The following is a 113,191-nucleotide window of genomic DNA, read 5'->3' as shown; positions in this document are numbered from 1 at the left end:
GGCAAAGACCAGGAACAGCGCGACGTTGAAAGCCATCAGTGGCCCGACGATGTGCTTGGCCTGCGCGTACTGGCCGCCGGCGGCGGCGACGGTGGACGTCACCTCGGAATCGATCATGGCGACCGACGTGTAGAGCAGGCCGACGATCCAGCAGACGATCAGCGCGGCGAGCGCGCCGCCCTTGTCGGCGGCAAAATTCCAGCCGGTGAACTCGCCGACCAGCACGATGCCGACGCCGAGCGCCCAGACATGGGCGGGGCCAAGCACGCGTAGCAGTGAGACCCGGTCGCCGTGGACCACCGTTTCTCTCGTTTCAACCGCGACTGTCATTGGTGAGGCTCCACTCAGATCCGGTGCTTTTCGGAGACGGCTTCAAGCTCGCCTTCGCGCGAGGAGGTCAGCGTCTCCTCGGAATAGGTCGTGTCGACCTTGAACCAGTCGTAGAGCATCCACAGCGCGAGCAGGATCGAGATGCCCCAACATGCGTAAGAGACTGTCATCCACATGATCGTGTTCCCGGGTTACTTGCCGTCGAACTTCTCGTTGATCACCTCGCGATATTCGCGATCGGAGGCGCGGAACATGAAGACGAAATAGGCGATCAGCACCACCGCCATGATGATCAGCGTCGGCCAGTCGATGATGTAATGGAAGCGGTTCTGGATGATGTCGTGGGCGGTCTCCGGCGTGTAGCCGAGCTTTTCCCAGATTGAGGCCATGGTCGCGTTCTGGCCGAGCGCTTCCCAGGTCTTGGCGTCGAGCACGTCGATCGATTTCGCAGCACCCGCGAGGCCGAGTTTCAGCGGCAACCAAAGCGCCACGAAAATGGCGACGACGACGACGGCGATGTCGAAGACCTGACCGGCCTTGCTCTGCTCCGGCGGAATGTAGCGGGACATGCTTTCTCCCTTCAGGACTGGCGGTTGCGGAACGCATCGGCGTTCTTGATGTCGAGGCCGTAGATGAAATCCTTGTCTTCCTTGTAGTGGTTGAGCATCGCCAGGATGGCGGCGGTGTTGAAGATCAGCACCGCGGCCGCGGCGATCACCACCACGAGCTTGATCCCGCTGTCGGGGATGTAGGCCCAGGTCATCAAGAGGACGAAGAGGATCGTCGCCCAAAGGCAGACGATCAGGAGCACGGATCCGCGCACGTCGGAACGGTACAGCGCTTCGATGCGCTGCTTAAGATCGGACATCGGTTTTTCCCCTTTTCTCGACGTCCGGCCCCGCAATCGACCGGGCGTCCACTCTTTCAACAGAGTGAAATTTTTTTCATAAGTTCTGCCCGAACCGCGAAGTTGTCAAGCCGGTTTTCCGTTCGGTAAACGGTTTGGGGGTCCGCCGCAGGATTGCCTGTGGATAAAACTATTTGCCTGCAGGAAAATTACCGCGGACGGCACAGCGCCGGCACGAGCTGGTGGAAATGCCACGGAAATGCTTCGCGAGGTCGGACCTTCGACGAATGCGTCACCGAGCGATGTCCGGGTTCGGATTGGTCAGGTCGTGCTGTTCTGCGGATAGCAGATGATGGAGAGATAGCGCATCGGCAGCTGTGTCAGTTCTTCCGGGCCATGCGGCGCATCGGCGTCGAAGAACAGGCTGTCGCCCGGCTTCATCGGATAGAGATTGCTGCCGTGCCGGTATACGACCTCGCCCTCGAGCATATAGAGGAACTCCATCCCCGCATGCTGGAAGGTCGGGAACACGTCGGAGTCCTCGGTCAGCGTGATCAGATAGGGCTCGACGACCACGCCGCTGGTGTTGGCGCCGATATGTCCAAGCAGATTGTACTGGTGGCCGGCGCGTGTGCCGCGCCGCTCGACGTCGACGCCTTCGCCGGCCTTGACGAAGACGGCGGCGCGCTCTTCCTCGAAGCGGCGGAAGAAGGCGGTGACCGGCACGCCGAGCGCCCGCGACAGCGCCTGCAGCGTGGTCAGCGAGGGCGAGGTGATGCCGTTCTCGATCTTCGACAGCATGCCCAGCGAAATGTCGGTGGCGGCCGCGAGATCGGCGACGGTGATGCCGAGCTTCTTGCGGAAGGCGCGCACCTCATGGCCGATCGCTACCTCCAGCACCTTCTCGCGCGTGTCGCGGACGGCGTGCGGATTCTGCGTCAGCGGCGCGCGGATGGTTCGCACGCTTCGCCCGTCCGCCGAGACGCTCTTCGGCAACGGCTTGGCTTGGTCGCTCGCGCCGGAAGGCTTGTTGTCGGTCGTCTTCTTCGCCATGGCGCCCCTCAAATTTCCGCCGATTTATTTCACTCGAGGTGAACATATTCGGTGGCGATACAGGAGCGCAATCACCGCGGCAAGCCGTCTTATGTCGCAGAACCTGCGATGAAATCGGCTGTCGCGACCCGGCTGCCTGGGTCGCAGCGAGGCTGGCGACGCAGTCACTCAACGCATCGCAGCCCTTCTCACGACATGATCAGGCCGCCGTCGACATTGATGGTCTGTCCGGTGATGTAGGCCGCGTCATCGCTGGCGAGAAAGCTGACGAGCCCCGAGACGTCTTCGCCGCTGCCGGCGCGGCCCATCGGGATGTTCTTCACCCATTCCGCCATCAGCTCGCCCGGCTTGTAGTCGCCGAGCAGCTTGCCCCATGCGGTGTCGTTATAGGCCCACATGTCGGTGTCGATGATGCCGGGGCAGATGGCATTGACGGTGATCTTTTCCTTGGCCACTTCCTTGGCCAGGCTCTGCGTGATGCCGACAACCCCGAATTTCGACGCCGCGTAATGCGGCGTGTAGATGAAACCCTGCCGCGCCTGGCCGGACGCGGTGTTGATCAGCCGGCCGCCTTGGCCGTGCTTGCGCATGCGCGCGATCGCTTCCTGGCAGCACAGGAACACGCCTTTCGTGTTCACCGCCATCACCTTGTCCCACTCGGATTCCGTCATCGCCTCGATTTTGGCGATGGTGATGACGCCGGCGTTCTGCACCGAAATGTCGACCCGACCGAATTCATTCTCCGCGAGATCGTAAAGCGCTTCGACCTCGTCCTTCTTCGTCACGTCCATGCGCATCGAGGCGACCTTCGCGCCCGCAGCCTTCAGGCCGGCGGCGACCTCGTCGACGCGCGGATCAATGGCGCTGATCACGACCGCCGCACCTTCCGCCGCGAAACGCCTCGCCATGGCCGCACCGATGCCGCCGCTGGCGCCTGTGACGATTGCCGTCTTTCCTTCGAAACGCTTCTGCACTTTTTCTTTCTCCTACCAGCAGACGAAGCCGCCATCGACGATGAGGTCGATGCCGGTGACGAAGCTCGCGGCCCGGCTCGCCAGGAACACGGTCGGCCCGACCATTTCCTCAGGCCTCGCCATGCGGCCCATCGGCGTGTCGCGCTCGAAGATCTTGACCTGCTCGGCGACCTCCGGCCGCTTGTTCATCGGCGTCAGCGTGTAGCCGGGGCTCACCACATTGACGCGCAGGCCGCGATCGGCCCACTCCATGGCGAGGCTCTTCGACATATGGATCACCGCCGCCTTGGACGAATTATAGTGCGCCTGCGTCAGGCCCCGGTTGACGATCGAGCCGGACATCGAGGCGATGTTGATGATAGAGCCTTTGCGGCGGGGCAGCATGACGCGCGCCTCGGCCTGGCAGGACAGGAACACGCCGCTGACATTGACGTCGTAGAGCTTCTGCCACTTCTCCATCGGCAGCGTCTCGGCGGGTTCGGCACCGGCGACGCCGGCATTGTTGACCGCGATCGTCAGCGCGCCGAGTTCCTTTTCGACGCGTTCGACCGCTGCCGCGAGATCGCTCTGCGATGTGACAGTTCCGGTCAGCACCAGCGCCTTGCGGCCGAGCGCCCTGATCTTGTCGGCCGTGTCTTCCAGCCCGCCCTTCGAGCTGTGGCCGAAACAGGCGACATCGGCGCCGGCTTCCGCCAGACCGATGGCGATCGCTTGACCGATGCCGCTGCCGGCGCCCGTCACCAGCGCCACGTCGCCATCAATATCGAACAGTTTCATCTTTCTCCCTCTCCCTGAAAGAAGGGGCGCCAGCCCTGCTGGCGCCCCGCGCGGTCCGGTGCTTGGGAGGCTATCACCTGCTGCGCTTTATTCCCATCTGCCGTGCCCTCAGCTCGTGGCGAGTTCCATCACGGCGACATTGCTTGCTTCGTCGCGATCGAGGATGCCGCGCTGGCGGCCGCGGCTCAGCACCAGAACCCGGTGCGAAAGCCCCAGCACCTCCTCGAGATCCGAGCTCACCACCACCACGGCCATGCCCGAGCGGGCAAGGTCGGCGATGACATCGTAGATCGCCGCGCGGGCGCCAACGTCGATGCCGCGCGTCGGCTCATCGAGGATGAACACCTTGGGCGGCCGCGACACCCATTTGGCGATGATCACCTTCTGCTGGTTGCCGCCGGAAAGTTTTGAGACCGCCTGGTTCGGCCGACCCTTGACGCCGAGCCTCGATATGCCGGCCTCGGCGAACCTCTGAACCGCTTTGGGAAACACCCAGCCCTTCGGTGCGACATGATCGAAATTGCCGATGGCGAGGTTCTCGCCGATCGTCTGCTCCAATACGACGCCCTGTTCCTTGCGGTCCTCCGGCACCAGCACGACGCCGGCCCTGATCGCCGCCGCGGGGCCGCTGAGATGAACAGGCTGGCCCGCGACCCGCACCGCGCCGGACGAGATTGGATCGGCGCCGGCGATCGCCCGGACCAGTTCGGTGCGGCCGGCGCCGATCAGCCCGGCGATGCCCAGGATTTCGCCCGATTTCACCGCGAACGAAACATTGTTGAAGCTACGCTCCGGCGAGGACAGGTTCTCGACTTCGAGCACTGTCTCGGTACCCGGCGACGACAGCTTCGGGAACATGCGTTCGACGCTGCGTCCGACCATCTGCTCGACGACCGTGCGCACCGGGATGTCGGCGCGCTCGTGCCGGGCGACGATGCGGCCGTCGCGCATTACCACCACACGGTCGGCGATCTGAGCGATCTCGTCCAGCCGGTGGCTGATATAGATGAAGGACATGCCTTCGGCCTTGAGCTTGCGGATTTGCTTGAACAGCAGCTCCGTCTCCTCGCCGCCGAGCGCGGCGGTCGGTTCGTCGAGGATCAGAAGCTCGGCATTCAGCGTCAGCGCCTTGGCGATCTCCACCTGCTGCTGTGCCGCGACGCGCAGCGTGCGCACCTTGCGCTCGGGCGAGACGTCGAGGCCGAGGCGCTTCAATTGCGCCGAGGCCTTCGCGTTCATGGTTGCCCGGTCGATGCGGCCGCCCCGCATCGGCAGCCGCCCGACATAGACATTCTCCGCCACCGATAGGTCCGGCAGCAGCTTCAATTCCTGATGGATCATGCCGACGCCGGCCTCGATGGCCGCGGCGGGATTGGCGGGGGAATAGGGCCTCCCCCGCCAGATGATGGTGCCGGCATCAGGCTTGGTCGAACCGGCGATGATGTTGGACACCGTCGACTTCCCGGCACCGTTCTCGCCGAGCAGCGCCACGACCTCGCCCGGCCGCACCTCGAAGCTCGCATCGGCCAGGACCTGCACCGGTCCGTAGCTCTTGCAGAGGCCGTTGACGAAGAGCCCGTTATGCGGGCCTTCGCTATGGCGAGGTTCAGTGGACATCGTGGCGCTCTCTCAACGGTTGCCGCCTTACGGATGCTTCTCGATGAATTGCGAGACATTGTCCTTGGTGGTCAGCGTCGCGTCCTGCAGTTGCTCGGCCGGCAGCTTCTCGCCCGCCACGATCTTGATCGCCGAGTCGACGGCGAGCCGGCCCATACCTTGCGTCTGCTGCGTCGCGGTGACGTCGAACACGCCCTCCTTCAGCGCCTTGAGCGCCGCAACGTCGCCGTCGAAGCCGGCGATCCACACCTTGTGGTCGGGGTTGGCGACCTTGACCGCCTGCGCGGCGCCCAGAGCCAGCGCGTCGGCCTGGCCGAAGATGATCGAGACGTTCGGATGGGCCTGCAGCAGGTCCTGCGCCAGCTTGAAGCCTTCGTCCTGGTGCCACTGATCGCTCCAGAGCTCGCCGACCACCTTGATGTCCGGATAGGCCTTGAGCGCCTCGCCGCAGCCCTTGGAGCGGTCGACTTCCGGCGTCGTGCCCTTCTGGCCATGAATGATCACCATCTCGCCCTTGCCGCCGGCCTGCTTGGCGATGTAGTCGCACACGCCCTTGGCCGAGTTGACGCTGTCGGTGGCGATGAAGGTGTCGCCGGGCGCGCCGTCGGCGTTGCGGTCGACATTGACCACCGGGATGCCGGCGGCCTTCGCGGTCTTGGTCGGCACCGTCGCGGCGGTGGCGCCGGCCGGGATATAGATCAGCGCGTCGATGTTCTGGGTGACGAGGTCCTGCACCTGGCTGACCTGCGTGGCCGAATCGCCCTTGGCGTCGACGGTGATGACCTCGATGCCCTTCTCCTTGGCATAGGCTTCGACCGACTGCTTGATCTGGTTGAAGAAGTCCGCCTGCAGATTGGCGACGGCGAGGCCGAGCTTCTTGGCGTCCTTGGCCGAGGCGGCATCGGACAGGCCGAGCAGCGGGACGATGGCCGCGGCCGCAAGCAGCAGTGAACGTTTGGTCAGCATGTTTTTCCTCCGTTGGTGTTCGATCTGTCCGCCTGCGCATCGCGGCGCCCTCGGCCGGACAGTCCCAGTCTCGGATCGACCGATCCGTTCCGCCCGGACATCCGGGCGAATTCCTATTGGCGGCGCCGCCGCCAGGTATCGGTGGCAACCGCCAGCGCGATCACCACGCCGATCACCACCTGCTGGATGAAGGGTGACACGCCGAGCAGGTTGAGGCCGTTGCGCAGCACGCCGATGATGAGAACGCCGATCGCCGTGCCGCCGATCGAGCCGATGCCGCCGGAAAGGCTGGCGCCGCCGATCACCACCGCGGCGATCGTGTCGAGCTCGTAGCCGACGCCCGAACTCGGCTGCACGGAATCGAGCCGGGCCGCGAGCACGATGCCGGCCAGTCCCGCCAGCAGTGCGCAGATTGCGTAGACCCAGTTGGTCAGCGACTTCACCGGAATGCCGGAGAGGCGGGCAACCTCGGCGCTGCCGCCGATCGCGTAGAGGCTGCGGCCGGTGGCGCGGTAATTGAGGAAGATCGCGAAGACGATCGCCAGCACGATCATCAGCCCGACGGTGACCGACAGGAAGCCGAAGTGGCGCACGATCGAGAGGTTGGTGAACCAGTCCGGAAAGCCGACGATCTGCGAGCCGTCGGTGATCATGTTGGCGAGGCCGCGCGCCACCGACATCATGGCAAGCGTCGCGATGAAGGGCGGCAGTTTCGTCACCGTCACCAGCAGGCCCGACACCAGGCCGCAGAGGGCGGCGACGACGAGCGCCGCGGCGATGCCCGCCGGGACGCCGAGATTGAGATAGTCGGGATAGGCGACATAGCCCATCACCATCGAGGCCAGCGCCAGCACCGAGCCGACGGAAAGGTCGATGCCGCCGATCAGGATGACCAGCGTCATGCCGATCGCCATGATGCCGAGGACGGTCACCTGGTCGAGCACGTTGAGGATATTGCGTACCGTCAGGAAGGTGTCGGTGGTCAGCGCCAGCGCCAGGCACAGCAGCACCAGCCCGATCAGCGGTCCCATCGTTCCGGCAAACAACGCCGAAAGCTTCGCACCGGAAGCGGCCTGCGCGGCGCCGGTGCCAGCCTTCAACTCGCTCGTCTCGTTGCTCACGGCCACTTGGTCTCCTCCGTCAGCGGTTAGGCGTGCCTTGCCTTCCGCTCTTGTTCACCAGGCATCCTCCCTTGTGAACAATTTATCTTTGATCTGCAATTTTGTTCAGCTAAAACGTTCATCAGAAAATTGTCAAGTGCCGCGCAGCCATTCGGCGGCAGTTTGCGTGAACCGACAGTTTGCCATAGGGAAGTCGAGCGCATACGGAGGCATAAAGCATGGCGGTGATCGAGAACGACAGGGTCTCGCGTTTTCCGGATGCCGAGCTCAAGGCCCGAGCCGCCTGGCACTATTATGTCGAAGGGCTGACGCAGGAGCGGATCTCGGAGATCCTCGGCGTCGGCCGTATCAAAGTGCACCGGATTCTGTCGGCCGCGCGCGAGGAGGGCGTGGTCCAGTTCCGCATTCGCGACAGCGTCGTCGAATGCGTGCAGCTGGAGGAAAGCCTGAAGCAGCGCTTCGGCCTCAGCCAGGCGGTGGTCGTGCCGTCGGCCGCCGACCGGAGCAACGCGCCACTGATGATCGGCCATGCCGCCGCCGCCTATCTCGCCGACAACGTCAATCCGGGCGACGTTATCGCACTGGGTTGGGGCAGGACGCTGAAATTCGCCATCAACGAATTGCCCAGGCGACCGATCGCCAGGACCACCGTGGTCTCGATGCTTGGCGGCCTCACCCATGCGCAGCCGCTCAATCCGACCGAGAGCGCCTGGGAATTCGCCGAGAAGATCGGCGCCGAATGCTATCTGCTGCCCGTGCCCGTCTATGCCGACAGGCCGGAGCAGCGCGATGCCTTCATGAGCCAGCGCAGCGTCCAGGATGTGGTCTTTAGGGCGCGGCGCGCCAACATCGCCGTGCTCAGCGTCGGCTCCTTTTCCAACGACAGCCCGATCGCCAATTACGGTTTCATCAAGCCCAGCGAATTGGAGGAATTGCAGGCGGCGGGCGCGGTCGGCGATATCCTCTGCCACTTCATCGATGCCGAGGGTCGCATCGTTGACCATGAGGTCAACCGCCGCGTCTGCGCCTACCCGCTGCAGGATCTGTCTGACATTCCGACCACCATCCTGGTGTCGGGCGGGCGGGAGAAGATCGCCGTCATGCGCGCCGCACTTGCGAATACGAAGGTCTCGGTGCTGATCACCGACGAAGACGCGGCCAAGGGGCTGCTTAGCCGGTAGTTCAGGTAATCGCGCCGAGCCGCGTGTGGATATCGCGTGTCGCGTGATAGAGATCACGATAGACTTCTTTGCGTGCGCGGTAGGTCGGAACAAGCGCCTCGACAGGATCGACCTGGCGTGCCGGCCGTGCCGCCATCGCCTTTGCCGCCTCTTCCGGTGACGCGAACCAGCCGATTGCCGAGGCCGCGAGCATGGCGGCTCCCAGCGCCGCTGCTTCGTTGACCGGCGAGACGAAGAGCGGGCGCTCGAGCACGCTCGCCATGATTTCCAACAGCAGTGGGCAATTGGTGCCGCCGCCGGCCGCGATCATCGCGTCGGCCTTGCCGGTCTGTTCCTCCATTGCCTCGGTGGCGATCGCCTGCTCCAGCGCTATGCCCTCCAGCACCGCGCGGAAGAGATGCCTTGGCTCGTGATCGAGCGACAGGCCGACGATGGCGCCGCGCGCCGAGCCGTCCCAGTAAGGGCTCATGACGCCGGCCCAATAGGGCATGACGAGCAATCCGTCGCTGCCTGGCGCGACATCCTTCGCAGCCTTCTCCAGCACCGCGGCCGAAGGCGCGCCGGTGGTGCGCACGATCCAGTCGACCAACTGCATGCCGGAACGCAGCACCGTCTCCAGCATGAAGCCGGAGCCGGTCGGCGAAACCAGCGTGCGGAATGCATCCGACGTTGTCACCGTACCGGAATAATTTCCGCTGACGACGCCTGAGCCCAACGACAGATAGCTTTTGCCGGGCCCGTAGACTCCCATGCCGAGGCCCATTGCCTGGCCGTCTCCGGCGCCCGCAATAACCGGCGTGCCGGCCTTCAGGCCGATCGCCGCCGCGACGCTTTCCGACAACGTGCCGCAGACCGCGCCAGGGGCTGCGAGCTCCGGCAGTTGCTCCGGCCGCAGTCCCGCCGCCTCGACCAGCCTCGGGTGCCAGACGCCATGCGCGATGTCCAGCAGGCCGAGCGGATCGGCGCTCGCCGTGCTGGTGACCAGTCGCCCGGTGAGCCGGTGGACGAAGAACGCGTGCACGTCGACCACAGCGGCCGCTTCCGCCAGGGCCTGCGGCCGGTGCTCCATCAGCCAGGCCAAAGCGTAGAGCGCCGGCGTCGGGTCCGGCGGCTTGCCGCTCCAGTCGCGGATCGCCTCGCGGCCGAGTTCTTCCGAAAGCCGCGCCACCTGGCGGCGGGCGCGTTCGTCGAGCCACAATATGGCGGGAATGAGCGGCTTGCCGGCGTTGTCGAGCAGCGTGAAGCTCTCGCGCTGGTGCGCGATTGCGATGGCTTTAACGCGTGAGGCATCGATCGCCTTGGCGACTTGTTGCAGCGCCGACAGCAGCGCCGCCCACCAATGCTCGGCGTCCTGCTCGAAATGGCCGGGCGCCGGATTGGAAAGCGGATAGGTCTCGCGTGCCTGGAAAAGCTCCGAGCCGTCGCGCGCGAAAGCAATCGCCTTCACGGCGGTTGTCGAGGCGTCGATCCCGATTACCACATCGTCCATCAGGCTGGGATCCGGAGGGTTAGAGCATGTCGCGCAAAAATGTGCAGCGGTTTTGCGAAAACGACATGCATAAAAAAGGACCTAAAGCGCGTCGCCTGGATCCGATTCCGCGCGACGCGCTTTAGGCCGCGTTGGTTACGAACCGTCCGTCCGACTGGTCGAGACGACGGCGGATCTGGGTTATCACCATCGAATCGTCGGGTACACAGTTTTCATAGGTTAGGAAGTCGCCGGCCTTGACCGGCTTCACCACCTTGGCACGTTCAGCAAGCCCGAGCGGCAGCGCGCCCTTGGCGCGCGCGTCTTCCCAGGTCATGGCGAAGCCGCGGTAGTCGTTCTCGCCGATCATGCCGAGCGACTGGCCGGTGCCGAGACTGGTCTTGGCCACCGCCACCGCCTCGGCCACGGGATGGTCCAGCGGTTCCATGTCGGCGCGCTTGTAGACCACGGCGCGCGCCGCCGACAGCGGCACTTCCAGGCTGGTGAGGTGATAGGGCCGGAAGATCGTGAAATAGGGGCCCCTGCCGACCTTGAGGTCGATCATTCTCTCCAGCACGCGCGGATGCTTGGTTTCGATGATGCAGAACACCCCGGGCGCGACGCCCTTGCCGATCGAATAGTCGACAACGCCCTTGCGATGAAGCACGCCGCCATCCTCGCGCGGGCAGAGCACGCTGGCGAGTTCTTCTAGCGTCGCGGTAGGGCCGTGCATGCCTGGCACGTCGGGCACCAGTCCCGTCGCGTTGGCGATCGCCACCATCTCGATTGCCGTCTTCGAGCCGTCGACGAACTCGACCAGCATGCGCGCATTCATGTTGCGCTCGGCCGCCTCCTTCTCGTAGTCGGCCGGCACGGCGTCGAACTTCAGCGGATTGTTCTTGCCCTTGCCGGCGGCAACGATGTTGAAGCCGAGGCTTCTGGCGAAGCCGATGATCTCCAGCGTGCAGGCAGGCTCGTCGCCCGCCGCACCTGTGTAGACGACGCCGGCCTTGCGCGCCTCTTCCTTCAGAAATCGGCCGATCGTGATGTCGGCCTCGACATTTAGCATGACGATATGCTTGCCGTTCTTCATCACCTCGAGCGCAAACAGCGTGCCGATATTGGGATTTCCGGTTGCGTCGATGATCACGTCGATGCGGCCGGCGGCGGCGAGCGCATGCAGGTCCTCGGTGACCGCGATCTTGCCGCCCTCGATGGCGCGATCAATGGCCGGGGCATTGGGCGCCTGCACAATATCGGAACGATCATGGCCGGCCAGCAGCGCCGCATCGATCGCCGCCTGCGGCCTGACCTCCGAAATGGCGCCGATGCGCATGCCCGGCATGAGTGCGACCTGAACGACGATATCTGTTCCCATCTGTCCGGCGCCGGCGAGACCGATGGTGATCGGTCCTTGTTTCTCAGCGCGCTGCAGGAGTTCCGCTGCGAATTGCGGATGGGACATGTCGCTTCCTCCGGTCCTTGGCGCCGCCCGCGCCGCGATCACTCTTTGAACATTCCTATGACCGTTTGAAAAATATTTCAACCGCCATTTCGGCGGTCGTCTTAGGAATGAGCTAAAACGAGACTCCGAGACGATGCGGGGCGGGGGGAGATCCGGCAGGATCGAGGCGCGAGGGAACCCCTATGCGGCGAAACGAGGTTTGCCGCCCGGCGGACGCCGTGGACGTCGCTGACGGAGGGGCGCGCCGGTGTCAGCGCGCTTGCCGCCCTGCGCCAGCCGTCGGCGCAGCGAATCCAGCAGGCGTTGTCGTTTTCTGGCGGCGACTATGCCGGCTCCACGGCCTTCGGCTTCTGCAGCCTTGCCAACTCCGCGAAAGGAATATGGCAGCGGATTGTGTGCCCGGGCTCGGCCTCGCTTAGTTCCGGCTCCTGCGTCTCGCAGATCGCGCCGATCTTGCGCGGGCATCTCGTGTGGAAAACGCAACCCGTGGGTGGGTTGGCCGCGCTCGGGATTTCGCCGTCGAGGCGGATGCGCGAGCTTTCCGTCCGGTCGAGTTTCGGAACGGCCGACAACAGAGCTTCCGTGTAAGGGTGATGCGGGCCGGAAAACACCGCTTCCGACGGTCCGAACTCCATGATGCGGCCGAGATAGAGCACCGCGATCTTGTCGGACAGATAGCGCACCACGCCGAGGTCGTGCGAGATGAAAATGTAGCTCACATCCTGCTTCGACTGCAGGTCGGCCAAGAGGTTGAGGATCGCCGCCTGCACCGACACGTCGAGCGCCGAGGTCGGCTCGTCGCAGACGACGATGCGCGGATCGCCGGCGAAGGCGCGGGCGATCGCCACGCGCTGCTTCAGACCGCCCGAAAGCTGCCGCGGCTTGACGGCGAGATGCCGGTCGGTGAGCCGCACCGAGCGGACGAGCTCTTCGAGGCGCGTTTCCAGCGACTTGCCGGTGAGCCCGCCCAACCGCTTCAAAGCGCGGCTGAGGATATGCCGGATCGAATGCGAACGGTTGAGCGCCGAATCCGGATTCTGGAAGACGATCTGCACCGCCTTGACCTGGTCCTCCGAGCGGCTGGCAAGCCGCGGCGCCAACTGCTTGCCCTCCAGTTCGATGCTGCCGCCCTCGTCCGGCGGCACGAGGCCGAGCAGCAGCCTGGCGAAAGTGGTCTTGCCGCTGCCCGACTCGCCGACCAGCCCGAGCGTCTCGCCGGGCCGCAGGCTGACTGAAACGTCCTTCACCGCTCTCAATGCACGGCCATGGCTGGCATAGGTCTTGTTCAGCCTCTCGACCTGCAGCACTGGCGGCGCCTGCTTCGGCGCGACGGCGGCAATTTCGGCGGGTGTCGCGCGCGGCAGCGACTGCGCCTTGTCGTGATAGTGGCAGCGCGACAGCCGGCCGCCTCCAAGCTCATAGAGCGGCGGCGGCTCGCTGCGGCAGCGCTCCGTCGCCAGCGCGCAGCGGTCGGCGAAGGCGCAGCCGACGATCGTAGCGCCGATGCCGGGCAGGAAGCCGGGGATCGTGTCGAGCCGGCCCTGGTCCTTGCGCTGGCCGCCGCGCGGCAGGCAGCGCAGCAAGGCGACCGTGTAGGGATGGCGCGGATCGTTGAAGACGTCCTTGGTCGAGCCTTCCTCGACCAGCATCCCGGCATAGAGCACGCCGACCCGGTCGCACATGTTGGAAACCACGGCGAGGTTGTGGCTGATGAACAGGATTGAGGCCGAAAGCTCGCGGCGCAGTTGCGCGATGAGGTCGAGCACTTCGGCTTCGACCGTGGCGTCGAGACCCGTCGTCGGCTCGTCGAGGATCAGCATCGAGGGGTCGTTGGCCAAGGCCATCGCAATCGCCACGCGCTGCTGCATGCCGCCGGAAAGCTGGTGCGGGTAGCGCTGCATGACACTGGCCGGATCCGAGATGCGCACAAGATTGAGCATCGCGATCGCCTTGTCGCTCGCCGCCTGTCCCGACATGCCGGCAAGCTCGAAGATCTCGGTGAGCTGGCGGCCGATGCGCAATGATGGATTCAGCGCCTTGCCGGGATCCTGATAGACCATGGAGACACTTTCCGCGCGGGCGCGTCTGAGCGCCTCGGCATCGAGCTTCATCACATCCTGGCCGTCGAGCGCGATCGAGCCGCCGGTGATCGAGCCGTTGCGCGGCAGGTAGCGGACCACGGACAGCGCCGCGGTCGACTTTCCGCAGCCGGATTCGCCGACCAGCCCATAGGCCTCGCCGCGGCCGATCTTGAAGCTGACATTGCGCAGCACCGCCCGGTTGCGGCGCCCGACGCGATAGGCGACCGAGAGATCGTTGAGCTCGAGCGCGTTCCTGTCAGTCATTGAACGCTCCATGGACGCCGTCGGCCACCAGGTTGACCCCGATCACTAGCGAGGCGATCGCCAGCGCGTCGAACAGCACCGTCCACCAGAAGCCGCCGCCGATCATGCCGTAATTGCTGGAGATCGAGAGTCCCCAGTCGGGCGAGGGCGGCTGGATGCCGAAGCCCATGAAGGAAAGCGTGGCGACGGCGAAGATCGCATAGCCCAGACGCACCGTCGTCTCGACCAGGATCGGCGGGATCACGTTGGGCAGGATCTCGACGAACATCGTGTGCAGCGCGCCTTCGTGGCGAAGTTTTGCCGCCGCGACATAATCGAGCTCGCGTTCGGCCAGCACCGCCGAGCGCACCGTGCGGGCGATGATCGGTGCGAAGCTCAAGCCGATGACGACGATCACGGTGATCTTGGAGGTGCCGAGCGCGACGATGGCGAGCAGTGCGATGATCACCACCGGGATCGCCATGAAGGCTTCGAGGATACGGCTGACGATATCGTCGACGATGCCGCGGAAATAGCCGATGACGAGCCCGAGCGCGGTGCCGGCAATGGTCGCCAGAATCGTGGCCAAAGGTGCCACCGTCAGGATATCGCGCGAGCCGACGATGACCCGCGAGAAGACATCGCGGCCGATCTGGTCGGTGCCGAACCAGTGCTCGGCCGACGGTGGCGCCAGCGCGTTGATGATGTCGTCGGCAAGCGGATCGTAGGGGACGAAATGCTCGCCGAACAGCGCGCAGACGATCCAGAGCAGGACGATGCCGAGCCCGGTGAGGAAGGTTCCCGATCGCAAGAGCGAATGCAGCACCTCGCCCCAGGGGCTGCGCTGTGGCGCGGCGTCCGGCGTTGGCAGGTTCGCGGGTGTGTCTGTCGCGCTCATTGCTCCGCTCCCAGCCGGATGCGCGGATTGAGCACCGAATAGAGGAAATCGGCGATCAATGTGGCCACCGCATAGACGATGCCGATGGTAAGAATGCCGGCCTCGAGCATCGGAAAATCCTTGCCGCGCGCGGCGGTGAAGATCAGCGAGCCGATGCCCTGGTAGCGGAACAGCGTCTCGATCACGACAAGGCCGCCGATGAGGTAGCCGGTCTGGGTTGCGATGACGGTGATGGTCGGCAATAGCGCGTTGCGCAGCACATGCCGCCAGATCACCGTGCGCCACGGCAGACCTTTAAGCACCGCGGTGCGCGTATAGTCGGAATCGAGCGCCTCGATCATCCCCGACCGCGCCATGCGAGCGATATAGCCGAACAGCACCAGAAACAGCGGCAGCGACGGCAGGATGAGATAATAGAGCTGGGTGAAGACGCCGGCACCCTTCGGCCAAGCCGCCGCGATCGGCAGCCAGCGCAGCCAGACGCCGAAGATCAGGATCAGGATGATGCCGGTGACGAACTCGGGCAGCACCGTCACCGACAGTCCGCCGAGGCTGATGATGCGGTCGAGCGGCCGGTTGAGGTTGAGCGCAGCGATGACACCGCCGAGGATGCCGATCGGCACCACCAGCACGAAGGCGACGAGCGCCAGCTTCATCGAATTGCCCAAAGCGTCGATGACGAAGGGCGCCACCGGCGCGCGGAAAATGTAGGACGTGCCCATGTCGCCATGAAGGAAGTTCCAGATCCAGCTTCCGTACTGGACGAGCAGCGGCCGGTCGACGCCGAGCGAGTGATTGAGCGCGTCGACGGCGCGCTGGTCGGCAAACGGCCCCAATATCGCGCGCCCGACATTGCCGGGCAGCACCTGGCCGCCCAGGAACACCATGACACTGAGCAGGAACAGCGTCACGAGCGACAGAGCCAGGCGCCGGATGAGGAAGCCGAGGATGGCGAATACTCCTATTGGAGCCGGCTCTCCATCGAGAGCCGGCTGTCAGGGATAAGCTTGCTCCCTCGCGTCAGGCTTTCGAAGCCTTTTCGAGGAACAGCTGCGACATGGCGGTGGGCTGCACGCCCGCCACGCCTTTCGCCGTCGCAGTCAGGTAGTCGTAGAAATAGCCGAAGATCACCGGCGTTTCCTCGAGCAGCAGCTTCTGGATCTTGCCGGCTGCAGCCTTCTGCGCCTCGAGGTCGAGGGCAGCGATATAGCTCGTCGCCAGCTGGTCATAGTCCTTGTTCTTGAAATGCGCGGCATTCCAGGTGCCTTCGCTCTTCAATGGCGCCGCGAGATAGACGTTCGGCACGCCGCGGTGGCCGTAGTCGGTGATGCCCATCACCGAATCCAGCCAGTTCGATTTGCCGAACACCGCATCGCCGTAATAGGCGCTCTGATCGAGGATGTTGAGCTCGAGCTCGATGCCGATCTCCTTGACCCAGTTCTGGATCAGCTGCGCGTACTCGGGGATTTCCAGATAGCGCTCGGTGGTCAGCGTTATTTTGAACCCCTTGCCGGCGCCGGCCGCCTCCATCAGCTGCTTGGCCTGCGCGATGTCCTGCTCGCGCTGCGGCACGCTGGTGTCCGTCGACGGATAGACCCCGGCGAACGGGCTGTCATTGCCCTCCTGGGCGCGCCCTTTCATCAGGCCGGCGACCAACTTCTTGCGATCGATGCTGAGCGCGATGGCGCGGCGTACCCGCGGGTCCTTCATCGGACCGTCGTCGCAGCGCAGATGCAGTTGCTGATGCGCCGACGATTTCAGGCTGATGACGTTGACGTTCGGATCGTTGAGGACGGCGACGCCCGCCAGCACCGGCATCTGATTGATGATGTCGATCTGGCCGCCCTGCAGCGCCAGGATCTGAGGCTGGATATCGGTGAAGAAGGTGAATTCGGTGCGCTCCGGCAGGGCCTTTTCGCCCCAGTAGTTCTCATTGCGAACGAAGGAGGCGCCGACTTTGGGCGTGTACTTCTCCAGCTTGAACGGCCCGGTGCCGTCGAAGCTCTTTTCGTAATCGCCCTTGTAGCTCGCCGGGATGATGACGGCGTTGTAGTTGTCGGACGACAGCATATAGGGGAAGTTGCCGTTCGGCGCGTCGAGATGGAATTCCACCGTGTATTCGTCGACCTTCTTGCTGGCGCCCTTCGAGAGGATGCCGCTGAACACCGACAGCGCGTTGGAGGAGTTGGCGGGATCGGCAAGCCGGTCGATGCTGGCCACCACGTCCTCGGCCTTCATCTCGCCGCCTGAGTGGAACTTGACGCCCTTGCGCAGCGTGAACGTCCACACCGAGCCATCGGCATTCGGCTTCCAGCTTTCGGCCAGTGCCGGCTTGAGCACCAGATCGGGGCCGTCGACGCAGAGGAATTCGGCGACCTGCTGCATGACGAGCAGGCCGCCGGCGTCGGCGATGGTGACCGGGTCGATCGCGGCGGCCGGCACGCTGCTGCCGACGCGGATGGTGGCGCCCGGCGCGCCCTGGGCGCGGGCAAGCGAGGGCGCGGCGCCGAAGCCGGCGGCCATGCCGATGCGGCCGAGAAGCAGCAGCGACAGGCCGAGCAGGCTGCCGTGGCGCACGAAATCGCGGCGGCTGACGCGGCCGTCGATGAGGCCGTCGATGAGGTGATTTTCAAGCGGCGTGCGGTTGCGCCGGATGAGATCGAGGACGCGGTAGTTCTTGCTCATGGGTCTAAACCCTTTCCCCAGTTCTTGTGGTTGGCGAGTGCATTCCGGTTGACGACGTTCCGTGGAGTTCTCCGGTCCCGGCCATCGTCAAGAATTCAGTCGAACGAACTGTAACATGCAGTTTGGTCTGGTCCATCCGCTCCTTGAAGCGGAAAGGTCAGATTTTCTTGATGCATGCCTAGCTCCGGCGTGCAGCCCCCGATCGAAATCGTGGCCGCCTCGATTCGGTTTGCCGGTCTCCTTTCCTTTTGGCGATCTCCCAGTTCAGGTCAGCGAAAAGCCTGCTAGCGCGATCGGCGTTGCCGCGCTGCTCCCGATCTTCATCTCAGCCGATCTCGAAGAAGGGCTTGCCGAGCAGGTCCGGCACCACGTCGATGCCGAGTCCGGGGCCGTCGGGAATGCCCATGCGGCTGCCCGCGACCGGCGGCTTGTTGGAGGCGGTGCGCACTGTCACCCATTCGTGGAAGGCGATCGCATGCAGACGGCGCTCTTCCGGCGTCGACAGCGACAGATGCGCCATCGCGGCGGTGTCGATCTCCGCGCCGCCGGTGTCTTCGACGGTGATCATGAAACCGAGATCGACGGCGACGTCGCGGATCAGCCGCGTCTGCGTCACGCCGCCGAGGCGCGAGATCTTCAGCGTCAGCCCATCGGCTGCGCCTAGGCGATGGATTTCCAGCATCTCACCCAGCGATGTGACGGATTCGTCGAGCACCATCGGCTTGTCGAGCATGCGGCGCACCGACATGTTCTCCTCGATCGTCGTGCAGGGCTGTTCGAATGTGTAGTCGATGCCGCGCGTGGCATCGGTGAACTGGCGCGCCTGGTAGGGCGTCCAGCCGGCATTGGCGTCGCAGAAGATCACCGTGCCCTTCGGCACGGCTGATGCGACGGCGCTCACGCGCTCGATGTCGTCACGGACATTGCCGCCGACCTTGACCTGCAGCCGATGGTAGCCTTCGGCAACGATGCGCTTGGCAAGTGCCGCCATCTGGTCGACCGTGCCGTGGGTCACGACCCGGTAAAGTTCCGCCGTCTCGCTCTCGCGGCCGCCGAGCATCGCTACCAACGGCACGTCGGCCGCACGGGCGGCGAGATCCCAGCAAGCCATGTCAAGCGCGGCTTTGACGTAGGGATGGCCCTTGAACACCGTGTCCATCAACCTGCCGATGCCGGCCAGCCCGCGCGGGTCATGGCCGATGAGATGCGGCGCGATCTCCGGCACGCCCGCGCGCGTTCCCGCCGGAAACGCGGCCGAGTAGAAATTGCCGAGTGGCGCCATCTCGCCCCAGCCGGTCACGCCTGTGTCGGAAGTGATGGCGACGATCACCGCATCGAAACAGTCGGCGACCCGGCCCTTGGACATGCGGTAGGGCCCGTCCACGAAGGGCTGCACGACATGGTAGGCTTTTATGCTCTTGATCTTCACGTTTGTATCCGTTTGTCCGCGGGTTTGTCAGGCGCCCTTCGATGCGCGCTTTTCGAGGCTGCGCGCATAGGCAAGAAGCGCTTCGAAATCGTTGTCGATATGCTCGCGGGCATGGCGCTGGGCGGCGCGCATGTCCGTGCCCTTGAGCAGCGCCACATAGGTTTCGTGCAGGTCCTCGGCCGGCACCGGCTCGTTCCGCGCACGCTGGTGCAGGGCGAAATACATTTGCAGCCGGCTGGTCAGCCGCTGCCAGGTTTCGAGCAGCACCGAATTGTCGGCCCACTCATAGACCAGCCCGTGCAGCTGCAGCGCCGTCTCGATCTGGCGCGTGGTGTCGAGCGCCCGGGTCGCCTGCTTCACCGCTTCATGGCGGCGGTCGAGCTCGTCGAAGAAACGCTGGTCGCGCTGCGGCCAGGCGAGCTCGATGGCGAAGTCGTCGAGCACCTTGTTGAGGGAATAGGCGTCGACGATGTCCTTGGCGCTGACGTCGACAACGAAGGTTCCGGCATAGGGAATGCTGGTCAGGATACCTTCCTGCACCAGCTCGCGCATCGCCTCGCGCAGCGGCGCGCGGCTTACCCGCATCTGCTCGGAAATGCGGAGTTCGTTGAGCTTCTGCCCAGGCTCCAGCTGGCCGGTCAGAATGGCGCGCCTGAGCAGCGCGACGATCTCGGCCCTGCGCGTCGTATCCGCGATCGGACTGAAATCCAGCTTTGACATGTGGGCCACTCCGGATGAACCGACTGCAAGACAAGCAGATTGTCGACAATCCAACAAGAGGGTGGCTATCGTTTTTTTCGCGGATGGCGGGCGCGCAAACAAAACGGCGCCCTCGATGTGGGTGTCGAGGGCGCCGTCGGACCGGGACTGATGGGGGATTATCAGCTGGCCGGTTTCGTTTCCGGCAAGGGAGAAACCGGCATTCCGGGTCCGATCTTCTGCAAATTGCCGGTGATCACCTGGTCGGTCTCGGAGATGCCTGAGGTGACGGAAATCAGATCGCCGTCGGTCGGGCCGAGCGACACCAGCTTCTGGTCTACAGTGTTGTCTTTGCCGAGGACGTACAGGTATTTGCCGAGCTGGCTGGAACCCAGCGCCACCTGCGGCACCATCAGCGTATTGGGCTGCTGCTTCACATGCAGCCGCACGCGCACATACTGCCCGGGCAGCAGCGCGAACTTGGCGTTGCCGATCGTTGCCCGCGCCGTGATCGTGCCGGTCGAATGATCGATCGTGTTGTCGATGAAGGTGAGCTGGCCCTTCTGGCTGGGCTCGGTCTCGCCGGGCAACAGCACGTCGACCGCAATCGGACCGTTGGCCTTCGCCTGCTCGATCTGGACGAGGTCGGTCTCGCTCGGATTGAAGGTGACGTAGATCGGGTCGAGCTGCACCAGCGTGTTGAGAACCGTGCCGGCGACGCTCACCAGGGTGCCGACCGAGGCTTGGTTGCGGCCGATCCGCCCGGAGAACGGTGCCTTGATCTCGGCATAGCCGAGATTGAGCTCGGCCGTCCGCACCGCCGCCTGGTCGACCGCAAGGGCGGCTTCGGCCGTGCGCAAGTTGCTGGTGCGCTGGTCGAAGCTGTCCTTGGCGAGGTACCCGGCCTTGGCAAGGTCGGTGCCACGGCCGAGGTTGGACCGCGCGTAATCGAGCGCTGCCGCGTCGCGCTGCACCTGCGCCTTCGCCTGGTCGAGCGCTGCCTGGTAGTCCTCGGGCGCGATCCGGTAAAGCAGGTCGCCCTGCTTGACGTCGCTGCCGTCCTGCGCCGTCTGCTCCTGCAGATAGCCCGGCACGCGCGCCTGCAGGGTGATGTTGCGGATCGGCTCGACGCGCGCGGCGTAGTCGAGATAGATCGGCAGCGTCTTCTTGACGACGTTGACCACCGGGACCGGCATGACGAACGCCTTGGGCGCAGGTGCCGCGCCCGCAGTGCTGGCGCTGAGGCTGAGATTGCCCATGTCGAGCAGGTGCACGCTTGCCACCGAGATTGCGCCCAGCGCGACCGCCGTTCCCAAAGCGATTTTCCATTTACGCATGTTGGTCTCCAATCCTATTCGGCCGCCTGGGCGAGCCGGACGGGCTCGGCGGTCGGTTCAATCTCTTGTTGGTGCGGGGCATGGTGAGGCCCCGCGGCAGGTTCGCTCTCGCCGCCGCGCTCGCGCAGCTTCTCGATCACCGCGTAGAAGACCGGCACGAAGACCAGCGACAGGATCGTCGCCGCCACCATGCCGCCGAAGACGGTGGTGCCGATCGACTGCCGGCTGGCGGCGCCCGCGCCGGTCGCGAACATCAGCGGCAGCACGCCGAGGATGAAGGCGAAGGCCGTCATCAGGATCGGCCGCAGCCTCAGCCGCGCGGCTTCCATCGCCGCCTCGACGATGGTCAGGCCTTCCTCGCGGCGCCGTCGGGCGAACTCGACGATCAGGATCGCGTTCTTCGCCGCCAGGCCGATCAGCATGACGAAACCGATCTGAGAGTAGACGTCGATCTGCATGCCGCGCAGCAAGAGCACGACGAAGGCGCCGAACAAAGCGAGCGGCACGGCGAGTAGCACCATGAAGGGCATAGCCCAGCTTTCATACTGCGCCGCCAGGATCAGGAAGACGAACACGATCGCCAGGCCGAACACGATCGAGGCGATCGATCCGGCCTGGAGCTCCTGATAGGTGATGCCGGTCCATTCATAGCCGAAGTCCCGCGGCAGCACGTTTGCCGCCGCCCGCTCCATGGCCGCCACCGCTTGGCCGGACGAGAAGCCGGGAGCCGCGCCGCCGTTGATGAGGGCGGATGCATTGTTGTTGTAATGCGGCACGGTCTCGGGACCGACGATCGGCACCAGCTTGCCCAGTGTGCTCAGCGGCACCATCCCGCCGGACGCATTGCGCACGTAGAGGCGCGAGATGTCGTTCGCGTTTCCGCGCGCGTCCTTGTCGGCCTGGATCGTCACCCGGAACGTGCGGCCGAAAAGGTTGAAGTCGTTGACGTAGAGGGAGCCGAGATAGATCTGCAGCGTGTTGAACACGTCGGGCAGGTTGAGGCCGAGCAGCTTCGCCTTGCTGCGGTCGAGGTCGTAGTTGAACTGCGGCGTCGAGGTCGAGAAGGACGAGAACAGCTGCTGCGGATTGAGCTCCGGCTGCTTGCGTGCTTCCGCGATCAGCGCCTGCGTGACCTCGTTGAGCGCGGCGCTGCCGCGGCCCGAAAGGTCTTCCACCTGGAATTCGAAGCCGCCGGTCGTGCCGAGGCCCGGGATCGAGGGTGGATCGAATGAGAGCGCAAACGCCTCCGGTATCTGCAGCAACTTGTTGCGCACCTCGGCGACCAGCTTCGATGCGTTCTGGTCGGGCCCGCGTTCGTCCCACGGCTTCAGGATGGCGAACTCCACCGCCGAGTTCGATTGCGCGGCGCTGGTGAGGAAGTTCAGGCCGCTGATCGAGCCGACGATGTCGACGCCGGGCGTGTTCTGCAGGATGTCGCGCGCCTTCTGCGCCACCGCGTCGGTGCGCTCCAGCGAAGCGCCGTCCGGCAACTGGATGACGACGAAGAAATAACCCTGGTCCTCCACCGGAAGGAAGGTCGAGGGCAGCTTCTGCCAGACGAAATAGGTGGCGACCAAGCCCGCCGCGAACAGGCCGAGCATGGCCCAGCGCAGCCGGATCAGAATGCGCACGCCATGCGCGTAGGCATGCGACAGCCAGTCGAAGCCGGCATTGAACCAGCGGAACAGCACGAACTGCGTTTCGCCGCGATGGCGCAGGAACGCGGCGCTCAGCGCCGGGCTCAGCGTCAGCGAGTTGAAGGCGGAGATGCCGACCGAGATCGCAACGGTAAGCGCGAACTGGTTGTAGAGCCGTCCCGAAACGCCGGGAATGAAGGCGACCGGGATGAACACCGCCATCAGCACCGCGGTGGTGGCGATGATTGGGCCAGTCACTTCGGCCATCGCCGCGCGCGTCGCGGCGAGCGGCTTGAGGCCGGCCTCCAGCTGTCGCTCGACGTTCTCGACCACGACGATGGCGTCGTCGACGACAAGGCCGATCGCCAGCACCATGCCGAGCAGCGAGAGCATATTGAGCGAGAAGCCCAGCATGTACATCACCGCCAGCGTCGCGATCAACGACACCGGGATGGCGATGGTCGGGATGATGGTGGTGCGCCAGCTCTGCAGGAAGATAAAGACGACAGCCACCACCAGCACCAGCGCTTCGCCGAGCGTGATCAGCACGTCATGCATCGAGGCCGAGACGAAGCGCGTCGTATCGTAGTGCATGGCGTAGTGGACGCCCTTCGGGAAGCGCGCCGACAATTCCTGCATCTTGTCCTTGACCCGCTGCTGCAGGTCAAGCGCGTTGGAGCCGGGCATCTGGTAGACGGCGAGCACCACGGTCGGGTCCTTGCCGAAGAAGGCCGATGACGAATATTGCAGCGCGCCGAGCTCGATGCGGGCGACGTCGCGCAGACGCACGAGCGAGCCGTTCTGCGAGTTGGCGCGCACGACGATGTCGCCGAATTCCTTCGGGTCGCTCAAACGGCCGACCGCATTGACCTGCATCTCGAAGGCGGTGCCGGCCGGCGCCGGCGTTTGGCCGATCTTGCCCGCCGCCACCTGCACGTTCTGCTCGGAAATGGCGTTCTGCACATCGACGGCGGTGATGCCGAGATTGGCCAGTTTGTCCGGATCGAGCCAGACGCGCATCGAATAGCGCCGTTCACCGAAGATCTGCACGTCGCCGACGCCAGGCAGCCGCTTCAGCGGATCGACGACCTGGAGATAGGCGAGGTTGCTCAGCGCCACCGGATCGACCGAGCCGTCGGGCGAGGTGAGGTCGACGATCAGAACGAAGTTCGGGTTCTGCTTCTTGATCGTGACGCCGCCCTGGTTGACGATGGCCGGCAGGGAGGATGCGGCCTGCGAGACGCGGTTCTGGACGTCGACGGCCGCGGTGCTCAGCGGATAGCCGACGTCGAATGTGATGGTGATGGTCGAGGAGCCGTCATTCGAGCTCGTCGACGACATATAGGTCATGCCTTGCACGCCGTTGATCTGCTGCTCCAGCGGCGTGGTGACCGTATCGGCCACCACCTGCGCGCTGGCGCCTGGATAATGGGCGCTGACCACGACCTGCGGGGGCGTGATGTCAGGGAACTGCGAGACCGGCAGCAGGAAATAGGCGATCGCACCGGCGAGCACCATGATGATGGCGATCGCCGATGCGAAGATCGGGCGGTGGATGAAGAAGTTCACCATGACGCGGATGCCTCGCCGAACGGTTTTGCAAAATGGCGCAGGCGCCGGGCCCGGACGGAGCCGGAATCCTCCAAAAAGGATGGCAGGACATCGTCCGGCGCCTGTTCCGCGGCGCGCGAGCGCAGCATCCGTTCGAAGGCGTTGGGATCGACCCCATCAGCCTTCATCACCAGCCGGATCATCGGATCCCGGATGGCTTCGTCGATCGTCAGGTCTTTGCGCTTTTGCATAGGAGCGGCTCCTTGCTGCGGCCCGCATCAGATAATCACGGACCGCTTTTTTCTCGTTTTCACCGGCCGAAGCCGCATGACAGGCAGGTTTTCTGTCCTATCTCACTCTGGCAGGGCTATCGGTGGGCCTTGTCGTTTGACGGGGAGTGATATAGGTGTTACCAGTAAGTAACATCTGAAAGTTACAGACCGGTAACACCCTAGTCAAGAGGTGACCTCGGTTTTTTTGGAAACGACGAAAGGAGAGCATGATGACTGACGGCGTTGCGGAACGTTCCCGCCCCCGGGATCGCATCCTGGAAACGGCGCAGGACATGTTCCACAAGCACGGGATCAAGGGCGTCGGCGTCGACGCCATCACGGAGGCTGCCGGCACCAACAAGATGACGCTCTATCGTCACTTCGAATCCAAGGACGATCTGATCATCGAATGCCTGCGCGCCACGGCGGCGAAGGCTTCAAGGATATGGGACGAGTTCGAGGCCGAGCATCCCGGCGACAAGCTCGCGCAGTTGCATGCCTGGGTCCGCAAGGCTTCAGAGCTGCTCAGCGCCGACAGTCGCGGCTGCGACATGGCCAATGCCGCCGTAGAGCTCACCGAGACCAATCACCCGGCACGGCGCGTCATCAAGGAACTGAAGGAAGCCCAGCGCGAGAAGCTGGTTGCGCTCTGCCGCGATGCCGGCATCGGCCAGGCCGAGTTGCTCGCCGATACGCTGTCGCTGTTGCTCGAAGGCGCGCGCGTCTCGATGCAGAGCGTTGGCGCCGAGGGCCCGAGCGCGCAGTTCGTGCGCATGGCCGAGAGCCTGATCGCCTCGTTCCGGGCACGCTGAAGGCGGCTTCCCCTGATGCGGCCGCTTCGCGGCCAGGCTAGCGCCGGCGCTGACCCGTCTCCTCTCTCCCCAGGAGAGTTCGGATTGCTCGAATTGCAAGGCAATTCGACTCGGCAATATCCGGGTGAGGGGCGCTCCGCCTAAGTGCAGGCAAAGAAAAAGCCCGCTGCCGGGAGGAGGAGGCAGCGGGCTTCGATTTCGAATACGGCGCGGGAGGAGGAGCACCGCATTCAGCGCCGGTGTCTGGGAGGAGGAAGACATCCGACGCGGCAATAATTACGATTTGCCCAACCATTCGGCAACTGCGAAACGTGCATAGCTGGTGTGCAGATTTGCCGGATCAATCGTCTGACAAATCAGTGAGGCGACGGCATGATGCCATTCGCGCCTACTGCACCGGCACGTTTTCCTTCATGATCAGCCGGGGCTCGATGAATTTCTTGGTCAGGTACGGCGCCGACGAGGCGATCGAGCCGAGCAGGCGGATCACTGCTTGCTCGGCAATCAGCCGGGCGTTCTGGTCGATGACCACGTCGGCGAGATCGTCGACGAGGTAGCGGCGCGTTTCCCTGGTCAGGTCATGGCAGATGAAGACGGGCTTTCTGCGCGGCTTGGCCTCGAGCAACGCCTTGGCCACGCCGGAGCGTCCGGCGCCGACGCAGTAGATGCCGAGCAGTTCCGGTTCGTTGTGCAAGGCCTTCATGGTCGCGCTGTAGCTGGCGTCGGGCTCGTCGTTGATCTCGACGGCGCTGGAGACGGTGAGATTGGGGAACTCTTCTGCGAGCACCGAGCGGAAACCCATCTCGCGCTCCTCGTGGCCGCGGTAGGAGCGCGAGCCAACGACCATCGCGAGGTGCCCGATCCGGCCGCCAAGGAAGCGGCCCATCAGCAGCGCCGCCGTGCGTCCGGCAACCCGGTTGTCGATGCCGACATACGCCGAGCGAGGGGCCGCGGGCACATCGGAAACCAGCGTGACCAGCCGAATGCCGGCCTCGACCAGCTCGCGCAAAATGTTGCGCGTGCGTGGATGGTCGACGGCGATGACGCCAACGCCGTTGGCCTTGAGCGAGAGGTTCTCGATCGCGCCCTGCAGCGCGCCCGGCGAGATCCCGGCGAGATTGTGGATGCGGCAGGAGGCGACCAGCGGCAGGCGCCCTGCAAAGTCCTCGATATGATGGGCAAGGTCGGCCATGAAGGCGTTGCTGCCGATCGGCAGGAAGAATTCGAGATGCGCCGGCTTCGACGGCAGCACGACTTGATCGAGCGTCGGCAGATAGCCGAGCTGCTTTGCCGCCTCCAAGACGCGCTGCCGGTTGGCCGCGCTTGCGCCCGGCCTGTTGTTGAGCACCCGGTCGACCGTCGCGGTCGACAGGCCGCAGCTTCTGGCGATGTCGGCTACGGTCGCTTTCATGGGTCCGGTCATGGGATAGGATCGAGCCCCAGTCAAAAATCAAGGTCAGGCCAAATCAGCCATGCGGCTGCGGGCCGTCGGAAATCGCATCGCGGATCTCCTTGTCCGACATGCCGGTGATGACGCGTTCGACGTCCGCCACGGTGGTCTTCTTCGGATCGATATCATCGGCCACCACCTTGCCGCGGCGCATCACCACGATGCGGTCGACGACCTGGAAGACATGGTGGATGTTGTGTGCGATGAAGATGCAGGAGTGGCCGGAATCGCGGGCGCCGCGCACGAAGCTCAACACCCCTTGCGTCTCGGCAACGCCGAGATTGTTGGTCGGCTCGTCGAGGATGATGAGGTCGCTGTCGAAATGCATGGCGCGCGCGATCGCCACTGCTTGCCGCTCGCCGCCCGACAGCGAGCCGATCGGCGTCGTCGGCGGGATGTTTTTGGAGATGCCGACCTGCTTGAGCAGGTCGCGTGCCACCGTGTTCATCGCCTCCTGGTCCATGCGATTGAGGAAACGCGGCGGTTTGATCGGCTCGCGCCCCAGGAACAGGTTGCGGGCGATCGACAGCTGCGTGACGAGCGCGGAGTCCTGATAGATCGTCTCGATGCCCTCAGCGATCGCGTCGCTGGTGCTGCGGAAATTCACCTTCTTGCCGCGCACGAAAATGTCGCCGCTGGTGAGCGGCACCGCGCCCGACAGCACCTTGATCAGCGTCGACTTGCCGGCGCCGTTGTCGCCGAGCAGGCCGACAATCTCCTTTTCGTTGACGTGGAAGTTGGCGTCCACCAGCGCCTGTACGCGCCCGTAGGACTTGCGGATGTTCGTCATGCGGATCAGAGGCTCGGCCATCGTCTTCAAGTCCCTGCCTGGTGCCGGCGTTCGAGCCATGAGTGCAGCGCCATCATCCCGAGGATGATCGCGCCAATGAAGATGTTGTAGGCAAGTCCCGGAACGCCGATCAGCACGATGCCGTTGCGCATGACGCGCAGGATCAGGATGCCGAGCACCGTGCCGATAATGGTGCCGCGGCCGCCGGTCAGCGCCGTGCCGCCGATGACCACCATGGCGATGACCTCGAGCTCGTAGCCGGTGCCGCTGTTCGGATTGGCAGCCGAAGTGCGCAGCGACGAGATCACACCGGCGAGCGAGGCCATCACCGCCGACAGGATGAACAGGCCGATCTTGACCCGGCTGACATTGACGCCGCGGGCGCGCGCCGCGTTGGGATTGCCGCCGGCCGCCTGGATCCAGTTGCCGGTGCGGCTTTGCGTCAGCACATAACCGAGCGCGATCGCGGCGCCGATGAACCAGAACAGCGAGGCATAGACGCGGAACGGGCCGATGTAGAAGTCGCCGACCAGGATGTCCGCAAGCCAGCTGCCTTCGGCGCTCCAGGTGCGCTGCGGAAAGCCATCGGTGACGAAAAGCGCGGTGCCGCGCACGACGAGCAGCATCCCGAGCGTGACCAGGAAGGACGGGATCTTGAGCTGCGTGACGAACCAGCCATTGACAAGCCCGATCAAGGCCGCGACCACCAGCGCGATGGCTAAGCCCATCTCCAGCGAGGTGACCCCGCCGTTGAACAGCGTCCACATCAGCACCGGCGAGAAGCCGAACAACGAGCCGACCGACAGGTCGAATTCGCCCGACGTCATCAGCAAGGTCATCGCCAGCGCGATCAGCCCAAGCTCGACGGTGAAGGCGAGGATGTTCGAGATGTTCTGCGGCGACAGGAAATCCGGATTGATGCCCCAGAAGATGACGAGTTCGACGATCAGCAGCACCAACGGCCCGAATTCCGGCCGCGCGATGAAACTTTGGATGAAGGAACGGTTTTCCATTGGGCCCGCGATGTGAATGATTGGCGAGCCCGCTGCGATCAGTCAGGACTCGACGGTCCAGGAAGCGATCGCGGCCCGAAAGCCGCGACCGTTAATGTCAGCAATTACTTGCCGGACAGGATCTTGTCATAAACGCCGGCAGTATCCTTTTCATAGAGCGCGCCGGTGATGACGTTGAAGCCCGGAGGAATGCCGGCAGACGCCATCGCCGCCATCGAAAGTGCGATGTAGCTGGTCGCCTGCGGGTCCTGCCACTGCGCGGCGTTGACATAGCCGTTCAGCACTTCCTGGGTGGTGTCGAGCGAGTTGCCCCAGCCGACAACGGGGATCTCGCCCGGCTTGACGCCGACTTGGTCGAAGACGCGCTTGACCGAGCCTGTGACGAGGTCGCCGAGGCCGATGATCGCCTTCACCTTGCCCTTGTGGGCGGTGAGATAGTCGACCATGCGGTTGATCACTTCGGCCTGGTCGAGCGTCGCCTCGGTCACCTCATAGGTGATGCCGAGCGGCTCGAACACGCTCTTGATGCCTTCCTCTTCCTGCACGCCATAGGTGGCGCCGGGCACCTCCACCGGCATCCATACGAAGTCGCCCTTCTTCACCAGGCCCTTGTCGACCAGATACTGCGCCCAGTGCTTGCCGAAGGTGACGTTGTCGCCGCCGACATAGGCGTTGAAGTTGGCCTTCGGGTCGGGCGTGTTGAAGTTGATGATCGGAATGTTGGCCGCACGGGCCTCCTTGACGATCTCGACGAGGCTGCCCGGATCGGGGCTGGTGGTGACGATGCCGTCGGCCTTGGCCGAGATGGCGGCGCGAACAGCCTCCTGCTGCGAGGCAACGTCGCCATTGTGGAACGAGGTGTTCACCTTGTTGCCGGTGTCGGTCGCCCATTGCTTGGCACCGGCCAGGAAGTAGGTCCAGACCGGATCGGCCGGCCCGCCATGCGAAATCCAGTAGAAGGTCTTGGCCTCGGCAATCGCCGGAATGGCGATTGCCGCGATCAAGCCAAGCACGAACAGTCTCAGCCTCGAAAGCATCGATTTCCTCCCATGTTGAAAACCACCTCCACATCAGGCGCGATGCGGTCCTCAAGGGTCGCATCTTCCTGCCCGCGCCGACCGGACGCCTCTAGAGCATTCCCTTTTTCGGCCGCTGGCAAGCCTCGATCGTCAATGGATGTTGGCACAGCTCCGCACGCCATCAGCAATCCCATCAGATTGCATCAGTTACCGTGATATTTTCCCGGCAAACGCCGCTGCGCTCATCAGCCTCCAGTGATGAGCAAGCGTATGCCGTTGTGATCCGCTGCTAGATCAGACCGGCTCTGGCGAGATCGCGCATCAGGTGGCTGGCGCCGTAGGTCCAGGGCGGGCAGTCGGGCGACAGGCGCACCCGGTTGGTCAGCGCGCCCAACTTTTCCGACGAGATGGTGACGATGTCGCCGACCTTGTGGGTGAAGCCCTTGCCCTTTTCGCCGCGATCCTTCGACGGCACGAACATGGTGCCGAGATAGAGCGCCAGCCCGTCCGGGTATTGGTGATGCGGTCCCATCGCGGCTCTGACCAGCTCTTCCGGCGAGCGGCTGATCTCGGCCATCGAGCTTGCGCCCTCCAGCGAAAAACCGTCCTCGCCCTCGACGCTTAGCCGCACCGTGGCGCGCTTCACGTCGGCGATGGAAAAGGTCTCGTCGAAGAGCCGGATGAAAGGTCCAAGCGAGGCGGAAGCATTGTTGTCCTTGGCCTTGCCGAGCAGCAGCGCCGAGCGTCCTTCGACATCGCGCAGATTGACATCGTTGCCGAGCGTGGCGCCGACGATGCGGCCCGAGCTGTCGGCGATCATCGCGATCTCCGGCTCCGGATTGTTCCAGGTGGAGACCGGATGCAGCCCGACATCGGCGCCGAAGCCGACGGAGGCCATCGGCTGGCATTTGGTGAAGATCTCGGCATCGGGGCCGATGCCCACTTCCAGATATTGCGACCAGGCGCCGCGCTGGATCAGCTTGGCCTTGATCTCCATCGCTTCCGGCGACCCTGGCTTGAGCTTGGAGAGATCATGGCCGATCAGCCAGGCGATGTCGGCGCGGATGGCGTCGGCCTTTTCCGCGGAGCCGCGCGCCTGCTCCTCGATGACGCGCTCGAGCAGGCTGACGACGAAGGTGACGCCGGAAGCCTTCACCGCCTGCAGGTCGACGGGGGAGAGCAGGATCGGCTTCTTGGCGTCGCGCTGAGACTCGAAGCTGTTGGCTGCGATGTCTTCCAGTGTGCCGATCGCCTTGGCCCGGGCCGAGCGCACGTAGGCGGCCGGGTCCTTCAGCTCGCAGAGGTCGCGCACGGTAGGCGCCGCGCTCGACGTGATGTCGATGACCTCGCCTGCGCGCACCGTGACCACCAGCGGATGGGAGGCTTCGCTGATCCTGGCGCGGCCGACGAAAAGGCCGTCGCCAGGGAGGCGGGTTAAATCGGTCATGGTCTTCTGTCCTCTCGATTGTCGCGCGTCACTTTCCCCGGATTTAAGGCAAACGTCTATCCCATCGATGGCGAGGTTATGAGCCAATGGCATGCTGTCACATAGCCAAGCGCCGACTGGCCCATCGGGTCCCCTTTCAAGCTCATGAAATCAGCAATAGGATTTTCACGAGCCTCCAGCGCCTCAGGTGACCAATTGCCCGCAGCCTTTTCCGATCCGATCTGGCAAAAGCCCCCAACAGCTCCGGCGTTGCAGTCCGAGCTGTCGAGCGACGGCACGCTCGACGCGGTGATCGTCGGCGGCGGCATCATGGGTCTGTCGACCGCCTTGCACGCGGCCCGCGCCGGTCTTTCCGTCCAGGTGCTGGATGCCGGCGCGATCGGGCAGGGCGCGTCGGGCTTGAACGGCGGCCAGGTCATTCCCGGCCTCAAATATGATCCCGAATGGCTGATCGAGCACTTTGGCAAGGAGCGCGGCGAGGCCCTGGTCGACTTCGCCGCCTCGACGGCCGACGCGGTGTTCGACGTGATCCGTGACGAGAAGCTTGCGGTGCCGTTCACGCGGAACGGTTGGATCCAGGCCGCGCACACCGAGACCGCATTGAAGGCGGCGGCGAACCGGGATCGGCAATGGCGGGCTCGCGGCGCCGACGTCAAGCTGCTCGACCGAGCCGAGATCGCCGCGATGACCGGCGCCAAGGGCTATCTTGGCGGCTGGCTCGACCGCCGCGCCGGCGTCATCGATCCGCTGTCCTACACGCTCGAGCTTGCCCGCGTCGCCTCGGACGTCGGCGTCGGGATCGCCGAACAGCAGCGGGTGGTGAGGCTCACCAAGGAAGCGGGCGTCTGGCGGGTCTCCACGCAAGGCGGCGCCGAACTGCGCGCGAAGGCGGTCGTGCTCGCCACCAACGCCTATACGGACGGCCTGCTCCCCGGGCTTGCCGGGACGATTGTGCCTCTGCATTCCTTCCAGATCGCCACGGCGCCGCTGCCGGCCGAGCTTGCGGCAAGCATCCTGCCCGGGGGGCAAGCCGTTTCCGATTCCCGCCGCATCTTGGTCTATTACCGCAAGGGCCCTGATGGCCGGATGGTGTTGGGTGGACGCGGCCGCATGGCCCTGCCTTCAAGCGCGGCCGACTGGGCGCATTGCGAACGCGCGCTGCTGCGCCTCTATCCGGCGCTTGCCGGCATCGCCGTCGAAAAGCGCTGGTTCGGCCGTGTGGCGATGACCCCGGATCATCTTCCGCACCTGCATGAGCCGGAGAAGGGCCTGCTCGCCGTGGTCGGTTGCCAGGGCAGGGGCGTCGGGCTGATGAGCGCGCTGGGCAAGCGCATGGCGGGTTACCTCGCGACCGGCGATGTCAGTCAATTGCCTTTCCCGCTGTCGCCGATCCGGCCGATCCCGCTCCACGCCTTCCGCCAGGTCGGCGTTGCCGCCACCATCGCCTGGTATCGGATGCTGGATGCCTTCGAGCGCTGAGTTGAACGCGTGCAGCGCATCACCGATTTAGCTTGACAGTTTCAGGAATATGAAAAATCATTGGCGGATTTCAAAATCCGATGGGCAGCTAGCAGATGTCCACCATCGTTGCAGCGCGGCCATCGCCGGAAACCCGCATCTCGCCGGTCTTCCGCTTTGCCATGCTGTTGCCCGGCGGGCTGGTCACCTTCTTCCTCATCCTCTTTGCCCTCGGCCTTGTGCTCTTCCTTGCCTTCAGGAGCAATGACGGCTCGCTGCTCGGCGCCGGCTTGACGGCGGCAAACTTCGTAACTGTGGCCACCGATCCGCTCTACTGGACGGTGACGCTGCGCTCGCTGGTCATCGCCGGCCTGGTGACGCTCGCCACCGTCGCTACTGCATATCCGGTCGCCTACTACCTCGCCTTCCATGCCGGCCGTCGGCGCAACCTGCTGCTCTTCCTGGTCACGCTGCCGTTCTGGACCAGCTACCTTTTGCGCGTCTTTGCCTGGAAGATCGTGCTTGCCTATAACGGCGTCCTGAACTCGGCTTTCATCGAAAGCGGCCTCTGGTCGGAGCCGACGCTCGCCTTCCTCAACACGCCGGCGGCGGTGGTGGTGACGCTTGCGCACGCCTACGCGCCTTTCGCCATCCTGCCCATCTACGTGGCGCTGGATACCATCCCGAAATCGCTGCTCGAAGCCGCCTCCGATCTCGGCGCGCGCCCGTTCACGTCGTTCCGCCGCGTCGTGCTGCCCAATTCGATGCCGGGCGTGCTGGCGGCGGCTCTCGTCGTCTTCGTGCCGACCGTCGGCGACTATGTCACGCCGGCTATGGTCGGCGGCCCGGCCAGCACCATGATCGGCACGCTGATCCAGTCGCAATTCGGCAAGGCCAATGACTGGCCGTTCGGCGCGGCCCTGTCGGTCTGCGTCATGCTGGTCATCCTGTGCGTGGTCCTGGTCGCGCGCGGCGCCGACCGCCGGTTTGGCAGCCGCACATGAGCGCGGCGCGCAAAGAGGCAAATGCGGGCGGTCGCTGGCTCGGCCTCTATGTGCTTGCCTATCTCGTCTTCCTCTATCTGCCTATCCTTTTGATCCCGCTGTTTTCCTTCAACGATTCCATCCAGGCGGCGTTTCCGCTGCAGGGCTTCACGCTCGGTTGGTACGAGACCCTCTACGGCAATCCGGTGCTGTCCGGCGCTTTGGCCAACAGTCTCGTCATCGGTGTCGTTGCTGCCTCGGGGGCAACGCTTTGCGGCATCACCGTTTCCTATATGGACCTTTACGGCCGCTCGCCGCTCGCGGCTACGATCAGTGCCATAGCCCGGCTGCCGATCCTGATCCCCGGCGTCATCGTCGGCATCTCGCTCTTGATCCTGGTCAATCTCATTGGCCTCGGCCCGTCGCGCGTTGCAATCGTGCTCGGCCATATCCTGGTGGCGCTGCCGACGACGGTGGTGGTGATGCGCAGTCGATTCGCCGCGATCCCAAAGACCATTCGCGAGGCGGCGCTCGACCTTGGGTCGTCGGACTGGACAACGTTCCGGCGCGTCATGCTTCCGCTCAGCCTGCCGGCGGTGCTGTCGGCCTTCATGCTCGCCTTCCTGACCTCCTTCGACGAGTTCATCGTCGTCTTCTTCCTCGCCGGCACCGAGCCGACGCTGCCGCTCTACATTTGGAGCCAACTGCGCTTCCCGCGTTCGCTGCCGACGGTGATGGCGCTCGGAACGGTGATCCTGGCCGTGTCCTTCGTCATCGCCACCCTCGCCGAGATCCTGCGCCATCGCGGCCTCGGCGCCGCGCGCCGCAATCCAGCCTGAACCACAACAAAGAAAGAGGAGAACGAAAATGACAGTCCACCTGAAATCGATCACGGGATACAAAGCCCGCGCAGGCCTAGCCGCACTCGCCCTGGCGCTGTCGTCGACCGTCGTTTTGGCTGCCGACAAGCTGCAATATTTCACCTGGTCGGGCTACGAGCTGCCCGACTTCAACAAGAGCTTCCTCACCGCGCATCCGGACGGCGTCGAGGCGACGATCTTCGGCGATGACGACGATGCCTTCACCAAGGTCAAGGCCGGCTTCCGGCCCGACATCGCCCATCCCTGCTACGACAAGGTGGCGCGCTGGAACAAGGAAGGCCTGCTGCAGCCGATCGACACCAAGCGCATCAAGAACTGGGATTCGATCTTTCCGGTGTTCAAGAACCTGCCCGACCTGCAGGCCGGCGACGGCAAGGTCTGGATGGTGCCGTGGGACTGGGGCAACACCTCGATCCTATACCGCACCGATCTGGTCAAGAACCCGGAGGCGAGCTGGAACCTTCTGTGGGACAAGCAATATGCCGGCCGCATGGCGACCATCGACGCCGTGCATGACACGCCGATCGTCGCCGCACTTCTGGCAGGCGTAAACCCCTTCGACATGACGCCGGAGCAGATGGAAAAGGTCGCCGCGAAACTGCGCGAGCAGCGGCCACTGCTGTCGAGCTACACCACCGACATGACCTCGGTCGAGCAGGCGCTGGCCAGCGGGCAGTTGGTCGCCGCCATGACCTGGAACGCGTCGGCCACATCGCTGAAGAAGCAGGGCGTGCCGGTCGAGTTCATGAAGCCGAAGGAAGGCATGCTCACCTGGGCCTGCGGCTTCGTCATGCTGAAGGACGCCAAGAATGTCGATCTCGCCTATGACTTCATCAACAGCCGGCTCGACGCCGACTCGGGCAAGTACCTCATCCAGTCCTACGGCTATGGCAGCTCGCTTTCGACCGCCTTCGCCGGCGTGTCGAAAGACGAGCTGGACAAGCTGCAGCTGCCGGCGGATCCCGACGTGATGCTGAAGAGCACGATCTTCACCGGACCGATGAAGCAGAACGACGACGTCGCCAAGATGTTCGAGAAGGTGAAAGCCGGCGGCTGAGCGCACTTGCCTTCTCCCCCTGTGGGAGAAGGTGGATCGGCGCGCAGCGCCGAGACGGATTAGGGTGCGTGACGGATCGCCGTCTTTGCCAAGCTGGAGCACCCCTCATCCGTCGCGTTCGGCGACACCTTCTCCCACAAGGGGAGAAGGGGGGGCCTGGCGGCGCTGCGCCGCACCGGTGGAAAGACAACAAGGACTATTTGATGGACATTGTTGACGAAGCAAAACCGAAGGACGATGCCGACGTGCGTGTCGGCCGGCGCGTGCGGGCGCTGAGGCTCGAGCGCAAGCTGTCGCTGGCCGAGCTCGCCGCCAAGGCCGGCATATCGATCGGCGCGCTCAGCCAGATCGAGCGCGGCATGTCCTCGCTGCGCGTCAAGGTGATCTGGCCGCTGGCCGCCGCCCTCGACATCGAGCCCTCGGCCCTGATCGCCGACGGCGATGAAGCGGTCAACGACCTCTATTGCGTGCGCGCCGACAAGCGGCGCGCAATCCCGGTCAAGTCCGAGGGCATCGCCAAGGCGCTGCTGTCGCCGCCCGCCGCCACACTCACCGGAATGCTGGTGACGGTCGAGGCCGGCGGCGGCACCGCCGAGGCTTATGCCCATGCCGGCCACGAATTCGGCTTCGTGATGACGGGCGAGGTCGAGCTGGTGGTTGACGCCACGGCCTATGTGCTGAAGGCCGGCGACAGCTTTGGCTTCAAGAGCACGCTGCTGCATGCCTTCCGCAATCCGGGCGCCGAGCGCTGCCAGATTCTGTGGGTCAACACGACAAAACCCTCCGAGGTGCGCGATGGCGCCTGACGCGCTCGTTCGTCTAGAGAACGTCTCGAAGGTCTTCCCGGGCGGCGTGGTCGGGCTCGATGCGGTCGATCTCGACATTGCGGCGGGCGAGTTCCTGACCCTGCTCGGCCCCTCAGGCTGCGGCAAGACGACGAGCCTGCGCGTCATCGCCGGCTTCGAGAGCCCGACCAGCGGCAACGTGCTGCTCGAAGGCGGTGACATCACCGGTCTGAGGCCCTTCGACCGTCCGGTCAACACCGTCTTTCAGGACTATGCGCTGTTCCCGCATATGGACGTCGCGGCGAATGTCGGCTTCGGCCTCTCGCTGCGCAAACTGTCCGGCACCGAGCAGGCCAAGCGCGTCGGTCAGGCGCTTGACATGGTCGGGCTCGCCGACAAGCTGCGCGCCCGCATCTCCGAACTGTCGGGCGGTCAGCGCCAGCGCGTTGCGCTCGCCCGCGCCATCGTGTGCGAGCCGCGTGTGCTCCTGCTCGACGAGCCGCTGTCGGCCCTCGACGCGCATCTGCGCGAGCAGATGCAGGTCGAGCTCAAGCGACTGCAGTCCCGGCTCGGCACCACCTTCGTCATGGTTACGCACGACCAGACCGAGGCGCTGTCGATTTCCGACCGCATCGCCCTCATGAACAGGGGTCGCATCGAGCAGATCGCGCCGCCCGCGACGCTTTACGACCGTCCGGCGACGCGGTTCGTCGCCTCGTTCATCGGCACCATGAATCTCCTGCAGTCACGCTTTGTCGGGCGCGACGGCGAGCGGCTGCGCTTTACCGCCGGCGAGCTGCCGCTGGTGGCCATACCGGAAACCGGCGAGATACCGGCTGTCGGCGACGCACGAACCATCGGCGTTCGTCCGGAGGATCTTGTGGCGGCCACCGAGGCCGCCGAAGGCACCGCGCCGGCGCGGGTGAGTGGCATCGTCTTCCACGGTCGCACGCTGCGCCTTCACGCCGAACTGGGGCAGGGGACTGCAATCGTCATCGATGCCCCACGCCGCGCCGACGGTTTTCGATTCAGCATCGGCGACGTAGCGCACGTCAGCCTGCGGCGTGGCGCCAACTGCCCTGTGCTCTCGAACTGATCGCCGGCCTCACGAAGCCTTGGCGAAAAAGCCCTGATAATCGGACTTGGCCTGCAGCAGGCGCAGGATGTTCTCGCGCGAGCCGCGCACATGCGCGCGAGCGCGCTCGCCGGCCAAAGCGACATCACCGGCGCAGATCGCGTCGACGATGCCCGTATGCTCCTCGCGGGTGAGCTTCCACTCGTCCAGCCACAGAAGCTCGGTCCACACATATTGCTGGCATTTGTCGAGGATGCCGCAAAGCATGCCGTGCAGCATCTCGTTGCCGCTGATCTCGGCGATCACCCGGTGCAGATCGATGCCGACCTGCAGCTCCTCAAATTTCTCTCGTGTGCTGCGGTCGGGGATTGCCGCCAGCCGTTCGCATTCGGCGAGCATGTCGCGCAGCCGCGCCTTGTCGGCGGCGGTCGCGTTCGCCGCTGCCAGCTCGGTCGCGCGCCCGTCGAGCAGCTCGCGAATGTCGAAGGCCTCGCGGAACATGGTCAGGTTGAACTCGGCAACAATATAGCCCTGGCGCGGACGTCCGATCACCAGGCCGTCGCGCTCGAGACGGTTGAAGGCTTCGCGCACCGGCGTGCGGCTCACCTTCAGGCGCTCGGCGATCTCGTTCTCGGTCACGCGGCCGCCTGGCGGGATCTGGCCGGTGATGATCAACGCCTTCAGCTTCTCGAACACCGAATCGCGCAGCGTGTTCTTTCTCTCCTTGCTCAAGCGTCCCGCCTCCAACGGTCAGTCACGGATTCGCAGTCTAGTGCCTTTTGGCTCCTGCTTGAAACAGGGCCGTATCAAACGCTCCCGACCAGAAGCCTCAACTCATCGCCCAAAAAACGCTCGGCACATGTTGACATCGGCTTCCGGAGAATTACACTCAAAATTGTATACAAATTCGCATACCAAATCAACGATAATGGGAACACCGGTTGGAGAAGCGAAAATGACGAAGAGACTTTGCATTCACGGTCTGGCCGTAGCCGGCCTGCTGGCCTCGGCCGCCGTTCCGGCCTCGGCCGCCGACACCATTACCGTCGCCTCATGGGGCGGCACCTATCAGGAGGCACAGACCAAGGCCTTCTTCGATCCGACGGCCAAGGAGCTCGGCATCACCATCAAGCAGGACACCACCAACGGCCTGGACGACGTGCGCCTGCAGGTCACCGGCAATGCGGTGAAATGGGACATCACCGAGCTTGGCGCCGACGAATGCGCGCGCGGTTCCAAGGAGGGCCTGTTCGAAAAGCTCGACTACAACGTCATCGACAAGAGCGGCATCAACCCGAGGCTCGTCCATGACGACTGGGTTGGCATCTCCTACACGTCCGTCGTGCTGATCTACCGGACCGATGTTTTCGGCGACAAGGGACCGAAGACCTGGGCCGATTTCTGGGACGTGGAAAAGTTCCCGGGCCGGCGGGCGCTCTCCGGCAGCCAGGCGACGGAGACACTGAGCGTCGCGGCGCTCGCCAAAGGCACTCCGATCGACAAGGTCTATCCGGTCGACATCGACGGCGCGCTGCAATCCGTCGACAAGGTCAAGGGTCACATCGACGCTTGGTGGACCTCGGGCGCGCAGGCCATGCAACTCGTCAAGGACGGTGAGGTCGATATGGCGAGCATCTGGAACGGCCGCGCCGGCACCCTGAGGAAGGAAGGCGCACCTGTCAGCTTCTCCTTCGACCAGGGTGTGCTTACCGCCGACTGCGTGGTCATCCCGAAGGGCTCGAAGAACAAGGACCTCGCGATGAAAGCGCTGGCCAAGTTCGTCAGCCCCGACCTCCAGGCCAATCTGCCGCTCTATGTCGACAACGGCCCGGCCAACGAGAGGGCCTTCGAGACCGGCAAGATCCCGCAGGAGCGCATCAAAGACATCAACTCCGCGCCCGATAACGTCAAGAAGCAGGTGCTTCAGGATCCCGAGTTCTGGCGCGACAACCTCGTCGAGGCGACCGAGAAGTTCAACAACCTGATCCAGCAATAACGACTGCGGGGCGGAGCGGCGCGCCGAGGCGCTGCTCCCCCGCTATCAATGATCCGGAGTTGAAGGAGATGCTCTTGTTTCTTGCGCCGTCAGCGCTCCCCATCGGCATACACGGTATCGAGAAGCGCTTCGGGGCGCTCTCTATCCTGAGCGATCTCAGCCTCGATGTCGCGGCCGGTGAATTCCTGACGCTGCTCGGTCCGTCGGGGTCGGGAAAGACCACGCTGCTGATGATCCTGGCCGGATTCGTGCGAGCCAATGCCGGCTCGATCAAGGTCGGCGGCGAGGAGATCATCACCATGCCGCCACACAAGCGCAACATCGGCATGGTGTTCCAGAACTATGCGCTATTTCCCCACATGAACGTCTTCCACAACATTGCCTTTCCGCTGAAGCAGCGGCGCGTATCGGCGGCGGAAACGGCCGAGCGTGTCGAGCGGGCGCTGGACCTGGTGCAACTGAAAGGTCTCGGCGAGCGCCGCGTCGACCAGCTTTCCGGCGGCCAGCGCCAGCGCGTGGCTTTGGCCCGCGCCATCGTCTTCGAGCCGCGCATCGTGCTGATGGACGAGCCGCTGTCGGCGCTCGACAAAGGCTTACGCGAGCACATGCAGATCGAACTGCGCAACCTGCATAGGCGGCTCGGCATGACGACGGTCTACGTCACGCATGACCAGCGCGAGGCGATCACCATGTCCGATCGCATCGCGGTCATGAATGCCGGACGCATCGAGCAGATCGACCAGCCCGAGGTGCTCTACGCCCGGCCTAAGACGAAGTTCGTCGCCGGCTTCATCGGCGAATCCAATTTCATCCCGGTCGAATGCCGCAACGGCAGCGTCTGGTATGAGGATCGGAAGCTGCGCATGAATGACCCGGCGCCCTCCGCCGGTCGGCACTTGATGGTGGTGCGGCCGGAGAAATTGCGGCTGCTCGCCGACGCGGATCAGGCACGTCCCGTCAACGCGCTGCCGGCAACGGTCGGCGATGTCATCTATCAGGGCGACAGCTTCATCTGCTACGCGACGCTTCGCGACGGCCGCCAGGTGACGCTGCGCGACTATTGTCGCAGCGACGTGCTGGCGAAGCTGCCGGCGCCGGGCGAGCCGATCGCGCTGGGCATTGATGCCCAGGACGTCGTGCTGGTGTCGGATCAATGAGCGTCGGGTCCGCCAGTCTTGGTCACGCCGTCGGGCAGGACGGGGAACTCAACGCCTGGGCATTGCGCTCGGATGCCAGGCGCCAGGCGCTGGGGCTTCTGGCGCTGCTGTCGCCCGGGCTGCTCCTGGTATTCGCCGTCATCATCGTACCGATCGGCTGGCTGTTCTGGTTGTCGTTGTTCGACGAGAGCGGCCAGCTCAGCCTCGCCAATTACGCGCGCTTCTTCGAGCAGGCGTCCTACATCAAGACCTTCGCGACCACCTTCAAGGTTGCCTTTGTTGTCACCGGCGCCTGCGTGCTGTTCGGCTACCCGCTGGCCTATATGCTGTCGCAACTGCCGCGCCGCACCGCCTCGATCTGCCTGATCTTCGTCATCCTGCCGTTCTGGACCTCGGTGCTGGTGCGCACCTATGCCTGGCTGGTCATCCTGCAGCGCAAGGGGCTGATCAACAATTGGCTGATCGATCTCGGCGTGATCGCCCAGCCGCTGCCGCTCGCCAACAACTTCGCCGGCGTCGTCATCGGCATGACCCACATCATGCTGCCTTTCCTGGTGCTGCCGCTATATGCTTCGATGAAGACGATCGATGTCGACTGCCTGCGCGCCGGCATGAATCTCGGCGCCAGCCCCGCCGCCACCTTCCGGCAGATCTTTTTCCCGCTGTCGCTGCCGGGCCTCGCCTCTGGCGTTGTCATCGTCTTCGTGCTTTGCCTCGGCTTTTTCGTCACGCCGGCGCTGATGGGCGGCGGCAAGGTCATCATGTGGGCGATGCGCATGGAGCAGGCGACCAGCCTCTACTCGAACTGGGGCGCGGGTGCTGCGCTCGGCGTCGTGCTGCTTGCCGTCACGCTGGCGCTGCTCGGCTTGTTCCAGTGGCTGCTCGGCGCGCGCGCCACCGGCGTTTGGAGCCAGCGATGAGCGCGGAAAGCAGCCTGCCTATAACGCATTGGCAACGCCTCTGGCTCTATCTGCTCGGCGGGCTCGTCATGCTGTTTTTGATCGCGCCCTCGGTGATTATCGTCATCATGTCCTTCTCCGGCTCGACGCTGCTGCAGTTCCCGCCCGAGCAATGGTCGATCCGCTGGTATGAGAGCTATTTCGGTTCCGTCGAATGGCGCGACGCCACCATCGTCTCGGTGAAGGTGGCGGTGATGACGGCGATCGTGGCGACGCCGCTCGGCACCGCCGCTGCCTATGCCATCAACGCCGGCACGCTCAGGCTGACCGGCGCCATCAATGCGCTGCTCACGGCGTCGCTGATCATTCCGGTCATCCTGATCGGCATCGGCACTTTCTTCCTCTATGCCCGCATCGGTCTCAACAACACGCTGATCGGCCTCGTCATCGCCCACACCGTCCAAGCGTTGCCGCTGGTCGTGCTCACCGTCCTGTCGGGGTTGCGCTCTTACGACATGAACCAGGAGATGGTGGCGCGCAGCCTTGGCGCCGGCCGCTTCGCGGCCTTTCTCCAGGTGACCATGCCGCAGTTGCGCCTCTCGATCGTCTCGGGCGCGCTCTTTGCCTTCATCACCTCCTTCGACGAGGTGGTGGTGTCGCTCTTCATCTCGGGCGGTGAGACCACGACGCTGACGCGCCGCATGTTCAATGCATTGCGCGACCAGATCGATCCGACGATTGCCGCCATTTCGACTTGCCTGATCGTGCTGTCGATCGTCTTGTTGTCCGCCGCCCAGCTTTTCGGCCGCGGACGTTGAGAATACAGGGATACCTCGAACAGAATGCGTGATTTCCAGTTTCCAGGCCGCTCGCCGGTCCGCGCCACCGAAGCCATGGCCGCGACCTCGCATCCGCTCGCCACACTTGCCGCCATCGACATGTTGCGGTCCGGCGGCAACGCCATGGATGCGGCTGTCTGCGCCGCGGCCGTGCAGGCGGTTGTCGAGCCGCAGTCCACCGGCATCGGCGGCGACTGCTTCGTGCTCTACTGCCCGAAGGGAGAAGGCAATGTGATCGCCTTCAACGGCTCCGGCCGCGCGCCCCAGGCCGCTACGGTCGACTGGTATCTGGAGAGAGGTTTCAGCGAGCTGCCGAAGCAGGGCGCGCACGCGGTCACCATTCCCGGCGCCGTCGACGCCTGGTGTCGGCTGTTGGAAGACCATGGCCGAAAGGGCATAGCCGAAGCGCTCGCTCCCGCCATCCATTACGCCGAACAAGGCTACGTCGTACACGACCGCGTCGCCTTCGACTGGGAGGATCCGGAAACCGACCTGTCGGCCGACGAAGTGGCGGCGCGCATTTTCCTCCCGGGCGGCAAGCCGCCAAAGCCCGGTGATGTGCATCGCCAGCCGGAACTGGCGGAAACGCTGCGCATCATCGCTAAGCGCGGCCGCGCCGGTTTCTACGAAGGCGCTGTTGCGGAAGACATCGTCGGTCGGCTTCGCCAACTCGGCGGCCTTCATACGCTGGACGATTTCGCCGCGACGAAGGGCGACTACAAGACGCCGGTCAGCACCTCCTATCGCGGTCATGACATCCACCAGATGCCGCCGAACAATCAGGGCCTGACCGCGCTATTGATGCTGAACGTGCTCTCAGGCTTCGATCTCGGCGCGCTTGAACCGAATGGCGCAGAGCGCCTGCATCTGGAGATCGAGGCCGGCCGGCTGGCCTATCGCGACCGCGACAACCTGCTCGCGGATCAGGATCACGTTGCGGTGCCGGTGAAGGAACTCCTCTCCATCGCCTATGCCGACCGGCTGCGCGCCGAGATCGACCGGGAACGCGCCATGACGCATTTGCCGCGCGTCGATTTGCCGGGCAGCGACACGGTCTACATCACCGTCGTCGACCGCGACCGGAACGCGGTGAGCTTCATCAACTCGACCTATTATTCCTTCGGCAGCGGCGTCGTCGGTCCGAAGACCGGCGTCGTGCTGCAGAACCGCGGCACTTCGTTCCGGCTCGATCCGAAGCATCCGAACGCAATAGCGCCGGGCAAGCGGCCGATGCACACGATCATGCCGGGCATGATGGTGAGGGACGGCCGTGCCGTGATGCCCTTCGGCGTCATGGGCGGCGGCTATCAGCCCTTCGGCCATGTCCATCTTTTGACCAACATGATCGACTTCGGCATGGATCCGCAGCAGGCCTTGGATGCGCCGCGCGTCTTTTACAATCACGACGTCGTGGAAGCCGAGCGAAGCGTGCGTCCCGATACGGTCGAAGGCCTGCGCCGCCGCGGCCATCGTGTTGTCGAGCCAGACCATCCGCTCGGCGGCGGGCAGGCGGTGCTCATCGATTGGGAAAAAGGCACGCTGACCGGCGCCTCCGATCCGCGCAAGGACGGCTTGGCGCTCGGATACTGAGCAGCCCTTTGCTGGACATCGGCCGATCGTTCGAAACATAGTCTGGAACCATGACAACAAGCGAAAAACCCTTTGATCTTGCTCATCGCCTCGCGCCCGGCGCCGAAGATGCGCCAGCCATCGCCGCGCCCGACCGGACAGTCCTCTCGCATGGGGGGCTGCGCCGTCTGATCCAAGAGACCGTGAGCCGGCTCAACACGCTCGGCATCGGCCGTGGCGACCGCGTTGCCATCGTGCTGCCGAACGGCCCGGAGATGGCAACGGCCTTCATCGCGGTCGCCGCAGCCGCGTCCACAGCGCCGCTCAATCCAGCCTACCGGGCCGACGAGCTCGATTTCTATCTGAGGGACATCGGCGTCAAGGCGATCCTTGTCGGCAAGGACGAGCAAGGACCCCCGGTCGAAGTTGCCGAACGCCTCGGCATTGCGGTGCTGCGGCTGGCGGTGCCTGAAGGCGCGCCGGCCGGCATCTTCACCATTGAGGGCGGCCCGGTCGGGCCGCCGGTTGCCTCCGGCTTGGCCGAAGACAGCGACACCGCTCTCCTTCTGCATACCTCCGGCACTACATCGCGGCCGAAGCTGGTGCCGCTCAGCCACGCCAACCTCGCCGCCTCGGCCGCGCATATCGGCGCCACGCTGGGCCTGGGCTCGGCCGACCGCTGCCTCAACATCATGCCGCTGTTTCACATCCACGGGCTGATCGCGGCGGTGCTGTCCTCGCTCGCCGCCGGCGCCAGCGTCTTCTGCACGCCGGGCTTCAACGCGCTGCGCTTTTTCCAATGGCTCTCCGAAGCGAAGCCAACCTGGTATACGGCGGTGCCGACGATGCATCAGGCGATCCTGCCGCGCGCCGCGCGCAATCCCGGGCAACTGGCCGAAGCGAAGCTGCGTTTCATCCGCTCGTCGTCGGCCTCACTCCCGGCGCAGGTCATGGCAGAGCTGGAGGCGACTTTCGGCTGTCCGGTGATCGAGGCCTACGGCATGACCGAGGCTGCGCACCAGATGGCGTCCAACCGGCTGCCACCCGGACTGCGCAAGCCGGGCAGCGTCGGCGCCTCGGCCGGACCGGAAGTGGCCGTCATGGCGCCGGATGGAAGGCTGCTCGAGCCCGGCGAGATCGGCGAGATCGTCATTCGCGGCCCGAACGTCACCGCCGGCTACGAGAAGAATCCGGACGCCAACGCCAGCGCCTTCGCGCATGGCTGGTTCCACACCGGCGACCAGGGCGTGCTGGACGAGGACAATTATCTGCGCGTTACCGGCCGGCTGAAGGAGATCATCAATCGCGGCGGCGAAAAGATCTCTCCGCTCGAGGTCGATGGCGTGCTGATGGATCATCCGGCGGTGGCGCAGGTCGTCACCTTCGCCATGCCGCATGACAAGCTCGGCGAGGAAGTGGCTGCCGCTGTCGTGCTGCGGGAAGGCCAGAGCGCCAGCGAGGCCGACATTCGCGGCTTTGCCGCGACTCGGCTCGCCGATTTCAAGGTGCCGCGCAAGGTGGTGATCCTGGACGAGATCCCGAAGGGCGCCACCGGCAAATTGCAGCGCATAGGCCTCGCGGCAAAATTCGGTTTGAGCTGATGCGCATTACAGTCTTCGGCGCCGGCGCCATCGGCGGCTATCTCGCCGCCAAGCTGGCGATTGCCGGCCGCGTCGATCTGTCGATCGTCGCGCGCGGCGCGCATCTCGAAGCGATCGAGGCCGATGGCCTACGCCTGATCGAGGACGGCAAGGAGACGATCGCCCGGGTGAGAGCAGCGGCCACGGCCGAAGAACTCGGTATTCAGGATTACGTGGTGCTGGCGCTGAAAGCGCATTCTCTGGCGCCGGCGCTGGGCGAGATTACACCGCTGCTGGGCGAGGGGACAGCCGTCGTCACCATGCAGAACGGCGTGCCCTGGTGGTACTTCTACAAGGCCGGCGGCGCGCTCGAAGGCACGCGGCTTGATGCGGTCGATTCCGGCGGAAGGATCTGGGAGACCATCGGGCCCGGCCGCGTCATCGGCTCGGTCGTCTATCCGGCCGTCGAGGTCGATGCGCCCGGGCGGATCCGCCATGTCGAGGGCACGCGCTTTTCGCTCGGCGAGCCTTCGGGCGAAAAGAGCGAGCGGGTGAGTGTGCTGGCGCGCGAGATGGTCAAGGCCGGGCTGCAGGCGCCGGTCCGCGAGGACATACGTTCGGAAATCTGGGTGAAGCTTTGGGGCAATCTTTCGTTCAACCCGATCTCGGCGCTGACCGGCAGCACGCTTGCGGCGATCGTCGCCGATGAAGGCACGCGGGCCGTCGCCCGCGCCATGATGCTGGAGGCGCAGGCGATTGGCGAGCGCCTCGGCGTGCGCTTCCTGATCCCCGTCGACCGGCGCATCAAGGGGGCCGGCGACGTCGGCGGGCACAAGACCTCGATGTTGCAGGACCTCGAACGCGGCCGCCCGATGGAGGTCGACGCGCTGGTAACGGCAGTGCAGGAGCTTGGCCGCCTGACCGGCCAGCCGACGCCCGCCATCGACACCGTGCTGGCGCTGGTGCGCCGGCTGGCGATCCAGCGCGGCTGCTGTTAGCAGACCGGCATTCGATCCTGACACGATTTGTCAGCTACCGACGCTTCGGCGATGGCAGGTCACGAGGGAGCTCCCTATCTCGGGTCTGTCCAAACCGGGAGGAAATCATGACCACTGCCGAAGTCGCCAAGCATTTCACCGAACTCCTCAAGCAGGGCGACAGCCGCGGCGCTGCCGCGAAATACAATGCCGATAACATCGTCAGCTACGAGGCGATGGAAGGGCCCATGGCCGTTTGCAGCGGCAGGGACGCCGTAAAGCAGAAGGGCGAATGGTGGGAAGCGAACCATGAGGTTCACGGCGGCTCGATCGAGGGCCCCTACGTCAATGGCGACCAGTTCGCCTTGCGCTTCACCTTTGACGTGACGCCCAAATCTACCGGCGAACGCGTCAAAATGGATGAGGTTGGCCTCTATACGGTCAAGAACGGCAAGATCAGCGAAGAGCGCTTCTACTATTGAAGCCGATCGGCGTCTGGCATTCCGAATCTTCGTTGCAGGATCTGAAATCAGACATGGCGGCCAAGATGATATTCCGGCCGCCATGGAGAGCGCCAAATCGTCTTCACGTAGTCACGCTGGCAAAGCGGGCAAGGCAAGCCTAGGATTCGGCCAGATTCGCAATCCATCCGCCCGAGGTCCGAATTGACGATCACCATGTACGGCATCACCACCTGCGACACGATCAAGAAGGCGCGCGTCTGGCTGGAGAGCCGCGACCTTCCCTACCGCTTCCATGACTATCGCGCCGAAGGGATCGAGGCGGAAAGGCTGAATGGCTGGGTCGATAAGGTCGGCTGGGAGAGACTGCTCAACAAGGGCAGCACGACTTTTCGCGAACTGCCGGAGAAGGATAAGGAAGCGCTCGACGAGAAGAAAGCGAAGAAGCTGATGCTCGCCAAGCCCACTATCATCAAGCGGCCCGTGCTGGAGGTGGGTGGCCGCATCTTGGTTGGTTTCAAGCCGGATGTTTATGAAGAGGCGGTGAAGTAGGATTCGGCAGGCGCGGCACACTATCCCTCGTCATCCTAGGGCGAGCAACGAGCGAAGCGACGCGCGCAGACCCTAGGATTCCATGCCGCGACGCTAAAGCGTTGTGGCGGTTTAAGAGTTCTGCTCCGTTGCGTCCTTCGGTGACAGTCACGGCATGGATCCTCGGGTCAAGCCCGAGGATGACGACGAGAGAGAGGTTACTCCCTCCGCAAATACCCCATCAACGCCACCGCATTGTTATGCGCCTCGTCATGCGCGCCGAAGAGCAGCGTCACCTTGCGTGGCGCAGCAGTTCTCGCAGCTGCGCCACAGCCTCCTCGTTGCCGTCCAGCTCGGCGCAGTACCGCTTCTGGAACTCCGGCCATCGTTCGAGATCATGCCCGAACCATTTGCGCAGTTCGGTGCTCGGCGCGATCTTCTTCAGCCAAAGGTCCAGCGCGGCGTCCTTCTTGGAGACGCCGCGCGGCCAGACGCGGTCGACAAGCACCCGCTGGCCATCGCTCCTCTCCGGCGCTTCGTAGACGCGCTTTACCGCCACGTCCAAGGCTGTCTCCGCGTCGGGTCTCTCAGGCCCACTCGCCCTTGCGCATCACCGGCACGCGGCTGCCGTCCTTGCCGACGCCGTCGATGTCGATCTTGTCCGAGCCGATCATCCAGTCGATGTGGATGAAACTCTTGTTGCCGCCGCGCTCGGCTATCTCGTCCTGGCTGAGCGAGGCGCCGTTGACGAAGCACTTCGAATAGCACTGTCCGAGCGCGATGTGGCAGGCGGCGTTCTCGTCGAACAGCGTGTTGAAGAACAGCAGGCCGCTCTTCGAGATCGGCGAGGAATGCGGCACCAGCGCCACTTCGCCGAGCCGGCGCGCGCCCTCGTCGGTGTCCAGCACCTTCTTCAGAACGTCCTCGCCCTTCGAGGCCTTGGCCTCGACGATCCGACCGCCCTCGAAGCGCACCGAGATCTCGTCGATCAGCGTGCCCTGGTAGGAGAGCGGCTTGGTCGAGGAGACATGGCCTTCGACGCGCCTCGCATGCGGCGTGGTGAAGACTTCCTCGGTCGGGATGTTCGGATTGCAGGTGATGCCGTTCTTCGCCGTCGAAGCGCCGCCCATCCATTCATGACCTTCCGCCAGGCCGACGGTGAGGTCGGTGCCCGGTCCGGTGAAATGCAGCGCGTGGAAATTGTGCTCGTTCAGCCATTTCGTGCGCTCGGCCAAGACCGCGTTGTGCGCCTTCCAGTTGCCGATCGGATCCTCGACATCGACGCGCGAGGCCGAGAAGATCGCGTCGGCGAGCCTCACCACCGCGACATCGTCGGGCTCGCCCGGGAACACTTGGCGAGCCCAGGCAACATCCGGATATGCCACGATGTTCCAGTTGATGTCGAAACCGGTGATCTTTTCGAGCGCCGGCTGGTACGCCATCGAATTCGCCTTGTTGGCCCGCGCCACCTTGGCCGGGTCCTGCGCCGACAGCAGAGACGGATCCTCGCCGCGCACCGCAAGCCGCGCCGCATTGTTGGCGAAGGCTTTCGCCATGCCTTCGTAAAGCCAGCCGGCGGCGCGGTCGAAGCCGGCGTCGGCGCCATAGCGGAAACGCGCCAGCGTGATCTCGTCGTCGTTGAAGATCGGCGTCACCAGCCCGGCGCCGGCCTTATAGGCATGCTCGACGATGCGCCGGGTCAGCGGGAGCGCCGCGATCGAGGACGTCAGCACCAGGTCCTGTCCCGGCTGCAGCTGCAGCCCGACCTTGACGGCGACTTCGGCCAGCCTGTCGAGCTTCACCGGGTCGATGGTTGCCGAGACGCCGCGCGAATGTGTGGTCATGATCCTGCCTGCCGTGATTGTGGGGTCTGATCCTTACATAGACCGCTGCGCCCGGCCTTTCCACCGCGATCGACTGGGCCTCCAGGCATGATCGCGAAAAGTGCATGGCGGCGTTCGGACAAGATCATGCTCAAACGAGCTCAGGCGGCGCTGTCGAGCGCCCGGAACTGCGCCTTGGTCGCTTCGATCTCCTCGCGGACCCAGGCCTTGAAGTCGCGCACCTTTCGGCTTTCGCTTTTGGTGGCCGAGGTCACCATCCAGTAGCCGAGCCCGCTTTCAGCTCGCACGCCGAAAGGGGCGACCAGCCAGCCATCGGCCAGCGCATCGGCGGTCAGCAATTGCCAGGCGAGCATCACGCCATGGCCGGCGATTGCAGATTCCAGGCAGAGCATCGGATCGGTGAAGCGCGCGCCTTTTTGGAAAGTGACCGGCTCGACGCCGGCCGCCTTGAACCAGCTATCCCAGCTGATCATTGCCCGCTCGTCGGTGATGGCGCAGGTCCGCGCCAGGTCCTCGATCGAGTTCAGCTTGGCCGCGATCGCTGGTACGCAGACCGGAAACACTTCCTGCGCCAAAAGCAGTTCCGCGTTTACTCCCGGCCAAGCGCCGTCGCCCATCCGAATCGCAATGTCGATATCGGAATGGTCGAGATCGGCGAGCCTGCCTGAAGCGTCTATGCGCAAGAGCACGTTGGGATGGCGGGCAAAATGCCGCGACAGCCTGGGCAACAGCCATTTCGAGGCGAAGGCGGGCGCCACCGACACCACCAGGGTGCATTCCGTTGCCTCGTCGGCCAACGCCACCGCTTGCGCAAGCTCGCGGAAGCCGGCGCTCAGCCGGGCCGTGAAAACGACGCCAAATTCCGTCGTCACGAGTCCGCCGGACGTCCGCTCGAACAGCGCCTGCCCCAGCTGTTTTTCCGTGCGCTTGATCTGCTGGCTGACGGCGCTGACCGAAACATTGAGTTCGGCAGCCGCCGCGGCAAGCGATCCAACGCGGGCAACGGTTTCGACGGCACGCAAGCCATTGAGGTGGACACGGTTCAGGATCGTCATCCAGTTTTTCTAAACTTGCTGGTCTCAAATCTCAATTGAAACGTGCCGAAGAAAAGCGGATTCTAGCGAGGCAAACCGGGCTTGGAGGCAGGTCGATGAAGATTTTCTCTTTGCTGAAGGGGCTTTCCGGCGCTGAGCCAAGACAGGCTTGGCAGGACGACGGCGAGATTGCCCGCTGGACGGTCGATCCTCTGTCGCATCCGGTGCTGGACTCCATGTCGGAGCGCGAGCTCGGCGATATGCCGTTCCGGCTCACGGCCGGCCGCACGGTGTACGAGACGGCTTGCCGCTGAAGGCGGGCCAAGCCGGCCTGGCCCAACGCAATCGCATTGTTTCGCACGTGCACACATTTATGCTGCGCTGCAATGAAAGCCGCTTCGCCATCTCCCTTGCGCCTTGCCCTCGCCGGCATGACGGCTCTCGCCGTCGCCATGGGCATCGGCCGCTTCGTCTACACGCCGATCCTGCCCGGCATGATGGAAGAGTTGCACCTGACGCCGGCAGACGCCGGCTGGATCGCTTCCGCTAACTATCTCGGCTATCTCATTGGCGCGCTCGCCGCGGCCGGCGGCTGGGCGCATGGCCGCGAGCGTCTGCTGATGTTCGCAAGCCTTGCCGCGAGCGCCGTGCTCGCGGCTCTGATGGGACTGAACGAGACGATGGCCGCTTTCCTCGCCATTCGTTTTCTCGCCGGCCTGGCCAGCGCCTTCGTCATGGTTTTCATGTCGTCGATCGTCTTCAGCCATCTTGCAAAGGCAGGCCGCGGCGATCTGCAAGCGCTGCATTTCGGCGGTGTCGGCCTGGGCATTGCGGCGTCCTCGGCGCTGCTGGCCATCCTCGTCACGGCCCATGCCGGCTGGCCCGCGGGCTGGCTATGGTCGGGAGCAATTTCCGCTGTCGGCCTGCTCCTCGTCGCGATCCTCGCGGGCTCCGCCACGCCCGCCAATGGCGTCGATGGGCCTGAACCGGCGTTGCCGAAGGATAGATCGCTGACGAAGATAATCCTTGCCTATGGGCTGTTCGGCTTGGGCTATGTGGTGACGGCCACTTTTCTGGTCGCCATCGTTCGCCAGGACGGCGGCGGACGTGTCTTCGAGGCCTCGGTCTGGATGATCGCCGGTCTTGCCGGCTTCCCCTCGACCTGGTTCTGGCAAAAGCTCGCCGGCAGGATCGGGCTTTATACGGCCTATGCCGTGAGCTGCCTGGTCGAAGTGATCGGCGTCATCGCCAGCGTCGTCGTCAAAGGTTTCAGCGGGCCGCTTCTGGCTGCCATATTGCTCGGCGGCACGTTCATTGCCATCACCGCGTTCGGCCTGCAGGCAGCAAGGCAGCTTGCGCCGCAGGCGCCGCGCCGCATCTTCGCGGTGATGACCGCCGCCTTCGGCCTCGGCCAGATCATCGGTCCGATTGCCGCCGGCTTGCTCGCCCAGGCCTCGGGCAATTATGTGCTCGCCTCGATCATGGCGGCTGCCGCTCTGCTGGTCTCCGGCGTCGTTGCCTGGTCGGCTGCACCAAAATCGCCATGATTTGTGGTCTTGTTCGGTGCCGGGCGCCGGGCCGGGCATTTTCTTTCCCAGTAATGTGTGACCTTATGCCCGCCGAACAGCAACGCCGCTGATTTGCGGTCAGACCGAGGAAACCCGCCACAGTGTTCGTATCCTTCTTCCCGCAGCCGAAGCTTTTCTTCACCTCGGCCGCCCTCTGGAGCGCGGTCATGGTCGCCTTTTGGTTTCTTGGCGGCGAGCAAATTGGCGCCCTAATCGGACTGCCTCCTGCCCTAGCGGACGCGCCACCCATTATCGGCGTATCGGTGTTCTGGTCACCTCCATTTCTTTGGTTTTATATTTATTTCACCCTTGGGGTGCTGCTTTTTTACGCCTTCTGGCACTGGTATTCTCCGCACCCCTGGGACCGGTGGTCCATCCTTGGAAGTTCACTGATCCTCTTCACGACCTACTTTCAAGTCCAGGTGAGCGTGGCCATCAACGCTTGGTACGGTCCGTTCTGGGATCTTATTCAAGGTATTGTCAGCAAAAGCGTGAAAGCTACGGAACACGACGTCTATGCTCAGATAATAACCTTCCTCGGCATCGCTCTTGTTGCGGTCACCGTTTACGTTCTGACTAACTTCTTTGTCAGTCACTGGGTCTTCCGGTGGCGCACGGCAATGAACGACTACTACATGTCTTATTGGCCCAGATTGCGCGATATCGAGGGAGCGTCTCAACGCGTCCAGGAAGACACAATGCGTTTCTCACGCATCATGGAGGATCTTGGGACGAGCTTCATCGATTCCATCATGACGTTGATAGCCTTCATGCCGATCTTGCTAGCGTATTCGAAGCACATCACTGTGTTGCCATTCGTAGGTCAGGTTCCGCAACCGCTTGTTTTCGCGGCGATATTTTGGGCGATATTTGGAACAGTATGCATTGCCGTTGCGGGCATTAAGTTGCCTGGCCTGCAGTTCCGAAATCAGCGTGTCGAAGCCGCCTATCGTAAGGAGCTCGTTTACGGTGAGGACGATCCGACGCGCGCGCAACCACCGACTGTTGCCGAATTGTTCGGGCATGTTCGGCACAACTACTTCCGACTCTATTTCCACTACGTGTACTTCAACGTCGTCCGCTATCTGTATCTCCAATTGAACAACATATTCGCTCTTTTCCTGATGGCCCCGTCGATGGTCGCTGGAGCCCTGACGCTTGGACTGATCAATCAGGTGAATTCCGCCTTCAGCCAGGTAACCACCTCCTTTCAGTATCTGGTCAATTCCTGGTCGACGATCGTTGAGCTCTTGTCAGTTCATAAGCGTCTTCGCGCTTTCGAAGCGACGATTAGGGGCGAGCCGCTGCCGGACATCGACCAGCGTTATCTCGCTCGGCAGAGCGCGGAGGATCCGGCCTGAACTCGGTGCAATTCCAGGAAAAGTGCGGAGCGCTTTTCCGTCCGGGATTGCGCCCAGGCAAGAGATTGGAAGTGGGCGGCTCAGCCGCCCACGGCAACCTGTGCTTCGCCAGAGCGCTGCCGCGCCACATAGTCGCCGAAGCTGATGCACTCGACCTGCTGCATGACGCAGACCTCATCCGCGAAGCGCTCCAGCGCGTTCCAGTAGGCGCCGGCATTCATCTGCGTGAAGTGGAAGCCGAGCTCCAGCGGAAGTCGTTTGCCGTTGTATTGCGCATCGAAGGCTGCGCGAAACGCCCGATAGGCGCGGTCGGCGAACACGCCCGCCATCGACGGCTTCTCGAAGCCGCCCGAATGGCGAACATAGAGGTTGTAGTCCATCGCCACCACCCGCTTCGACTTCGGCCCTTCCGGAATCTGCGGCAATGCAAAGCGAGTGGTGCCGTTCTTCATCGCCGGCAGGGCAGGGCCGTTCGAGACACCGCTTGCGTCATATTGGAAGCCGGCCTCGGGCAGCGCTTCGTAAAGCGCCTTGCCGGTCGAGAGGTACGGCGCGCGAAAACCGATCACGGCATGGCGGGCGAATTCACGCCAGCCAGAGGGCTCGGGCGAAATGCCGTTGATCGCATAGGCGTTTTCGAGGACGCGGCGGAACGCTGAGAACTCGGCCAGCCAGTCGGCCTTGCTCCAGCCCTTGCCGTCGAAATGTCCGCAGGCATGACTGCCGATGTCGTGACCTTCGGCGGCCGCGAGCCGGATCTGTTGCAGCCGGTCCGCGACATCCTGCTCCGAGGCGGCGAAGCCGATATTCGATTTGCCGGCACCCTTGCCGGGCGCGACGTACTCGGCGCGCGTTTTCGGCGAGAGCAGGAAGACGCAGGACAGAAAATAGGTGAAATGCGCGCCGGTGCGCTTTGCAAGCGCGCGGCTGCGCTTCCATTGCGAGATCTCGCGTGCGCTGTCGAAGGAGATAAGCACGATCTGCTTTGGTTTCGCCGCCATCGGTTTCGGCGGATCGGCAAGCCCCGTGCCAACGGAGCCAAGCCAGGCGAGGCTGAACGCAAGGACGCGGAACGAACGTGGCACTGGCAACCTTTTGGGCAACCTTTGGGGCTGTAGGAAAGCCGTCTATCGCCCAAATGTAGCATCGATGCGTTCCGGCAAGGCCTGTGGGGCACTGGGAGCCTCCGCCGATTTTCCGGCGATCCCCCTTCCATGCCGACGAAATTTCGCTAAAACGCGGGGCTCAAGAAGCGCTCCGTTCCGGGGCCGCAATGGTTTTTGATTGATGTCGGACGACAGTTTTATCCGCGAAGTCAACGAAGAGATTCGTCGCGAGCAGGCGCAGGCGCTGTGGGACCGCTTTGGTCCGGCCCTGCTCGGTGCCGCGATCCTGATCGTGGTGGCGACAGCCGCCTTCGTCGGCTACCGCTACTGGGACGAGACCCGCGCCAACCGGTCGGGCGATGCCTTCTCGCAGGCGCTCAAGCTCGCAAATGACGGCAAGAACGACGAGGCGATCGCCGCTCTCGATCAGCTGGAAAAGGATGGCTATGGCGCCTATCCGCTGCTCGCCCGCATGCGGGCCGCGACCGTCAAGGCCGACAAGGGAGACGTCGACGCCGCCGTCAAGGATTTCGATGCGGTCGCGGCCGACAGCGCCATTCCCGCAGGCATCCGCGACATGGCGCGATTGAGAGCGGCGCTGCTGCTGGTCGACCACGGCTCGTTTGCCGATGTCTCCAGCCGTGTCGAGGCGCTCACCGCCGACACCAATCCGCTGCGCAGCTCGGCGCGTGAGGCGCTCGGCCTTGCCGCCTGGAAGGAAGGCAAGTCGGCGGATGCGCTGAAACTGTTCGACCAGATCGCTTCGGATGACGGCGCCCCGCGCAATGCGCGCCAGCGGGCGCAGTTGATGTCCGAGCTGATCCGCGGGTCGGGCAACGCTTCGTGACCCCGGATGACGTTCAAAGTCGCCATCATCGGCCGGCCTAACGTCGGCAAATCGACTCTTTTCAATCGGCTGGTGGGAAAGAAGCTGGCGCTTGTCGATGACACGCCGGGCGTGACGCGCGATCGTCGCGTCCATGCCGCCAAGCTTTACGATCTTCACTTCGACGTCATCGACACCGCCGGCTTCGAGGATGCGGCGGCCTCGACGCTGCCCGGCCGCATGCGCCAGCAGACCGAGATCGCCATCCGCGAGGCCGACCTGATCTTCTTCACCGTCGATGCCAAGTCGGGCCTGATGCCCGACGACCGGACCTTCGCCGACGTGGTCCGCAAATCCGGCAAGCCGGTGGTGCTGGTGGCCAACAAGGCGGAAGCGCGAGGCGCGCAAGGCGGCATGCTGGAAGCCTGGGAACTCGGCCTCGGCGAGCCGATCCCCGTCTCGGCCGAGCATGGCCAAGGCATGCCCGATCTGCGCGATGCGGTGATCGCGGCACTCGGCGAGGAACGCGCCTTCGGCGAGCACGCGCAACAGCCGGGCGATGAGATCGCCGTGAGCGAGGTGCTTATCGGCGAGGATATCGCCGACCCCGACGCCGAGCCGGCCTATGACGAGACCAAGCCGCTGCGCATAGCCGTGGTCGGCCGCCCCAATGCCGGCAAGTCGACGCTGATCAATGCGCTGATCGGCGAGGAGCGGCTGCTGACCGGACCCGAGGCCGGCATCACCCGCGATTCCATCTCGGTCGACTGGGACTGGCGCGGCCGCCGGATAAAGCTGTTCGACACCGCCGGCATGCGGCGCAAGTCCAAAGTCCAGGAAAAGCTCGAGAAGCTTTCGGTGCAGGATGGCCTGCGCGCTATCCGCTTCGCCGAGATCGTCATCATCGTGCTCGACGCCACCATCCCCTTCGAGAAGCAGGACCTGCAAATCGCCGACCTGATCATTCGCGAGGGCCGCGCGCCGGTGATCGCCTTCAACAAATGGGACCTGATCGACAACCCGCAGGAGCTTCTGGCCGAGCTGCGCGAAAAGACCGAGCGGTTGCTTCCCCAAGTGCGCGGCATTCAGGCGGTGACGGTCTCTGCCGAGACCGGGCGCGGCCTCGATCGGCTGATGGACGCCGTCATCAAGACGCACAAGGTCTGGAACAGCCGCGTCTCGACCGGCAAGCTCAACCGCTGGCTGGAAGGCATTCTGGCGCATCATCCGCCGCCCGCCGTCGCCGGCCGCCGGCTGAAGATCAAATATGTCACGCAGGCAAAAACCCGGCCGCCGGGTTTCGTCGTCTCCTGCTCGCGCCCGGACGCGATGCCGCAATCCTATGTCCGCTACCTCTCGAACAGCCTGCGCGAGGCTTTCGACATGCCCGGCGTGCCGATCCGCATGGCGCTGCGCACCTCGGAGAATCCTTTCGCAGGTCGGGCGAAGAAGCGCTGAGCCCTTTGTGGGAAAGGGTCGGCAGCGCCCCTCCCGTCGTCATTCACGGGTCTGTGCCGTGTCGCTTCGCTCCTTGCTCCGCTCGAGGATGAAGAATAGCGTGGAATCCTACGCGACCGCTCGCAAGCCCTCGCCGAAACGCGCTCCCTCCGGCAGCGTATCCAGCGCCGCCTCCAGCAATATCTCTGCCAGCCGTGCCGCCACCGGATCGAGCTCGGCATCCTTCTGGTGCAGATGCAGCGCCATCATCGGCAGGAGTGGCAGCCCGAGCACGCCCGGCGCGATCGCCCTGACAGTGGCTGGCAGGCCGATATCGGTGCGGATCGTCAGCCCGAGACCCGCGGCGACCGCCGCCCAGATGCCGCCGAGGCTGGGACTCGAGAACGCCATGCGCCAGGCGAGGCCGGCGCGGTCGAGCGTCTCGGTCGCCACGGTGCGCAGCAGGCATGGCGCCTCGAACAACACCAGCGGCAGCGCTTCACCATCGTGGCCGGCTTGCATCGGTTTCGCCGGGCCGATCCAGCGCGCCTGCACCTCGGCGACATGCCGGCTGTAGGGCAGGATCGTGCCGTCGTGCCAGGCCAGCGCGATGTCGAGGCTGCCTGAGACGACGCGCTCGGCGAGCTCATGGCTGCGTCCGATCCGCGCTTCGATCCGGACCTTGGGATGCGCACGGGCAAACCGGCCGAGCACCTCCGGCAGCACGGCCTCGCCGAAGTCCTCCTGCAGGCCGAGCCGCACCCAGCCTTCCAGCTCGACGTCGCGGATAGCTGAGGCCGCCTCGTCATTGAGCTCGATGAGACGCCGCGCATAGCTGAGCATCGTCTCGCCGGCTTCGGTAAGCGCCAGGCCGCGCCCCGCCTTGCGGAAGACCGGGGTCGCCGCCTGTTCTTCCAGCTTCTTCAGCTGCGCGCTGACGGCAGAGGTCGAGCGGCCGAGCCGCTCGGCCGCCTTGGCGAAACTGCCAAGCTCCATGCCGGTGACGAAGGTCCTGAGCACGTCGAGGTCGAATGTGACGCGTCGCATGAGATCGTCCTTATTTTCAGGATTATCGATCAAAAACTTGCTGATTTTCTGGATGAAGCTATGGCGCTACATCCGACCGGTCAAGACCGATCGACCGGCGCAGAGGGAATACGAGATCATGTCCGCCATCGTAACTCGCAACGATTGCCGTCGGCCCGCGGCAGGCGCCGCCGCTTCGGCTGGCCGCGCCTTCGGGCCCACCCATCGATGGAAAGTGCTCGGCATCGGCGTCGCCGCCAATGCCGGCTTCTCCGCTACCTTCTCCGGCATCCCGGCGACGGCTGTGGTGATGCGCCAGGGTTACCATCTCGACAATGCCTCGCTCGGCGCTGCGCTCGGTCTGCTCGGCCTCGGCGTGGCGCTCAGCGAACTGCCCTGGGGCGTGCTTACCGACCGCTGGGGCGACCGCCGCGTGCTGCTGACCGGGCTCGGCGCGACCGCCATGTGGCTTTTTGCCATGGCAATCCTCGTCGTGCCGACGAAAACAGCCGCTCCCGGTGTCGTGCTGCTTTCGGCCAGCCTGCTCGTTGCAGGCCTGCTCGGCGGCAGCGTCAACGGCTCCAGCGGCCGCGCCATCATGGGCTGGTTCGGCGAAGACGAGCGCGGCTTCGCCATGAGCATCAGGCAGACGGCGGTGCCGCTTGGCGGCGGGCTCGGCGCGCTCGTCCTGCCGTGGCTAGCCTTGGGCTTCGGCTTCGCCGCCGTCTTCGGCCTGCTGGCGGCTCTCTCCGCGCTCTCGGCTTGCTTTGCCCGGCGCTGGTTGCACGAACCGCCGACGCAAGGCGACGCGCATGCCGCCGCCGTCACGACCGGCCCGGCGCCGCTGCGCAACATCGAGGTCTGGCGCATCTCGGCAGCCATCGGCCTGCTCTGCTTCCCGCAGGTGGCGGTGCTCACCTTTGCCTCCGTCTTCCTGCACGACTTTGCCGGCACGGGCACATGGGTGACCAGCGCCACCCTCGCCGCCGTGCAGACGGGCGCCATGGTGATGCGTGTCTGGAGCGGCCGCTACACCGACCGCCACCGCAACCGAAGGCCGTTCCTGAGGTTCTGCAGCGCGCTGAGCGCGCTGGCCTTCCTGGTGCTATGGGTTCTGGCCATCGCTGCGGCCAGGCAGCCGTCGCTGCTGTTGCTCCTGCCCCTTATGGTGATCGTAGCCGGCATCTGCGTATCGGCCTGGCATGGCGTTGCCTATACCGAGCTTGCGACACTTGCCGGTGCCGGCCATGTCGGCACCGCGCTCAGCCTCGCCAACACTCTGGTCTTTGTCGGCTTCTGCCTGGTGCCGATCGCCATTCCCTGGCTTCTGCTTCTCTTCGCATGGCCGGGCGTGTGGCTGGCGGCCGCGATCTGCGCGGCGATCGCATGGCCGATTTTTCTGCGCACGGCCTGACGTTTTCGCCGGCTTTCCACAGCTGGCGGAGGCCGGCTTATCTGCAACATGAAAAAAACACGATCGGTGCCGTTAACCCCCCATCAAGGTTAATGCTTCATTTTGGCTCTCCGGGGTCAGTAGCGTTTCTGGAGAGTTCCGTGCATCGACGCGTTCTTACGCGGCTCGTCGCCGCCGCCGTTGCGAATAAACGTTCCTTCCTTCCTCCTTTGGTTCTGGGGCTCGGCTTCTGGGTCGGCTTTCCGTCCGTCGTCGCTTACCAGGATATGGCAAGCCTCGTGTCCGGGCTGGAGTCGCCCAGCCATCGCTGGAATGCCTATGTCGAAAAATCCGTCGCCGGCTCGGTGCACGCCGCCGAGATGCCGTTCGTCGATTCGGCCGCCACGGGCTCGATCTCCGGCTCCGGCGTGGACCTGCCTGGCGTCGGCACGGTGGCGCTCCGCGGCAAGGGCAATGTCGCCGGCGCTACGCCCGATGAGGACCGCGTCGTGCGCGCCGACAAGAAGGGCCGCCTCGTCCAGGTGTCGCCGGTTGCGCCGCCGAAGAATTTCAGCGCCGGCTCCATCTTCGAGCGTACCTCCTCGCTGCTCCGTCCGGCGATGGACAGCGGCCTGAAGCTGACTTTCGCCAAGCCCGGCATCAAGGGCAAGGAAATCCAGATCGCCCAGGCCTTCCACATCCGCGAGGACAAGAAGCCCGATCCGGATCTGCCGGCGGCTCTCATCGCTCTCGTCAACAACGACAAGCCGGACATCCTCGCCACCGCCTATGCCCAGTCGGCGCCGGACTATGCCAAGGCCTCGCCCTTTGAGGCTCTGCTGCAGGACGATCCGAATGACGGCCGCTTCATTCCGCCAATGGGCAAGGGGGATCACGCCTGGATGCAGAATCCGCTGCCGGCGGCCGTCTTCTCCAAGCCGGAACAGGAATGCCTCGCCAAGGGCATCTATTTTGAGGCGCGCAGCGAACCGGTGCGCGGCCAGGCCGCGGTGGCGCAGGTGATCCTAAACCGCGTCCGCAACCCTGCCTATCCGAAGACGATCTGCGGTGTCGTCTACCAGAACGACAACTGGTTCAACCGCTGCCAGTTCTCCTTCGCCTGCGACGGCAGGAAGAAGCGCATCAACGACGCGGTTGCGTACAAGACCGCCCAGGATGTCGCCATGGCGGTGACCGCCGGCAAGATCTTCATCCCCGAGGTCGGATCCTCGACGCATTACTACGCCAATTACGTCCATCCGGGCTGGGCGCGCGCCATGCAGCGCATGACCAGGATCGGCCTGCATATCTTCTATCGCACCTATGGCGGCGGCTGGAGCTGAGCCGTTTAGGCGGCTCGAACTGAGCCGCTTGATCGGCACCCTGCGGCGACGCTCTTTCTCGCTTGCTGCGCGCATCGATCGGAGCGGCTTGCCTCCCGGATTCGCGCCGAGTCCTCGCACAGGCGTGACGGGCACGATGTCGCACCCGGATAAGCCATTGATTTGAAAGCGGAAAATACATCGCTTTGAAGTTCGGCCCGTGGCTTGACGGGCGCGGACCCGCTAACTATGTTGCCGGCGACTTTAGAAGCGGACGGACGGTGATCGTCTGCCCGGGCAGGGGGGTTGCGATGGCCGACAAAAACGGGCCAGACGGAACCGGAGAAACCGGCCGCGGCAGGCAGCCAGAAGCCACCATCCGCGACGACGAACTTGAGCGCCGCCGGCGCGAGCTTGAAGCATCGCTTGCATCAAGACGCACGGACCGGCTCGAGGGGAAAGACGAAGCGAAAGCTGCGACCGGTTACGGTCAGGCCCTGAAACTGTCCAGCGAGTTCATCGCCGGAGTGGTGGTTGGTGTCGGCCTGGGCTGGATCATCGACCGCTTGGCGGGAATCGCGCCCTGGGGTCTGATCGTCGGCCTGCTGCTGGGTTTTGGCGCCGGTATACTCAATGTCCTGCGTTCGGCGGGACTTGCACCGGAATTCGGCAAGGGCGGCAAGCCGCCCGAACCGAAGGACTGAGGTAAGGCGCCGCAAGGCGCGAAAGAAACTTAAGAAGCCGGTTGCGGCTTTGACGGGGATTTAAAGTGGCTGCTGCTGACCAGGTCGATCCGATCCACCAGTTCCAGATCCATCCGATCATCCCGCTTCATATCGGCGGCTACGACATTTCTTTCACCAACTCCGCTCTGTTCATGGTCGTGACGATCGCCGTCGCTTCCGCTTTCCTCTACATGAGCACCGCCAGCCGCGCCCTCATTCCTGGCCGCCTGCAGTCGGTCTCGGAAATGGCCTATGAGTTCGTCGGCAACATGCTGCGCGATGCGGCGGGCAAGCAGGGCATGCAGTTCTTCCCGCTGGTGTTCTCGCTGTTCATGTTCGTGCTGGTCGCCAACCTGATCGGCCTGTTCCCTTATTTCTTCACCGTCACCAGCCACATCATCGTCACCTTCACGCTGGCGATCCTGGTCATTGGCACCGTCATCGTCTACGGCTTCGCCAAGCACGGCCTCGGCTTCCTCAAGCTGTTCGTGCCGCATGGCGTGCCTGGCTATCTGATGCCGCTGGTGGTGGCGATCGAAGTCATTTCCTTTGTCTCGCGTCCGGTCAGCCTCTCCGTTCGTCTTTTCGCCAACATGCTGGCCGGCCACATCACGCTGAAAGTGTTTTCGGGCTTCGTGGTCAGCCTCAGCGCGCTGGGTGCGGTCGGCATCGCCGGCTCGGTCCTGCCGCTCGCCATGGCGGTTGCCCTGACGGCGCTGGAACTGCTGGTCGCCTTCCTGCAGGCCTACGTCTTCGCGGTGCTGACCTGCATGTATTTGAACGACGCTCTGCACCCGAGCCACTGATCGATTTTCACCGGCGCCCCGGCGCCAGCATACCCAACGTACCAACCGCAACGATTACGAAAACCACAGGAGTTTTGAAATGGACGCAACTGCAGCAGCTGCTATCGGCGCTGGTATCGCCTGCATCGGCATGGGCGGCGCCGGCATCGGCCTCGGCAACATCTTCGGCAGCTATCTCTCGGGTGCGCTCCGCAACCCGTCGGCCGCTGACGGCCAGTTCGGCCGCCTGATCTTCGGCTTCGCCGTGACCGAAGCGCTGGGCATCTTCTCGCTCCTCATCGCGCTGCTGCTGGTCTTCAGGTAAGAACCACGCGCTGACGAAAGGGGCCGCATGGTGCGGCCCCGCCGTATGGACAGGGGAATGAGATGTTCGTGACATCTGCCTTTGCGCAAGAATCCGCGCCGGCCACGGCCGAGGGCGATACGCATGCGGGCACCGCCGTGCCTGCCGAGGAGCATGGCACGTTCCCGCCGTTCAATGCCGAGACCTTCCCGTCGCAGATCCTGTGGCTCGTCATCACCTTCGGGCTCTTCTATCTGTTCCTGAAGCGGGTTGTGATGCCGCGCATCGGCGGTATCATCGATGTCCGCAACGATCGCATCACCCAGGATCTCGACCACGCCGCCAGGCTGAAGGGCGAGGCGGACGCTGCCGTTGCCGCCTATGAGCAGGAATTGGCGGAAGCCAAGGCCAACGCCAACAAGATCGGCCAGCAGGCGAGCGACGCCGCCAAGAGCGAAGCCGAAAGCACGCGCAAGAAGCTCGAGACGGAACTCGAGAAGAAGCTCGGCGAGGCCGAGGCGAGCATCGCCTCGATCAAGGCCAAGGCGATGAAGGAAGTCGGCACGATCGCCGAGGACACCACGTCGGCCATCGTCGAGGCGCTGGTCGGCGGCAAGACCGACAAGGCCGAGATTTCGGCCGCGGTCAAATCCGCGACCCGGTGAGGAGGCCATCATGGACGCCACATCACTTGCCACGCTCTGGGCCACCATTGCCCTGATCATCTTCCTCGGCGCCGTCATCTATCTGAAGGTGCCGGGCATGCTCGCAAAGTCGCTCGATTCCCGTGCGGCCAAGATCAGCAGCGAACTCGAGGAAGCGCGCCGCCTGCGCGAAGAGGCCCAGCAGCTGCTCGGCCAATACCAGCAGAAGCGCAAGGAAGCCGAGAAGGAGGCCGCCGACATCGTCGCCGCCGCCAAGCGCGAGGCCGAGCTCCTTGCTTCCGAGGCGCATAAGAAGACCGAGGACTACGTCGCCCGGCGCACGGCGCTTGCCGAGCAGAAGATCAGCCAGGCCGAGCGCGAAGCGATCGGCGAGGTGCGTGCCAGCGCCGTCGACATCGCCGTCGAGGCCGCCCGTGCGCTGCTTGCCGCCAAGGTCGACGCCAAGGCCGGCGCCGATTTGTTCAAGTCGGCGCTGCAGGACGTGAAGGCCAAGCTGAACTGAGCGGCTCTGCCGTTGCTGACATGAAGCCGCCTGGGCAACCCGGCGGCTTTTTTGTTTTGGGCGCGAATAATCTCCCCTCTTGAGGGGGAGATGTCGCCGAAGGCGACAGAGGGGGTCGTTGCGCGTAGAGCTCAACCCCTTGTGCGACTAAAGAGGGCGTCGGTGCTTCACGCGCGACGACTCTCAGCCTGCCTTCAAGAGGGAAGATTAATCTATTCCCTCGAAGCTCTCTTCCGCTTCCGCCACCTCGACGCCGCCAAACCGGAACGGTGCGAACGACGCCCTGTGCAGTCGCGCCACCGGGCCATGCGCCTCGATCGCGGTCCGGTGGCGGACCGTCGCGTAGCCCATATGCATTTCGAAGCCGTAATGCTCATGATGGCCGCCGCAGCCGCACATCATGCGGTCGCGCATCACCTTGGCGATGATCGAGGCGGCGGCGATAGATTGCGAGCGCTGGTCGCCCTTGATCAGCGCGCGTCCCTCGCAGGTGAGCCCTGGCGGCACGTCGCGGCCGTCCGCCAGCGCCAGTTTGGGCGGCAGCGACAGTCCGGCGGCGGCGCGGCGCATGGCTTCCAGGCTGGCTTTCAGAATGTTGCTGTTGTCGATGCCTTCGGCGCTGATCGAGGCCATCGAGACGCTGAGCGCCGAGCCCAGGATTTTGAGGAACAGCGCCTCGCGCTGCAGATGGGTGAGGCGCTTGGAATCGTCGAGCCCTTCGGGAATGTTGGCCGGGTTGAGCACCACGGCCGCCGCCACCACCGGACCGGCAAGCGGCCCGCGGCCCGCCTCGTCCATCCCCGCTACCGGCCACAGCCCCTCGGCCATCGCTTTCGTTTCAATCGAGAAGTCGGGCTTCTCGACCATTTCGAAGAGAAGCGGAGAATCGGAACGCGCGCGAGCCATGGTGCGGCGAGGTTCGCATCGGCTCCGATTCTCCGCAAGTCCCTCCGGGTCGGATGGGGCGTCGGACCGGGAGGGCACCGTCTCACGGCCGGGGGACTGGGCCGGACGGGATTCTTGAGCAATTCCAGGAAGAGTGCGTAGCGGGCCTTCCGTACGAAGTTACATCAAAACAGAGGGTTAGCGGATCGCAATCCGGGCGCAAAACTCTGCCTCCCGAGTTGCCTTAGCCGCCGGCCTTCGCGGCCGGCATCATCTTCACAGCAGCATCAACTGCTCGCCGACGCCGGAGCCTGCGACGAATTGGTCGGTCCGAAGCTGCCGCCGCTCGGCATTGAGGCCGAGCCGCTTGGCGGCGATCTCGAAGCGCCGGCCGATCTGCCAGGCATAGGGTCCGGCGCCCTTCATGCGCTTGCCCCATTCCGAATCGTAGTCCTTGCCGTCGCGCATCGAGCGGATCAGCGACATCACATGCCGGTAGCGATCCGGATAATGGCGCAACAGCCAGTCCTTGAAGATCGGCGCCACCTCGAGCGGCAGACGCAGCACGACATAGCCTGCCTCCCTGGCGCCGGCGGCGCGCGCCGAATCGAGGATGCGCTCCATCTCCGGATCGGTGAGGCCGGGAATGATCGGCGCCACCATCACCGAGGCGGGGACGCCGGCATCCGAAAGCTGCCTTATCGCTTCCAGCCGCTTTGTCGGCGTCGAGGCACGCGGCTCCATGGTTCTCGCCAGCATGCGGTCGAGCGTCGTCACCGACAGCGCCACCTTGGCGAGCCCGCGCTCGGCCATGCGCGACAGGATGTCGATATCGCGCGTCACCAGTGCCGACTTGGTTACGATGCCGACCGGATGGCCACGCGCCTCCAGCACCTCCAGGATCTCGCGCATGATGCGGTATTGCTTTTCGATCGGCTGATAGGGATCGGTGTTGGTGCCGATGGCGATGGTGCGCGGCTGGTAGCCGGGCTTCGACAATTCCCTGTCCAGCATTCGCGCCGCATCGGGCTTGGCAAAGAGCTTCGATTCGAAATCGAGCCCCGGCGACAGGCCCATGAAGGAATGCGTCGGCCTGGCAAAGCAGTAGACGCAGCCATGCTCGCAGCCGCGATAGGGATTGATCGAACGATCGAAGGAAATGTCCGGCGACTCGTTGCGCGTGATGATGGTGCGCGGCTTCTCGACCTGCACCTCCGTCTTGAACGGCGGCAGTTCCTCCAGCGAGTTCCAGCCATCGTCGAACACATGCCGGCTGACCGGCTCGAAGCGGCCGGACGGATTGATGCCCGCGGAGCGTCCGCGATTGCGGTCCGGCCGCACGCGCATGCCGCTCTGGTCTATCATTGCATTTGCCATCTCGGCTCTGCCTGCTCCGAAAGCGGCAATGTCGGCGCGCACGATCTGTTCCATTTTCGCCCTCTCCCAGGGACTCTCGGCAGGCTGTCGAATCGCTCTGTTCATGAAACTATTCCTATTTTGCCAACGAGAACAAAGCAAGAACTTTTTCGTTCAGAACGCGCATCTGGCGCAGCGCCGCGCTTTCCGCTATTCGGCTAAAATGCTCAGCGTCCTCATCGAAACCAGGAACGACGAAGAAGGCCTCGCCCGCACGCTGGCCTCGCTGATCGGCGGCGCGGTCGAGGGCGTGGTGCGCGACGTCATCGTCTGCGACACCGGCTCGAACGACCAGACGCATCGCGTCGCCGAGCATGCCGGCTGCCACCTTGTCGCCGGCGGCATCGCAACAGGCATCGGCCAGGCCAAGGGCGACTGGCTCCTGCTTCTGGAACCCGGCGCCCGGCTCGCCGAAGGCTGGATCGACGACGTCGTCGCTCACGCGGCGAGGCAGACGATGCCGGCGCGTTTTTCACGCGTCCGCGGCAATCGCACGCCGTTTCTGGTCCGGGTTTTTTCGGGCAACCGGGCTCTGGAGGAAGGGCTTGTCATCAGCAAGCGCCAGGCCACGGTGCTGGCGAAAAGCGCCCGCAGCGCCGAAGCCCTGGCGCGCGGCCTCGCCACCAGAAGGCTGATTGCCGAAATCTGGGTGGCGCCGCCGAAGTGAGCGCATGCCCTCCTTCTCTCCAGAAGGCGAAAAGAGAGAAAAAGGCCGCGAACTTTGCCGGCCCATTCTATTGTGCATTGCACAAAAACCTGCAGTGGATTAGCATCTGCTTGAAGCGGGACAATCGGGATTGGGTGACGATGAAGCGGCAGACGGCTGGCGCTTCGTCGGACGCCATGCATACGAGGAACCCGATGAACCTTGGTACTCCAGACAATTCAGGCGCGGCCAGCCTGGAGGCGATCGCTCGTAATGGCAGCCTGTTCAGGCGCATCGCCGTGCGCATCCCGACCTATCTGAAAGATCTACGCGAAAATCCGGCCTGGCTGCCGATGTTCGTGCTGGCGCGCACCATGCCGGGGCGCCGCATGCACTGGCTAGGCGCCAGACGCGTTCGCCCGCTCGACAATGCGGGAGAGACGATGTTTGCCGGCGTCGATCGCGAGGCGGTGGTCGCGGCGCTTCGCTCCGATGGACTGTTTTCGGGGTTCACGCTGCCGTCGGCGATCCATGAGGAGATCGCCGTTTTTGCGCAACGCACGCCCTGTTTCGGCAATTTCGACCGCCGTCTCGAATTCATGCCGGGCGACCATGCCGAGGCGGAGAAGCGTTTCGGCCGCTCGCTGCTCAGCGGGCATTATTTCGAACGCATTCTCGATTGCCCGGCGGCGCTTGCCATCCAGCGGGATCCGCTGCTCCTCGAGGTCGCGCAGCACTATCTCGGCGGCCAGGCGAAACTGATCACGACGCGCGTGTGGTGGAGCTTTCCGACCGGCAAGGCCTCGGATGCCGACAAGAATCTCGCCTCGCTCGGCAAATACCATTTCGATCTCGACGATTGGCGGATGCTGAAATTCTTCTTCTATCTGGTGCCGGTCGACGCCGGCACCGGCCCGCATGTCTATGTCCGCGGCAGCCACAGGCGCCGCGCGCTCAAGCACCAGCTCACGCTTCTGGTCGGCCACCCCGCGGAAGACGTGCTGGACGTCTACGGTCCGGAAAGCCCTGTGACGCTGACGGGCGAGGCGGGCCTCGGCTTCGTCGAGGATCCGTTCGGCTTCCATATGGGAACGGTGCCGGCGCATACGCCGCGGCTGATGATGGAAATCGGCTTCGGCGTCTCGCGGCCGTCGCGCCGCCGCTTCCACGGCGAGCCGGTCATCCGCTGAGCCGGACGGGGCCGCTACTCCGGCTTGCCGCGGCGCCTGAGGTGCTCGTCCAGCCGCGGCATGATCTCGACGAAGTTGCAGGGCATGTGCCGGTAGTCAAGCTGCGCCTTGATGATGCCGTCCCAAGCATCCTTGCACGCGCCGGGCGAGCCCGGCAGCACGAAGATAAAGGTGGCGTTGACGACGCCGCCGGTCGCCCGGCTCTGGACCGTCGATGTGCCGATCTTGTCATAGGAAATCCGGTGGAAGACTTCCGAAAAGCCGTCCATGCGCTTTTCGAAAATCGGCTCCAGCGCTTCCGGCGTTACGTCGCGGCCGGTGAAGCCGGTGCCACCCGTGGTGATAACGACGTCCACCGTTTCATCCCTCGACCAGGCGAGCACTTTTTCGCGGATCTTCTCGCGGTCGTCGGTGACGATGTCGCGAGCCATCAGTATATGGCCAGCCTCTGCGATGCGGTCGGCCAATATCTGCCCGGATTTGTCCTCGGCCAGGCTGCGCGTGTCGGAAACGGTCAGCACCGCGATGCGCACCGGGATGAAGGGGCGGCTTTCGTTGGCCATCAGTCGGTCTCCATGCTGCGCGTCGCGGCCACGAACCAACCGGGATGGCGGCGGCGGATGTCGATCGCCGCGCGCTTGGCGACATTGCCAGTCTCGAACAGGCCGAAGCAGGTAGCGCCGGAGCCCGACATGCGGGCAAAGGCGGCTCCCGCTTTTTTCAGCGCCTTGAGCGCATCGCCAATCGCCGGTTGGATAGCGCGAGCGGCAGGTTCGAGATCGTTCCGTGTCGTGTCCAGCCAATTGCGTATGCCGTGAAAATCGAGCCGGCCGGGCAGCGGCGGCAATGCCGCATTGTCAGGTCCGGAAAGCGCCTTGAATACTTCGGGTGTCGAAACGGCGACGCCCGGGTTGACGAGGACCAGCGCAAGCGCCGGAAACTCCGTCAGCGGCGACAGTTCATCGCCGATGCCGCGCGCAATGAGCGGCCTTGCCTTGAGGCACATCGGGAGATCGGCGCCGAGCGTCAGCCCGATCCGCGCCAGCCCCGCCTCCCCGATGTCGAGCTCCCAGAGGCGCGAAAGGCCGTTGAGCGCCGCCGCCGCGTCGCTCGAGCCGCCGCCGACGCCGGAAGCGACCGGCAGGTTCTTCTCCAGCCGGATGGCGACTGGTGGCGCCTGTTGCGCGCCGGCTTCCCGCCGCAACGCGTCGCGCGCTTTGAGTACCAGATTGTCGCCATCGATTGGCACACCGGCGGCGAAGGGACCAGACGCCGAGAAGGCATCGTCTTGCGCCAGCTCGATCTCGAGCCGGTCGCCGAAGCGCGTGAACACGGCAAGGCTGTCGAGTAGGTGATAACCGTCGGCGCGCCGTCCGGTGACGTGCAGCGCAAGGTTGATCTTGGCAGGCGCAAGCCATGTCCGGGACTTGGCCTCGGCCTCCAGAATGTCGGCTGCTGGCGAGATGGTGTTCAGTCCTTGGCCAGACGGTACTCGCCGGTCTTCGGATCCTTGACCAGCGTTCCCATCGTGCCGTTGGCCGCCTGCTTCTCGGTGCGCCGGATCTTGGCCGTCACGCGCTCGGCCTCGCGTACGAAAGCGCGATAACCGAAATAGGCGGCGGCGCCGACGACAACGAAGAAAATGATCTGCGGCATCTCACAACTCCTCCCGCGTTTCTCGCGGCAAGGCCGGCCGGATGGGTCGGTCAAGCGGCCATGCTAGACGCAATCATGGCTTTTTCAAAGCCCGAAGCGCGCCCACAGCGCGCGCTCTTCCGCCGCATCGATGACGCCGCTGGCCGCGGCCGCGGCGATGTCCGGCGCCGAAAAACGCGATCCGAACAAGCCGAAACGGCCGAAAAGCCCGCGCGGCGCGGTGATCAGCCTGAGCTGCGTCTTTTCGCCGAAACGGGTCTTGAGCACGCTGCGCATGTCGCCCAGCGCATCGACGAGGCCGAGCTCGAGACCCTTCTTGGCGGTCCAGAACAGTCCGGTGAACAGATCCGGGTCGTCCTTGAGCTTGGTGCCGCGCCGTTCCTTGACGAGATCGATGAAGGTCTCGTGCACTTCGAGCTGCAAGGCTTTCAGCCGCTCGACGTCTTCCCTCTTTTCCGGCTTGAAGGGGTCGAGCACGGCCTTGTTCTGGCCCGCGGTGTGGACGCGCCGCTCGATGCCGATCTTCTTCATCAGCTCGGGGAAGCCGAAGGAGGCGGAGACGACGCCGATCGAGCCAACGATCGAGGAAGGGTCGGCGAAGATCTCGTCGCCGGCGATTGCGATCATGTAGCCGCCGGAGGCCGCCACATCCTCGACGAAGACGAGCACTCGTCTATCCTTCTCTGCCGCCAGGTCGCGGATGCGCTTGAAGATCAGCCGCGACTGCACCGGCGAGCCGCCCGGCGAGTTGATCGAAATCGCAACCGCCGGCGCGTCGAAGCCGAACGCTTTCTCGATGAGCCCGGCCGTCGAGGCGAGCGACAGGCTTGGCCGTAACTGGCCGCCGCCGGGCATGATCGTGCCATGCAGCCTGATGACCGGAATGGTGACGACTGTCGAGCGCCAGGATTTCGGCAGCAGGCGGTTGAAGAAGCGTTTCACGAAAGCTTGTCTCCACAAGAGATGCTAGAGCAAGGTCAGACCTCATCCTTGCTCCCGGGCATGTAGGAATTCGCCGCGCAACGGCAATGCCGCATCGCCGGCCTCTGATCAATCGCCGAACAGCGACGCCAGCCCGTTGTTGATCATTTCGGTCCGCTCCGTCGGCTCGTTGCCGGATGCGCCGTGCAAGGTGAGCGGAGGCCGGATCGACAGTTTTCCGCGCGCGCCGAGCACCGCCCTGACGACGATGCGGATCGCCGCCGCGTCTGGGCGCGGGTGCACGCAGAGCATCTCGGCATCGCCGAAGCGGCCTTCCATCGCATCCAGGATGGCGACAAGCTGCTCCGGCCGCGCAATCGCCGCCAGTCCGCCGCGCGGCTTGACGACGGCGGCCGCACTTCTGATCCAGCGCTCGAACAGGCCGTCCTCCGCGACATGCGCTTCTCTGCGCAGCGCGTCCGGCGTGGCGCGGTCTTGTGCCGCGTTGAAGGGCGGGTTCATGACGACGAAGTCGAACGAATTGTCGGCAAGTCCGGCTCCGTGCCGTGCCCGTCCCGCAAGCGTGACGTCGGCCTTAAGCACCGAGGCGCGGTCGCCGAGATGCGCGTTGCCGGGGTGGGCAAGCGTGGCGGCGGCAAAGGCCGCCATCTCCGCGGAACGCTCGACCAGAACCGCGTGTGCCTCAGGGCAGCGCGACAGCACGGCGAGCGTCGCCGCACCGGCGCCCGCGCCGAAATCGGCGAGCCGGCCGGAAAAGCCGGACGGGACGGCAGCAGCCAGCATCATGGCGTCCATGCCGGCACGGTGGCCTTGTCGCGGCTGCACCAGCCAGAAGCGCCCGCGATGGAAGGCGTCGACCGTGTGGGCCGGCGTGTCCGGGACGAGGGCGGTTGATGCTGCCATTATTGCCGGCGGATCTCGTTCTCGATGCCGGCATCCTTCAGGATGCGCCGCGCGGCATCGGCTTTCTCGGCATCGACCATGACGCGCCTGGGCAGGATGCCGATCGATCCGTCGAGCACGCTCATGTTCTGGTCGGCGACGAAGCAGGCGATGCCGGCGTCGCGCATGAGCGATTCGACGAAGGAGATGAGGACGGCGTCGTTGGTGCGGACAAGCTCGATCATGGAATGAAAATCGCAGGTTGCGGCGCTCATGTAAACGCCAGGGCAGCCCAGCGCCAGCCAAACCGCGCCAATTCGCCTCTTGCCGTGCGCGGTTGTGCCGACCTAGAGTCCCACCGGGACCAGGGTGTTGTCGGGCGCGTCAATGAGACGGGAGTGATCGTGGTGGGTGTCGTTCTGAATATCGAAGGCAAGCGGGAACCTGCTTCCATCCAGGATCTCATCGACCTGACGGCAGCCGACATGGGACGGGTCAACGAGCTGATCCTGTCGAAGGCCGGCTCCGACGTCGAGATGATCCCGGAGGTCGCCAACCACCTGATCTCGTCCGGCGGCAAGCGGCTGCGGCCGATGCTGACGCTCGCCGCCGCCCAGATGTTCGGCTATGCGGGCGAGGGGCACGTCAAGCTCGCCACCGCAGTCGAATTCATGCACACCGCGACGCTGCTCCACGATGACGTCGTCGACGAGAGCGCGCTTCGCCGCGGCAAGAAGACGGCGCGCATGATCTGGGGCAACCAGGCGAGCGTGCTGGTCGGCGACTTCCTGCTCGGCCAGGCTTTTCGCATGATGGTCGAAGTCGGCTCGCTGGAGGCTCTCGACATCCTGTCGAGCGCCGCCTCCATCATCGCCGAGGGCGAGGTGATGCAGCTTGCGGCTGCCAAGAATCTGGAGACCACCGAGGACGAGCACTTCGCCGTCATCAAGGCCAAGACCGCCGCCCTGTTCTCGGCCGCCGCCGAGGTCGGTCCGGTGATCGCGCTCGCTTCCCGCACCGACCGGGCGGCGCTGCGCTCCTATGGCATGAATCTCGGCCTTGCCTTCCAGCTCATAGACGACGCGCTGGACTATGGCGGCTCCAGCAAGGATCTCGGCAAGAATGTCGGCGACGATTTCCGCGAGGGCAAGGTGACGCTGCCGGTGATCCTCGCCTATCGGCGGGGCACCAAGGCCGAGCGCACCTTCTGGAAGCGCGCCATCGAGGAAAATGTCGCCGACGATGCCGGGCTCGAAAAGGCGATCGGTCTGATGACCCGCCATGGCGCCATCGCCGACACGATTGGCCGCGCCCGTCACTTCGGCGAGATCGCCCGCGACGCGCTCGCGCCGCTGGAGGCGACGCCGCAGAAATCGGCGCTGATCGACGTCATCGATTTCTGCATCAGCCGCGTCAACTGAGCGCCTGTCGGTTCTCCTTGGCATCGCCTGGCGTCCGCCGGGCGGGCGCCTGTGATTCCGCTCTGGCCGTCTCGACAAACGGCAGCTCAGCAAATTATCTATAAAACATGGCCACCACAGAGGACACGATCGCCGTCCGCATCAGCAAGGAACTGGCGGACCGCATCATTTCGGGCGCTATCGAGCCCGGATCGCGGCTGCGCCAGGATCATGTCGCCGAGGAATTCGGCACCAGCCACGTGCCGGTGCGCGAGGCCTTCCGCCGCCTCGAGGCGCAGGGTTTGGCGATCAGCGAGCCGCGCCGCGGCGTGCGTGTGGCCGCTTTCGATCTCGGCGAGGTCAGGGAAGTGGCCGAGATGCGCGCCGCGCTCGAAGTGTTGGCGCTGCGCCACGCCGCGCCGCATCTGACGCCGGCGATCCTCGACCGCGCCGAGGAGGCGACCAAGGCGGGCGACAAATCCCGCGATGTCCGCTCCTGGGAGGAGGCCAATCGCACCTTCCACCGCTTGATCTTGACGCCCTGCAACATGCCGCGCCTGCTTTCCACCATCGACGACCTGCATGCCGCAAGCGCGCGTTTCCTGTTCGCCGCCTGGCGCTCCGAATGGGAGACCCGCACCGATCAGGATCACCGGGCGATCCTGAGCGCGCTGAGGCAAGGCAACACGGAATCGGCCGCCGCCACGCTCGGCCGGCATGTGCAATGGATCGGCCAAAAACCGGTCAAGACCGCTTCCGGCAGGACTCGCGACGCCTTCGCCATCGTCGGCTAGCGCGAGAACGCAGACACAGCTGCCTTTCTGCGCTCAATGGCAGTCAAATGTCGGTTTTGGGCGCCCCGATTGCCCATGAATGGCTCAGCCCATTGCCCTCCGCAAGGCAGCGCTTGCCATCTCCGCAAAAATATGGATTCGATAATAGATCGATTGCAGGAATTATCTATAATTTCAACTCAACCAGGGACCTCACCGTGACAAACATCGCCGTTTCGACCCGCCAGTCTTCCTTCAGCCCGCTCCAACTGCACAGCCGCTCCGTTGCCTGGCAGTTCGGCGCCGTCGTCCTCGGCTCGCTGTTCCTGGCGCTGTCGTCCTACATCGAGGTGCCGATGGTGCCGGTTCCGGTGACCATGCAGACCTTCGCGGTGACGCTGGTCGGTGCGCTCTATGGCTGGCGCTTCGGCGCGCTCACCATCGCGGCCTGGCTTGTCGAGGGTGCCGCCGGCTTCCCGGTTCTGGCCGGCGGTGCGGCCGGCGTGCAGCATTTTATGGGCCCGACCGGCGGCTATCTCTTCTCCTTCCCGATCGTCGGTGCGATCGTCGGCTGGCTGGCCGAGCGCGGCTGGAACGGCAATCGGGTGATGCTTGCCTTCGCCGCCATGCTCATCGGCAATCTTCTATGCCTGGTTCTCGGCACGGCCTGGCTTGCCGCCATGATCGGCGCCGAGAAGGCCATCACCTTCGGCTTCCTGCCCTTCATTGTCGGCGGCCTCTTGAAGTCGGCGCTGGGCGCCGCGACGCTGAAGCTCTTTTCCACCTATCGGGCCGAACCGCGCGACCGCTCGTCAAAGACGCAATGACTGTCAGGCTGCGCGCCCACCATCTGCTCTGCCTGCTGACCTATGTCGGCAAAGGCTACTCGCCCGCCTTCACCGCCAATTACGACAAGGTGGTGAAGCGGCTGGGCGACGGCGAGGCGGTCCTGATCGTGTCCGGGCCGGACGACATCTGCACCCCGATGCTGGTCGAGCCCGAGCCGCACTGCCTGGGCGAAGGCGCCGCCGAGCGCGACGGGCTCGCGGCGCGCGACGTCGGCGCTCTCCTCGGCCGGTCCGTCCGGGCCGGCGACCGGCTCGTGTTGGATGCCTCCAGCCTGGCGCCGATGCGCAAGGCGTTTTCCGCCGGCCTGACGCGTCAGGCGTGCTCGGGCTGCGAATGGTCCGACCTGTGCAGCGCGGTTGCCCTCAGCGGATTCCAAGATACGCGTCTTTAGGCGGCGCTGTCTGCGGCTTCCCGCGCCGGACTTTTTGGACAAACGCCGTATTTTTTAAGCCCGATGATTGCATTGTGATTCGCTGCGGATTGAAGCCTGACCCCAAAAAGGCCATGCTTTGTCGGGAAAACATGACTCTGTGGGCGGTCCGCCAAGGGGGGATCGCGTCTGGCTGAAAGGGATACAATGCGGCAAGGACGTGCGCGCTGGCTGACGAGGCTGGCATTTTTAACGGGTGTGGCGCTGTCGGTGCTGCCTGCCCATGCCAAGGAAAACTCCCAACCGGTCCAGATCACGTCCTTTTCGGGCGCCTATCTTGCCGCCCATATTGCCGAAAGCGACAACGATCTCGACAATGCCATCGCCTATTACAAGCAGGCCCTGGCCTTTGCCCCCAATGACACCGAACTGCAGCAGAGCCTCATGCTGGCGCTGGTCGCCCAGGGCCGCTTCGAGGAATCGCTGGTCTATGCCGACAAGCTCAAGGAAGTTCCCGATGTCGAGCGCTTCTCGCGTCTGGCGCTTGCCGTCGATTCCTTCCACAAGAAGGACTACGCCAAGGCTCAGTACTGGCTGAAGCTGTCGCTCGAATCCGATCTCGACCGGCTGCTCTCCGGCGTCATGGACGGTTGGGCCAAGGAAGGCGCGGGCGATGCCTCCGAGGCGATGGCTTCGATCGACAAGCTGAAGGGGCCGGACTGGTTCGGCCTGTTCAAGTCCTTCCATCGCGCCCTCATCGCCGACGCCGCCGGCCTTTCCGCCAAGGCCGATGAGATCTACGCCGCCACCCTGGCCGATACCGCCGCCGGCGGCTCCGCGCCCGAGACGTGGATGCGCAATGCCCAGGCCTATGCCTCGTTCCTCGCCCGCAAGGGCGACAAGACAAAGGCGATGGCGGTGCTGAACCAGGCCGAAGCCTTCGCGCCTGGCAAGCTCGAAATCACCACGCTGCGCGACAGGATCAGCAAAGGCGACAAGATCGAGCCCCTGGTCGCTACCCCGGCCGACGGCGCCTCGGAAATCCTGCTCGACCTCGCCACCGCGCTCAACCGTGGCGGCGGCGAGCCTTTCGTGAGGCTCTATCTGCAATATGCGCTGGCGCTGAAGCCGGACAGCGACGCCGCCCTCGTGCAGCTCGCCGCCGTCGCCGAGCAGCTGAAGGACGGCGAAGGCGCGATCGCGCTCTATCGGCGCATTCCGGCCTCCTCGCCATTGAAGGAGCTTTCTGAGCTGCAGCTTGGCCTGAACCTTGCCGATATCGACCGTCACGACGAAGCCATCGCGCATCTCAAGGGCTATGTCGATGCGCACCCGACCGACATGCGCGGCTACCTGGCGCTTGGCGGCGTCTACTCCTCCAAGGAGGACTACCGTTCGGCTGCCAATCTCTACGACAAGGCGGTCGAACAGCTGAAGACGCCGACTGCCGCCAACTGGAACATCTTCTACCAGCGCGGCATCGCCTATGAGCGGTTGAAGGAATGGCCGAAGGCCGAGCCCAATTTCCGCAAGGCGCTGGAGCTGCAGCCCGACCAGCCGCAGGTTCTGAACTATCTCGGCTATTCCTGGGTCGACATGAACACGAACCTCAAGGAAGGCCTGGCGATGATCCAGAAGGCCGTGGATCTCAGGCCAAGCGACGGCTACATCGTCGACTCGCTTGGCTGGGCCTATTACCGCCTCGGCCGCTTCGACGACGCCGTGCGCGAAATGGAACGCGCCGTGTCGCTGAAGCCCGAGGATCCGGTTCTCAACGACCATCTGGGCGACGCCTATTGGCGCGTCGGCCGCAAGCTGGAAGCGACCTTCCAGTGGACCCAGGCACGCGACCTGAAGCCGGACCCGGATGTGCTCGCCACCTTGCAGCAGAAGCTGCTGAAGGGCCTGCCGCCGATCGAGTCCAACACGGCGCAGGAAACGCCGAAGGTGAAACCGGTCCCGCCCGCGGCGCCGAAGGGCTGAGGCGCACATTTCTGCAGTTTGGCGGGGCCCTTGGGAGCCCCGCAACGTTTTCAAAACATCTTGCGGTAGACGACGAACCCCGAGCGCTCGCCGATCCTGTCATAGAGCTGCATGGCGGTGTGGTTGGTCTCATGCGTCAGCCAGTAGACGCGACCCGAGCCCGCGGCTTTGGCGCGCTCGTAAACGCCTTCGATCAGCGCCCGGCCGACGCCGTGGCCGCGCGCGGCTTGTGAGGTGAAGAGATCCTGCAGATAGCAGTTCGGGGCGATCGCCGTGGTCGAGCGGTGGTAGAGATAATGGACGAGGCCGAGAAGCTTGCCGTCGCGCTCGGCCACCAGAGCATGCACCGGCTCGTAAGCGTCGAAAAAGCGCGACCAGGTCATCTGGGTGATCTCGCCGGCAAGCGCGGTCTCGCCCGAGCGGCCGTAGAATTCGTTGTAGCCGTCCCAGAGCGGCAGCCACTGCTCGTAATCCTGCTGGGTGACGGGGCGGACGGTGAGTTGACCGAGCATGGCGGGAACCTTTGTCGTTGCGGCTCGCCGAAGCAAACGGCCCGCGTGAGCGGCCGGCAATGGGCCACCCGCCGGCAAAGCTTCAACCTCTCCTCGATGCGGCGCCCTGCCTTGACGCTTGCCGGCCCGGCAACTAGGGAAAGCCCACTCCCAGCGCATTCCGAGGCCGCCGTGACCGTCGAGATCCCTGCCCACATGCATCCCAGCCGCTCCTTCCAGGGGCTGATCCTGACCTTGCACAACTACTGGGCAGCTTACGGCTGCGTCATCCTGCAGCCCTACGACATGGAAGTCGGCGCCGGCACCTTCCACCCCGCCACCACCTTGCGCGCGCTCGGCCCGTTGCGCTGGAACGCGGCTTACGTGCAGCCGTCGCGTCGGCCGAAGGACGGCCGCTACGGCGAGAACCCCAACCGGCTGCAGCATTACTATCAATATCAGGTGATCCTGAAGCCGAACCCGCCGAACCTGCAGGAACTCTATCTCGGCTCGCTGGAAGCCATCGGCGTCGATCCGCTGCTGCATGACATCCGCTTCGTCGAGGACGATTGGGAGAGCCCGACGCTGGGCGCCTGGGGCCTCGGCTGGGAGTGCTGGTGCGACGGCATGGAAGTGTCGCAGTTCACCTATTTCCAGCAAGTCTGCGGCATCGAATGCGCGCCGGTGGCGGGCGAGCTCACCTATGGGCTCGAGCGTCTCGCCATGTATGTGCAGGGCGTCGATAATGTCTACGACTTGAACTTCAACGGCCGCGAAGGGCCGGAGAAGGTGACCTATGGCGACGTGTTCCTGCAGGCCGAGCAGGAATATTCGCGCCACAATTTCGAATTTGCCAACACGGCGATGCTGCTTCGGCATTTCGAGGACGCCGAAGCCGAGTGCAAGGCGCTGCTTGCCGCCGGCGCGCCGGCGTCGAACGACAATTCGTCGATGCACCGTCTGGTTTTCCCCGCCTATGACCAGTGCATCAAGGCAAGCCACGTCTTCAATCTGCTTGACGCCCGCGGCGTGATTTCCGTGACCGAGCGCCAGAGCTACATTCTGCGCGTGCGCAACCTTGCCAAGGCTTGCGGAGAGGCGTTCCTGCAAACGCGGGCGGGCGGCTTGGCGACTTAGCCCAAAGTCACGCTGGCGATCTCGGCGGCGGCTGCAATCGGCAACGTGATCTGGACTGTCGCGGCATCAATCGTCCGCAGTGCCTGTCGCACGCCCGGCATCGAGAATGTGCCATGCATCTGGGCGGCGAAGCAGGCGCTCAGTGCCAGGATCTGCAGGATTCTCGATGCCGTCTTCATGGTCGTTCAGCCAATAGTTCTCCGTCTGAGCGTTGGTCGCTTCAGCACTGCGTTTGGTTCATGGGGTGTCTGTTCTTATGACGGGTGGGCTCGCGTCGTCCCGACAAAGAACTGAAAATTTCCTGAAATAGCTCGAACTGCCAACCGGCAGGCAGGGTGACAGGCGCGAGCCGAGTTGCTATGCGCCCTCTACCTCCCCCTTGATGGGGGAGGTCGCCGCGAAGCGGCGGGTGGGGGTGACGGGCGCTTCCCTATGCCAAAACTTGATCGGTTCAAGCTGCAGTCCGCACGAAGGCTGCGCGCGGCAATGACCGAGGAGGAACGCAGGCTGTGGCGGCACCTCTGGCGTATTCCGGTCGAAGGAACGCACTTTCGTCGACAAGCGTCGGTTGGCGGTTACTATCCTGACTTTATCTCCCATCGGCTGAAGCTGATCATCGAGGTGGATGGCTTCCAACATGGCTTTGATGGCCAGCAGTGCCATGATGCAGTCCGAACGAGATGGTTTGAGAGCCAGGGCTATCGCGTCGTCCGCTTCTGGAACCACGAGATAAAAAACGAACTGGATTCCGCTCTCGATACAATCTATGCGGCTGTGGAAGAACGAAAATCACACCTTGGTCTGCGCGATGGTGCCGAAGGTGCTGGCGGCTGAAACGCCGCCACCCCACCCCGGCGCTGCGCGCCGACCCTCCCCATCAAGGGGAGGGTAAGGAGCTAACTGATGCCTGACCTCCTCCTAGAACTCCGCTCGGAAGAAATCCCCGCGCGCATGCAGCGCAAGGCGGCCGGCGATCTTCGCAAGATGCTGACCGACGGCTTGATCGAGGCGGGTCTGACCTATGAGGCGGCGCGCGAATACTGGACGCCGCGACGCCTGGCGCTGGACGTGCGCGGGCTGACGGCGCGCTCGAAGGACATTCGCGAGGAGATCAAGGGCCCCTCGACCACCGCGCCCGACCAGGCGGTGCAGGGTTTTCTGCGCAAGGCCGGCCTTTCGTCGATCGCCGAGGCGCATGTCCATTCCGATCCCAAGAAGGGCGACTTCTACGTCGCCCACATCTCGAAGCCGGGCAGGGCGGCGGAAGAGATCATCGCCGAGCTGGTGCCGGGCATCATCAAGAACTTTCCCTGGCCGAAATCGATGCGTTGGGGCGCGGCCTCGGCCAAGCCCGGCTCGCTGCGCTGGGTGCGGCCGCTGCAATCGATCGTCTGCACCTTCGGCCCGGAGACCGAGGAGCCGGTGGTGGTCGATTTCGAGATCGACGGCATCCGCTCCGGCAACGTCACCTACGGCCACCGCTTCCATGCACCGGGCACGATCACCGTGCGCCGCTTCGACGACTATGTGGCGAAGCTCGAAGCGGCCAAGGTCGTGCTTGATGCCGACCGGCGCAAGGAGATCATCCTGGCCGATGCCCGCAATGTCGCCTTCGCCAACGGCCTCGATCTCGTCGAGGACGAGGGCCTGCTGGAAGAGGTCTCCGGCCTGGTCGAGTGGCCGGTCGTGCTGATGGGCGAGTTCGAGCAGGATTTTCTCACCATCCCGGCCGAGGTCATTCGCCTAACCATTCGCGCCAATCAGAAATGCTTCGTGACGTCGCGCCCAACCTCCCCGCTAGAGGGGGAGATGTCGGCGAAGCCGACAGAGGGGGGTGCCGTCCCGCCGTTCTCTCAGCGCGAGGCACTCCCCTCTGCCCTGCCGGGCATCTCCCCCTCAAGGGGGGAGATTGGCCAATCGCCACTCTCCGATCGCTTCATCCTGGTTGCCAATATCGAAGCGAAGGACGGCGGCAAAGAGATCGCCTACGGCAATGGCAAGGTGGTGCGGGCGCGTCTCTCAGACGCCCTCTATTTCTGGAAGACCGACCAGGGCGATCTGCCCGACCTCGGCACGCTGCAAGAGTCGGCGGCGAAGTTCGAGCTGGATCTAAAGAAGCCGCTCGACCAGCGCATGGCGCGCCTTGACCATCTCAATGTGACCTTCCATGCCAAGCTTGGCACACAAGGGCAGCGCGTGGCGCGCATCAAGCGCTTGGCCGAGGAATTGGCGCCGACGGTGGCGAAGTCGATCTCCCCCCTTGAGGGGGAGATGGCCGGCAGGCCAGAGGGGGTTGCTTCGGCTGGTGCGACGCATTCTGGCATTTCGAAGAGGGAAGAGGTTGGCACTCCACGCGAGACGACTCCCTCTGTCGCCTCTGGCGACATCTCCCCCTCGAGGGGGGAGATTACCGCGCTCGTCGCCCGCGCCGCGGTGCTCGCCAAGGCCGACCTGCAGACCGAGGTGGTAGGCGAGTTCCCGGAATTGCAGGGCGCCATGGGCTGCAAATATGCGCTGCTCCAGGGCGAGCATCCGTCGGTGGCCGCGGCCGCCGAGGAGCACTACAAGCCGCAAGGCCCGTCCGACCGGGTGCCGACCGACCCGGTGTCGGTTGCTGTCGCGCTGGCCGACAAGCTCGACACGCTGACAGGCTTCTGGGCGATCGATGAAAAGCCGACAGGCAGCAAGGATCCGTTCGCGCTCAGAAGAGCTGCACTCGGCGTGGTCCGGATCCTGATCGAGAACCGCATTCGCCTCGGACTGACATCGGTCTTCGCCAACGCCTTTGCGAGCTTCGCCAGCGATGCCGCACAAATTTCGGATCTCCTCGGCTTCTTCCATGACCGCCTCAAGGTATATCTCCGCGAAAGCGGTGCACGATACGATCTTATCGACGCCGTCATCACGCCGCAGTCCGACGACCTTCTGCAGATCGTTCGCCGCGTCGAGGCGCTGGGCAAGTTCCTCGACACGGAGGATGGCAAGAACCTGCTTGCCGGTACCAAGCGCGCCGCCAACATCCTGGCTGCCGAGGAGAAGAAGAAAACACGGGTCGCCGAGATTGTTGAGCCGGCGCTGTTCCGCGAGGATGCGGAAAAGAAGCTGTCGGCCGCGGTGAATCAGGCCGAGAAGGAAGCCGGCCAAGCGATTCAAAACGAAGATTTTTCCGCCGCCATGCTGACGCTTAGCGTCTTGCGTGAACCAGTTGATTCATTCTTTGAAGGGGTTCTCGTGAATGATGAGGACCAGGCCGTGCGCGCCAACCGCCTGGCCCTGCTTGCTCGCATCCGCGCCGCCACCGACCAGGTCGCCGATTTTTCAAAAATCGTCGGCTGACAACCAGAATGCCGGTCGGAAGCTGCATGCTCCGTAAGGCGCGGGAGGCCGTCGCGCCTACATCGCCTTGCTGAACCGCGGCGGCGTCGGGGCAGCTTCCGGTTGGGCTTCCGGTTGCGTCTCGCCGCCAGACGCGGTTGCCGTCGTGGCGGGGTTGTTCTCGGAAGCCTTGGTATCGCCGTTGGTGGCAGCCTGAGCCGTGCCGTTGGGGGGCGTGGCCGCAGCCGTACCGTTGGGAGGCGTGGCGGCGGGCGCGGTGCCGTTTGCCGGTGTCGCGGCCTCTTTGGCCGGGGCAGTCGCCGCAGGCGTCGCCGAAGCGCCGCCGACGATGCCGCCGCGAATGATCGTCGGCGCCTGCGCGTGCCTCTGTCCGGATTTCTCCGGGATCGCGGCCACTTTCTCATCGGTGACGGCTGGCACCGGCTCGCCGAGCGCCACAACTGACGGTGTAGCCTTGCCGGGCTCGATCGCGGCCAGCCTGACAATGGATGGCGTCGAGGTCGCCGCGCCGAGCACGACGATGGACGAAGCCTGTGCCAAGCCGCTCGTCGCCAGAAGACCGATAACGACCGCTCCTAGAGCAATTCCAGGAAAGGGACGTAACAGCTTTCCGTTCGCAATTGCATCGAAGCAAGACATACGCATCACGACAACTCTCCGCCCACCAACCGGAAATCCACACCCTAGCGTCGGCGAATTGATGCCGGCTTGCGCGGAAACCTAACATTTTAGGGATTGATAAATCGCCAATGCCCGCCCTTGCCCCTGCTTCCAAGCCGTATTACGGGACCGGCATGTTCAGGATCGGTGGTGAATTTGGCTGAGATACTTGGCGTCGGCGAGGCGATGGAAAGGGCGCTGGCGCTGCTCGAAGGCGGCGATGTTGTCGCCATCCCGACCGAGACCGTTTACGGACTGGCAGGTGACGCCACCAATGGGGCTGCCGTGGCGCGTATCTTCGAGGCCAAGGGGCGCCCGCGCTTCAACCCGCTGATCGCCCACGTCGCCGACCTCGCCATGGCGACCCGCATTGCTGCGTTCGATCCATTGTCAACAAAGCTGGCGGAAGCTTTCTGGCCCGGTCCGCTGACGCTGGTGTTGCCGCAGCGCGCGGAAAACGGCATCCATCCGCTCGTCACAGCCGGGCTTGACACGATCGCGCTGCGCATGCCGAGAGGCTTCGGCGGCGAGCTGATCGCGAGATTAGGCCGGCCGCTCGCGGCGCCCAGCGCCAATTCCTCCGGCAGGATCAGCGCCACGACGGCCGAGGCCGTGTCGGCCGATCTCGGCGGGAAGATCAAGCTGGTGGTCGACGGCGGCGCGACGCCCGTCGGCCTGGAATCGACGATCGTCAAGATCGAGGACGGCAAGCTGCGTCTGCTACGACCCGGCGGCATCGCTGCCCGGGACATTGAAGCGGTCGCCGGAATTGAGGTGATCCGCGGCGCTACCGGAATCCAGGCGCCCGGCATGCTCGCCTCGCATTACGCGCCGCGCGCATCGATGCGGCTCAACGTCGGCAAGCTCACGAGCGGCGAGGCGCTGCTCGCCTTCGGCCGCGCTCGCGCTGAAGGCTGGCAGGATGCCGTGGCGCTGCGCAATCTTTCCGAGGCGGGGGATCTGCGGGAGGCCGCCGCCAATCTGTTCGCCTATATGCAGGCGCTCGACCGCAGCGGCGCGGCCACGATCGCCGTCGAGCCGATCCCGGCCGACGGCTTGGGCGAGGCGATCAACGACCGGCTCGCGCGCGCCGCCGCCCCGCGTGACAAGATCGACTGAGCCTATCTCTTTGTTTTGACGCAATTCCGGACGGAAAACCGCTTCACACTTTTCCTGGAATTGCTCTAGGTTTGGGCGCATGAACGACCAGCCCTTCGACCTCGATCCTGCCCTCATCGACCGCTTCGCTGCCATCGTCGGCGACAGATACGCGCTGCGCGATCAGGCTGACATCGCGCCCTACATCGCCGAGCGGCGCGGCCTCTGGCATGGCCGGACACCGCTGGTGCTGAGGCCAGGCAGCGTCGAGGAAGTGAGCCGCATCATGCGGCTCGCGACCGAGACCGGCACGCCGGTCGTGCCGCAGAGCGGCAACACCGGGCTGGTCGGCGCCCAAGTGCCGGACAAGTCCGGCCGCGACATCGTGCTCTCGCTGTCGCGGCTGAACCGCATCCGCGAGATCGATGTCCTGTCGAACACCATCACCGCCGAGGCCGGCGTCATCCTGCAGACGCTCCAGGAAGCGGCCGACGCTGCCGACCGGCTGTTCCCGCTGTCGCTTGCAGCCCAAGGCTCCTGCCAGATCGGCGGCAATCTCTCTTCCAACGCCGGGGGCACCGGCGTGCTTGCCTATGGCAATGCGCGCGAGCTTTGCCTCGGCGTCGAAGTGGTGCTGCCGACCGGCGAAGTGTTCGACGATCTGCGCAAGCTGAAGAAGGACAACACCGGCTACGATCTGAAAAACCTCTTCGTCGGCGCCGAGGGCACCCTCGGCGTCATCACCGCCGCGGTGCTGAAGCTCTTTCCGAAGCCGAAGGGCAGGGAGGTTGCCTTCGCCGGCCTGTCGTCGCCCCAGGCAGCGCTCTCGCTGTTCAGCTTGGCGATGGATCGCGCCGGTGCTTCGCTCACGGCTTTCGAGCTGATCGCCAAACGGCCTTACGACTTCACGCTTAAGCATGGGCAAGGGATCACCCGACCGCTGGCGGATGACTGGCCGTGGTATGCCCTGATGCAGGTCTCTTCAGGTCGCTCGGAAGAAGATGGCAAGGCGCTGATCGAGGAGATTCTTTCGGCCGGCCTCGAGCAGGGTATCGTCGGCGATGCGGTGGTGTCGGCAAGTCTTGCCCAGGGCGACGCCTTCTGGAATTTCCGCGAGACGCTGCCAGAATGCCAGAAGCCGGAGGGCGCCTCGATCAAGCACGACATCTCGGTGCCGATCGCCTCGATCCCGGAGTTCATCGAAAAGGCGGCAGGCGTAGTCCAGACTGTCTGTCCCGGCGCCCGCGTCGTCTGCTTCGGCCACATGGGCGACGGCAATCTTCACTACAACATCTCTCGCCCGCTGGATTGGCAGGACGACCCGTTCCTTGAGCTCTACCACCCGATGAACAAGGCCGTGCACGATGTCGTGCGTTCCTTCCACGGCTCGATCTCGGCCGAGCACGGCATCGGCCAATTGAAGCGCGACGAGCTGATCGCCACGGCCCCGCCAATGGCGATCGATCTGATGCGCCGGGTGAAGGCGGCCTTCGACCCGGCCGGCATCATGAATCTCGGTAAGGTTATCTAATTCTTCCAACGTCTTGTGGCTGGTCGCATTCCGATAACCATCGGCTCCGATCAGCAAAATTTAACTGACTTTCTTAAGCGCGGCGGTAAGAAGCGAGCGCTAATGTTTCCCGCATAACGAGGCCGGAAAAACCGGCCCGGAGAGAACCGGAAAACGGCCCTCAGGAGAAACAGGAAGGCATTCGAATGAACACTGGACTGAAGCCAGTCTGGGCGGGGCGCAACATGCGTCTCGACCCGTTTCGCCTGCCGCAGATGGTAAGCTATGCCACGCGCGACGACTATGGCGATGTAACCTTCACCATCGACCCGCGCGGCGCCGTCATTCGCCGCACGCTGGAGATGAGCGGCGTGCCGGCGATCATCGCGCTGCCCGCCAATGCCTTCCGTGGTGTCGCCGCCCGCGCCATGGAGGATCCGGACGGCAATGTCACCGTGACTTTGGAACTTCTGCACAATGATCCGATGCTGTCGGTGCCGCTTTTGGTCGCCGACGATCTCGACGACGTCGCCGCCGACTGGCGCGCCTGGGCCGACGCTTATCGCCTGCCGATGCTTCTGATCGAGGCCGACGGCGTCGCCCGCACGCTGGAGGAATCGCTGGGTGCCGCAATCAAAGCGCTGCCGCCGCAGGAACGCCGCCAGGGCCGTGTCTCCAACATGCGCCGCCCGCGCTTCCTCGCCCGCCGCAGGACCGGCAATCTCGGCCTGCGTCTCGTCGTCGGCGGTGAGGAGATTATCGCGCGCGAATAGCTGCGACCCTTCCCTTCTCCCCCCTGTGGGAGAAGGTGTCGCCGAAGGCGACGGATGAGGGGTTCTCCAGGAAACGCCGAGCTCTCACTCCGCTGAAACACCCTCAACCGTCTCGGCACTGCGCGCCGATCCACCCTCCCACGACAAGGGGAGGCGCTACACCAGCGGCTTCAGCACCACCCAAAACGCCCCGCCGATCAGCCCCAGAAAAATCAGCCAGCCGACCTGGTTGTTCGACTTGAACAGCTTCAGGCACTGATCGGGATCGTTGATGTCGAGCCGGATGATCTGGCGCGCCATATGCGCGCCGGCGGCAATCAGCCCGGCCAGCGCCGGCATCGGCACTTGAGCCGAGGCAAAGGCGATGGCGAAGCAGGCAAGCGTGCCGCCATAGAGCCCGGTGAGCCAGGTCTTGGTGTTGTCGCCGAACAGGCGTGCCGTCGAGCGCACGCCGACGATGGCGTCGTCTTCCTTGTCCTGATGCGCGTAGATCGTGTCGTAGCCGATCACCCACAGGATCGAGCCGATATAGAGCATGATGGCGGGGCCATCGAGATCGCCGAACTCGACCGCCCAGCCCATCAGCGCGCCCCAGGAGAAGGCGAGCCCGAGCACGAATTGCGGCCAATTGGTGATGCGCTTCATGAACGGGTAGATCGCGACAATGGCCAGCGAGGCTATGCCGAGCGGAATGGCGAAGCTGTTGAACTGCAAAAGCACTGCGAGCCCGACCAGCGCCTGGATGATCAGAAACGCCCAGGCCTGGCGGCGCTTCACCTTGCCGGCCGGCAGCGGCCGCGAGCGGGTGCGCTCGACCTGGTTGTCGATGTCTTCGTCGACGATGTCGTTGTAGGTGCAGCCGGCGCCACGCATGGCGACGGCGCCGATGAAAAACAGGAACAGGTACCAGGGCGCGGGCAACAGCGTCAGCAGCGGATCCGTCGGCCGCGGATAGGCGCTGGCCGCAAGAGCCGCCGACCACCAGCAGGGCCACAAGAGCAGCTGCCAGCCGATCGGCCGGTCCCAGCGCGCAAGCTGCGCATAGGGCCACAGCCAGCGCGGCAGCACCCGGTAAACCCAATGGCCGCTCGGCGCGTCCGCGACGCGGCCCTGGGCTGCTTTCGACTGGATGGTTTCCATCGTGCTGGAGTGGCAGCAGCGATGGGCGCCGTCAAGCAGCCGCGTTGTCGCTCAGGCAGTGAAAACATCGTGACTGGCGAACCATGCTTTCGCTGTCTCGATGAAGGCGAGTGCCGCCTTCGATAGGCGCAGGCGCGCGTCGTGGGCGGAACAATGCGCTGCATGGGAAGCACATCAAGCCCGTTGAGAAGTTGCGCGAGGACTGGTTCCCTGTCGTTTTCCGGAGCTGAGTCGACTTTGGATTGGGCCGGGCGGGATCGGTTTCCCACCGGCAAATTGCCTCATTGCGTCTTGATGTGGGCAATCTTCCCGTGTGCAATCGCCCCCCGAAACGCCAAGATGCCTTGACCCGTCGCCCTTGGACCAATAGCGGGTTCGGGGAGACGATCAGCAAGAGGTGGCCATGAACGTTCTTCTTCTCGGCTCCGGCGGCCGCGAACATGCGCTTGCCTGGAAGATCGCCGCGTCGCCGCTGCTGACGAAGCTCCATGCTTCGCCCGGCAATCCCGGCATCGGCCGTTTCGCCGAACTGGTCAAGCTGGACATCGCCGACCACTCCACTGTGGCCGCCTTCTGCCAGGAGAAGAAGATCGACCTCGTCGTGGTCGGTCCGGAAGGGCCGCTGGTGGCCGGCATTGCCGATGATTTGCGCGCCTGGGGCATCCGCGTCTTCGGCCCCTCCAAGGCGGCGGCGCGGCTCGAAGGCTCGAAGGGCTTTACCAAGGATCTTTGCGCCAAGTTCAACATTCCGACCGCAGCCTACGGCCGCTTCGGCGATCTCGCCGCGGCCAAGGCCTATGTCGAAAAGATGGGCGCGCCGATCGTCATCAAGGCTGACGGCCTTGCCGCCGGCAAGGGCGTCACCATCGCCATGAAGCTGGAGGAGGCGCTTGCCGCGCTCGACGCCTGTTTCGACGGCGCTTTTGGCTCCGCCGGCGCCGAGGTGGTCGTCGAGGAATATCTGACCGGCGAGGAGGCAAGCTTCTTCTGCCTCTGCGACGGCGCCACCGCGCTGCCCTTCGGCACCGCGCAGGACCATAAGCGCGTCGGCGACGGCGATACCGGTCCGAACACCGGCGGCATGGGCGCCTATTCGCCGGCGCCGGTGATGACGCCCGAGATGACCGAGCGCACCATGCGCGAGATCATCGAGCCGACGATGCGCGGCATGGCCAATCTCGGCGCGCCTTTCGCCGGCATCCTCTTCGCCGGTTTGATGATCACCGACCAAGGCCCCAAGCTGATCGAGTACAACACCCGCTTCGGCGATCCCGAATGCCAGGTGCTGATGATGCGGCTGAAGGACGACCTGCTCGTCCTGCTCAACGCCGCTGTCGACGGCCAGCTCGCGCACATGTCGGTCCGCTGGAGCGACGACGCGGCCCTGACCGTGGTGATGGCGGCGAGGGGCTATCCCGGCACGCCGGAAAAGGGCTCGGTCATCCGCGGTCTCGACGAGGCCGCCAGCGACGGCGCCGAAATCTTCCACGCGGGCACCGCCATCAATGGCGGCGCGCTCGTCGCCAATGGCGGCCGCGTGCTCAACGTCACCGCAACCGGCGCAACCGTCGGGGAGGCACAAAAAAAGGCCTACGGGGCGACCGATCATATCGACTGGCCGCAGGGTTTCTTCCGCCGCGACATCGGCTGGCGCGCCGTCGAGCGCGAGCAGACCGGCAAATAGGGCATTTCACCGTTTCACGGAAACGGCGAAATCTCCCGTCTATTTGTTTTGACGCAATTTCGGACGGAAAACCGCTTCTCACTTTTCCTGAAATTGCTCTAATCAGGCAGCCTTGCTCTTGCCTGGTCGCGCCCAGGCCGGCAACCAGTCCCCATGCGCTGCAAGCAGGTCGTCGACCAGCGACCAGATCTGATCGAGACCGAGCTCGGCCGCCGTGTGCGGGTCCATCATCGCCGCGTGGTAGATGTGCTCGCGGCTCTCGCTCATCAGCGCCCGCACCGTCAATTCCTGAACATTGATGTTGGTGCGGATCAGCGCCGTCAGCTGCGGCGGCAGCTCGCCGATATAGGTCGGCTGGATGCCGGAAGCATCGACCAGGCACGGCACTTCCGCCGCGCAGTCTAAAGGCAGCGAGGTGATGCAGCCATTGTTGCGGATATTGCCGTAGATGACCGACGGCTCGCCGGTCCACACCGAGTTCATGATCGAGGAGGCATATTCCTTTGACTGCTCGACCTCGATCCGGTCGGCCGAGCGGTAGGCCTCCGCCTGACCCTTCCAGCGTTCGATCTGCTCGATGCACCGCTTCGGATATTCGTCAAGCGGGATGCCGTATTTCTCGATCAGGTCGGGGCGACCTTCCTTGATGAAATAGGGCGTGTATTCGGCGAAATGCTCCGAGCTTTCGGTGACGAAATAGCCGAGCCGGGTCAGCATCTCGTAGCGCACCTTGTTGGGGCAGCGCGGGTTCCAGCCGGGCTTCGGCGCGCGGCCTTCGCGATAGGCGCGGACAAGGTCGGGATAGAGGTCGCGGTAGGAGCCGTCCGGCTGGCGATGCTCGAACTTGAGGTAAAACGCCATGTGGTTGATGCCAGCTGCGCGGTAGCGGATCTCCTCATAGGGAAGGTCGAGGTCGTGCGCCAGCTCCATCGCCGTGCCCTGCACCGAATGGCAGAGCCCAACCTGTTTGATCTGGGGGAATTTCGCGGCGATCGCCCAGGTGTTGATCGCCATTGGGTTGACGTATTGCAGCATGATCGCGTCGGGGCAGACGGCGAGCATGTCCTCGCAGATCCTCCACAGATGCGGCACCGTCCTCAGGCCCCGCATGATGCCGCCGACGCCCAGCGTGTCGGCGATCGTCTGGCGCAGGCCATATCTCTTGGGCACCTCGAAGTCGGTGACGGTGCAGGGCTCGTAACCGCCGATCTGGAAGGCGACGACGACGAAATCGGCACCGGACAGCGCCTTGCGTTGGTCGGAATAGGTCTCGGCCTTCGCCTTCACGCCGAGGGTCGCGATCAGCTTGTTGACGACGATGGCGCTCTCTTCCAGCCGCTGCGGGTTGATGTCCATCAAAGCGATCGTCGCGCCCGACAGCGCCGGGCGCTGCAGCACGTCGCCGACAATGTTCTTCATGAACACCGTCGAGCCGGCGCCGATGAAGGTGATCCTGGGATTTCTTGCCACTGTGAGCCTCCGGAATATGGTCACGCCACGTCGAAAGCGGCCCGGACGAGCCGTTCGGTGTAGGCGGTCTTGGGACTGGTGAGGACCTCGTCTACGGGCCCCTGTTCGACGATCTTGCCGTGCTGCATGACGATCACGCGGTGGCAGAGCGCCCGCACCACCTTGAGGTCGTGCGAGATGAAGAGATAGCTCAAGCCGCGCTCGTCCTGCAGCTTGCGCAGCAGGTCGATGATCTGCGCCTGGACGGAAAGATCGAGCGCCGATGTCGGCTCGTCGAGCAGGATGAATTCCGGCTCCAGTGCGATGGCCCGCGCGATCGCGATGCGCTGCCGCTGGCCGCCCGAAAATTCGTGCGGAAACCGCGACAGGATATCGCCGGGCATGCCGGCGCTGACCAGCGCCTCACGCACCCGCTCGATCCGCTCGCGCCGTGTGGCCCCGATCCTGTTCACGACCAGGCCTTCCTCGATGATCTGGCCGATCGTCATGCGCGGGTTGAGCGAGGAGAACGGATCCTGGAAGACGATCTGCATGCGCGAGCGCAGCGGCCGCATCTCGGCGCGCGTGAGATCCTGGATCGGCTGGCCGTCGAAACGGATCTCGCCGCGCCTGGCGTCGAGCAGCCGAAGCAGCGCCTGGCCGAAAGTGGTCTTGCCGGAACCGGATTCGCCGACCAGGCCCAGCGTCTCGTGACGGCAAAGTTTGAGGTCGAGATCGTCGACCGCGACCAGCTCGCGCCAGTCCGGCTTCAGGAATGTACCGTGCCGCAGCGTGAAACAGACGCGCACGCCGTTCGCCTCGAGGATCGTGCTGGACTTTTCGGGCAGCGGCTTCGGCCGGCCGTGTGGTTCGGATGCGAGCAGCCGCTTTGTGTAGGGATGCTGCGGATCGGCGAAGAGCCGCTCGGTGACGTTATGCTCGCGCATCTCGCCATGCTGCATGACATAGACATAGTCGGAGAATTTGCGCACGACGGTAAGATCGTGCGTGATCAGAACCACCGCCATCCGCATTTCTTTCTGCAGATTGCGGATCAGGTTGAGGATCTGCGCCTGGACGGTGACGTCGAGCGCGGTGGTCGGCTCGTCGGCGATCAGCACATCGGGCTCGTTGGCCAAAGCCATGGCAATCATGACGCGCTGCCGCTGGCCGCCGGAGAGCTGGTGCGGATACTGCTTGAGGCGTGCTTCGGGTTCGGGAATCTGGACATGCCGCAAAAGCTCGAGCGCTCGCGCCCAGGCCTCTTTGCGGCTCACCTTGCGGTGCACCCTGATCGCTTCGACGATCTGGCTGCCGACCGAATAGATCGGGTTGAGCGAGCTCATCGGCTCCTGGAAGATCATCGAGATGCGGTTGCCGCGCAGCTTGCGCCGGGCGCTCTCGGCGAATTTCAGAATGTTCTGTCCGAGATAGTCGACGCTTGACCTCGGCGATACCGTTGCCCGCCGCGACAAAAGCCCCATGACGGTGCGCGCCGTCACCGATTTGCCGGAACCGGATTCGCCGACGATCGCGATCGTCTCGCCGCGATAGAGCTGGAACGAGATGTCCTTCACCGCCTCGACGATGCCGTGCTCGACCTTGAAGGCGACTTCGATGTTGCGGGCGTCGATGACCGGCTGGTCGTGGCGTCCGTCATGGTCGAGCCGGACGGCGGGAGCGAAGGATTGGGCAAGCGCGATCGTCGTCATTCCTGCCACCTCAATAGGGATCGACGGCATCGCGCAGGCCGTCGCCCAACGCGTTGAAGGCAAAGACCGTGATCAGCACGAAGCCGACCGGCGACAGAATCCACGGATAGGTGCCGATGACCGAATAGGTCGCGGTGTCCTGCAGCATCAGGCCCCACGAGATCAGCGGCGGCTTCACCGCGAAGCCGAGGAAGCCGAGGAAGGATTCCAGAAGCACCACCGTTGGGATCGCCAGCGTCACGGCGACGATCACATGGCTCATCACATTGGGAAAGATGTGCTGGATGATGATCCGCCGATCGGTGGCGCCCACCGCCAGGGCCGCGCGCACATAGTCGATGCGCGCCAGCGCCAGCGTCTTGCCGCGTACTTCGCGCGACATCTGCGCCCAGCCAAGCGCCGACATGACGATGATAACGAAGGCGAGAAAGACATTGGTCGGCGCGGTGACCGGGATCAGCGTCGTCAGCGCCAGGTAAAGCGGCAGTTGCGGGAAGGCGAGCACCAGTTCGACGAAGCGCTGCATCCAGACATCGAACCGGCCGCCGAAATAGCCGGACACCATGCCGACACTGGTTCCGATCACGGTGATGATGAAGACCACCGTCAGCGCGATCATCAGTGAGACGCGCGAACCATGGATGGCGCGCGACAGCACATCACGGCCGAACTTGTCGGTGCCGAGGAAATGCACCGGCTGGCCGTCCATCGAGCCGAAGAAATGCCGGTTCGCCGGGATGAGGCCGAAGAGTTTGTAGGGCGCGCCCTCGACGAAGAAGCCAAGCAGTCGTGGATGATCGTAATCCGGGCCGACGATCGGCTGGAAGGTCACCGGGTCGAGGTCGGTCGATTCGGCCAGCGCGTAAATCCTTGGCCGCGCGACGAAGTTGCCGTCCTTGTCGTGAAAGCTAGCCATCTGCGGCGGCGCGAAGGCGATATCGGTCGCTTTCGGGTCAAGAGGCGCGAGGAATTCCGCGAACAGGGTCATGAGAAGCAGCAGCACGACCAGGCATAGCCCGGCCATGCCGGTCCAGGAGCGCTTCAGCCGGCGCCAGACAAGCGCGATGTAGCTCTCGTTGCCATGCGCGGCCGGAATCGCGGCTCCTTCGGCGGGTGGCGGGGGTGAGGGATCGCGGGCCAGCATCTAGTGCTCCCCGAACTGGCGCACGCGGGGGTCGAGCAGGACCAGCAGCATGTCGGCGATGATGTTGCCGACGATCAGCGTCGCCGACAGAACCATCATGAAGGTTGCGGTCACGTAGACATCGCCCACCGCCATCGAGCCCACGATCGCCGGCCCGACGGTCGGCAGCGCGAAAATGATCGCCGTCTCGATCTCGCCGGTCAGCATGTAGGGCAGCACCACGCCTTGATACATGACCAATGGATGCAGCGCATTGGGCACGGCATGGCGCATCACCACGGCGCCGCCAGTCAGGCCCTTGGCTTTGGCCGTCTCGACATATTGCGCGTTGAGCGTGTCGAGCAGGTTGCCGCGCATGACGCGCATATTGTAGGCGAGCCCGCCGAAGGTCGCGATCGCCACCACCGGCCAGACATGCTTGACCAGGTCGAGGAATTTTGCCCACGACCATGGCGCGCCGCCATATCGCGGCGAGAAGAAGCTGCCGATCTCCGACACGTTGAACTGGAAGACCAGCAGGTAGACGATGATCAGCGCCATCAGGAAGCGCGGCACCGTCATGCCGAGGAAGGAGATGGCCGAAAGCGTCGAGTCGATCCAGGAATACTGGCGGGTCGCCGCCCAAATGCCGAAGCTTATGCCCAGCACCGAGGCGAGCAGGTGGCAGACCAGCGCCAGGAGCAGCGTGCGCGGCAGGCGCTCGCCGACCACGTCCGCCACCGGCCTGTTGTAATACAGGCTGTAGCCGAAATCGCCGCGGGTGACGATGCCGCCGATCCAGTTGAGATACTGAACAGGCAGCGGCTTATCGAGGCCGTGTTCTTTCCGGTAGGCCTGGGCCTGTGCATCCGCCTCGGCATAGGAGGCGCCGCCCTGGTTGATGAGCTGCGATTTGATGTAGTCGGCATAGTCGCCCGGCGGCGCCTGGATGATGGCGAAGGTGACCAGGCTCAAGATGGCGAGCACGGGAAGCGCCGACGCTATGCGCATGAGCAGGAATCGCAACATGGATGGTCGGCTTCCTTTGCTGGCCGGTCGCGCCTTGGGGGCACCGGAGATTTGGCTTTGTCCGGCCGCGCCAGCTGGCGCGACCGGAGTTCTCTTCGTCAGGGAGGTTAACTAGTTCATCGGCCCCTTGTCTCCGGGCTTGCCGGGAAGCTCGTCGGGGAAGAGCTCATATTTCGCCTGTTTGTCAGCTGCGACGAAGACGCGTTCGCGGATGATCGAATCCTCGGCCCAGTTGAACATGAAGATCGGCGTTCCCTGCGGGATGTTGGAGAAGCGCTTGTTGACGATCAGCGCGCCGGGATATTCGGTTAGCCCGACATTGTAGACGTGCTCGGTCGAGATCTTTTGGAACTTCTTCATCAGGTCGGCGCGCTGGTCGTTGTCCTGCGTCGTGACGAACTTGTTCACGATGTCGACGAGGTCCTTCTCGAACGGCATCAGATCGACTTCGCCGCTTTCAGGCGCGCGATGGTTCCAACTGGTCTTGGGACCGACCGGAGCGAGTTGCTCCGTGTTCTGCACAACGGAGGTGAGCTCCTGGTCATTGCGCCGGATCAGCCAGTCGAAGCGGCCGGAATACTGGATCGCGTCGCGCTGCGTGCCGTTGACCCCGTTGAGCACGACCCTCAGCCCAAGCTTCTCCATCTGCGCCACGACGCCCTCGGCAAGGCTTTTGTCGGTGGTGTAGTCATTGTTGACCAGCATCACGATCTCGACGTTCTTGCCGCCGGCGGTGCCCGCCGGGAAGTTCACGAAGCCGTCGCCGTCGGTATCCTTGAGACCGGCCTTGGCGAGCTCGGCCTTGGCCCCTTGGAGATCGAACGGGTAATAAACCGTCGACTTGCGGTCATAGAAGCTGGTGCCGGAGGAGAAGCCGCCGGGATAGATGGCGGTGAACGGTCCCTTGACCAGCGAGTCGCCGAGCGCCTTGCGGTCGATCGCCATGGTCACGGCCTTGCGGAAATCCTCGTTGCGGTTCAATTCGCGGATCGCTTGGCCTCGCTCGTCCGGGTTGCCCCAGCCATTGGCGGAAAAATTCATACGCAGATTGTAGCCGATGAGCCGCGGACCGAAGGCAAGCCGTGCCGGCGCGTTCTTGTCAGCCGCGCGCTTCAGCGAGGCGACGAAGTTCTCGGGCTGCTCGAGATTGGAGAAGTCGCCCGAGCCTGCGACGGCCTGGACGTCGCGATCTGCCCAGGTCGAGAGCTTGTATTGCAGCTCGTTGAGATAAGGCAGTTGGTTCCCCTTCTCGTCGACCTTCCAGTAGTAAGGATTGCGCCGCATGACGATGATGTCGTCCGGGCGGTATTCGACCGGCACCCAGGCGCCCATCACCGGCATGTTCATGTATTCCGGCGGGAAGGCGTTCTTGAACTGGTCGTAGGTGTTCTTCGAATATTTCGGATGCTGCGGCTTCAAAATGTGCGCCGGGCCGGGGCAGAAGGTGCCGTAGGCCATCGCATAGAGATATTGCCTCGGAAACGCTTCCTTGAACGTCCATTCGACGGTGTAGTCGTCGATCTTCTTGAGCATCGTGCCGACGCCGAAGGTTTCCGGCGTCGCCCCGTTGAGCGGCGACACGTTGGGGTCGACGACCTCGTCGTCCCAGTAGAACATGACGTCGTCGGCGTTGAAGGGCACGCCGTCCGACCATTTGGCGCCTTCGACGAGATGCATGGTGAGCTTGTGGCCGTCTTTCGACCACTCCCAGCTCTTGGCAAGGTTCGGCAGCGGCTCGGTGTCCTTGGCATCGACCTGGAACAGCGGCGCGGTGCGTGTCAGGCATTCGGAAAGCGCGATGTCGATGCCGCCCCAGCCTTGCGTCTGGCCGGCACCGTAGTTCCAGCCTTCCGGCCTGCCGCCGATGACATGGCGCATCGTGTCACCATAGACGCCGATGCCGTCCGGCATGTTGGCGGTCTTGAAGACCAGCGGTTCCTTGGGCAGCCTGTCCTTGAGCGGCGGCAGCTTGCCGGTCTTGACGTATTTCTCCGTCACCCAGTCCGGCTCGTGATATTCGGGCAGCGCCTTGAACTCCAGGATGGAGTCGCGCGCCACATAATGGATCTTGCCCTCGGCCGGGAATGTCGCCGGCTCGGGCGGGATCGTCGGTTCAGAAGCGAAAGCGGTGAGCACCGGAATAGAAACGCCGAGCGCCAGTCCGGCGGCAATGCCAATTCTATGTAAGTTTCTCATTGTCTCCTCCCAGATGTTTTGAACGTCTGCTGCTTGCCCGCCGCTTGATCTTTATTTTGGGGGCCGTTTTCGGCTGATCTGCCTCCTGCAGGTCCGCCTGCCCGAAATCTCAGCCGGCCTGTTTCAGTCCCGCCTTTTCGGCGCGCAGTTCCTCGATCGAGCGCACGTTGCGCCGCGCCGCGCCCGCCCATTCGCGGGTCTTGACCTTCGACTTCGCAAGCCGCTCCTTTGCCGCCGGCACAGCATCGGCATATTGCGGCAGCCAGGCGGCCTGGGCGACGACCATCTCGTCCACCATCTGCCAGACCTCCTCCGGCGTCGACACCGCGCCGACCAGCGGATCGTGCAGCATGGCGAGCTTCAAGAGATCGATGTCGCCGGCGATCGCGGCATGCACCGACATGCGCTGGACGTTGATCGATGACATGCACGTGGCGGCGCATGCCTCCGGCAGTGTGATGCCGGCGGCCATGTTGATGCCGAAGCGATCGACGAAGCCGGGCGACTCGATGATGGCGTCCTGCGGCAGGTTGGTGATCACGCCGTTGTTCTTGACGTTGAAATGGCCGCGGTAGACGCGGTTTGTTTCCAGCGCCTCGAGGATGTGGCTGGCATGCTCGTTGGAGCGTTTGGCCGGGTCGATCGGCTTCGAAGCCGCTTCGAGGAACTGCGGATACTCGGTCTCGAACCAATTGCGGGTCTCGGTCGAGTAGCGCAGATAGCCGCCGGTCTCGCCATGGATCCAGTCCGACATGTCGATCCAGCGTGTGATCTCGTCGGGGCGTTTGCGGTACCACGGCAGGTATTCGGACAGATGCCCGTTGCTTTCGGTCGAATAGACGCCGAAGCGCTTCAGCACGTCGATGCGCAGCTTCTCCTGCTTCGAATAGACCGGGTGCGCTTCGAAGGCGGCGACCAACTCGTCCTTGCCGATCGCGCGGCCGTTCAGTCTGAGCTCGATGAACCAGGTTTGGTGGTTGATGCCGGAGCAGACATAGTCGAGCTCCCTGGGCGATTTCGCGCCGAGCACCTCGGCGATCTGTTCGGCGCCGTGCTGCACGCCGTGGCAGAGCCCGACCGTGTCAACCTTGCCGTATTCGATCGCGGCCCAGGTGTTCATCGCCATCGGGTTGGCGTAGTTCAGGAACTTGGCGTCGGTCTCGGCTACCTCGCGGATGTCCTTGCAGAAGTCGAGGATCACCGGGATGTTGCGCTGGCCGTAGAGGATGCCGCCGGCGCAGATCGTGTCGCCGACGCATTGGTCGATGCCGTATTTCAGCGGGATGCGGATGTCGTCGGCATAGGCTTCGAGGCCGCCGACGCGCACGCAGCTGATGATGTAGCGCGCGCCTTCCAGCGCCTTGCGGCGGTCGGTCGTCGCCGTCACTTTGGTCGGCAGCCCGTTTGCTTCCACGATCCGATCGAGGATCGCCTGGATCATCCCGAGATTGTGCTCGCTGATGTCGGTCAGCGCGAATTCGATGTCCTTGAATTCGGGCACGCAGAGAATGTCGGTGAACAGCTTCTTGGTGAAGCCGACGCTGCCGGCGCCAATAATAGCGATTTTGAAGCTCATCACCTTCACCTCGATCCAATCGAATGTTAGGCAAGGAGCAGCAAGGGAGGGTATGGCCGCGCGCCGGCAGGCGCGCTCGCCATGTGGAGCCGGAAATCCAGCTCTTTCTCCTCCCGCCCGCTCCTCCGACCGCGGGTCTTTCCCGTTCTTGAGTGAGCCGGATTATGCGCTTATTCGCCAGCGCGGCCAGAGAAGGATTATGCTTTCGAGGGTAATTTTGTGCTGCAGGATCTGATCGCCAATGGAAAGCTAATGCGCACGATTTCGCTGCCGCGCGGGCGCCAGCGCCTGCACGCCATGCCGACCAGCACCGGCTACGAGGTGCGCGAGGACGAGACTTACGACTGGGACGGGCGAAAGCGCGGCCAGACCCCGTTTACCGTGCTCCAGCATACGATCAGCGGCACCGGGCAATTGCGCTACGAAAGCCGCAATTACCGCCTGCAGGCGAGCGATACGCTGTTGGTGCTGGTGCCGCACAACCATCGCTACTGGCTGGCCAAGGGCGACCGCTGGGAATATTTCTGGATCTCGATGAACGGCGAGGAGGCGCTGCGCGTCCACAAGTCGATCCTCAGCGTCTCAGGTCCCGTGTTCCGGCTGCAGCCGGCGACCATCGATCACCTTGCCGATTGCAGCCTGCGCCTGATCAAGGGCGCCGCCTCGCCGGGCGCGGCCTCGGCGATCGCCTATGAGGCGGCGATGGCGCTTTACGACGATGTCTTCGGCTCGCACGCCTTCGCCGAAAAGCAGAGCGCCATGCAGCCAGTCATCGATCACATAAGCGCCAATCTCGACAAGCCGCTGCCGGTGGCGGAACTGGTCGAAATCAGCGGCCTCAGCCGCGCCCATTTCTCGCGCTGCTTCGCCGAGAGCGAAGGATTGCCGCCGGCCGAATTCGTCCTGCAGCAGCGGCTACATCGCGCCGCCAAGCTGCTGACCAAGACCGATTTCCTGCCGGTCAAGGAAGTCGCTGTTCTGTGCGGTTTCGACGACCCCAACTATTTTTCCAAGGTGTTTCGCCGCTGCTACGGCATCACGCCCACACAGTTCCGCACCACCGGCATGTATGCCAGCCTGGGCAATCATCGTTGACGCTGCCGTTGACTACTGCCTGCGGTGGTCGAGCGTCGTCGATGCGGTGCTGACCGGATCGGCGGCCGCGAAGGCGGCGTCGAGCTGTTCGGGCGTGCGCTGTCCGGCTCGTTTCCAGGCGACATATTGCACGATGCCGAAGCTCGGGCGCTGCGGCACGGTCTTGACCACCGGCATTCGGAATCCGTCGCGGAATTTCTCCCAGCGCGCGCCGAGCACCGCGACCATTTCCTCGATGGTCGGCGGCGTCGCCACATCGGCATAGGTGATGGTGACCTTGCCGGCGAGGCCCGCTTCGCGCGGGATCGGCACCGGGATCGAGGCGAGGTAATCCGCCGGCACGTCGATCAGGCCGCCAAAGGCCCATTGCTGGCGCAACTCATCGGCTTTCATCGGCGCGACGCTGACGTCGATGTCGTTGGGCGTGCCCGGCACGCGATAGGGGCAGCTGAAGCGGCCGCAATTCGCCTTTGCCGCGAACTGCCAGAGCGCGTAACGCTGCCAGTTGCCCATCGGGAAATGCACGTCGATGTCCGGCTTGTAGCGCGCATACCAGAGCGGCAGCCACGACAACAGCCGGTAGGTGTAACGGTTGTCGGCGATGTACTGGGCGGTCTTGCCGTTCGAGTAGAGCACCGGGAAGCGACCGAGGCGGCGATGCACCTGGCGCACGAATTCTTCCGCGTCCTCGAGCGACATCCATTGCGCGGGATCGATGCCCTCGATGTCGAGGGCAATGAGATCGTCCGGCGCCGGCTCGGCGAAATCGATGAAATTGTTGGCCTGCTCGACCGGATTGCCGGGGCGGGCGAGGTGATAGGCGCCCCATTTCAGGCCGAGCGCCTTCGCCACCACCTTGCGTGTCTGGAAAAGCTCGCGCGTCACCGCATGGCGCTTCCACAGCGCCTTGCAGAGCTTCACCTCAGTTTCGTCGCCGAAGCAGAGATAGGGCGGCGGCAGCCCGTCGGACGCCTTGTTGATGAAGCCGACGATGCGTTTGTCGGTGGCAAGCTCAGCCCAGTCGATGGAGTTATATTCGTAGGCGTCGATCACCAGCGCGCGGTCGGCATTCTTCCACGGCTCGGAGAAATCCGAGGCCTTTGCCGCCGTGCCCAGCGCAACCGCAGCCGCGAGAAGCGCCAGGCGGCGAAGAGGGCGCGCCGGCTTTTTCAATCAGAGTGTCCCCACTGACCAGAGGACGATCCTGAACCGCTATGGTTAAGGAAGTGCTGTCAAACCGCGAGGTGTTCAGCGCCGGAACAGCGACTGAACCTCTCCGGCCGTGGACGACGAAGTCTACGCTTGCAAAATCCGCGTGTTTGACGTTTACGTAAAAAGAAGGACGCAGGCCAACCCCAAGTATGGATGGCCTCGCTTCGGCTACGCGACTACGGTTGGCCGCACTGGAGGAGAAGTAGGCACAATGTATCGCGCACCGGTCGAGGACATCGCCTTCACGCTGAAGCAGGTGGCCGGCCTGAAGCCGGCGCTGGATGCCGGCACCTTCGGCGATCTGGGCGAGGACCTTGTCGACGCGATCCTGGCCGAGGCCGGGCGCTTCGCCAGCGAGGAGGTTGCGCCGCTCTACAAGATCGGCGACGAGCATGGCGCGGTGTTGAAGGGCGCTTCCGTCACCACACCGCCCGGCTGGAAGGAGCTTTACCGGCGCTGGATCGAAGGCGGCTGGAACGCGCTGTCCGGGCCGGCCGAATATGGCGGCCAGGGCTTGCCGACCATGCTAGCCGTCGCCGCGCTCGAAATGTGGAACTCCGCCGCCATGGCCTTCGGCATCGGCCCGACACTCACCATGGGCGCGGTCGAGGCGCTCGACAAGCACGCCTCCGAGGCGCTCAAGGCCAAATACCTCGCCAAGCTCGTCTCGGGCGAGTGGATGGGCACGATGGACCTGACCGAGCCGCAGGCGGGCTCGGACCTCGGCGCTCTGCGCACCCGTGCCGAGCCTGCCGGCGACGGCACCTACCGCATCTTCGGCCAGAAGATGTTCATCACCTATGGCGAGCACGATTTCACCGACAACATCGTGCATCTGGTGCTGGCTAGGCTGCCCGACGCGCCCGCCGGCACGCGCGGCATCTCGCTCTTCCTGGTGCCGAAGTTCCTGGTCGATGACGATGGCTCGCTCGGCGCCCGCAACGACGTCTTCTGTTCCAGCCTCGAGCACAAGCTCGGCATCCACGCTTCGCCGACCTGCACCATGATCTATGGCGACGGTTTTGCGGGCATGACGCCCGGCGCCATCGGCTGGCTGGTCGGCGAGGAGAACAAGGGGTTGGCCTGCATGTTCACGATGATGAACAACGCTCGTCTCGCGGTGGGCATGCAGGGCGTTGCAGTGGCCGAAACTGCCACGCAGAAGGCGATCGCCTATGCCAATGAGCGCCGGCAGGGCAAGGCATCTGATTATTCAGGGTCCGGCATGGCGCCGATCGTCCATCACCCGGACGTGCAGCGCAATCTTCTCACAATGCAGGCGCTGACGCAGATCGCGCGTGCTATCGCCTATTCCTGCGCGCACGCCATCGACCGTGCCCGTGTCGCCGAGGGCGAGGCCGCCGCTAACTGGCGCGACCGCGCCAATCTCTTGACGCCGCTGGCAAAAGCCTTTTCGACCGATGTCGGCGTCGAGGTCGCTTCGCTGGGGATCCAGGTGCATGGCGGCATGGGCTTCATCGAGGAGACGGGCGCGGCGGCGCTCTATCGCGACGCCCGCATCGCGCCGATCTATGAAGGCACCAACGGCATCCAGGCGATCGACCTCGTCTCGCGAAAACTGCCGCTCGGCGGCGGCGCGCACGTGCATCGCTATATCGGCGAATTGAAAGCGATGGCCGATGCGGTGCGCACCTCCAACATCGAAGGTTTTGGCCGCACCGCCGACAATCTCGATCGCGCGCTTGCCGATCTCGACGAGGCAACGCGCTTCTTGCAAAGGCTGTTGGCCGACGGCAAGGCCGATGCCGCGATGGCCGGCGCCACGCCCTATCTGCGCCTAATCTCGCTCGCCGCCGGCGGCGCTTATTTGGCGCAAGGCGGCCTAGCCGACCGCGGCCGCGTCGCGCTTTGCCGCTTCTTTGCCGAGAACCTCCTAGGCGAGACGCGCGCGCTCAAGGAGCGCGTCATCGACGGCGCCGAAAGCCTCGCCGCCGCCGGCAAGGCGCTGATCGCCTGAACAGCCAGTCAGCCGAAGGAACCGATCGTGACCGACCATATCCTCATCGAGCGCTGGGGCGCCGTGCAGATCATCCGTATGAATCGGCCGGACAAGAAGAACGCGCTGACGCGTGCCATGTATGCGAAAATGTCGGCCGCCCTTTCTGAAGGGGATGCCGACCCGACCGTTCGCGTCCATGTCTTTCTCGGGGTGCCCGGTGCCTTTTCTTCCGGCAACGACCTTGCGGACTTCCTGGTGATCGCCACCGGCGGCGAGGGGGGGAATGAGGTGTGGGATTTCCTGATGGCGCTGGCCAAGGCGGAGAAGCCGATGGTCTCGGGTGTCGATGGCATAGCGGTGGGCATCGGCACCACGCTCAATCTGCATTGCGACCTGACCTTCGCCACGCCGCGAACGCTCTTCCGCACGCCCTTCGTCGACCTCGGCCTCGTGCCGGAGGCCGGCTCGAGCCTGCTCGCGCCGCAGGTCCTCGGCCGCCAGGGCGCCTTCGCGCTGCTCGGTCTCGGCGAAGGCTTTTCGGCTGAGCGCGCCAAGGCCGCCGGCCTGATCTACGACATGGTCGCGGAAGACGCCCTGGAAGGCGCGGTGCTGGCTGCGGCGGCCGAGATCGCCGCCAAGCCGCCGCAGGCGCTTAAGATTGCCCGCGATCTGATGCGTGAGCCGCGCGAGGAACTCGTCGCCCGCATCAAGCTAGAGAGCGAGCATTTCCGCGAGCGGCTGAAGTCCGACGAGGCGCGCGCCGCGTTGACCGCCTTCATGACCCGCAAGAAAGGCTGAAAAATCTCCGCTCTCGGCGACATCAGGGGTAAAGCCGCGTCTTGTCCCAGCCGCCGCCGTCGTTTCTCGAGAACACGATGCGGTCATGCAGCCGGAACGGGCGGTCGTGCCAGAACTCGATCGTCTCCGGCAGGATGCGGAAGCCCGACCAGTGTTTCGGCCGCGGGATTTCGCCAATCGCATAGCGCGCCGTGTATTCGGCCACCGCCTTCTCCAGCGCGAAGCGGCTTTCCAGCGGCCGCGACTGTTTCGAGGCCCAGGCGCCGATGCGGCTGCCGCGCGGCCGCGTCGCATAATAGGCGTCGGCCTCGGCGTCGCTGACGATCTCCACCGGCCCGCGCACGCGCACCTGGCGGCGCAGCGATTTCCAGTGGAAGCACATCGCCGCCTTCATGCTGCCAAGAATCTCGCGGCCCTTGGCGCTCTCGAAATTCGTGTAGAAGACAAATCCCCTTTCGTCGAACCCCTTGAGCAGCACCATCCGCACATCCGGCATGCCGTCGGCGTCGACGGTTGCCAACGCAACGCCGTTGGGGTCGTTGATCTCGCTCTTGACGGCGTCGTCCAGCCACTCGGCAAACAGCCGGAACGGCTCCAAAGCCTCGGCGAAGTCACCGCTTGTTAACTCGCTTTCGTTCATAGTTTTCCAAATTTTTAACGTTGCGGGAGGAGTTCGCCGATTGTCGCGTATCGCGCAAGCTTTTGACAGCGGGCAATGGAGCGTTATTGCTTCGGCCAGCGCCAAGGCTGCGTTGCTGACATTGGCGCTTCCGCTCGCGGCCTGTGGCGCCGGCGGCTTCAGCCTCGAGAAGGCGGAGGTTGACCGCTCGATCATCACCTCCAGCGCGCCGTCCGCGCCCGCCGTGCCGGCAAGCAGCGACAACGACTCGGACCAGACCACGATCGGCAATGCGGTGTCTTCCGCCGACATCCAGGAGCTCGGCGGCCAGGCGGTGCCATGGGCCAATGCCGGCACCGGCTCCCGCGGCTCGATCACCGAGCTGGTGGAACTCAAGGATGGCGGCTTGACCTGCCGCCGCTTCAACGCGACGCGGGAAAGTTTCGACGGCGTCGCCATGTATCAGGGCGAGCTGTGCATTGCCGACGCCGGAGGCTGGCGCATGCAGGAGTTCAAGGCGCTCTAATTTCAGTCTCCATTGGCATCTTGCACCACTGGAATTTCTTCCTATGCGAGCGCATATAGAGGGCAACTGTGGACCCAATCTCTCTTTCAGGCAGGAAGCATGCGCGACCCCTATGAGGTGCTGGGCGTTGCCAAGAACGCCTCGGCCAAGGAAATAAAATCGGCGTACCGCAAGCTCGCCAAGCAGCATCATCCGGACCAGAATCCGAATGATCCGAAGGCGAAAGAGCGTTTTGCGGCCGCCAACCAGGCCTATGAGATCGTCGGCGACGAGAAGCGCCGCGCAGCTTACGATCGCGGCGAGATCGACGCCGACGGCAAGCCGAGATTCCAGGGCTTCGAGGGCGCGGCCGGTGGCGATCCGTTTGCCGGATTCCGCCGTCAGCAGGGCCCCGGCGGGGCGCATTTCGAATTCCGCACCGGTCGTCCGGGCGGCGATCCTTTCGACGGCAACAGCGACATCTTCAGCCAGATCTTCGGCGAGGCCTTTTCGGGTGGGCGCGGTCCAGGCCGTGGCGACCGTCGCCAGCCGGTCCAGGCGCCTGACCTCAATGTCACGCTGGACATCACCGTCGAAGAGGCCGCCACCGCGGAGAAGGTGACGGCGATGTTCCCTGACGGCCGCAAGATGGCGGTCAAGCTTCCCACCTATGTCGAGGAGGGCCAGACCATCCGCCTGAAGGGTCAGGGCGAGCAGGGGCCCGGCCAGCCGGGCGACGCGCTGGTCAAGATCCACATTCGCCGCCATCCGCGCTATCGCATCGAGGGCCGCGACCTGCATGTCGACCTGCCTATCGAACTCGCCGACGCGGTGCTCGGCGCCAAGGTGGCCGTCGAGACGCCGACCGGCAAGCTCGCGGTCAACGTTCCCGCATGGTCGAGCTCGGACAAGGTGTTGCGCCTGAAGGGCAGGGGCCTGCCGGACAAAGTAGGTGGCCATGGCGATCTCTACGCCCATGTGCGGCTGATGCTGCCGGAGGGTGGAGACGCCGATCTCGAAGCCCTGATGCGCAAGCGGAAAGGCTGATCGAAGCGGTTTTCTCCTCAAGCCAGTCTGTTTTCGACGCTTGAAGGGGCCCTGTGCCTGTGCGATAGGGCTCCACAAAGCAGACATTCTTGCGGAGAATTGCGCACATGGCGGGTGGACAGGGCCTGATGGCCGGTAAGCGAGGCCTCATCCTTGGCGTCGCAAACAATCGGTCGATCGCTTTCGGCATCGCCAAGGCTTGCGTCGATCACGGCGCCGAAATTGCGCTGACCTATCAGGGCGAGGCGTTCAAGAAGCGCGTCGAGCCGCTGGCGGCGGAACTCAACGCGCATGTCGCCGGCCATTGCGACGTGACCGATCCGGAAAGCCTGGACGCAGTCTTTGCCGACATCGCCAAGCACTGGGGCAAGCTCGACTTCCTCGTCCATGCCATCGCCTTCTCGGACAAGGACGAGCTGACCGGCCGTTATGTCGAGACGACGCGCGATAATTTCCTGCGCACCATGGATATTTCGGTGTTTTCCTTCACCACCATCGCCAAGCGCGCCGAGCCGCTGATGAGCGAAGGCGGCTCGCTGCTGACGCTGACCTATTACGGCGCCGAGAAGGTTATGCCTCACTACAACGTCATGGGCGTCGCCAAGGCGGCGCTCGAGGCCAGCGTGCGCTATCTCGCCGTCGACCTCGGCGCCAAGAAGATCCGCGTCAACGCCATCTCGGCCGGCCCGATCAAGACCCTTGCCGCCTCCGGCATCGGCGACTTCCGCTACATCCTCAAATGGAACGAGTACAACGCGCCGCTCAAGCAGACGGTGACGCAGGAAGAAGTCGGCGATTCCGGCGTCTACTTCCTGTCGGACCTGTCGCGCGGCGTGACCGGCGAGGTCCATCACGTCGATTCCGGCTACCATGTGGTCGGCATGAAGGCGGTCGACGCGCCCGACATCTCGACCGTCAAGGACTAGTTCTCTCCGCCTGTCTATCGTCCAGGCCCTGGCCCGACCTCCGGAGACCTGATGTATCCGCTCGTCTACATCGCGCGCCACGGCCAGACGCAGTGGAACGCCGAGGGTCGGCTGCAAGGCCAGGCGGATACCGATATCAACGAACTTGGCCGCGAGCAGGCGACGCAAAACGGCCGACGGTTGGCGGACCTTATCGGAAACGCCGCGGATTTCGATTTTGTCGCCAGCCCGATGCGCCGCACGCGCGAGACGATGGAACTGATGCGCGCGGCGATGGGTCTCGACCCGCTCGCCTATCGCACCGATCCGCGCTTGGTGGAGCTAAGCTTCGGCGACTGGCAGGGTTTCACCTTTGCCGAACTCGAAAAGCGTGTCCCGGGTTCGACCAAAAGCCGCCGCGCCGCGAAGTGGGATTTCCAGCCGCCCGGCGAGGGCGCCGAAAGCTACGAGATGCTGCTCGAGCGGATAAAACCCTGGTTCGACGCGCTTCGCCAGCCGACCGTCTGCGTCACCCATGGCGGGATCATGCGCTGCTTCTTCCGCTTCGTCACCGGCATTTCCAAGCAGGAAGCCGCCAGCCTCGACGTACCGCAGGACCGCCTGCTACGGCTCGAGGGCCGCACCCTGGAGTGGCTGTAGGGCCTGCGTTTCAGGCCGTGTGTTGGAGGTCGGCCGAAGGCCTCGAACGTCGCCATCCGGGAATCTGCGTTTGCGTCGCTGCGCCCCTTGCTTCGCTCCAGGATGCCGAAGCGTTCGGCGCTCGGACATTGGCAAAGGTGTCCTCTACCAACGTACTGCTACCAACGTACTGCGCCGTCCGCCAAGACCTCGCGGCGCGGATGATTCTAGTCGCTGTCCGGCGGCAGCTGCATATCGGTCACGACATTCTCGCCATTGGTCACGTCGTAGGCGAGGACGATATCCATGCCGGGCTTCAGCGCGTCGAGATCGGTTTCGGCGTTGAGCTTGTAGGACTTTCCGTCGTCCAGCGTCAGCGTCAGCGTGTCCTTGTCGACCTTCTTGATCAAGCCTTCGGTCTGGCCGGCGAACGCGGCAGCGGTGGAAATGAGCAACATGGCGCAGGCGGCGCCAACCAGGGTACGCATCGTCGTCCTCTTTGGTCATTGCGCCGGCATGAGCAACGGCGGATCCTCAACGGCGGATGGAAGAGAGCAGAAACCAACCGAATGTGTCAAAACTAAATCCTCCAGATCACAGATTGATGCATCCGATCACCGTTTGACCGCTGTGGAAAACGCCAATAGAAGGCACGCTTGAACCGGCGAACCGGGTCCGCGCCGGGCAGGGCGTTTTTTCCATGTCTCACAACACCTTCGGCCATCTTTTCCGCGTCACCACCTGGGGTGAAAGCCATGGCGCCGCTCTTGGCTGCGTTGTCGACGGCTGCCCGCCCGGGATCCGCTTCAAGCGCGAGGACATCCAGGCCGAGCTCGACCGGCGCCGCCCGGGCCAGTCGCGCTTCGTCACCCAGCGCCGCGAGCCGGACGAGGTCAAGATCCTCTCCGGCTTCATCCTCGGCGAGGACGGCGAGACGATGATCACCACCGGCACGCCGATCTCGATGCTGATCGAAAATGTGGATCAGCGCTCCAAGGACTACGGCGAGATCGCGCGCCAGTACCGGCCGGGCCATGCCGATTACACCTATGAGATCAAATATGGGTTGCGCGACCATCGCGGCGGCGGCCGCTCCTCGGCGCGCGAGACGGCAGCCAGAGTGGCGGCCGGCGCACTGGCACGCAAGGTGGTGCCGGGCATGGTGGTGCGCGGCGCGCTGGTCTCGATGGGTGAAAAGTCAATCGATCGCGCCAATTGGAACTGGAATTTCATCGGCGATGCGGAAAACCCGTTTTTCACCCCCGACCCGGCCTCGGTTCCGGTCTTTGCCGCCTATCTCGACGGCATTCGCAAGGCCGGCTCGTCGGTCGGCGCGGTGATCGAGATCGTCGCCGAAGGTGTGCCGGCGGGCCTCGGCGCGCCGATCTATGCCAAGCTCGACCAGGACATCGCCTCCGGCCTGATGTCGATCAACGCCGTCAAGGGCGTCGAGATCGGCAACGGCTTCGAAGCCGCCCGCATCACCGGCGAACAGAATGCCGACGAGATGCGGATCGGCAATGACGGCAAGCCGGTGTTTTTGTCCAACAATGCCGGCGGCATCCTCGGCGGCATCTCGACCGGCCAGGCGATCGTCGCCCGCTTCGCCGTCAAGCCGACCTCCTCGATCCTGACGCCGCGGAAATCGATCGACAAGGATGGCAAGGACGTCGAGGTCATGACCAAGGGCCGCCACGATCCTTGCGTCGGCATCCGCGCGGTGCCGATCGGCGAGGCCATGGTTGCCTGCGCGATTGCGGATCATTATCTGCGCCATAGAGGACAGACGGGAAGGGGAGGAGGGCAGTAAGGCAGCAGGAGAGTATGTTACGTCGCATTCGGCGACGCCAAACTTTTTCCGTTCCCCTACTCCCTTACCGCCCTATTCCCCAAGCGAGCTAGCGAGCGTCCATGCCATACGACCAGAAGAAGATCGTCGAAGCGATCCGCGCTTTCGAGCGCGGCGAGATCGTCGTCGTCATGGACGATGATGGGCGCGAGAACGAGGGCGACCTGATCGTTGCCGCCGTCCACTGCACGCCGGAAAAGATGGCCTTCATCGTCCGCAACACCTCCGGCATCGTCTGCACGCCGATGCTGCGCGAGGACGCAAGGAGGCTAAACCTTGCGCCCATGGTGGCCGACAATGATTCCGCCCACACCACGGCTTTCACCGTCAGCGTCGACTTCAAGCACGGCACCACGACGGGTATTTCGGCGGACGACCGCACGCTCACCGTGCGTAACCTCGCCAATGGCAATGTTGGTGCCTCCGACTTCGTGCGGCCCGGCCACATCTTCCCGCTGATCGCGCGCGAAGGCGGTGTCTTGATGCGCTCGGGCCATACGGAAGCCGCGGTCGACCTGTGCAAACTCGCCGGGCTGCCGCCGATCGGCGTCATCTCCGAACTGGTCAACGACGACGGCACCGTCAAGCGTGGACCTGAGGTGCAGGCTTTCGCCGCGCAGCACGGGCTGAAGCAGGTTTCGGTCGCCGATCTCATCGCCTATCGCCAGCGCAAGGAAACGCTGGTCGAGCGCGTCGCCTGCTCCGACATCGAGACGCCCGGCGGCAAGGCGCAGGTCTTCACCTACACGCTGCCCTGGGATTCCATGCACCATGTCGCGGTCGTCTTCGGCGACATCCGCGACGGCGAGGAGGTGCCGGTGCGGCTGCATTCGGAAGACGTCGTCACCGACGTCTTCGGCACCAGCCACCGCTTGGACCACATCATGAAGGCGATGGGCGAGCGCAAGCGTGGCGTCATCGTCTACCTGCGCGAAGGCTCGGTCGGCGTCGCCCATCAGGAGCGCAAGCGGCCACAAAGCGGCGACCGCGAGGATCACGAAGAGGCGCGCCGGCGCGAGAACGAGTGGCGCGAGATCGGGCTCGGAGCGCAGATCCTCAAGGATCTCGGCATTTCCTCGATCAACCTGATCGCCTCGCGCGAGCGCCACTATGTCGGCCTCGAAGGATTCGGCATTCACATCGCCAAAACGGAAATTCTCTGACGTTTCGGCCGACAGGCGGCGGAGAAAAACGATGGCCGCGCCATTGCCTGTCAGCCAGCAGACCGAACGATTGCTGCTGCGCCGGCCCAAACAGGCGGATCTGGAGTTTCTGGCCGATCTTTTTTCGCGCCCCGAACTGGTGGCGCATCGCCCCGACCCGACGCCGGACACGCCGCAGCAGAGCGCTGCAAGGCTCGCTCGCGACATCGATCATTGGGACAGGCACGGATTTGGTCGCTGGGCGGTCGAAGCCAACGAGAGGCTGATCGGCTTCGGCGGTGTCACCTTATCGAGCGATTTCGATGGGCTGAACCTGTCCTATCATCTTCATCCCGAGACCTGGGGGCATGGCTACGCGACGGAACTGGTCCGGGGGACCTTGCACGCGGCTTTCGGCCCCTTGCGCGCCGATCGGGTGATCGCACTGGCGCGTCCCGCCAATCCGGCATCGCGGCGCGTGCTGGAGAAATGCGGCTTCGTCTTCGAGCGGGAGATCATGCTCCATGGCGCGCCGACGGGGCTTTACGCAGTCCCGGCGGCGAAGTTCGTTCAAAAGCAGGACATATAGCCAGCCAGAGCCGGATGCATCGGTATCATCCAGCCGGAGCAATCGCCGCTTCGCATTCATTCGGGTCGCAGTCCGGCGTCGCCAGCCGACACTGGCCGGCGAGCACGGTGACCAAAGCGACTGAGCCTGCCGCCACCGACACCCAGAACCCGTTCTGCGGTCCAAAAGTGTCGACCATCCAGCCGGCGGCGAAGGAGCCTAGCGCCATGCCGATGCCGATCCCGGTGGTCACCCAGGTCACGCCTTCCGTGAGCATTGCCGGCGGCACGTGGCGTTCGATCAGGCCAAAGGCGGTGATGAAGGTCGGCGAGATGGCAACGCCGCTGACGAAGACGGCTAGCGCCAGGGTCGGCACCGTGTCGGCAAAAAGCAGCGGCAGCGTGGTGAGCGCGATGACGGCGACAGCTATCGCGAGTTGGCGTTGCAGCGGCGTGCGCAAACTGAGCGCGCCGACGATGATGCCGAGCACGAAGGATCCCAGTGCATAGACGCCGATGACGAGGCTGGCTGCTTCGGGCTGGCCCAGCTCTTCAGTAATGGCAACGGTGGTGACTTCCGTGGTTGCGAAGGTCGCGCCGACAAAGATCAGCGCAAAGGTGATGATCTGCACCGGCCGCAGGCGGATCGCCGAACCGGCCGCGCCATCCTCGGCCGGGCGAATGGGCGGTTCCGTCGAACGCTGCAGCAGGAATGCCGCCGAGCCGAAGGCGAGCAGCAAGGTGCTCACCACCATCCCGGCTTCCGGGAATAGCGCGGCGCTCAAGCCCACCGACAGCGATGCCCCAGCGACATAGACCAGCTCGTCCGCGGCCGATTCGAAGGCGAAGGCCGTATTGAGCTCGGGGCGGTCGCGAAAAATCTCGGTCCAGCGCGCCCTGACCAGCGCCGGGATGCTGGGCATTAAGGCGGCAAGCAGCGACGATAGGAACAAGGTCCACACCGGCCAGTGCTGGTTGGCCGCGACGATCAAGGTCGCGAAGGCAAGCGCCGAGACAAGTGTCGTCGGCACGGCAATCCGGCTCTGGCCGAGGCGGTCGACCAGCCGCGAGACCTGCGGCGACAGGAAGGCGTTGACCAAAGCGTATGTGGCCGAGACGGCGCCGGCCAGCCAGTACTCGCCATGCGTTTGTGACAGCATCGCCACAATGCCGATCGGCGCCATGGCGATCGGCAGCCGGGCGATGAAGGCTGCCGCGGCGAAGCTCTTCGTGCCAGGAGCCCGAAAGATTTCCGAATATGGGTTTCGCATGGTCCCGTTCCTCGACAAGGGAAGGCGCCGCAATTACATACGCAGCGTATGAATGTCAGATAGTTCATACGTCGCGTATGTCAATTAGCATACGACGCGTATGTGAATAAGACCAGGAGCCATGCACAAACCCCGCAAGGAGATGATCGCCGAGACGCGCGCCAAGCTGATCGCGGCCGCGCGCCATGCCTTCGGCACGATCGGCTATGCCGAGGCCTCGATGGACGATTTCACCGCTTCGGCGGGTCTGACGCGCGGCGCGCTCTATCATCATTTCGGCGACAAGAAGGGGCTCCTGCAGGCGGTGATCGCCGAGATCGACGCCGAGATGGCGGCGCGGGTGAACGAGGTGGCCTCGCGGGCGCCTACTCGCTGGCAGCATTTCGTCGACGAATGCACCACCTATATCGAGATGGCGCTTGAGCCGGAAATCCAGCGCATCATGTTCAGGGACGGCCCGGCCGTGCTCGGCGATCCGGCTCAGTGGCCCAACGCCAGCGCCTGCACGGCTTCAATGACCGATCACCTGTCAAAGCTGCAGGAGGAGGGCGTCGTCGTTCCCGATCTCGACCCCGAGACCGCAGCGCGGCTCATCAACGGCGCCAGTAGCCAGGCCTCGCAGCGCATCGCCAATGCCAAGGATCCGGAAGCGACGTCGAAGAAGGTTGTGGCGGCGTTCAAGCAGCTGCTGGAAGGCCTGAAAACCAAATAGCATCCGGTCGCGGCGTTCCGGGCAATCACTCGGGTCCGCGCTGCCTCAGACAATTGTCCCCCGCTCAAAATCCCTCCGACATTGACTTTGGCAGGAGCGAGCGCATCCTCTCCCGCCAATTCTCTGAGGCGGAGGGTCGGGGCCATGTGGGACTTCAGCATCGGCCGGTCGGTGTCCATCATGATGCGGACGTGGCCGTTCATCGTCTTTCGCATCATCGTCTATTTCGGCATCACGGTGGCCTACATAACGGCGACCGGCACCGGCGCCAGCGTCGGTTACGGCGTCGGCCACATCTCGACCGATCCGGACGGGCCGATGTCCTTTGCCTTGTGGGGTGGGGTCGTCGGCTTCGGCGTGGTCTCGATCGCCGTCTACTGGATCCGCGAATACATTCTCTATGTGCTCAAGGCAGGCCATATCGCCGTCATGGTCCATCTGATCGACGGGCAGGACGTTCCCGACGGCCAGGGCCAGATCGCCTATGCGCGCGAAGTGGTGACGAAGCGCTTCGCCGAGGCCAACATCCTTTTCGTCGTCGACCAGCTGGTGAAAGGCGCCATCCGCGCCATCACAGGGCTGATCGGCGGCATTGCTGCGTTCCTACCCATTCCAGGCTTAAGCGGTCTGGTGAGCTTCATCAATACCGTCATCCGCCTGTCGCTGACCTATGTCGACGAGATCATCCTCGGCTACAACATCCGCACCAATTCCAACTCGCCTTTCGAGACCGCCAGGCAAGGCGTCGTGCTCTACGCGCAGAACGGCAAGTTGATGGTCAAGAACGCCGTCTGGCTGGCGGTGATCATGTGGGGTGTTTCCTTCGTCATCTTTCTTTTGATGCTGGCGCCCGCCGCCGCGATCCTCTGGGCCATGCCGGGCCAGCTTGCCGGCTGGGCCTTCGTGTTGGCCATCGTCTTCGCCTGGGCCTTCAAGGCGGCTTTCATCGAGCCCTTCGCCATCGCTTCGCTGATGCAGGTCTACTTCGCCACCATCGAGGGCCAGGTCCCCAATCCGGAATGGGACCGGCGCCTGGCCGAAGCCTCGTCCAAGTTCAGGGAGCTGCGCGACAAGGCGCTCAGCCCCTTCGGCGGCTCGCGCTGGGATTCGCCAAGGACCGCTTGACTAGAGTCAGAGAAGATGCCTCGCCAATGGAAGGATCGCCGACAGCATCTGGCGCGAACGCCAGTCTAGCAGCGGCCTTGTCAAGCTACTTGGGCGCCGCGAGTGCTCGGGCGAGCTATTCACGTGCAGGGCTGGCGTCAGGAGTGCTTGAGTTAGCGCGGTCTATATGCGCCCTGAGTAACGCCACCGGCAGGTTGCGTATCGAGGTTTGACGCCGCAGAGAACACCGTCGACGATCAACGCTAGATCGCCGATGCTCGGCTTCTATCGAGATAAATTTGTCGCAACCGCCGGGTGACTACGCCCGGCAGCCCGTTGCCGATCGGCGCACCATCCATCCTGACCACCGGGTTCACCAGCCCGGATGATGACGTTGAAAACGCCTCCGTCGCAAGTCTGGTCTCTACTACTGTGAATGGGCGCTCCTCCACCCGCAGATGAAGTTCACTTGCGCACTGCAGAACGACTGCCCGGGTAATCCCGTGCAGGATATCGCTCGAGAGATCCCGCGTGACGATCGTCCCATCCGAA

Annotated in this window: 109 protein-coding genes and 1 pseudogene (2 of these 110 running past the window's edge); 55 read left to right on the top strand and 55 right to left on the bottom strand. The window is 64.3% G+C overall.

The genetic code is table 11. The features are described 5' to 3' along the window. The 10 genes from EOD29_RS08910 to EOD29_RS08865 form a co-directional block, all read right to left on the bottom strand. On the bottom strand, positions 1-330 hold the 5' end (the start) of the coding sequence (locus EOD29_RS08910) for an amino acid permease (protein WP_067327764.1). 1,074 nt of this gene lie to the left of the window's left edge; only the first 330 of its 1,404 coding nucleotides appear in the window; its start codon is at positions 328-330; its stop codon lies off the left edge, out of view. Between the two features lie 14 nt (positions 331-344). Next, the gene (locus EOD29_RS08905; protein ID WP_082953998.1) at positions 345-506 is read right to left on the bottom strand and encodes a hypothetical protein; all 162 of its coding nucleotides are present in this window, start codon (positions 504-506) and stop codon (positions 345-347) included. A 15-nt stretch (positions 507-521) separates the two neighbouring features. After that, positions 522-899: a hypothetical protein gene (locus EOD29_RS08900; RefSeq protein ID WP_095800950.1), complete on the bottom strand. Its 378-nt coding sequence runs from the start codon at positions 897-899 to the stop codon at positions 522-524. An 11-nt stretch (positions 900-910) separates the two neighbouring features. Beyond that, positions 911-1,198: a hypothetical protein gene (locus tag EOD29_RS08895; protein WP_066988933.1), complete on the bottom strand. Its 288-nt coding sequence runs from the start codon at positions 1,196-1,198 to the stop codon at positions 911-913. A 300-nt stretch (positions 1,199-1,498) separates the two neighbouring features. Further along, complete coding sequence (locus tag EOD29_RS08890; RefSeq protein ID WP_095823862.1) at positions 1,499-2,230, bottom strand: XRE family transcriptional regulator; 732 nt, start codon at positions 2,228-2,230, stop codon at positions 1,499-1,501. Between the two features lie 188 nt (positions 2,231-2,418). Then, positions 2,419-3,204 (bottom strand): glucose 1-dehydrogenase, encoded by a 786-nt coding sequence (locus tag EOD29_RS08885; RefSeq protein ID WP_067327767.1) that lies wholly within the window; start codon positions 3,202-3,204, stop codon positions 2,419-2,421. Positions 3,205-3,216: 12 nt separating this feature from the next. Beyond that, the gene (locus tag EOD29_RS08880; RefSeq protein WP_095800949.1) at positions 3,217-3,981 is read right to left on the bottom strand and encodes an SDR family oxidoreductase; all 765 of its coding nucleotides are present in this window, start codon (positions 3,979-3,981) and stop codon (positions 3,217-3,219) included. 108 nt (positions 3,982-4,089) lie between these two features. Further along, positions 4,090-5,598: a sugar ABC transporter ATP-binding protein gene (locus EOD29_RS08875; RefSeq protein ID WP_127246470.1), complete on the bottom strand. Its 1,509-nt coding sequence runs from the start codon at positions 5,596-5,598 to the stop codon at positions 4,090-4,092. A 27-nt stretch (positions 5,599-5,625) separates the two neighbouring features. Then, the gene (locus EOD29_RS08870; RefSeq protein WP_127246469.1) at positions 5,626-6,564 is read right to left on the bottom strand and encodes a sugar ABC transporter substrate-binding protein; all 939 of its coding nucleotides are present in this window, start codon (positions 6,562-6,564) and stop codon (positions 5,626-5,628) included. Positions 6,565-6,677: 113 nt separating this feature from the next. Next, on the bottom strand, positions 6,678-7,664 hold the full coding sequence (locus tag EOD29_RS08865; protein ID WP_066989390.1) for an ABC transporter permease: 987 nt from the start codon (positions 7,662-7,664) through the stop codon (positions 6,678-6,680). Between the two features lie 239 nt (positions 7,665-7,903). Here EOD29_RS08865 and EOD29_RS08860 point away from each other — a divergent pair, with 239 nt between their 5' ends. After that, positions 7,904-8,866, top strand: coding sequence for a sugar-binding transcriptional regulator (locus tag EOD29_RS08860; protein ID WP_127246468.1), 963 nt, complete (start codon positions 7,904-7,906; stop codon positions 8,864-8,866). A gap of 1 nt (position 8,867) precedes the next feature. On the opposite strand, the gene EOD29_RS08855 is transcribed toward EOD29_RS08860, so the two are convergent. From EOD29_RS08855 to EOD29_RS08805, 11 genes are all read right to left on the bottom strand, one after another. Then, positions 8,868-10,355, bottom strand: coding sequence for an FGGY family carbohydrate kinase (locus EOD29_RS08855; RefSeq protein ID WP_127246467.1), 1,488 nt, complete (start codon positions 10,353-10,355; stop codon positions 8,868-8,870). A 121-nt stretch (positions 10,356-10,476) separates the two neighbouring features. Further along, on the bottom strand, positions 10,477-11,799 hold the full coding sequence (locus EOD29_RS08850; protein WP_067327773.1) for a homoserine dehydrogenase: 1,323 nt from the start codon (positions 11,797-11,799) through the stop codon (positions 10,477-10,479). A gap of 323 nt (positions 11,800-12,122) precedes the next feature. After that, a complete protein-coding gene (locus tag EOD29_RS08845) occupies positions 12,123-14,144 on the bottom strand; it encodes an ABC transporter ATP-binding protein (protein ID WP_245475286.1) in 2,022 nt (673 codons plus the stop codon). Further along, complete coding sequence (locus EOD29_RS08840) at positions 14,137-15,021, bottom strand: ABC transporter permease (protein WP_127246465.1); 885 nt, start codon at positions 15,019-15,021, stop codon at positions 14,137-14,139. Before EOD29_RS08840 ends, EOD29_RS08845 begins: the two co-directional genes overlap by 8 nt. Further along, positions 15,018-15,956, bottom strand: coding sequence for an ABC transporter permease (locus EOD29_RS08835; protein ID WP_278057229.1), 939 nt, complete (start codon positions 15,954-15,956; stop codon positions 15,018-15,020). Before EOD29_RS08835 ends, EOD29_RS08840 begins: the two co-directional genes overlap by 4 nt. Before the next feature lie 85 nt (positions 15,957-16,041). Then, on the bottom strand, positions 16,042-17,706 hold the full coding sequence (locus EOD29_RS08830; RefSeq protein ID WP_127246464.1) for an ABC transporter substrate-binding protein: 1,665 nt from the start codon (positions 17,704-17,706) through the stop codon (positions 16,042-16,044). A 325-nt stretch (positions 17,707-18,031) separates the two neighbouring features. Then, positions 18,032-19,135 (bottom strand): mandelate racemase/muconate lactonizing enzyme family protein, encoded by a 1,104-nt coding sequence (locus EOD29_RS08825; RefSeq protein ID WP_127246463.1) that lies wholly within the window; start codon positions 19,133-19,135, stop codon positions 18,032-18,034. A 27-nt stretch (positions 19,136-19,162) separates the two neighbouring features. Further along, complete coding sequence (locus EOD29_RS08820; protein WP_127246462.1) at positions 19,163-19,855, bottom strand: GntR family transcriptional regulator; 693 nt, start codon at positions 19,853-19,855, stop codon at positions 19,163-19,165. Between the two features lie 161 nt (positions 19,856-20,016). Continuing rightward, entirely contained in the window at positions 20,017-21,171 is a 1,155-nt protein-coding gene (locus tag EOD29_RS08815; RefSeq protein ID WP_095823938.1) for an efflux RND transporter periplasmic adaptor subunit, read from the bottom strand. A gap of 14 nt (positions 21,172-21,185) precedes the next feature. Further along, on the bottom strand, positions 21,186-24,380 hold the full coding sequence (locus EOD29_RS08810; RefSeq protein ID WP_127246461.1) for a multidrug efflux RND transporter permease subunit: 3,195 nt from the start codon (positions 24,378-24,380) through the stop codon (positions 21,186-21,188). Further along, complete coding sequence (locus EOD29_RS08805) at positions 24,374-24,610, bottom strand: hypothetical protein (protein WP_095800937.1); 237 nt, start codon at positions 24,608-24,610, stop codon at positions 24,374-24,376. The genes EOD29_RS08810 and EOD29_RS08805 overlap by 7 nt, the downstream gene beginning before the upstream one ends. Positions 24,611-24,861: 251 nt before the next feature. Between EOD29_RS08805 and EOD29_RS08800 the strand changes: the two genes are divergently transcribed. Continuing rightward, the gene (locus EOD29_RS08800; RefSeq protein WP_095823937.1) at positions 24,862-25,443 is read left to right on the top strand and encodes a TetR/AcrR family transcriptional regulator; all 582 of its coding nucleotides are present in this window, start codon (positions 24,862-24,864) and stop codon (positions 25,441-25,443) included. Positions 25,444-25,831: 388 nt separating this feature from the next. Here EOD29_RS08800 and EOD29_RS08790 read toward each other — a convergent pair whose 3' ends face one another. The 5 genes from EOD29_RS08790 to EOD29_RS08770 all read right to left on the bottom strand — a co-directional run bounded on the left by EOD29_RS08790 (position 25,832) and on the right by EOD29_RS08770 (position 31,162). Beyond that, complete coding sequence (locus tag EOD29_RS08790; protein ID WP_067327781.1) at positions 25,832-26,854, bottom strand: LacI family DNA-binding transcriptional regulator; 1,023 nt, start codon at positions 26,852-26,854, stop codon at positions 25,832-25,834. Positions 26,855-26,909: 55 nt separating this feature from the next. Then, on the bottom strand, positions 26,910-27,704 hold the full coding sequence (locus tag EOD29_RS08785) for an ATP-binding cassette domain-containing protein (RefSeq protein WP_127246460.1): 795 nt from the start codon (positions 27,702-27,704) through the stop codon (positions 26,910-26,912). A gap of 5 nt (positions 27,705-27,709) precedes the next feature. Continuing rightward, positions 27,710-28,696, bottom strand: coding sequence for an ABC transporter permease (locus EOD29_RS08780; protein WP_067327782.1), 987 nt, complete (start codon positions 28,694-28,696; stop codon positions 27,710-27,712). Between the two features lie 104 nt (positions 28,697-28,800). After that, positions 28,801-29,733, bottom strand: a complete 933-nt coding sequence (locus tag EOD29_RS08775; protein ID WP_067327783.1) for a substrate-binding domain-containing protein — start codon at positions 29,731-29,733, stop codon at positions 28,801-28,803. Positions 29,734-30,004: 271 nt separating this feature from the next. Continuing rightward, complete coding sequence (locus EOD29_RS08770; RefSeq protein WP_127246459.1) at positions 30,005-31,162, bottom strand: fumarylacetoacetate hydrolase family protein; 1,158 nt, start codon at positions 31,160-31,162, stop codon at positions 30,005-30,007. Positions 31,163-31,357: 195 nt separating this feature from the next. Here EOD29_RS08770 and EOD29_RS08765 point away from each other — a divergent pair, with 195 nt between their 5' ends. From EOD29_RS08765 to EOD29_RS08740, 6 genes are all read left to right on the top strand, one after another. Then, entirely contained in the window at positions 31,358-32,641 is a 1,284-nt protein-coding gene (locus EOD29_RS08765) for an FAD-dependent oxidoreductase (protein WP_127246458.1), read from the top strand. Between the two features lie 95 nt (positions 32,642-32,736). Beyond that, complete coding sequence (locus EOD29_RS08760; RefSeq protein WP_095776234.1) at positions 32,737-33,624, top strand: ABC transporter permease; 888 nt, start codon at positions 32,737-32,739, stop codon at positions 33,622-33,624. After that, positions 33,621-34,442 (top strand): ABC transporter permease, encoded by an 822-nt coding sequence (locus tag EOD29_RS08755; RefSeq protein WP_127246457.1) that lies wholly within the window; start codon positions 33,621-33,623, stop codon positions 34,440-34,442. Before EOD29_RS08760 ends, EOD29_RS08755 begins: the two co-directional genes overlap by 4 nt. 28 nt (positions 34,443-34,470) lie before the next feature. After that, entirely contained in the window at positions 34,471-35,541 is a 1,071-nt protein-coding gene (locus EOD29_RS08750; protein ID WP_127246456.1) for an ABC transporter substrate-binding protein, read from the top strand. Between the two features lie 203 nt (positions 35,542-35,744). Continuing rightward, on the top strand, positions 35,745-36,347 hold the full coding sequence (locus EOD29_RS08745; protein ID WP_066988889.1) for a cupin domain-containing protein: 603 nt from the start codon (positions 35,745-35,747) through the stop codon (positions 36,345-36,347). After that, a complete protein-coding gene (locus EOD29_RS08740; protein ID WP_127246455.1) occupies positions 36,337-37,422 on the top strand; it encodes an ABC transporter ATP-binding protein in 1,086 nt (361 codons plus the stop codon). Before EOD29_RS08745 ends, EOD29_RS08740 begins: the two co-directional genes overlap by 11 nt. A 9-nt stretch (positions 37,423-37,431) precedes the next feature. Here EOD29_RS08740 and EOD29_RS08735 read toward each other — a convergent pair whose 3' ends face one another. After that, positions 37,432-38,133 carry a GntR family transcriptional regulator gene (locus tag EOD29_RS08735; protein ID WP_066988885.1) on the bottom strand — a complete coding sequence of 234 codons (702 nt, stop codon included), beginning with the start codon at positions 38,131-38,133 and terminating at the stop codon, positions 37,432-37,434. A gap of 223 nt (positions 38,134-38,356) precedes the next feature. Between EOD29_RS08735 and EOD29_RS08730 the strand changes: the two genes are divergently transcribed. From EOD29_RS08730 to EOD29_RS08690, 9 genes are all read left to right on the top strand, one after another. Beyond that, positions 38,357-39,397: an ABC transporter substrate-binding protein gene (locus EOD29_RS08730; protein ID WP_127246454.1), complete on the top strand. Its 1,041-nt coding sequence runs from the start codon at positions 38,357-38,359 to the stop codon at positions 39,395-39,397. 74 nt (positions 39,398-39,471) lie between these two features. Then, positions 39,472-40,554: an ABC transporter ATP-binding protein gene (locus tag EOD29_RS08725; RefSeq protein WP_127246627.1), complete on the top strand. Its 1,083-nt coding sequence runs from the start codon at positions 39,472-39,474 to the stop codon at positions 40,552-40,554. Continuing rightward, entirely contained in the window at positions 40,551-41,474 is a 924-nt protein-coding gene (locus EOD29_RS08720; RefSeq protein ID WP_127246453.1) for an ABC transporter permease, read from the top strand. The genes EOD29_RS08725 and EOD29_RS08720 overlap by 4 nt, the downstream gene beginning before the upstream one ends. Next, positions 41,471-42,271 carry an ABC transporter permease gene (locus EOD29_RS08715; RefSeq protein ID WP_127246452.1) on the top strand — a complete coding sequence of 267 codons (801 nt, stop codon included), beginning with the start codon at positions 41,471-41,473 and terminating at the stop codon, positions 42,269-42,271. The genes EOD29_RS08720 and EOD29_RS08715 overlap by 4 nt, the downstream gene beginning before the upstream one ends. A gap of 24 nt (positions 42,272-42,295) precedes the next feature. Then, the gene (gene ggt / locus EOD29_RS08710; protein ID WP_127241852.1) at positions 42,296-43,882 is read left to right on the top strand and encodes a gamma-glutamyltransferase; all 1,587 of its coding nucleotides are present in this window, start codon (positions 42,296-42,298) and stop codon (positions 43,880-43,882) included. 50 nt (positions 43,883-43,932) lie between these two features. Further along, positions 43,933-45,462, top strand: a complete 1,530-nt coding sequence (locus EOD29_RS08705) for an acyl--CoA ligase (protein WP_127246451.1) — start codon at positions 43,933-43,935, stop codon at positions 45,460-45,462. Then, the gene (locus EOD29_RS08700) at positions 45,462-46,439 is read left to right on the top strand and encodes a 2-dehydropantoate 2-reductase (RefSeq protein ID WP_127246450.1); all 978 of its coding nucleotides are present in this window, start codon (positions 45,462-45,464) and stop codon (positions 46,437-46,439) included. The genes EOD29_RS08705 and EOD29_RS08700 overlap by 1 nt, the downstream gene beginning before the upstream one ends. Before the next feature lie 107 nt (positions 46,440-46,546). Then, entirely contained in the window at positions 46,547-46,900 is a 354-nt protein-coding gene (locus EOD29_RS08695; protein WP_127246449.1) for a nuclear transport factor 2 family protein, read from the top strand. Positions 46,901-47,083: 183 nt separating this feature from the next. Then, positions 47,084-47,431, top strand: coding sequence for an ArsC family reductase (locus EOD29_RS08690; RefSeq protein ID WP_082954003.1), 348 nt, complete (start codon positions 47,084-47,086; stop codon positions 47,429-47,431). Positions 47,432-47,628: 197 nt separating this feature from the next. Here the strand turns inward: EOD29_RS08690 and EOD29_RS08685 are convergent. The 3 genes and pseudogenes from EOD29_RS08685 to EOD29_RS08675 all read right to left on the bottom strand — a co-directional run bounded on the left by EOD29_RS08685 (position 47,629) and on the right by EOD29_RS08675 (position 50,309). Further along, positions 47,629-47,975: pseudogene (locus EOD29_RS08685) on the bottom strand (DUF488 domain-containing protein). A 22-nt stretch (positions 47,976-47,997) separates the two neighbouring features. Beyond that, a complete protein-coding gene (locus tag EOD29_RS08680; RefSeq protein WP_127241465.1) occupies positions 47,998-49,254 on the bottom strand; it encodes an aminopeptidase in 1,257 nt (418 codons plus the stop codon). Positions 49,255-49,394: 140 nt separating this feature from the next. After that, on the bottom strand, positions 49,395-50,309 hold the full coding sequence (locus tag EOD29_RS08675; RefSeq protein WP_127246448.1) for a LysR substrate-binding domain-containing protein: 915 nt from the start codon (positions 50,307-50,309) through the stop codon (positions 49,395-49,397). A gap of 95 nt (positions 50,310-50,404) precedes the next feature. Here EOD29_RS08675 and EOD29_RS08670 point away from each other — a divergent pair, with 95 nt between their 5' ends. The 3 genes from EOD29_RS08670 to sbmA all read left to right on the top strand — a co-directional run bounded on the left by EOD29_RS08670 (position 50,405) and on the right by sbmA (position 53,217). Next, complete coding sequence (locus tag EOD29_RS08670) at positions 50,405-50,602, top strand: hypothetical protein (protein WP_095800927.1); 198 nt, start codon at positions 50,405-50,407, stop codon at positions 50,600-50,602. A gap of 72 nt (positions 50,603-50,674) precedes the next feature. After that, positions 50,675-51,835, top strand: coding sequence for a YbfB/YjiJ family MFS transporter (locus tag EOD29_RS08665; protein ID WP_127246447.1), 1,161 nt, complete (start codon positions 50,675-50,677; stop codon positions 51,833-51,835). A 122-nt stretch (positions 51,836-51,957) separates the two neighbouring features. After that, positions 51,958-53,217, top strand: a complete 1,260-nt coding sequence (gene sbmA / locus EOD29_RS08660; RefSeq protein WP_127246446.1) for a peptide antibiotic transporter SbmA — start codon at positions 51,958-51,960, stop codon at positions 53,215-53,217. Positions 53,218-53,297: 80 nt separating this feature from the next. On the opposite strand, the gene EOD29_RS08655 is transcribed toward sbmA, so the two are convergent. Continuing rightward, positions 53,298-54,302, bottom strand: a complete 1,005-nt coding sequence (locus tag EOD29_RS08655) for a polysaccharide deacetylase family protein (RefSeq protein WP_127246445.1) — start codon at positions 54,300-54,302, stop codon at positions 53,298-53,300. 202 nt (positions 54,303-54,504) lie between these two features. On the opposite strand from EOD29_RS08655, the gene EOD29_RS08650 reads away from it, so the two are divergent. Further along, positions 54,505-55,170: a tetratricopeptide repeat protein gene (locus EOD29_RS08650; protein WP_066999055.1), complete on the top strand. Its 666-nt coding sequence runs from the start codon at positions 54,505-54,507 to the stop codon at positions 55,168-55,170. 6 nt (positions 55,171-55,176) lie between these two features. Next, positions 55,177-56,607, top strand: a complete 1,431-nt coding sequence (der, locus tag EOD29_RS08645) for a ribosome biogenesis GTPase Der (protein WP_127246444.1) — start codon at positions 55,177-55,179, stop codon at positions 56,605-56,607. 108 nt (positions 56,608-56,715) lie between these two features. On the opposite strand, the gene EOD29_RS08640 is transcribed toward der, so the two are convergent. Continuing rightward, positions 56,716-57,633, bottom strand: a complete 918-nt coding sequence (locus tag EOD29_RS08640) for a LysR substrate-binding domain-containing protein (RefSeq protein ID WP_127246443.1) — start codon at positions 57,631-57,633, stop codon at positions 56,716-56,718. Between the two features lie 118 nt (positions 57,634-57,751). Here EOD29_RS08640 and EOD29_RS08635 point away from each other — a divergent pair, with 118 nt between their 5' ends. The 7 genes from EOD29_RS08635 to EOD29_RS08605 all read left to right on the top strand — a co-directional run bounded on the left by EOD29_RS08635 (position 57,752) and on the right by EOD29_RS08605 (position 63,308). Then, positions 57,752-59,026, top strand: a complete 1,275-nt coding sequence (locus EOD29_RS08635; protein WP_127246442.1) for an MFS transporter — start codon at positions 57,752-57,754, stop codon at positions 59,024-59,026. A gap of 140 nt (positions 59,027-59,166) precedes the next feature. Continuing rightward, positions 59,167-60,348 (top strand): cell wall hydrolase, encoded by a 1,182-nt coding sequence (locus tag EOD29_RS08630; RefSeq protein WP_066999048.1) that lies wholly within the window; start codon positions 59,167-59,169, stop codon positions 60,346-60,348. Positions 60,349-60,638: 290 nt separating this feature from the next. Then, positions 60,639-61,031 (top strand): AtpZ/AtpI family protein, encoded by a 393-nt coding sequence (locus tag EOD29_RS08625; protein WP_127246441.1) that lies wholly within the window; start codon positions 60,639-60,641, stop codon positions 61,029-61,031. 65 nt (positions 61,032-61,096) lie between these two features. Further along, a complete protein-coding gene (locus EOD29_RS08620; protein WP_066999043.1) occupies positions 61,097-61,858 on the top strand; it encodes a F0F1 ATP synthase subunit A in 762 nt (253 codons plus the stop codon). 79 nt (positions 61,859-61,937) lie between these two features. After that, positions 61,938-62,162: a F0F1 ATP synthase subunit C gene (locus EOD29_RS08615; protein ID WP_066999040.1), complete on the top strand. Its 225-nt coding sequence runs from the start codon at positions 61,938-61,940 to the stop codon at positions 62,160-62,162. 62 nt (positions 62,163-62,224) lie between these two features. Continuing rightward, a complete protein-coding gene (locus tag EOD29_RS08610; RefSeq protein ID WP_067327804.1) occupies positions 62,225-62,806 on the top strand; it encodes a F0F1 ATP synthase subunit B in 582 nt (193 codons plus the stop codon). A gap of 10 nt (positions 62,807-62,816) precedes the next feature. Beyond that, positions 62,817-63,308, top strand: a complete 492-nt coding sequence (locus tag EOD29_RS08605; protein WP_066999035.1) for a F0F1 ATP synthase subunit B — start codon at positions 62,817-62,819, stop codon at positions 63,306-63,308. A 207-nt stretch (positions 63,309-63,515) separates the two neighbouring features. Here EOD29_RS08605 and EOD29_RS08600 read toward each other — a convergent pair whose 3' ends face one another. Together EOD29_RS08600 and EOD29_RS08595 are read right to left on the bottom strand one after the other, a co-directional pair. After that, on the bottom strand, positions 63,516-64,214 hold the full coding sequence (locus tag EOD29_RS08600; protein ID WP_067327805.1) for a ribonuclease HII: 699 nt from the start codon (positions 64,212-64,214) through the stop codon (positions 63,516-63,518). A 255-nt stretch (positions 64,215-64,469) separates the two neighbouring features. Then, positions 64,470-65,624 carry a PA0069 family radical SAM protein gene (locus tag EOD29_RS08595; protein WP_127246440.1) on the bottom strand — a complete coding sequence of 385 codons (1,155 nt, stop codon included), beginning with the start codon at positions 65,622-65,624 and terminating at the stop codon, positions 64,470-64,472. A gap of 148 nt (positions 65,625-65,772) precedes the next feature. On the opposite strand from EOD29_RS08595, the gene EOD29_RS08590 reads away from it, so the two are divergent. After that, positions 65,773-66,276, top strand: a complete 504-nt coding sequence (locus EOD29_RS08590; RefSeq protein WP_127246439.1) for a glycosyltransferase — start codon at positions 65,773-65,775, stop codon at positions 66,274-66,276. Between the two features lie 194 nt (positions 66,277-66,470). After that, positions 66,471-67,445 (top strand): hypothetical protein, encoded by a 975-nt coding sequence (locus EOD29_RS08585; protein ID WP_095823933.1) that lies wholly within the window; start codon positions 66,471-66,473, stop codon positions 67,443-67,445. Positions 67,446-67,459: 14 nt separating this feature from the next. On the opposite strand, the gene moaB is transcribed toward EOD29_RS08585, so the two are convergent. The 6 genes from moaB to EOD29_RS08555 form a co-directional block, all read right to left on the bottom strand. Further along, positions 67,460-68,008: a molybdenum cofactor biosynthesis protein B gene (moaB, locus tag EOD29_RS08580; protein ID WP_095823831.1), complete on the bottom strand. Its 549-nt coding sequence runs from the start codon at positions 68,006-68,008 to the stop codon at positions 67,460-67,462. Then, complete coding sequence (locus EOD29_RS08575; protein ID WP_127246438.1) at positions 68,008-68,889, bottom strand: 4-(cytidine 5'-diphospho)-2-C-methyl-D-erythritol kinase; 882 nt, start codon at positions 68,887-68,889, stop codon at positions 68,008-68,010. The genes moaB and EOD29_RS08575 overlap by 1 nt, the downstream gene beginning before the upstream one ends. A gap of 26 nt (positions 68,890-68,915) precedes the next feature. Continuing rightward, positions 68,916-69,101 (bottom strand): hypothetical protein, encoded by a 186-nt coding sequence (locus tag EOD29_RS08570; RefSeq protein WP_066999017.1) that lies wholly within the window; start codon positions 69,099-69,101, stop codon positions 68,916-68,918. Positions 69,102-69,185: 84 nt separating this feature from the next. Further along, positions 69,186-70,043 carry a S49 family peptidase gene (locus tag EOD29_RS08565; protein WP_127241485.1) on the bottom strand — a complete coding sequence of 286 codons (858 nt, stop codon included), beginning with the start codon at positions 70,041-70,043 and terminating at the stop codon, positions 69,186-69,188. Between the two features lie 108 nt (positions 70,044-70,151). Beyond that, a complete protein-coding gene (locus tag EOD29_RS08560) occupies positions 70,152-70,946 on the bottom strand; it encodes a methyltransferase (RefSeq protein ID WP_164763716.1) in 795 nt (264 codons plus the stop codon). Next, on the bottom strand, positions 70,946-71,170 hold the full coding sequence (locus tag EOD29_RS08555) for a DUF2007 domain-containing protein (RefSeq protein ID WP_066999078.1): 225 nt from the start codon (positions 71,168-71,170) through the stop codon (positions 70,946-70,948). Before EOD29_RS08555 ends, EOD29_RS08560 begins: the two co-directional genes overlap by 1 nt. Before the next feature lie 162 nt (positions 71,171-71,332). On the opposite strand from EOD29_RS08555, the gene EOD29_RS08550 reads away from it, so the two are divergent. The 5 genes from EOD29_RS08550 to EOD29_RS08530 all read left to right on the top strand — a co-directional run bounded on the left by EOD29_RS08550 (position 71,333) and on the right by EOD29_RS08530 (position 76,300). Then, positions 71,333-72,346, top strand: coding sequence for a polyprenyl synthetase family protein (locus EOD29_RS08550; RefSeq protein WP_095801112.1), 1,014 nt, complete (start codon positions 71,333-71,335; stop codon positions 72,344-72,346). Positions 72,347-72,453: 107 nt separating this feature from the next. After that, positions 72,454-73,119, top strand: a complete 666-nt coding sequence (locus EOD29_RS08545) for a GntR family transcriptional regulator (RefSeq protein ID WP_095800918.1) — start codon at positions 72,454-72,456, stop codon at positions 73,117-73,119. A gap of 197 nt (positions 73,120-73,316) precedes the next feature. Beyond that, positions 73,317-73,925, top strand: coding sequence for a biotin transporter BioY (locus EOD29_RS08540; protein ID WP_095830456.1), 609 nt, complete (start codon positions 73,317-73,319; stop codon positions 73,923-73,925). Further along, positions 73,922-74,338 carry a DUF1284 domain-containing protein gene (locus EOD29_RS08535; protein WP_127216086.1) on the top strand — a complete coding sequence of 139 codons (417 nt, stop codon included), beginning with the start codon at positions 73,922-73,924 and terminating at the stop codon, positions 74,336-74,338. The genes EOD29_RS08540 and EOD29_RS08535 overlap by 4 nt, the downstream gene beginning before the upstream one ends. 186 nt (positions 74,339-74,524) lie before the next feature. Further along, positions 74,525-76,300, top strand: a complete 1,776-nt coding sequence (locus EOD29_RS08530) for a tetratricopeptide repeat protein (RefSeq protein WP_127246437.1) — start codon at positions 74,525-74,527, stop codon at positions 76,298-76,300. A gap of 50 nt (positions 76,301-76,350) precedes the next feature. On the opposite strand, the gene EOD29_RS08525 is transcribed toward EOD29_RS08530, so the two are convergent. Then, positions 76,351-76,812 (bottom strand): GNAT family N-acetyltransferase, encoded by a 462-nt coding sequence (locus tag EOD29_RS08525; protein WP_095823827.1) that lies wholly within the window; start codon positions 76,810-76,812, stop codon positions 76,351-76,353. 171 nt (positions 76,813-76,983) lie between these two features. On the opposite strand from EOD29_RS08525, the gene EOD29_RS08520 reads away from it, so the two are divergent. Beyond that, on the top strand, positions 76,984-77,928 hold the full coding sequence (locus EOD29_RS08520) for a glycine--tRNA ligase subunit alpha (protein ID WP_082954005.1): 945 nt from the start codon (positions 76,984-76,986) through the stop codon (positions 77,926-77,928). Here the strand turns inward: EOD29_RS08520 and EOD29_RS08515 are convergent. Continuing rightward, positions 77,925-78,107, bottom strand: coding sequence for a hypothetical protein (locus EOD29_RS08515; protein WP_067327818.1), 183 nt, complete (start codon positions 78,105-78,107; stop codon positions 77,925-77,927). The genes EOD29_RS08520 and EOD29_RS08515 overlap by 4 nt on opposite strands. Positions 78,108-78,360: 253 nt before the next feature. Between EOD29_RS08515 and EOD29_RS08510 the strand changes: the two genes are divergently transcribed. Together EOD29_RS08510 and glyS are read left to right on the top strand one after the other, a co-directional pair. Then, a complete protein-coding gene (locus EOD29_RS08510) occupies positions 78,361-78,762 on the top strand; it encodes a DUF559 domain-containing protein (protein ID WP_127246436.1) in 402 nt (133 codons plus the stop codon). 69 nt (positions 78,763-78,831) lie between these two features. Beyond that, the gene (gene glyS / locus EOD29_RS08505) at positions 78,832-81,264 is read left to right on the top strand and encodes a glycine--tRNA ligase subunit beta (RefSeq protein ID WP_127246435.1); all 2,433 of its coding nucleotides are present in this window, start codon (positions 78,832-78,834) and stop codon (positions 81,262-81,264) included. 57 nt (positions 81,265-81,321) lie between these two features. On the opposite strand, the gene EOD29_RS08500 is transcribed toward glyS, so the two are convergent. Continuing rightward, complete coding sequence (locus EOD29_RS08500; protein WP_127246434.1) at positions 81,322-81,804, bottom strand: hypothetical protein; 483 nt, start codon at positions 81,802-81,804, stop codon at positions 81,322-81,324. Positions 81,805-82,080: 276 nt separating this feature from the next. Here EOD29_RS08500 and EOD29_RS08495 point away from each other — a divergent pair, with 276 nt between their 5' ends. The 3 genes from EOD29_RS08495 (at position 82,081) to EOD29_RS08485 (ending at position 85,305) form a co-directional block, all read left to right on the top strand. Continuing rightward, positions 82,081-83,043 (top strand): L-threonylcarbamoyladenylate synthase, encoded by a 963-nt coding sequence (locus EOD29_RS08495; protein ID WP_164763715.1) that lies wholly within the window; start codon positions 82,081-82,083, stop codon positions 83,041-83,043. A gap of 79 nt (positions 83,044-83,122) precedes the next feature. Then, positions 83,123-84,553, top strand: coding sequence for an FAD-binding oxidoreductase (locus EOD29_RS08490; RefSeq protein ID WP_127246433.1), 1,431 nt, complete (start codon positions 83,123-83,125; stop codon positions 84,551-84,553). A 185-nt stretch (positions 84,554-84,738) separates the two neighbouring features. Beyond that, on the top strand, positions 84,739-85,305 hold the full coding sequence (locus EOD29_RS08485; RefSeq protein ID WP_067327821.1) for a DUF6101 family protein: 567 nt from the start codon (positions 84,739-84,741) through the stop codon (positions 85,303-85,305). Between the two features lie 156 nt (positions 85,306-85,461). On the opposite strand, the gene ubiA is transcribed toward EOD29_RS08485, so the two are convergent. After that, positions 85,462-86,445 (bottom strand): 4-hydroxybenzoate octaprenyltransferase, encoded by a 984-nt coding sequence (gene ubiA / locus EOD29_RS08480; RefSeq protein WP_067327822.1) that lies wholly within the window; start codon positions 86,443-86,445, stop codon positions 85,462-85,464. A gap of 403 nt (positions 86,446-86,848) precedes the next feature. On the opposite strand from ubiA, the gene purD reads away from it, so the two are divergent. After that, complete coding sequence (gene purD / locus EOD29_RS08475; protein ID WP_127246432.1) at positions 86,849-88,129, top strand: phosphoribosylamine--glycine ligase; 1,281 nt, start codon at positions 86,849-86,851, stop codon at positions 88,127-88,129. A 102-nt stretch (positions 88,130-88,231) separates the two neighbouring features. On the opposite strand, the gene EOD29_RS08470 is transcribed toward purD, so the two are convergent. The 6 genes from EOD29_RS08470 to EOD29_RS08445 form a co-directional block, all read right to left on the bottom strand. Next, a complete protein-coding gene (locus EOD29_RS08470; protein WP_127246431.1) occupies positions 88,232-89,599 on the bottom strand; it encodes an alpha-glucosidase/alpha-galactosidase in 1,368 nt (455 codons plus the stop codon). Between the two features lie 20 nt (positions 89,600-89,619). Further along, positions 89,620-91,290, bottom strand: a complete 1,671-nt coding sequence (locus tag EOD29_RS08465; protein WP_127246430.1) for an ABC transporter ATP-binding protein — start codon at positions 91,288-91,290, stop codon at positions 89,620-89,622. 10 nt (positions 91,291-91,300) lie between these two features. Next, positions 91,301-92,434 carry an ABC transporter permease gene (locus EOD29_RS08460; RefSeq protein ID WP_127246429.1) on the bottom strand — a complete coding sequence of 378 codons (1,134 nt, stop codon included), beginning with the start codon at positions 92,432-92,434 and terminating at the stop codon, positions 91,301-91,303. Continuing rightward, positions 92,435-93,442, bottom strand: coding sequence for an ABC transporter permease (locus EOD29_RS08455; protein ID WP_066998120.1), 1,008 nt, complete (start codon positions 93,440-93,442; stop codon positions 92,435-92,437). Positions 93,443-93,553: 111 nt separating this feature from the next. Beyond that, entirely contained in the window at positions 93,554-95,638 is a 2,085-nt protein-coding gene (locus tag EOD29_RS08450) for an ABC transporter substrate-binding protein (RefSeq protein WP_067327829.1), read from the bottom strand. Positions 95,639-95,747: 109 nt separating this feature from the next. Then, the gene (locus tag EOD29_RS08445) at positions 95,748-97,214 is read right to left on the bottom strand and encodes an alpha-glucosidase/alpha-galactosidase (protein WP_127246428.1); all 1,467 of its coding nucleotides are present in this window, start codon (positions 97,212-97,214) and stop codon (positions 95,748-95,750) included. Between the two features lie 252 nt (positions 97,215-97,466). Here EOD29_RS08445 and EOD29_RS08440 point away from each other — a divergent pair, with 252 nt between their 5' ends. After that, positions 97,467-98,309 (top strand): AraC family transcriptional regulator, encoded by an 843-nt coding sequence (locus EOD29_RS08440; protein ID WP_127246427.1) that lies wholly within the window; start codon positions 97,467-97,469, stop codon positions 98,307-98,309. A 12-nt stretch (positions 98,310-98,321) separates the two neighbouring features. On the opposite strand, the gene EOD29_RS08435 is transcribed toward EOD29_RS08440, so the two are convergent. Then, positions 98,322-99,452, bottom strand: a complete 1,131-nt coding sequence (locus EOD29_RS08435; protein WP_245475300.1) for a glycoside hydrolase family 25 protein — start codon at positions 99,450-99,452, stop codon at positions 98,322-98,324. Positions 99,453-99,732: 280 nt separating this feature from the next. Here EOD29_RS08435 and EOD29_RS08430 point away from each other — a divergent pair, with 280 nt between their 5' ends. Continuing rightward, a complete protein-coding gene (locus EOD29_RS08430) occupies positions 99,733-101,499 on the top strand; it encodes an acyl-CoA dehydrogenase (protein WP_127246425.1) in 1,767 nt (588 codons plus the stop codon). A 27-nt stretch (positions 101,500-101,526) separates the two neighbouring features. Then, positions 101,527-102,279: a crotonase/enoyl-CoA hydratase family protein gene (locus EOD29_RS08425; protein WP_127246424.1), complete on the top strand. Its 753-nt coding sequence runs from the start codon at positions 101,527-101,529 to the stop codon at positions 102,277-102,279. Between the two features lie 22 nt (positions 102,280-102,301). Here EOD29_RS08425 and pdxH read toward each other — a convergent pair whose 3' ends face one another. After that, a complete protein-coding gene (pdxH, locus tag EOD29_RS08420) occupies positions 102,302-102,919 on the bottom strand; it encodes a pyridoxamine 5'-phosphate oxidase (protein WP_095800897.1) in 618 nt (205 codons plus the stop codon). A 40-nt stretch (positions 102,920-102,959) separates the two neighbouring features. Here pdxH and EOD29_RS08415 point away from each other — a divergent pair, with 40 nt between their 5' ends. The 4 genes from EOD29_RS08415 (at position 102,960) to EOD29_RS08400 (ending at position 106,015) form a co-directional block, all read left to right on the top strand. Next, on the top strand, positions 102,960-103,424 hold the full coding sequence (locus EOD29_RS08415) for an RT0821/Lpp0805 family surface protein (protein ID WP_067327836.1): 465 nt from the start codon (positions 102,960-102,962) through the stop codon (positions 103,422-103,424). 99 nt (positions 103,425-103,523) lie between these two features. Then, positions 103,524-104,450 carry a DnaJ C-terminal domain-containing protein gene (locus EOD29_RS08410; protein ID WP_127246423.1) on the top strand — a complete coding sequence of 309 codons (927 nt, stop codon included), beginning with the start codon at positions 103,524-103,526 and terminating at the stop codon, positions 104,448-104,450. Positions 104,451-104,557: 107 nt separating this feature from the next. Then, a complete protein-coding gene (gene fabI, locus EOD29_RS08405; protein ID WP_059186698.1) occupies positions 104,558-105,376 on the top strand; it encodes an enoyl-ACP reductase FabI in 819 nt (272 codons plus the stop codon). 51 nt (positions 105,377-105,427) lie between these two features. Beyond that, the gene (locus EOD29_RS08400; protein WP_095800309.1) at positions 105,428-106,015 is read left to right on the top strand and encodes a histidine phosphatase family protein; all 588 of its coding nucleotides are present in this window, start codon (positions 105,428-105,430) and stop codon (positions 106,013-106,015) included. Positions 106,016-106,221: 206 nt separating this feature from the next. Here EOD29_RS08400 and EOD29_RS08395 read toward each other — a convergent pair whose 3' ends face one another. Next, positions 106,222-106,482, bottom strand: a complete 261-nt coding sequence (locus EOD29_RS08395) for a DUF1344 domain-containing protein (protein WP_127246422.1) — start codon at positions 106,480-106,482, stop codon at positions 106,222-106,224. 212 nt (positions 106,483-106,694) lie between these two features. On the opposite strand from EOD29_RS08395, the gene aroC reads away from it, so the two are divergent. The 3 genes from aroC to EOD29_RS08380 all read left to right on the top strand — a co-directional run bounded on the left by aroC (position 106,695) and on the right by EOD29_RS08380 (position 109,574). Then, positions 106,695-107,804, top strand: a complete 1,110-nt coding sequence (gene aroC, locus EOD29_RS08390; protein WP_127246421.1) for a chorismate synthase — start codon at positions 106,695-106,697, stop codon at positions 107,802-107,804. A 101-nt stretch (positions 107,805-107,905) separates the two neighbouring features. Next, entirely contained in the window at positions 107,906-109,006 is a 1,101-nt protein-coding gene (gene ribB / locus EOD29_RS08385) for a 3,4-dihydroxy-2-butanone-4-phosphate synthase (protein WP_067327840.1), read from the top strand. A 31-nt stretch (positions 109,007-109,037) separates the two neighbouring features. Continuing rightward, the gene (locus tag EOD29_RS08380; protein ID WP_095800306.1) at positions 109,038-109,574 is read left to right on the top strand and encodes a GNAT family N-acetyltransferase; all 537 of its coding nucleotides are present in this window, start codon (positions 109,038-109,040) and stop codon (positions 109,572-109,574) included. 25 nt (positions 109,575-109,599) lie between these two features. Here the strand turns inward: EOD29_RS08380 and EOD29_RS08375 are convergent, their stop codons facing one another. Continuing rightward, on the bottom strand, positions 109,600-110,823 hold the full coding sequence (locus EOD29_RS08375) for an MFS transporter (RefSeq protein ID WP_095800305.1): 1,224 nt from the start codon (positions 110,821-110,823) through the stop codon (positions 109,600-109,602). 121 nt (positions 110,824-110,944) lie between these two features. Between EOD29_RS08375 and EOD29_RS08370 the strand changes: the two genes are divergently transcribed. Both EOD29_RS08370 and EOD29_RS08365 read left to right on the top strand, forming a co-directional pair. Continuing rightward, complete coding sequence (locus tag EOD29_RS08370) at positions 110,945-111,535, top strand: TetR/AcrR family transcriptional regulator (RefSeq protein ID WP_066998060.1); 591 nt, start codon at positions 110,945-110,947, stop codon at positions 111,533-111,535. 144 nt (positions 111,536-111,679) lie between these two features. Next, complete coding sequence (locus tag EOD29_RS08365) at positions 111,680-112,660, top strand: hypothetical protein (RefSeq protein ID WP_095777995.1); 981 nt, start codon at positions 111,680-111,682, stop codon at positions 112,658-112,660. Between the two features lie 242 nt (positions 112,661-112,902). Here EOD29_RS08365 and EOD29_RS08360 read toward each other — a convergent pair whose 3' ends face one another. Beyond that, on the bottom strand, positions 112,903-113,191 hold the 3' end of the coding sequence (locus EOD29_RS08360) for a D-amino-acid transaminase (RefSeq protein WP_127246420.1). It continues 566 nt past the right edge of the window; only the last 289 of its 855 coding nucleotides appear in the window; the start codon falls outside the window, past its right edge; it ends in the stop codon at positions 112,903-112,905.

The organism is Mesorhizobium sp. M1A.T.Ca.IN.004.03.1.1 (genome assembly GCF_003997555.1).
In the GTDB taxonomy this organism is placed as follows: domain Bacteria; phylum Pseudomonadota; class Alphaproteobacteria; order Rhizobiales; family Rhizobiaceae; genus Mesorhizobium.
The sequence above is the reverse complement of the archived record's forward strand: the minus strand, read 5'-3'. Positions and strand labels throughout refer to the sequence as shown.

Excerpts from the sequence above, each read along its gene's own strand:
- EOD29_RS08625 (WP_127246441.1), top strand. The coding sequence starts at position 60,639 with ATGGCCGACAAAAACGGGCCAGACGGAACCGGAGAAACCGGCCGCGGC.
- EOD29_RS08720 (WP_127246453.1), top strand. The coding sequence starts at position 40,551 with ATGAGCGTCGGGTCCGCCAGTCTTGGTCACGCCGTCGGGCAGGACGGG.
- EOD29_RS08740 (WP_127246455.1), top strand. The coding sequence starts at position 36,337 with ATGGCGCCTGACGCGCTCGTTCGTCTAGAGAACGTCTCGAAGGTCTTC.
- EOD29_RS08770 (WP_127246459.1), bottom strand. The coding sequence starts at position 31,162 with ATGACCGATTTAACCCGCCTCCCTGGCGACGGCCTTTTCGTCGGCCGC.
- EOD29_RS08680 (WP_127241465.1), bottom strand. The coding sequence starts at position 49,254 with ATGACCACACATTCGCGCGGCGTCTCGGCAACCATCGACCCGGTGAAG.
- EOD29_RS08890 (WP_095823862.1), bottom strand. The coding sequence starts at position 2,230 with ATGGCGAAGAAGACGACCGACAACAAGCCTTCCGGCGCGAGCGACCAA.
- EOD29_RS08730 (WP_127246454.1), top strand. The coding sequence starts at position 38,357 with ATGACGAAGAGACTTTGCATTCACGGTCTGGCCGTAGCCGGCCTGCTG.
- EOD29_RS08860 (WP_127246468.1), top strand. The coding sequence starts at position 7,904 with ATGGCGGTGATCGAGAACGACAGGGTCTCGCGTTTTCCGGATGCCGAG.
- EOD29_RS08365 (WP_095777995.1), top strand. The coding sequence starts at position 111,680 with ATGTGGGACTTCAGCATCGGCCGGTCGGTGTCCATCATGATGCGGACG.
- EOD29_RS08440 (WP_127246427.1), top strand. The coding sequence starts at position 97,467 with ATGCGCACGATTTCGCTGCCGCGCGGGCGCCAGCGCCTGCACGCCATG.
- EOD29_RS08430 (WP_127246425.1), top strand. The coding sequence starts at position 99,733 with ATGTATCGCGCACCGGTCGAGGACATCGCCTTCACGCTGAAGCAGGTG.
- purD (WP_127246432.1), top strand. The coding sequence starts at position 86,849 with ATGAACGTTCTTCTTCTCGGCTCCGGCGGCCGCGAACATGCGCTTGCC.
- EOD29_RS08785 (WP_127246460.1), bottom strand. The coding sequence starts at position 27,704 with ATGGCCGAGCCTCTGATCCGCATGACGAACATCCGCAAGTCCTACGGG.
- ggt (WP_127241852.1), top strand. The coding sequence starts at position 42,296 with ATGCGTGATTTCCAGTTTCCAGGCCGCTCGCCGGTCCGCGCCACCGAA.
- EOD29_RS08810 (WP_127246461.1), bottom strand. The coding sequence starts at position 24,380 with ATGGTGAACTTCTTCATCCACCGCCCGATCTTCGCATCGGCGATCGCC.
- EOD29_RS08670 (WP_095800927.1), top strand. The coding sequence starts at position 50,405 with ATGAAGATTTTCTCTTTGCTGAAGGGGCTTTCCGGCGCTGAGCCAAGA.
- EOD29_RS08560 (WP_164763716.1), bottom strand. The coding sequence starts at position 70,946 with ATGGCAGCATCAACCGCCCTCGTCCCGGACACGCCGGCCCACACGGTC.
- EOD29_RS08850 (WP_067327773.1), bottom strand. The coding sequence starts at position 11,799 with ATGTCCCATCCGCAATTCGCAGCGGAACTCCTGCAGCGCGCTGAGAAA.
- EOD29_RS08700 (WP_127246450.1), top strand. The coding sequence starts at position 45,462 with ATGCGCATTACAGTCTTCGGCGCCGGCGCCATCGGCGGCTATCTCGCC.
- EOD29_RS08905 (WP_082953998.1), bottom strand. The coding sequence starts at position 506 with ATGTGGATGACAGTCTCTTACGCATGTTGGGGCATCTCGATCCTGCTC.
- EOD29_RS08855 (WP_127246467.1), bottom strand. The coding sequence starts at position 10,355 with ATGGACGATGTGGTAATCGGGATCGACGCCTCGACAACCGCCGTGAAG.
- EOD29_RS08530 (WP_127246437.1), top strand. The coding sequence starts at position 74,525 with ATGCGGCAAGGACGTGCGCGCTGGCTGACGAGGCTGGCATTTTTAACG.
- EOD29_RS08875 (WP_127246470.1), bottom strand. The coding sequence starts at position 5,598 with ATGTCCACTGAACCTCGCCATAGCGAAGGCCCGCATAACGGGCTCTTC.
- EOD29_RS08535 (WP_127216086.1), top strand. The coding sequence starts at position 73,922 with ATGACTGTCAGGCTGCGCGCCCACCATCTGCTCTGCCTGCTGACCTAT.
- EOD29_RS08370 (WP_066998060.1), top strand. The coding sequence starts at position 110,945 with ATGCACAAACCCCGCAAGGAGATGATCGCCGAGACGCGCGCCAAGCTG.
- ubiA (WP_067327822.1), bottom strand. The coding sequence starts at position 86,445 with ATGGAAACCATCCAGTCGAAAGCAGCCCAGGGCCGCGTCGCGGACGCG.
- EOD29_RS08545 (WP_095800918.1), top strand. The coding sequence starts at position 72,454 with ATGGCCACCACAGAGGACACGATCGCCGTCCGCATCAGCAAGGAACTG.
- EOD29_RS08600 (WP_067327805.1), bottom strand. The coding sequence starts at position 64,214 with ATGGCTCGCGCGCGTTCCGATTCTCCGCTTCTCTTCGAAATGGTCGAG.
- EOD29_RS08695 (WP_127246449.1), top strand. The coding sequence starts at position 46,547 with ATGACCACTGCCGAAGTCGCCAAGCATTTCACCGAACTCCTCAAGCAG.
- EOD29_RS08595 (WP_127246440.1), bottom strand. The coding sequence starts at position 65,624 with ATGGAACAGATCGTGCGCGCCGACATTGCCGCTTTCGGAGCAGGCAGA.
- glyS (WP_127246435.1), top strand. The coding sequence starts at position 78,832 with ATGCCTGACCTCCTCCTAGAACTCCGCTCGGAAGAAATCCCCGCGCGC.
- EOD29_RS08840 (WP_127246465.1), bottom strand. The coding sequence starts at position 15,021 with ATGAGCGCGACAGACACACCCGCGAACCTGCCAACGCCGGACGCCGCG.
- EOD29_RS08400 (WP_095800309.1), top strand. The coding sequence starts at position 105,428 with ATGTATCCGCTCGTCTACATCGCGCGCCACGGCCAGACGCAGTGGAAC.
- EOD29_RS08780 (WP_067327782.1), bottom strand. The coding sequence starts at position 28,696 with ATGGAAAACCGTTCCTTCATCCAAAGTTTCATCGCGCGGCCGGAATTC.
- EOD29_RS08455 (WP_066998120.1), bottom strand. The coding sequence starts at position 93,442 with ATGTTGCGATTCCTGCTCATGCGCATAGCGTCGGCGCTTCCCGTGCTC.
- EOD29_RS08805 (WP_095800937.1), bottom strand. The coding sequence starts at position 24,610 with ATGCAAAAGCGCAAAGACCTGACGATCGACGAAGCCATCCGGGATCCG.
- der (WP_127246444.1), top strand. The coding sequence starts at position 55,177 with ATGACGTTCAAAGTCGCCATCATCGGCCGGCCTAACGTCGGCAAATCG.
- EOD29_RS08705 (WP_127246451.1), top strand. The coding sequence starts at position 43,933 with ATGACAACAAGCGAAAAACCCTTTGATCTTGCTCATCGCCTCGCGCCC.
- EOD29_RS08665 (WP_127246447.1), top strand. The coding sequence starts at position 50,675 with ATGAAAGCCGCTTCGCCATCTCCCTTGCGCCTTGCCCTCGCCGGCATG.
- EOD29_RS08815 (WP_095823938.1), bottom strand. The coding sequence starts at position 21,171 with ATGCGTAAATGGAAAATCGCTTTGGGAACGGCGGTCGCGCTGGGCGCA.
- EOD29_RS08460 (WP_127246429.1), bottom strand. The coding sequence starts at position 92,434 with ATGCTGGCCCGCGATCCCTCACCCCCGCCACCCGCCGAAGGAGCCGCG.
- EOD29_RS08870 (WP_127246469.1), bottom strand. The coding sequence starts at position 6,564 with ATGCTGACCAAACGTTCACTGCTGCTTGCGGCCGCGGCCATCGTCCCG.
- fabI (WP_059186698.1), top strand. The coding sequence starts at position 104,558 with ATGGCGGGTGGACAGGGCCTGATGGCCGGTAAGCGAGGCCTCATCCTT.
- EOD29_RS08445 (WP_127246428.1), bottom strand. The coding sequence starts at position 97,214 with ATGAGCTTCAAAATCGCTATTATTGGCGCCGGCAGCGTCGGCTTCACC.
- EOD29_RS08820 (WP_127246462.1), bottom strand. The coding sequence starts at position 19,855 with ATGTCAAAGCTGGATTTCAGTCCGATCGCGGATACGACGCGCAGGGCC.
- EOD29_RS08510 (WP_127246436.1), top strand. The coding sequence starts at position 78,361 with ATGCCAAAACTTGATCGGTTCAAGCTGCAGTCCGCACGAAGGCTGCGC.
- EOD29_RS08555 (WP_066999078.1), bottom strand. The coding sequence starts at position 71,170 with ATGATCGAGCTTGTCCGCACCAACGACGCCGTCCTCATCTCCTTCGTC.
- EOD29_RS08900 (WP_095800950.1), bottom strand. The coding sequence starts at position 899 with ATGTCCCGCTACATTCCGCCGGAGCAGAGCAAGGCCGGTCAGGTCTTC.
- aroC (WP_127246421.1), top strand. The coding sequence starts at position 106,695 with ATGTCTCACAACACCTTCGGCCATCTTTTCCGCGTCACCACCTGGGGT.
- EOD29_RS08375 (WP_095800305.1), bottom strand. The coding sequence starts at position 110,823 with ATGCGAAACCCATATTCGGAAATCTTTCGGGCTCCTGGCACGAAGAGC.
- EOD29_RS08615 (WP_066999040.1), top strand. The coding sequence starts at position 61,938 with ATGGACGCAACTGCAGCAGCTGCTATCGGCGCTGGTATCGCCTGCATC.
- EOD29_RS08715 (WP_127246452.1), top strand. The coding sequence starts at position 41,471 with ATGAGCGCGGAAAGCAGCCTGCCTATAACGCATTGGCAACGCCTCTGG.
- EOD29_RS08605 (WP_066999035.1), top strand. The coding sequence starts at position 62,817 with ATGGACGCCACATCACTTGCCACGCTCTGGGCCACCATTGCCCTGATC.
- pdxH (WP_095800897.1), bottom strand. The coding sequence starts at position 102,919 with ATGAACGAAAGCGAGTTAACAAGCGGTGACTTCGCCGAGGCTTTGGAG.
- EOD29_RS08570 (WP_066999017.1), bottom strand. The coding sequence starts at position 69,101 with ATGCCGCAGATCATTTTCTTCGTTGTCGTCGGCGCCGCCGCCTATTTC.
- moaB (WP_095823831.1), bottom strand. The coding sequence starts at position 68,008 with ATGGCCAACGAAAGCCGCCCCTTCATCCCGGTGCGCATCGCGGTGCTG.
- ribB (WP_067327840.1), top strand. The coding sequence starts at position 107,906 with ATGCCATACGACCAGAAGAAGATCGTCGAAGCGATCCGCGCTTTCGAG.
- EOD29_RS08800 (WP_095823937.1), top strand. The coding sequence starts at position 24,862 with ATGACTGACGGCGTTGCGGAACGTTCCCGCCCCCGGGATCGCATCCTG.
- EOD29_RS08490 (WP_127246433.1), top strand. The coding sequence starts at position 83,123 with ATGAACGACCAGCCCTTCGACCTCGATCCTGCCCTCATCGACCGCTTC.
- EOD29_RS08750 (WP_127246456.1), top strand. The coding sequence starts at position 34,471 with ATGACAGTCCACCTGAAATCGATCACGGGATACAAAGCCCGCGCAGGC.
- EOD29_RS08395 (WP_127246422.1), bottom strand. The coding sequence starts at position 106,482 with ATGCGTACCCTGGTTGGCGCCGCCTGCGCCATGTTGCTCATTTCCACC.
- EOD29_RS08775 (WP_067327783.1), bottom strand. The coding sequence starts at position 29,733 with ATGCTTTCGAGGCTGAGACTGTTCGTGCTTGGCTTGATCGCGGCAATC.
- EOD29_RS08755 (WP_127246457.1), top strand. The coding sequence starts at position 33,621 with ATGAGCGCGGCGCGCAAAGAGGCAAATGCGGGCGGTCGCTGGCTCGGC.
- EOD29_RS08585 (WP_095823933.1), top strand. The coding sequence starts at position 66,471 with ATGAACCTTGGTACTCCAGACAATTCAGGCGCGGCCAGCCTGGAGGCG.
- EOD29_RS08760 (WP_095776234.1), top strand. The coding sequence starts at position 32,737 with ATGTCCACCATCGTTGCAGCGCGGCCATCGCCGGAAACCCGCATCTCG.
- EOD29_RS08830 (WP_127246464.1), bottom strand. The coding sequence starts at position 17,706 with ATGAGCAAGAACTACCGCGTCCTCGATCTCATCCGGCGCAACCGCACG.
- EOD29_RS08525 (WP_095823827.1), bottom strand. The coding sequence starts at position 76,812 with ATGCTCGGTCAACTCACCGTCCGCCCCGTCACCCAGCAGGATTACGAG.
- EOD29_RS08845 (WP_245475286.1), bottom strand. The coding sequence starts at position 14,144 with ATGACTGACAGGAACGCGCTCGAGCTCAACGATCTCTCGGTCGCCTAT.
- EOD29_RS08485 (WP_067327821.1), top strand. The coding sequence starts at position 84,739 with ATGAACACTGGACTGAAGCCAGTCTGGGCGGGGCGCAACATGCGTCTC.
- EOD29_RS08650 (WP_066999055.1), top strand. The coding sequence starts at position 54,505 with ATGTCGGACGACAGTTTTATCCGCGAAGTCAACGAAGAGATTCGTCGC.
- EOD29_RS08410 (WP_127246423.1), top strand. The coding sequence starts at position 103,524 with ATGCGCGACCCCTATGAGGTGCTGGGCGTTGCCAAGAACGCCTCGGCC.
- EOD29_RS08790 (WP_067327781.1), bottom strand. The coding sequence starts at position 26,854 with ATGAAAGCGACCGTAGCCGACATCGCCAGAAGCTGCGGCCTGTCGACC.
- EOD29_RS08895 (WP_066988933.1), bottom strand. The coding sequence starts at position 1,198 with ATGTCCGATCTTAAGCAGCGCATCGAAGCGCTGTACCGTTCCGACGTG.
- EOD29_RS08590 (WP_127246439.1), top strand. The coding sequence starts at position 65,773 with ATGCTCAGCGTCCTCATCGAAACCAGGAACGACGAAGAAGGCCTCGCC.
- EOD29_RS08465 (WP_127246430.1), bottom strand. The coding sequence starts at position 91,290 with ATGACGACGATCGCGCTTGCCCAATCCTTCGCTCCCGCCGTCCGGCTC.
- EOD29_RS08675 (WP_127246448.1), bottom strand. The coding sequence starts at position 50,309 with ATGACGATCCTGAACCGTGTCCACCTCAATGGCTTGCGTGCCGTCGAA.
- EOD29_RS08745 (WP_066988889.1), top strand. The coding sequence starts at position 35,745 with ATGGACATTGTTGACGAAGCAAAACCGAAGGACGATGCCGACGTGCGT.
- EOD29_RS08610 (WP_067327804.1), top strand. The coding sequence starts at position 62,225 with ATGTTCGTGACATCTGCCTTTGCGCAAGAATCCGCGCCGGCCACGGCC.
- EOD29_RS08515 (WP_067327818.1), bottom strand. The coding sequence starts at position 78,107 with ATGAAGACGGCATCGAGAATCCTGCAGATCCTGGCACTGAGCGCCTGC.
- EOD29_RS08640 (WP_127246443.1), bottom strand. The coding sequence starts at position 57,633 with ATGCGACGCGTCACATTCGACCTCGACGTGCTCAGGACCTTCGTCACC.
- EOD29_RS08635 (WP_127246442.1), top strand. The coding sequence starts at position 57,752 with ATGTCCGCCATCGTAACTCGCAACGATTGCCGTCGGCCCGCGGCAGGC.
- EOD29_RS08880 (WP_095800949.1), bottom strand. The coding sequence starts at position 3,981 with ATGAAACTGTTCGATATTGATGGCGACGTGGCGCTGGTGACGGGCGCC.
- EOD29_RS08450 (WP_067327829.1), bottom strand. The coding sequence starts at position 95,638 with ATGAGAAACTTACATAGAATTGGCATTGCCGCCGGACTGGCGCTCGGC.
- EOD29_RS08380 (WP_095800306.1), top strand. The coding sequence starts at position 109,038 with ATGGCCGCGCCATTGCCTGTCAGCCAGCAGACCGAACGATTGCTGCTG.